This window comes from Algibacter pectinivorans, assembly GCF_900112595.1.
Classification (GTDB): domain Bacteria; phylum Bacteroidota; class Bacteroidia; order Flavobacteriales; family Flavobacteriaceae; genus Algibacter_B; species Algibacter_B pectinivorans.
Window position 1 is genome coordinate 74,361 of the sequence record NZ_FOMI01000002.1, and the last position, 115,343, is coordinate 189,703.

Annotated in this window: 94 protein-coding genes and 1 tRNA gene (1 of these 95 only partly in view); 49 read left to right on the forward strand and 46 right to left on the reverse strand. The window is 34.0% G+C overall.

The features are described 5' to 3' along the window. Positions 1 to 167 precede the first annotated feature (167 nt). The 4 genes from hppD to uvrC form a co-directional block, all read right to left on the reverse strand. Positions 168 to 1,304: a 4-hydroxyphenylpyruvate dioxygenase gene (gene hppD, locus BMY96_RS03035; RefSeq protein ID WP_092848941.1), complete on the reverse strand. Its 1,137-nt coding sequence runs from the start codon at positions 1,302 to 1,304 to the stop codon at positions 168 to 170. Positions 1,305 to 1,411: 107 nt separating this feature from the next. Beyond that, positions 1,412 to 2,605: a homogentisate 1,2-dioxygenase gene (locus BMY96_RS03040; protein ID WP_092848943.1), complete on the reverse strand. Its 1,194-nt coding sequence runs from the start codon at positions 2,603 to 2,605 to the stop codon at positions 1,412 to 1,414. A gap of 279 nt (positions 2,606 to 2,884) precedes the next feature. Then, positions 2,885 to 5,122: a patatin-like phospholipase family protein gene (locus tag BMY96_RS03045; RefSeq protein WP_245750527.1), complete on the reverse strand. Its 2,238-nt coding sequence runs from the start codon at positions 5,120 to 5,122 to the stop codon at positions 2,885 to 2,887. Between the two features lie 141 nt (positions 5,123 to 5,263). Beyond that, positions 5,264 to 7,057, reverse strand: coding sequence for an excinuclease ABC subunit UvrC (gene uvrC / locus BMY96_RS03050; RefSeq protein ID WP_092848946.1), 1,794 nt, complete (start codon positions 7,055 to 7,057; stop codon positions 5,264 to 5,266). A 230-nt stretch (positions 7,058 to 7,287) separates the two neighbouring features. On the opposite strand from uvrC, the gene BMY96_RS03055 reads away from it, so the two are divergent. The 4 genes from BMY96_RS03055 to BMY96_RS03070 are packed head-to-tail and all read left to right on the forward strand — an operon-like array spanning position 7,288 to position 10,135. Then, entirely contained in the window at positions 7,288 to 7,722 is a 435-nt protein-coding gene (locus tag BMY96_RS03055; protein ID WP_092848948.1) for an ATP-dependent zinc protease family protein, read from the forward strand. Further along, entirely contained in the window at positions 7,719 to 8,594 is an 876-nt protein-coding gene (gene rimK / locus BMY96_RS03060; protein WP_092848950.1) for a 30S ribosomal protein S6--L-glutamate ligase, read from the forward strand. The genes BMY96_RS03055 and rimK overlap by 4 nt, the downstream gene beginning before the upstream one ends. Further along, positions 8,595 to 9,569 carry a succinylglutamate desuccinylase/aspartoacylase family protein gene (locus BMY96_RS03065; RefSeq protein WP_092848952.1) on the forward strand — a complete coding sequence of 325 codons (975 nt, stop codon included), beginning with the start codon at positions 8,595 to 8,597 and terminating at the stop codon, positions 9,567 to 9,569. Then, positions 9,569 to 10,135 (forward strand): 5-formyltetrahydrofolate cyclo-ligase, encoded by a 567-nt coding sequence (locus BMY96_RS03070; RefSeq protein ID WP_092848955.1) that lies wholly within the window; start codon positions 9,569 to 9,571, stop codon positions 10,133 to 10,135. The genes BMY96_RS03065 and BMY96_RS03070 overlap by 1 nt, the downstream gene beginning before the upstream one ends. Before the next feature lie 26 nt (positions 10,136 to 10,161). On the opposite strand, the gene BMY96_RS03075 is transcribed toward BMY96_RS03070, so the two are convergent. From BMY96_RS03075 to panC, 12 genes are all read right to left on the reverse strand, one after another. Then, positions 10,162 to 10,788, reverse strand: coding sequence for a lipoprotein signal peptidase (locus tag BMY96_RS03075; protein WP_092848958.1), 627 nt, complete (start codon positions 10,786 to 10,788; stop codon positions 10,162 to 10,164). 126 nt (positions 10,789 to 10,914) lie between these two features. After that, on the reverse strand, positions 10,915 to 11,295 hold the full coding sequence (locus BMY96_RS03080; protein ID WP_092848960.1) for a TraR/DksA family transcriptional regulator: 381 nt from the start codon (positions 11,293 to 11,295) through the stop codon (positions 10,915 to 10,917). A 4-nt stretch (positions 11,296 to 11,299) separates the two neighbouring features. Further along, complete coding sequence (ileS, locus tag BMY96_RS03085) at positions 11,300 to 14,704, reverse strand: isoleucine--tRNA ligase (protein WP_092848962.1); 3,405 nt, start codon at positions 14,702 to 14,704, stop codon at positions 11,300 to 11,302. 122 nt (positions 14,705 to 14,826) lie between these two features. Continuing rightward, the gene (locus BMY96_RS03090) at positions 14,827 to 19,422 is read right to left on the reverse strand and encodes a LamG domain-containing protein (protein WP_092848964.1); all 4,596 of its coding nucleotides are present in this window, start codon (positions 19,420 to 19,422) and stop codon (positions 14,827 to 14,829) included. Positions 19,423 to 19,831: 409 nt separating this feature from the next. Next, the gene (locus BMY96_RS03095) at positions 19,832 to 25,555 is read right to left on the reverse strand and encodes a DUF8693 domain-containing protein (RefSeq protein WP_092848967.1); all 5,724 of its coding nucleotides are present in this window, start codon (positions 25,553 to 25,555) and stop codon (positions 19,832 to 19,834) included. Between the two features lie 91 nt (positions 25,556 to 25,646). Then, positions 25,647 to 30,419 carry a DUF8693 domain-containing protein gene (locus BMY96_RS03100; protein ID WP_175473501.1) on the reverse strand — a complete coding sequence of 1,591 codons (4,773 nt, stop codon included), beginning with the start codon at positions 30,417 to 30,419 and terminating at the stop codon, positions 25,647 to 25,649. 210 nt (positions 30,420 to 30,629) lie between these two features. After that, on the reverse strand, positions 30,630 to 30,938 hold the full coding sequence (locus BMY96_RS03105) for a hypothetical protein (protein ID WP_139205205.1): 309 nt from the start codon (positions 30,936 to 30,938) through the stop codon (positions 30,630 to 30,632). A gap of 334 nt (positions 30,939 to 31,272) precedes the next feature. Further along, a complete protein-coding gene (gene radA, locus BMY96_RS03110; RefSeq protein WP_092848973.1) occupies positions 31,273 to 32,631 on the reverse strand; it encodes a DNA repair protein RadA in 1,359 nt (452 codons plus the stop codon). Then, positions 32,631 to 33,782, reverse strand: a complete 1,152-nt coding sequence (locus tag BMY96_RS03115) for an alpha/beta hydrolase (RefSeq protein ID WP_092848975.1) — start codon at positions 33,780 to 33,782, stop codon at positions 32,631 to 32,633. Before BMY96_RS03115 ends, radA begins: the two co-directional genes overlap by 1 nt. A gap of 72 nt (positions 33,783 to 33,854) precedes the next feature. Beyond that, complete coding sequence (locus BMY96_RS03120) at positions 33,855 to 34,820, reverse strand: lysylphosphatidylglycerol synthase transmembrane domain-containing protein (protein WP_092848978.1); 966 nt, start codon at positions 34,818 to 34,820, stop codon at positions 33,855 to 33,857. Between the two features lie 3 nt (positions 34,821 to 34,823). Continuing rightward, positions 34,824 to 35,174 carry an aspartate 1-decarboxylase gene (gene panD, locus BMY96_RS03125; protein ID WP_092848979.1) on the reverse strand — a complete coding sequence of 117 codons (351 nt, stop codon included), beginning with the start codon at positions 35,172 to 35,174 and terminating at the stop codon, positions 34,824 to 34,826. 13 nt (positions 35,175 to 35,187) lie between these two features. Then, positions 35,188 to 36,039: a pantoate--beta-alanine ligase gene (panC, locus tag BMY96_RS03130; RefSeq protein WP_092848981.1), complete on the reverse strand. Its 852-nt coding sequence runs from the start codon at positions 36,037 to 36,039 to the stop codon at positions 35,188 to 35,190. Between the two features lie 198 nt (positions 36,040 to 36,237). Between panC and BMY96_RS03135 the strand changes: the two genes are divergently transcribed. The 7 genes from BMY96_RS03135 (at position 36,238) to BMY96_RS03165 (ending at position 47,470) form a co-directional block, all read left to right on the forward strand. Further along, positions 36,238 to 37,056 (forward strand): glycogen/starch synthase, encoded by an 819-nt coding sequence (locus BMY96_RS03135; protein ID WP_092848983.1) that lies wholly within the window; start codon positions 36,238 to 36,240, stop codon positions 37,054 to 37,056. Between the two features lie 18 nt (positions 37,057 to 37,074). Beyond that, positions 37,075 to 38,760 (forward strand): BamH family beta-barrel-assembly machinery protein, encoded by a 1,686-nt coding sequence (gene bamH, locus BMY96_RS03140; RefSeq protein ID WP_092848986.1) that lies wholly within the window; start codon positions 37,075 to 37,077, stop codon positions 38,758 to 38,760. Between the two features lie 131 nt (positions 38,761 to 38,891). Then, complete coding sequence (glmS, locus tag BMY96_RS03145; RefSeq protein WP_092848989.1) at positions 38,892 to 40,745, forward strand: glutamine--fructose-6-phosphate transaminase (isomerizing); 1,854 nt, start codon at positions 38,892 to 38,894, stop codon at positions 40,743 to 40,745. 217 nt (positions 40,746 to 40,962) lie between these two features. Continuing rightward, positions 40,963 to 43,722: a TonB-dependent receptor gene (locus BMY96_RS03150; protein WP_092848991.1), complete on the forward strand. Its 2,760-nt coding sequence runs from the start codon at positions 40,963 to 40,965 to the stop codon at positions 43,720 to 43,722. Between the two features lie 10 nt (positions 43,723 to 43,732). Further along, entirely contained in the window at positions 43,733 to 45,394 is a 1,662-nt protein-coding gene (locus tag BMY96_RS03155) for a G-D-S-L family lipolytic protein (RefSeq protein ID WP_245750528.1), read from the forward strand. 169 nt (positions 45,395 to 45,563) lie between these two features. Next, complete coding sequence (gene atpD, locus BMY96_RS03160; protein ID WP_092848996.1) at positions 45,564 to 47,072, forward strand: F0F1 ATP synthase subunit beta; 1,509 nt, start codon at positions 45,564 to 45,566, stop codon at positions 47,070 to 47,072. Positions 47,073 to 47,176: 104 nt separating this feature from the next. Beyond that, positions 47,177 to 47,470 carry a F0F1 ATP synthase subunit delta/epsilon gene (locus tag BMY96_RS03165; protein WP_092848998.1) on the forward strand — a complete coding sequence of 98 codons (294 nt, stop codon included), beginning with the start codon at positions 47,177 to 47,179 and terminating at the stop codon, positions 47,468 to 47,470. 88 nt (positions 47,471 to 47,558) lie between these two features. On the opposite strand, the gene BMY96_RS03170 is transcribed toward BMY96_RS03165, so the two are convergent. From BMY96_RS03170 to BMY96_RS03180, 3 genes are all read right to left on the reverse strand, one after another. Continuing rightward, positions 47,559 to 47,999, reverse strand: coding sequence for a LexA family protein (locus tag BMY96_RS03170; protein ID WP_092849000.1), 441 nt, complete (start codon positions 47,997 to 47,999; stop codon positions 47,559 to 47,561). A gap of 204 nt (positions 48,000 to 48,203) precedes the next feature. Beyond that, positions 48,204 to 48,629, reverse strand: coding sequence for a DUF3157 family protein (locus BMY96_RS03175; RefSeq protein ID WP_092849002.1), 426 nt, complete (start codon positions 48,627 to 48,629; stop codon positions 48,204 to 48,206). Between the two features lie 281 nt (positions 48,630 to 48,910). After that, positions 48,911 to 50,413: an aminotransferase-like domain-containing protein gene (locus BMY96_RS03180; protein WP_092849005.1), complete on the reverse strand. Its 1,503-nt coding sequence runs from the start codon at positions 50,411 to 50,413 to the stop codon at positions 48,911 to 48,913. Positions 50,414 to 50,486: 73 nt separating this feature from the next. Here BMY96_RS03180 and BMY96_RS03185 point away from each other — a divergent pair, with 73 nt between their 5' ends. The 3 genes from BMY96_RS03185 (at position 50,487) to BMY96_RS03195 (ending at position 53,991) form a co-directional block, all read left to right on the forward strand. Next, complete coding sequence (locus tag BMY96_RS03185; RefSeq protein WP_092849007.1) at positions 50,487 to 52,310, forward strand: TonB-dependent receptor plug domain-containing protein; 1,824 nt, start codon at positions 50,487 to 50,489, stop codon at positions 52,308 to 52,310. A 94-nt stretch (positions 52,311 to 52,404) separates the two neighbouring features. Continuing rightward, positions 52,405 to 53,265, forward strand: coding sequence for a cupin-like domain-containing protein (locus BMY96_RS03190; RefSeq protein ID WP_092849010.1), 861 nt, complete (start codon positions 52,405 to 52,407; stop codon positions 53,263 to 53,265). A 210-nt stretch (positions 53,266 to 53,475) separates the two neighbouring features. Further along, positions 53,476 to 53,991, forward strand: coding sequence for a DUF6646 family protein (locus tag BMY96_RS03195; RefSeq protein WP_092849012.1), 516 nt, complete (start codon positions 53,476 to 53,478; stop codon positions 53,989 to 53,991). A gap of 66 nt (positions 53,992 to 54,057) precedes the next feature. Here the strand turns inward: BMY96_RS03195 and BMY96_RS03200 are convergent, their stop codons facing one another. Further along, positions 54,058 to 54,531 carry a regulatory protein RecX gene (locus tag BMY96_RS03200; RefSeq protein WP_175473502.1) on the reverse strand — a complete coding sequence of 158 codons (474 nt, stop codon included), beginning with the start codon at positions 54,529 to 54,531 and terminating at the stop codon, positions 54,058 to 54,060. Between the two features lie 87 nt (positions 54,532 to 54,618). On the opposite strand from BMY96_RS03200, the gene BMY96_RS03205 reads away from it, so the two are divergent. After that, positions 54,619 to 56,928, forward strand: coding sequence for a DUF8693 domain-containing protein (locus tag BMY96_RS03205; RefSeq protein WP_092849016.1), 2,310 nt, complete (start codon positions 54,619 to 54,621; stop codon positions 56,926 to 56,928). A 54-nt stretch (positions 56,929 to 56,982) separates the two neighbouring features. Here the strand turns inward: BMY96_RS03205 and BMY96_RS03210 are convergent, their stop codons facing one another. The 5 genes from BMY96_RS03210 to gdhA all read right to left on the reverse strand — a co-directional run bounded on the left by BMY96_RS03210 (position 56,983) and on the right by gdhA (position 65,088). Next, positions 56,983 to 59,394 (reverse strand): TonB-dependent receptor, encoded by a 2,412-nt coding sequence (locus BMY96_RS03210; RefSeq protein ID WP_092849019.1) that lies wholly within the window; start codon positions 59,392 to 59,394, stop codon positions 56,983 to 56,985. Positions 59,395 to 59,397: 3 nt separating this feature from the next. Further along, complete coding sequence (gene recO, locus BMY96_RS03215; protein ID WP_092849021.1) at positions 59,398 to 60,117, reverse strand: DNA repair protein RecO; 720 nt, start codon at positions 60,115 to 60,117, stop codon at positions 59,398 to 59,400. Beyond that, positions 60,117 to 62,456, reverse strand: coding sequence for a type IX secretion system anionic LPS delivery protein PorZ (porZ, locus tag BMY96_RS03220; protein ID WP_245750529.1), 2,340 nt, complete (start codon positions 62,454 to 62,456; stop codon positions 60,117 to 60,119). The genes recO and porZ overlap by 1 nt, the downstream gene beginning before the upstream one ends. Before the next feature lie 129 nt (positions 62,457 to 62,585). After that, a complete protein-coding gene (locus tag BMY96_RS03225; protein ID WP_092849023.1) occupies positions 62,586 to 63,620 on the reverse strand; it encodes an acyltransferase family protein in 1,035 nt (344 codons plus the stop codon). A gap of 124 nt (positions 63,621 to 63,744) precedes the next feature. Next, the gene (gene gdhA, locus BMY96_RS03230) at positions 63,745 to 65,088 is read right to left on the reverse strand and encodes an NADP-specific glutamate dehydrogenase (protein ID WP_092849026.1); all 1,344 of its coding nucleotides are present in this window, start codon (positions 65,086 to 65,088) and stop codon (positions 63,745 to 63,747) included. 202 nt (positions 65,089 to 65,290) lie between these two features. On the opposite strand from gdhA, the gene BMY96_RS03235 reads away from it, so the two are divergent. Both BMY96_RS03235 and BMY96_RS03240 read left to right on the forward strand, forming a co-directional pair. Next, on the forward strand, positions 65,291 to 66,094 hold the full coding sequence (locus BMY96_RS03235; RefSeq protein ID WP_092849029.1) for a THC0290_0291 family protein: 804 nt from the start codon (positions 65,291 to 65,293) through the stop codon (positions 66,092 to 66,094). A gap of 158 nt (positions 66,095 to 66,252) precedes the next feature. Then, entirely contained in the window at positions 66,253 to 66,975 is a 723-nt protein-coding gene (locus BMY96_RS03240) for a DUF3298 and DUF4163 domain-containing protein (RefSeq protein WP_092849031.1), read from the forward strand. On the opposite strand, the gene BMY96_RS03245 is transcribed toward BMY96_RS03240, so the two are convergent. Continuing rightward, entirely contained in the window at positions 66,952 to 67,416 is a 465-nt protein-coding gene (locus tag BMY96_RS03245) for a DinB family protein (RefSeq protein ID WP_092849034.1), read from the reverse strand. The genes BMY96_RS03240 and BMY96_RS03245 overlap by 24 nt on opposite strands. A 109-nt stretch (positions 67,417 to 67,525) precedes the next feature. Between BMY96_RS03245 and BMY96_RS03250 the strand changes: the two genes are divergently transcribed. The 4 genes from BMY96_RS03250 to BMY96_RS03265 all read left to right on the forward strand — a co-directional run bounded on the left by BMY96_RS03250 (position 67,526) and on the right by BMY96_RS03265 (position 68,882). Beyond that, positions 67,526 to 67,882, forward strand: a complete 357-nt coding sequence (locus BMY96_RS03250) for an arsenate reductase family protein (protein WP_092849036.1) — start codon at positions 67,526 to 67,528, stop codon at positions 67,880 to 67,882. A 114-nt stretch (positions 67,883 to 67,996) separates the two neighbouring features. Further along, a complete protein-coding gene (locus BMY96_RS03255; protein ID WP_092849855.1) occupies positions 67,997 to 68,329 on the forward strand; it encodes a YtxH domain-containing protein in 333 nt (110 codons plus the stop codon). 3 nt (positions 68,330 to 68,332) lie between these two features. Next, positions 68,333 to 68,680 (forward strand): hypothetical protein, encoded by a 348-nt coding sequence (locus tag BMY96_RS03260; RefSeq protein WP_092849038.1) that lies wholly within the window; start codon positions 68,333 to 68,335, stop codon positions 68,678 to 68,680. A gap of 1 nt (position 68,681) precedes the next feature. Further along, positions 68,682 to 68,882, forward strand: a complete 201-nt coding sequence (locus BMY96_RS03265) for a hypothetical protein (RefSeq protein ID WP_092849040.1) — start codon at positions 68,682 to 68,684, stop codon at positions 68,880 to 68,882. A gap of 150 nt (positions 68,883 to 69,032) precedes the next feature. Here BMY96_RS03265 and BMY96_RS03270 read toward each other — a convergent pair. Together BMY96_RS03270 and rseP are read right to left on the reverse strand one after the other, a co-directional pair. After that, positions 69,033 to 69,106, reverse strand: a tRNA-Asn gene (locus tag BMY96_RS03270). 72 nt (positions 69,107 to 69,178) lie between these two features. Further along, a complete protein-coding gene (gene rseP / locus BMY96_RS03275; RefSeq protein WP_092849043.1) occupies positions 69,179 to 70,525 on the reverse strand; it encodes an RIP metalloprotease RseP in 1,347 nt (448 codons plus the stop codon). Positions 70,526 to 70,694: 169 nt separating this feature from the next. On the opposite strand from rseP, the gene BMY96_RS03280 reads away from it, so the two are divergent. The 5 genes from BMY96_RS03280 (at position 70,695) to BMY96_RS03300 (ending at position 74,963) form a co-directional block, all read left to right on the forward strand. Next, positions 70,695 to 71,369 (forward strand): SCO family protein, encoded by a 675-nt coding sequence (locus BMY96_RS03280; RefSeq protein WP_092849045.1) that lies wholly within the window; start codon positions 70,695 to 70,697, stop codon positions 71,367 to 71,369. A 136-nt stretch (positions 71,370 to 71,505) separates the two neighbouring features. Continuing rightward, positions 71,506 to 71,742 (forward strand): FeoA family protein, encoded by a 237-nt coding sequence (locus tag BMY96_RS03285; RefSeq protein WP_092849047.1) that lies wholly within the window; start codon positions 71,506 to 71,508, stop codon positions 71,740 to 71,742. Continuing rightward, entirely contained in the window at positions 71,735 to 73,834 is a 2,100-nt protein-coding gene (gene feoB / locus BMY96_RS03290; RefSeq protein ID WP_092849050.1) for a ferrous iron transport protein B, read from the forward strand. Before BMY96_RS03285 ends, feoB begins: the two co-directional genes overlap by 8 nt. Before the next feature lie 27 nt (positions 73,835 to 73,861). Next, entirely contained in the window at positions 73,862 to 73,999 is a 138-nt protein-coding gene (locus BMY96_RS03295; RefSeq protein WP_092849053.1) for a FeoB-associated Cys-rich membrane protein, read from the forward strand. A gap of 94 nt (positions 74,000 to 74,093) precedes the next feature. After that, complete coding sequence (locus tag BMY96_RS03300; RefSeq protein ID WP_092849055.1) at positions 74,094 to 74,963, forward strand: 3-keto-disaccharide hydrolase; 870 nt, start codon at positions 74,094 to 74,096, stop codon at positions 74,961 to 74,963. A gap of 2 nt (positions 74,964 to 74,965) precedes the next feature. Here BMY96_RS03300 and BMY96_RS03305 read toward each other — a convergent pair whose 3' ends face one another. Continuing rightward, positions 74,966 to 75,622 (reverse strand): metal-dependent transcriptional regulator, encoded by a 657-nt coding sequence (locus BMY96_RS03305; protein ID WP_092849057.1) that lies wholly within the window; start codon positions 75,620 to 75,622, stop codon positions 74,966 to 74,968. Between the two features lie 98 nt (positions 75,623 to 75,720). Here BMY96_RS03305 and BMY96_RS03310 point away from each other — a divergent pair, with 98 nt between their 5' ends. The 7 genes from BMY96_RS03310 (at position 75,721) to BMY96_RS03340 (ending at position 83,610) form a co-directional block, all read left to right on the forward strand. Beyond that, positions 75,721 to 77,967 carry a TonB-dependent receptor gene (locus BMY96_RS03310; RefSeq protein ID WP_092849059.1) on the forward strand — a complete coding sequence of 749 codons (2,247 nt, stop codon included), beginning with the start codon at positions 75,721 to 75,723 and terminating at the stop codon, positions 77,965 to 77,967. Between the two features lie 51 nt (positions 77,968 to 78,018). Beyond that, a complete protein-coding gene (locus tag BMY96_RS03315) occupies positions 78,019 to 78,924 on the forward strand; it encodes a metal ABC transporter solute-binding protein, Zn/Mn family (protein ID WP_092849062.1) in 906 nt (301 codons plus the stop codon). 371 nt (positions 78,925 to 79,295) lie between these two features. Further along, positions 79,296 to 80,069 (forward strand): metal ABC transporter ATP-binding protein, encoded by a 774-nt coding sequence (locus tag BMY96_RS03320; protein ID WP_092849064.1) that lies wholly within the window; start codon positions 79,296 to 79,298, stop codon positions 80,067 to 80,069. A gap of 205 nt (positions 80,070 to 80,274) precedes the next feature. Further along, a complete protein-coding gene (locus tag BMY96_RS03325; RefSeq protein ID WP_092849067.1) occupies positions 80,275 to 81,402 on the forward strand; it encodes a metal ABC transporter permease in 1,128 nt (375 codons plus the stop codon). Further along, positions 81,395 to 82,555, forward strand: coding sequence for a metal ABC transporter permease (locus BMY96_RS03330; RefSeq protein ID WP_092849069.1), 1,161 nt, complete (start codon positions 81,395 to 81,397; stop codon positions 82,553 to 82,555). The genes BMY96_RS03325 and BMY96_RS03330 overlap by 8 nt, the downstream gene beginning before the upstream one ends. A gap of 11 nt (positions 82,556 to 82,566) precedes the next feature. After that, entirely contained in the window at positions 82,567 to 83,244 is a 678-nt protein-coding gene (locus BMY96_RS03335) for a YiiX/YebB-like N1pC/P60 family cysteine hydrolase (protein WP_092849072.1), read from the forward strand. Between the two features lie 6 nt (positions 83,245 to 83,250). Next, positions 83,251 to 83,610: a YraN family protein gene (locus BMY96_RS03340; protein ID WP_092849074.1), complete on the forward strand. Its 360-nt coding sequence runs from the start codon at positions 83,251 to 83,253 to the stop codon at positions 83,608 to 83,610. Positions 83,611 to 83,612: 2 nt separating this feature from the next. On the opposite strand, the gene BMY96_RS03345 is transcribed toward BMY96_RS03340, so the two are convergent. After that, positions 83,613 to 84,947 carry a TlpA family protein disulfide reductase gene (locus tag BMY96_RS03345; RefSeq protein WP_092849076.1) on the reverse strand — a complete coding sequence of 445 codons (1,335 nt, stop codon included), beginning with the start codon at positions 84,945 to 84,947 and terminating at the stop codon, positions 83,613 to 83,615. A gap of 35 nt (positions 84,948 to 84,982) precedes the next feature. Beyond that, positions 84,983 to 88,330, reverse strand: a complete 3,348-nt coding sequence (gene mfd, locus BMY96_RS03350; protein ID WP_092849079.1) for a transcription-repair coupling factor — start codon at positions 88,328 to 88,330, stop codon at positions 84,983 to 84,985. Positions 88,331 to 88,642: 312 nt separating this feature from the next. On the opposite strand from mfd, the gene BMY96_RS03355 reads away from it, so the two are divergent. The 3 genes from BMY96_RS03355 (at position 88,643) to BMY96_RS03370 (ending at position 92,308) form a co-directional block, all read left to right on the forward strand. Continuing rightward, positions 88,643 to 89,074, forward strand: a complete 432-nt coding sequence (locus BMY96_RS03355) for a tellurite resistance TerB family protein (RefSeq protein WP_092849081.1) — start codon at positions 88,643 to 88,645, stop codon at positions 89,072 to 89,074. A gap of 441 nt (positions 89,075 to 89,515) precedes the next feature. Beyond that, the gene (locus BMY96_RS03360; RefSeq protein WP_139205206.1) at positions 89,516 to 91,291 is read left to right on the forward strand and encodes a hypothetical protein; all 1,776 of its coding nucleotides are present in this window, start codon (positions 89,516 to 89,518) and stop codon (positions 91,289 to 91,291) included. A 522-nt stretch (positions 91,292 to 91,813) separates the two neighbouring features. Next, positions 91,814 to 92,308, forward strand: coding sequence for a hypothetical protein (locus tag BMY96_RS03370; RefSeq protein ID WP_139205207.1), 495 nt, complete (start codon positions 91,814 to 91,816; stop codon positions 92,306 to 92,308). A 42-nt stretch (positions 92,309 to 92,350) separates the two neighbouring features. Here the strand turns inward: BMY96_RS03370 and BMY96_RS03375 are convergent, their stop codons facing one another. The 9 genes from BMY96_RS03375 to metG form a co-directional block, all read right to left on the reverse strand. Further along, complete coding sequence (locus BMY96_RS03375) at positions 92,351 to 94,468, reverse strand: Tex family protein (protein ID WP_092849092.1); 2,118 nt, start codon at positions 94,466 to 94,468, stop codon at positions 92,351 to 92,353. A 733-nt stretch (positions 94,469 to 95,201) separates the two neighbouring features. Next, positions 95,202 to 95,720 carry a ferritin gene (locus tag BMY96_RS03380; protein WP_092849095.1) on the reverse strand — a complete coding sequence of 173 codons (519 nt, stop codon included), beginning with the start codon at positions 95,718 to 95,720 and terminating at the stop codon, positions 95,202 to 95,204. Positions 95,721 to 95,836: 116 nt separating this feature from the next. Then, positions 95,837 to 96,223 (reverse strand): cupredoxin domain-containing protein, encoded by a 387-nt coding sequence (locus BMY96_RS03385; protein WP_092849097.1) that lies wholly within the window; start codon positions 96,221 to 96,223, stop codon positions 95,837 to 95,839. 85 nt (positions 96,224 to 96,308) lie between these two features. Beyond that, the gene (locus BMY96_RS03390) at positions 96,309 to 96,854 is read right to left on the reverse strand and encodes a carboxymuconolactone decarboxylase family protein (RefSeq protein WP_092849100.1); all 546 of its coding nucleotides are present in this window, start codon (positions 96,852 to 96,854) and stop codon (positions 96,309 to 96,311) included. A gap of 598 nt (positions 96,855 to 97,452) precedes the next feature. Continuing rightward, positions 97,453 to 98,295 (reverse strand): helix-turn-helix domain-containing protein, encoded by an 843-nt coding sequence (locus BMY96_RS03395; RefSeq protein ID WP_092849102.1) that lies wholly within the window; start codon positions 98,293 to 98,295, stop codon positions 97,453 to 97,455. A 102-nt stretch (positions 98,296 to 98,397) separates the two neighbouring features. Next, positions 98,398 to 99,102 (reverse strand): YiaD family glycine zipper/OmpA-like lipoprotein, encoded by a 705-nt coding sequence (locus tag BMY96_RS03400; RefSeq protein ID WP_092849105.1) that lies wholly within the window; start codon positions 99,100 to 99,102, stop codon positions 98,398 to 98,400. 57 nt (positions 99,103 to 99,159) lie between these two features. Further along, positions 99,160 to 99,630 carry a lipocalin family protein gene (locus tag BMY96_RS03405; RefSeq protein ID WP_092849857.1) on the reverse strand — a complete coding sequence of 157 codons (471 nt, stop codon included), beginning with the start codon at positions 99,628 to 99,630 and terminating at the stop codon, positions 99,160 to 99,162. A gap of 149 nt (positions 99,631 to 99,779) precedes the next feature. Then, positions 99,780 to 100,247 (reverse strand): hypothetical protein, encoded by a 468-nt coding sequence (locus BMY96_RS03410; protein ID WP_092849107.1) that lies wholly within the window; start codon positions 100,245 to 100,247, stop codon positions 99,780 to 99,782. Between the two features lie 14 nt (positions 100,248 to 100,261). Then, positions 100,262 to 102,340 (reverse strand): methionine--tRNA ligase, encoded by a 2,079-nt coding sequence (metG, locus tag BMY96_RS03415; RefSeq protein WP_092849110.1) that lies wholly within the window; start codon positions 102,338 to 102,340, stop codon positions 100,262 to 100,264. Between the two features lie 87 nt (positions 102,341 to 102,427). Between metG and BMY96_RS03420 the strand changes: the two genes are divergently transcribed. Together BMY96_RS03420 and BMY96_RS03425 are read left to right on the forward strand one after the other, a co-directional pair. Then, complete coding sequence (locus BMY96_RS03420; protein ID WP_245750530.1) at positions 102,428 to 103,459, forward strand: S66 peptidase family protein; 1,032 nt, start codon at positions 102,428 to 102,430, stop codon at positions 103,457 to 103,459. A gap of 95 nt (positions 103,460 to 103,554) precedes the next feature. After that, positions 103,555 to 103,794, forward strand: coding sequence for a hypothetical protein (locus tag BMY96_RS03425; RefSeq protein WP_092849112.1), 240 nt, complete (start codon positions 103,555 to 103,557; stop codon positions 103,792 to 103,794). 71 nt (positions 103,795 to 103,865) lie between these two features. Here BMY96_RS03425 and BMY96_RS03430 read toward each other — a convergent pair whose 3' ends face one another. Further along, a complete protein-coding gene (locus tag BMY96_RS03430) occupies positions 103,866 to 104,318 on the reverse strand; it encodes a DUF1569 domain-containing protein (RefSeq protein ID WP_092849114.1) in 453 nt (150 codons plus the stop codon). Positions 104,319 to 104,510: 192 nt separating this feature from the next. Between BMY96_RS03430 and BMY96_RS03435 the strand changes: the two genes are divergently transcribed. Next, on the forward strand, positions 104,511 to 104,663 hold the full coding sequence (locus BMY96_RS03435; RefSeq protein ID WP_092849118.1) for a YqaE/Pmp3 family membrane protein: 153 nt from the start codon (positions 104,511 to 104,513) through the stop codon (positions 104,661 to 104,663). 26 nt (positions 104,664 to 104,689) lie between these two features. After that, on the forward strand, positions 104,690 to 104,857 hold the full coding sequence (locus BMY96_RS15925; protein ID WP_175473503.1) for a hypothetical protein: 168 nt from the start codon (positions 104,690 to 104,692) through the stop codon (positions 104,855 to 104,857). A 30-nt stretch (positions 104,858 to 104,887) separates the two neighbouring features. Here the strand turns inward: BMY96_RS15925 and BMY96_RS03440 are convergent, their stop codons facing one another. Next, complete coding sequence (locus tag BMY96_RS03440) at positions 104,888 to 105,664, reverse strand: TerB family tellurite resistance protein (protein ID WP_092849120.1); 777 nt, start codon at positions 105,662 to 105,664, stop codon at positions 104,888 to 104,890. 268 nt (positions 105,665 to 105,932) lie between these two features. Between BMY96_RS03440 and BMY96_RS03445 the strand changes: the two genes are divergently transcribed. From BMY96_RS03445 to BMY96_RS03470, 6 genes are all read left to right on the forward strand, one after another. Further along, on the forward strand, positions 105,933 to 106,343 hold the full coding sequence (locus BMY96_RS03445; RefSeq protein ID WP_092849123.1) for a BrxA/BrxB family bacilliredoxin: 411 nt from the start codon (positions 105,933 to 105,935) through the stop codon (positions 106,341 to 106,343). Between the two features lie 141 nt (positions 106,344 to 106,484). Next, positions 106,485 to 106,880 carry a hypothetical protein gene (locus tag BMY96_RS03450; protein ID WP_092849126.1) on the forward strand — a complete coding sequence of 132 codons (396 nt, stop codon included), beginning with the start codon at positions 106,485 to 106,487 and terminating at the stop codon, positions 106,878 to 106,880. A gap of 24 nt (positions 106,881 to 106,904) precedes the next feature. After that, positions 106,905 to 107,642, forward strand: a complete 738-nt coding sequence (locus tag BMY96_RS03455; RefSeq protein ID WP_092849129.1) for a lysophospholipid acyltransferase family protein — start codon at positions 106,905 to 106,907, stop codon at positions 107,640 to 107,642. Between the two features lie 12 nt (positions 107,643 to 107,654). Then, positions 107,655 to 108,656, forward strand: coding sequence for an acyl-ACP desaturase (locus tag BMY96_RS03460; protein WP_092849131.1), 1,002 nt, complete (start codon positions 107,655 to 107,657; stop codon positions 108,654 to 108,656). A gap of 70 nt (positions 108,657 to 108,726) precedes the next feature. Then, the gene (locus BMY96_RS03465) at positions 108,727 to 109,065 is read left to right on the forward strand and encodes an avidin-fold protein (protein WP_092849133.1); all 339 of its coding nucleotides are present in this window, start codon (positions 108,727 to 108,729) and stop codon (positions 109,063 to 109,065) included. Between the two features lie 5 nt (positions 109,066 to 109,070). Next, on the forward strand, positions 109,071 to 109,733 hold the full coding sequence (locus BMY96_RS03470) for an HD domain-containing protein (RefSeq protein ID WP_092849135.1): 663 nt from the start codon (positions 109,071 to 109,073) through the stop codon (positions 109,731 to 109,733). A gap of 86 nt (positions 109,734 to 109,819) precedes the next feature. Here the strand turns inward: BMY96_RS03470 and BMY96_RS03475 are convergent, their stop codons facing one another. Next, positions 109,820 to 110,695 (reverse strand): AraC family transcriptional regulator, encoded by an 876-nt coding sequence (locus tag BMY96_RS03475; RefSeq protein ID WP_092849137.1) that lies wholly within the window; start codon positions 110,693 to 110,695, stop codon positions 109,820 to 109,822. 202 nt (positions 110,696 to 110,897) lie between these two features. On the opposite strand from BMY96_RS03475, the gene BMY96_RS03480 reads away from it, so the two are divergent. From BMY96_RS03480 to BMY96_RS03495, 3 genes are all read left to right on the forward strand, one after another. Further along, entirely contained in the window at positions 110,898 to 111,491 is a 594-nt protein-coding gene (locus BMY96_RS03480; RefSeq protein ID WP_092849140.1) for a hypothetical protein, read from the forward strand. Between the two features lie 804 nt (positions 111,492 to 112,295). Next, positions 112,296 to 112,907 carry a hypothetical protein gene (locus BMY96_RS03485; RefSeq protein WP_092849143.1) on the forward strand — a complete coding sequence of 204 codons (612 nt, stop codon included), beginning with the start codon at positions 112,296 to 112,298 and terminating at the stop codon, positions 112,905 to 112,907. Positions 112,908 to 113,539: 632 nt separating this feature from the next. Next, positions 113,540 to 114,145, forward strand: coding sequence for a hypothetical protein (locus tag BMY96_RS03495; protein WP_092849149.1), 606 nt, complete (start codon positions 113,540 to 113,542; stop codon positions 114,143 to 114,145). A 69-nt stretch (positions 114,146 to 114,214) separates the two neighbouring features. Here BMY96_RS03495 and BMY96_RS03500 read toward each other — a convergent pair whose 3' ends face one another. The 3 genes from BMY96_RS03500 to BMY96_RS03505 form a co-directional block, all read right to left on the reverse strand. Further along, positions 114,215 to 114,997 carry an enoyl-CoA hydratase/isomerase family protein gene (locus BMY96_RS03500; RefSeq protein ID WP_092849151.1) on the reverse strand — a complete coding sequence of 261 codons (783 nt, stop codon included), beginning with the start codon at positions 114,995 to 114,997 and terminating at the stop codon, positions 114,215 to 114,217. A 3-nt stretch (positions 114,998 to 115,000) separates the two neighbouring features. Beyond that, positions 115,001 to 115,132 carry a hypothetical protein gene (locus BMY96_RS16140; RefSeq protein WP_262481139.1) on the reverse strand — a complete coding sequence of 44 codons (132 nt, stop codon included), beginning with the start codon at positions 115,130 to 115,132 and terminating at the stop codon, positions 115,001 to 115,003. A 153-nt stretch (positions 115,133 to 115,285) separates the two neighbouring features. Next, positions 115,286 to 115,343 carry the final stretch of a sensor histidine kinase gene (locus BMY96_RS03505; RefSeq protein WP_092849153.1) on the reverse strand. The gene runs 1,430 nt beyond the window's last position, so only the last 58 of its 1,488 coding nucleotides appear in the window; the start codon falls outside the window, past its right edge — the gene reads right to left on this strand; the stop codon is at positions 115,286 to 115,288.

Below are 115,343 nucleotides of genomic sequence, written 5' to 3' on the forward strand. Positions count from 1 at the left end.
CTGCTATCCCTAACGCAGTGCAGTACCAAACAAGGTCTTTACGTTAAAAACTTAAACTTATGGTTGTACAGATCCCTCAAGGCGACCATCTAAACCAACATGTTTTAGTAAAAAAAGAAAAAAGACCTGCAAGTTTTTAAAACCCTTACAGGTCCTTATAATTTAGATTAAAGCGTACCTCTTTTAGCCTGCTCACGCTCAATAGATTCAAAAAGTGCTTTAAAATTACCGGCACCAAAACCTCTTGCGCCCACACGTTGTATAATTTCGAAAAATAACGTTGGTCTATCCTCAACTGGTTTTGTAAAAATTTGAAGTAGGTAACCTTCCTCGTCGGCATCAATCATAATCCCCAACTTTTTTAAAGCTTCAATATCTTCTCTTAATTCGTGGCTATGCTCTTCCAACCTACCAGGTACCGCTCTATAATATGCCTCTGGCGGAATAGACAAAAACTCGACACCTCTAGCTCTTAATGCACTTACCGAACCAATAATATCATCGGTTGCAACTGCAATGTGTTGCACACCTGCCCCTTCGTAAAAATCTAGATACTCTTCAATTTGCGAACGCTTTTTTCCTTTTGCTGGCTCGTTAATAGGGAATTTTATGCGTCCGTTACCATTACTCATCACCTTACTCATAAGTGCCGAATATTCAGTGTGTATTTGCTTATCATCAAAGGATAAAAAGTTTTCGAAACCCATAACATCTTCATACCATTTTACCCAAGTATTCATTTGGCCCCAACCTACATTACCAACCATGTGATCTATATATTTTAAGCCTATGGGTTCTGGATTATAATCGCTTTCCCATTTTTGAAAACCCGGTAAAAACGCACCATTGTAGTTTTTGCGCTCTACAAACATGTGCACAGTTTCGCCGTAAGTGTAAATACCAGCTCTAACCACCTCGCCATGTTCATCCTTTTCAACAACTGGCTCCATATAGGACTTAGCACCTCTACTTGTGGTTTCTTGGTAGGCTTTTTTAGCATCATCAACCCAAAGCGCAACCACTTTAACACCATCGCCATGTTTTACAATATGTTCGTTTATTGGCGATTTACTGTTAAGTGGCGTAGTAAGTACTAATTTAATTTTATCTTGAATTAATACATAACTAACAGAGTCTTTAGAGCCCGTTTCTAAACCTTTATATGCATAGGACTGAAACCCAAATGCCGTTTTATAAAAATGTGCCGATTGTTTTGCATTGCCTACATAGAATTCTACATAGTCTGTTCCTAGAAGCGGCAAGAAATCTTGTGCGCCTTCAAATATTTTTTCTAAAGTATTCATAATATAGAAGCCCCTCTTAATCTCCCCAAAGGGGAGAAACTCAAAACTGGGCCATAAGAGTTTTATTTTATAATTTTATTTTTTCAACAACTAAAACATCTATTTAATTAGTTGCTGGCTTCCTCCCCATGGGAGGATTGAGGAGGGCTTATCCATGATTTATAATAACTTTCGTCGGCAATTTTCATGGCCTCTTCTGTTACCATTAACGGTTTAAAAGTATCGACCATAACTGCAAGTTCATCGGTTTTTGTTTTACCAATACTTCTTTCAGTCGCTCCTGGATGCGGCCCATGAGGAATTCCTGCCGGATGTAATGAAATATGGCCAGCCTCAATATCGTTTCTACTCATAAAATCGCCATCAACATAATATAACACCTCGTCGCTATCAATATTACTATGATTGTATGGCGCCGGAATGGATAGCGGGTGGTAATCGTACAAACGCGGCACAAAACTACATACCACAAAGGCATCGGTCTCGAAAGTTTGATGTACTGGTGGCGGCTGATGAATGCGACCCGTAATAGGCTCGAAATCGTGAATTGAAAACGCATACGGATAGTTGTAACCATCGTATCCAACCACATCAAACGGATGCGAAGCGTACACCATTTCTATAATATCATCTTGTTTTTTTACTTTAATTAAAAACTCGCCAGATTCGTTATGGGTTTCTAATTCTTGCGGACGGCGAATATCGCGCTCGCAAAATGGTGCATGTTCTAACAACTGCCCAAACCAATTGCGGTAGCGTTTTGGGGTGTAAATTGGCCTGCGAGACTCTACAATAAACAACCTGTTGTCCTGGGTATTAAAATCTATTTTGTAAATTATTCCTCTTGGGATTAGCAAGTAATCGCCATATTTAAAATCGAGATTGCCTAGGTGAGTTCTTAATTTCCCGGTGCCTTTATGGATAAAAATTAATTCGTCGGCATCGGTATTTTTATAAAAATATTCTTTGGTCGATTGTTTTGGAGCTGCCAAAATTATGGCGCAATCGTTATTTATTAAAACCGTTTTTCGGCTGTCTAGAAAATCGTTTTCTGGCCTAACCTGAAACCCCTTTAAGCGGTACGATTTTATATTATTTTTTAAAGCAATTTTTGGCGCAACGCTATATTGCTTTTTTATTTCTTTTACCTGCGTTGGGCGTTGCTCGTGGTAGCTATTTGTAGACATACCATCGAAACCAATGGTTCCAAACAACTGCTCGGAATACAAGGTGCCATCTGGTTTTCTAAACTGGGTATGACGTTTAGGGGGAATATTTCCTAATTTATGATAAAAAGGCATATTTGTATGTTTTAAATTATGAAAAGCCAAATAATAAAAGCCTTAAAAGCCTAATATTCAAACTCTAATAAAGATAGTGAAATAAAAAAAGATTCCTGCCTACGCAGAAACAAAAGAATTTATACTCACTCAGGATTTCTCTTGATGAGGTAGTGCAGATATGCTAATAAATCTTTCCAAAAAAGTGTCATAGTGTTACAAATATCGGAAAAATTATTGATAATTCCTTTAGCTTTAACTATTGGAAGATGTCCATCTTTTGAGATTGATAATAAACTACTAAAACCAAAAGCCAATAGTAAAAAACCAATTACTAGCTCTCTGTTCTGGCGAATAACTATATTTTACTTGCAATGGTCCTATAACCGACTCAATACCGTAACCCAAAGCATAACCGCGGTAATCTGGTAGCGAAAACCACTCGCCGCTATCAAAAATATTATCATCTACATTAGCCCAATTACCCTCTAGAGTAAGATGGTGCTTTTTTATAAGTTCGTAATCGGCAAGAAAGGATGCTTTAACATAGCTATTACCCGTTAAAGAAATAAAATCGTAACCCAAAAACGGAATGAAATTATTTATTAAATCGTTACCGTAACCACCTAATGCAAAATCTAGTGTTCGGTTAGATTTATCGCCTAATTTAAAACCACCACTTGTTTTAATATTAAAGGCTACTTTATCAGACACTCCAAAGGCATAGCCCATTTCTGCCTTAGCAATTGAAAAATCTTTAAAGTCTTCAGCAAAACCTGATGCACTTACGTAAACATTTAAATCGCCATTAAAACAAACCCCTTCTCTTGGGAAATACTTATCATCGTAAGTATCTAGTTTTAGATTTCCAAAAAGACTTAAATAGTCTGTATTTTCAAACTGAAAATCTCTATCTGGTCTATTACCTAATATGGTTTCAGAATTTATTTCGAGTCTTTTATGTTCTAATCCTACACTCAAAGAAAAATCTCTTCTAAACAAGGTTTGCAGGTAAAACTGATTCATTTGATCCCTAAGCTTTACATCAATTTTATTTAAGCCAGAATTGGTAATTTGCTCATCGTCCAACAACAACTGTGCACTTATTTGTTTTTGAAATTGGTTATAACGAGATCGTAAACCTACACTCCAATAAAAACCTTTATCTATTAAATACTCAAAATTATACCGTACATTGTCTCCTAAAACAATATCTAGCGAAGCCTCATCATTTTTAAATAACAACTGCTTTTTAGTTAAATTTATTAAAGCGCTACTTTTGTATAAATCATCAAAATGAAGCCCTAGTTTTAAAAACGTATTTATGCGCTGCTCTTTTAAGGTTGCCAACATGTTGTAACCCGATTTATCTGGCGTACTTTTTAACTCGTACTCGAAAGCCTTAAAATTATTTGTAGCCACCAAATTATTTAAACCTTTAGCAAAATCCTGATAACTAATTACTTCGTCCTTTTTTAATTTAAGTTTTCCTAAAACGTAGGCTCTTGTGTAATTTTTATTTCCTTTAATATCAATATTGTTAATTTTTAAACTATCAATAGTTTTAAATTTTATCTTTTGATTAATATTAGGGGTTTTGCTTAGCTTAGTTAATGCATCAAACTCATTTAACGCTGCAATTTTACCCGAATTAATTATGTCTTTGCCTTCATCAAAAGACACTACATTAAATTTTTTAATATCGGGTTTTATATAAATATCTGTTTTTTCGACTTTAAACTTCATGTCCTGAATGGTCCTGAAGTTATTAATTTGAATTAGAACATCGGGTGCCGAGGTTAACTCATCTCTATTCGCCAAACCATCTTGCACATCGACACCAATAATAATATCCATGCCTTTAGCACGAATTTCATCTACTGGGTAATTATTTACCACACCACCATCAATAAGCATGTCCTTATTTATATTTACGGGCTGAAACAAGGATGGCAATGCAGAACTTGCCATAATAGCTTGTGTTAAATTTCCTTTTTCTAGCACGACTTGTTTTCCATTTTCCACATTGGTTGCAATACAGAAAAACGGAACTGGTAGTTTACTAAAGTCATTAATCTCGTTAACGTGAATTAGTAATTTTAAAAACAAACTATAGGTGTTATGCCCTCTAGAAAGCGCCGATGGTAATTTTATTTTAAAATTATTAAACGGTAATTTAAGCGCATATTTCTCCATATTACTGCGCTCGCTAAAAGCTGTTGAAGATCGCGGTAAATCGTCATTAATAATTTTATCGAAATCTACTTCATGAAAAATAGAATCTAGTTGCTTGCCCGAATACCCCGAAGCATAAAGTGCCCCAATAATAGAGCCCATACTAGTTCCTGCAATATAATCGACTTGTATGCCTAAACTATCAATCACTTTTAAAACCCCAATATGCGCTAACCCTTTTGCACCACCACCACTTAACACTAAACCTACTTTGGGTCTAGGGTTTTCTAGTTCCTTGTTTTGCGCTTTCGCGGAAAGAGAAACAACTATAAATAGGGTTAATATGATTGTTTTTAGGTTCAAGTTGATTTTAAATTTCTTTATATTATAATAACTGAAAACGTATTTTATGTTACCATAATTTTTTATTTAGTTAATTACAGCACTTCTATTTTATTTTAAACCTACAAGGTTTTAAAAACCTTGTAGGTTGACAAAGATTATTTATTTCTCGTGGTAATAATTATACACCTTTTCTGCTCGCGACACCCCTATAACAGCTTCCAACTCATCTAGCTTAGCATTGGCTACTCGTTTTGCCGATTTAAAATGCCTTAATAATTCGACTACCGTTTTTTCTCCAACACCTGTAATGGTCTCTAATTCTGTATTTAACGCTGTTCTACTGCGTTTATTTCTATGATGCTCGATTCCAAATCGGTGCGCCTCGTTTCGTAATTGTTGAATAATTTTTAGGGTCTCGCTTTTTTTATCTAAATATAAGGGAATTGGATCGTCTGGGTAAAATAATTCTTCCAAACGTTTAGCAATTCCGATAATAGCTATTGTTCCTCTAAGCCCTAATGCTTCTAGACTTTTTAAAGCCGACGATAATTGGCCTTTACCTCCATCTATAATTATTAGTTGTGGCAAGGGTTGGTTTTCTTCAAGCAAACGTTTGTAGCGCCTATACACCACCTCTTCCATAGATGCAAAATCGTCTGGACCTTCAACCGTTTTTATATTAAAATGGCGATAATCTTTTTTACTTGGTTTGCCGTTTTTAAAAACTACGCAAGCCGCTACCGGATGTGTACCCTGTATGTTCGAGTTATCGAAACACTCGATATGTCGTGGCTCTTCCGATAGGCGTAAATCGACTTTCATTTGTGCCATAATACGATTGGCATGCCTATCTGGATCTACAATTTTAATTTGCTTAAAACGCTCCATTCTAAAATACTTAGCATTGCGGAGCGATAGATCTAGAATATGCTTTTTATCGCCTAGTTTAGGAATTGTTACTTTTAAATCTTCTCCCAAATCGACCTTAAAAGGCACATAAATTTCTTTAGAATTGGAGTTGAAACGTTGCCTAATCTCGGTTATAGACAACTCTAACAATTCTTTATCGGTTTCGTCTAGTTTCTTTTTAATTTCTAAGGTATGCGAACGGATTATAGAACCATAGGATAATTGTAAAAAGTTTACATAACCATAGCTCTCGTCGCTCATTATAGAAAACACATCGACATTGCTAATTTTAGGATTTACAATGGTAGATTTTGCTTGATAGTTTTCTAGTACCTCAACTTTTTCCTTTATTTTTTGAGCCAATTCAAACTCCATATTATCGGCATACTCCCGCATTTGCGCTTTAAATTGCGATAGGGAATCCTTAAAGTTTCCTTTTAATATTTCTTTTATGGCTTTAATATTTTTGTTGTATTCCACCTCGGTTTCTAAACCTTCGCAAGCCCCTTTACAATTACCTAAATGATACTCTAAACACACCTTGTACTTACCTGCATCCACCTTCTCTTCGGATAAATTAAAGTTACATGTACGTAAACTGTATAAGCCTCTTATTAAATCTAGAAGCGTATGCACCGTTTTGCCGCTGGTGTATGGTCCAAAATATTCGCTACCATCTTTAAATACACGACGTGTAGAGAATACTCTAGGAAAACGTTCGTTTTTTATACAAATCCACGGATAGGATTTATCGTCTTTAAGCAAAACATTATACCGTGGTTTGTGCTTTTTAATAAGATTATTTTCGAGTAGAAGGGCATCGGTTTCGGTTTCAACAACAATGTGTTTTATGTTAGCTATTTTTTTAACTAAAACCCGAGTTTTACCATTATCATGCGTTTTGGTAAAATACGAACTCACCCTTTTTTTTAGATTTTTGGCTTTACCAACGTAAATAATAGTCCCTTCTTTATCGTAATATTGATAAACTCCGGGTTGGTTTGGTAATGTTTTTAGCTGTATATCTAAAGTTGGGGTATCCATTACTGTAAAGGTAATTATTTTAATGTTTTTTGGGAAAAATTATGGCTATTTTAATGTTATGTAAATAAATTTATTTTTTGTTTTTTGAATCGATAATTTATATACATTGCGCCGCTTTAAAAAAAAGATATAAGCGACTACCTTTGTTGGTATTATTTTAAATGGCGCCAAAACCAAAGACCACGGATTAATTTGGGACACTTGAAGTGACAAATACATATTTTAAAAAAATGAGTAAAAAAACGTTAGGACGAACTGATATTATAGATTTCCCACAACTGGGATTATTTAATATTGATGTGAAAATGGATACTGGGGCGTACACCTCGACCATACATTGTTCTGAAATTATTGAGGTTGACAACGCATTACTGTGCATTTTTAACAGTAATGTGCACAAAAACTTTGGCAAAACCGAGATTATTTTTGATACTTTTTGGCGAACCGATGTAAAAAGCAGCAATGGTTATAAAGAAAATAGATATAAAGTGAAAAGTGAGGTGGTATTTTTTGGTAAAACTTATAAGATTAACTTAACTTTAAGCACTAGAGACGCCATGAAATTCCCTGTACTTATTGGCAGGCAATTTTTAAGGCAAAAATTTATAGTTGATGTAGATTTGGAAAACGTTTCTTTTAATTTTAATAGTAAAAACAAATCATGAATATTGTAATACTTTCTAGAAACGCAAATTTATATTCTACTGAACGCTTAATTGAAGAAGGTGAAAAAAGAGGACATAAAGTTGAAGTTATTGATCCTTTAAAATGTGATATTATTATAGAAAAGGAAAAACCCACCATTTTCTATAAGGACAGATATTTAGATTATGTTGATGCAATAATCCCCAGAATTGGAGCTTCGGTAACCTTTTACGGTTGTGCCGTGGTAAGACAGTTTGAGGAAATGGGAGTTTTTACCATTGTAACATCGGACGCCATACAGCGCTCTAGAGATAAGCTGCGTAGTTTACAGCGCTTAAGTAAGGCCGGAATTGGTATGCCTAAAACGGTTTTTACAAACTATTCTCGCGATGTGGAAGAGGTTATTGAGCATGTTGGTGGTGTGCCTGTAATTATAAAATTACTTGAAGGTACGCAGGGTTTAGGTGTGGTTTTAGCAGAATCTAAAAACGCTGCCGAATCGGTTTTAGAGGCTTTTAATGGTTTGGAAGCCCGCGTTATTGTACAAGAGTTTATTAAAGAAGCTGGCGGTGCAGATTTACGTGCTTTGGTGGTTGATGGGCAGGTTGTTGGCGCTATGAAACGCCAAGGTAAAGAAGGTGAATTTAGATCGAATTTACACCGTGGAGGATCGGCAAACATTATAAAACTGAACCACGACGAATTAAAATTAGCCATGAATGCTAGTAAGGCATTAAAATTACCGGTTTGTGGCGTAGATATGTTACAATCGGCTAGAGGTCCTTTATTATTAGAAGTAAACTCTACACCGGGTTTAGAAGGTATTGAAGCTGCAACAGGACGTAATATTGCTAAGGCGATAATTACTTTTATAGAAAAAAACAAACAATAAATGACACAAGTAAATAATAATGGCTTGACCATTTTTGGCGAAACGGTTGCTCCTGGTGAAAGTAAAGAGGTTAATTTTGATGTTGCAAATTTACACACCTCTACACCGGTAAATATTCCTGTTATTATTGAACGCTCTAAAAAACCAGGACCAACACTATTGTTTACGGCTGGCATACATGGCGATGAGGTAAACGGTGTTGAAATTGTTAGACAACTTATTTCAAAGGGTATTAACAAACCTAAATGTGGCACTATAATTTGTATGCCGGTAATTAATATTTTTGGGTTTATAAATTTAAAACGCGAATTTCCAGATGGTCGCGACCTAAACCGAGTATTTCCAGGAAGTCCTTCGGGATCGTTAGCAGGTCGTGTGGCTCATAAACTTATAAACGAAATTATACCACATGTGGATATGATTATTGATTTTCACACAGGTGGTTCGGGCAGATTTAATGCGCCACAATTACGTTACACTAGGGAAAATAAAGAGTTAAACAACTTAGCCAAAGCCTTTGGAGCGCCCTTTGTTTTGTACTCTAAAAACCTATCAAAATCCTTTAGAACAACCTGTTATAAATTAGGAAAACCTTTGTTGCTTTTTGAAGGTGGAAAATCGTTTCATATTGACGATGCCGTAACCAACTCTGGCGTTAATGGCTCTAAACGGTTATTGAAACACTTGGGTATGTTACAATCTACCTTTAAAGTTTCCAAACCTAAAAGAGACACTGTTTTTATAAATGATAGTAAATGGCAGCGTGCTAAATATTCTGGCATGTTTAAAGCCTCGATTCCTATTGGATCATTTGTGTTAAAAGGCGACGTTTTAGGTAATATTACAGATCCTTATGGGAAATTTAACTATGCCGTAAAAGCGTCTAATAATGGCTATATTATTAATGTAAACGAATCGCCTATTGTTTATCAAGGTGATGCTTTATTTCATATTTCTACTAAATTAAAAGGGTAATGACTAAAACCGAATTACGAAAAACATACAAAGCCCTTCGTAATGATTTGTCTGAAAACGACATTGATAATTTTAGTTTAGCCATTTCCAATCTGCTTTTAAAACTGCCTATTTGGGAGTATTCGTTTTACCATATTTTTCTTGCTATTGCAGAACAAAAGGAAGTTAACACCGATTATATATTAAACATTCTTGCGGGTAAAGACAAAAACATACTAATCTCGAAAAGTGATTTTAAAACTGGCGGAATGACTCATTTTTTACTAACGGATAATACCGTAATAAAGAAAAACAAATACAACATTCCTGAACCTATTGATGGTATTGAAATCACCAATAACAAGATTGAAGTGGTGTTTATTCCCCTTTTAGCCTTCGATAAACAAGGCAATCGCGTTGGGTATGGCAAAGGGTTTTACGATAGATTTTTAGCCGATTGTAACCCCGAAACTATAAAAATTGGATTGTCATTTTTTGAAGCAGAAACTGAGATTACCGATGTGTTTGATGGTGATATTGCTTTGGATTATTGTGTAACGCCTAAAAGGGTTTATAGATTTCTGTAAGAAACTAAAATTAGAGTTAAAACAATTTAGTCTTCCTCCTTAGAAAACGCCTTTTTATTAAACACAATAAGCATAATAAACCCCGTACTTATTGCCATATCGGCAACATTAAAAACAGGATCGAAAAAACTAAAGCGTTTACCTGCATAAAACGGAAACCATTCGGGTAAATCTACCTCGAATAACGGAAAGTGAAGCATATCTACAACTTTGCCGTGCAGTAAACCATCGTAACCACCAGCTTCTGGTAAAAAGGTTGCGACTTGACTATAGCTATCATCAAACAGTACACCGTAAAAAACAGAATCAATTATATTACCTAAAGCACCTGCAAATATTAAAGCAATAGCTACAATTAATAATCTGGAATGTTGCTTAACTGTAGCATCGTAAAGCCAATAGCCAATCCCGAAAATAGCTACAATTCTAAACGATGTAAGTATAACTTTGGCTGTTCTATCGGAAATAAAAGACACAAAATCGCTAATTTTAGTTCCCCAAGCCATTCCGTCGTTTTCAACAAAAATGATTTCGAACCAGCTAAAAACATCTATACTTTCTTGAAGTACAAAAGTTGTTTTTATATAGATTTTACTAATCTGGTCGATAAGTAAAATAATAATAATTAGGATTATGGATTTTTTTAGCGACATGTTTTATCAATTAAATTCCCGCCTTAGCTGGAATGACAAAAAGTATATAAATGAAAAACGCCTCAACATTATTGAGACGTTTCAAATATATAATTTAAAATCTTTAGATTTCTGTATTAACAGGATTTATTGCTGCATGTTTTTAGCCTCAATACTTAAGGTTGCATGCGGTACAAGCTCTAATCGTTTTTTATTAATTAATTTTCCTGTTACACGACAAATACCATAGGTTTTGTTTTCTATACGAATTAAAGCATTTTTTAAATCGCGTATAAATTTTTCTTGACGAATAGCTAATTGCGAGTTAGATTCTTTACTCATAACGGCACTACCTTCATCGAAAGCCTTAAACTGTGGCGATGTATCTTCGGTACCATTAGTATGGTCGTTCATATACGCACTTTTAATTAACTCTAAATCGTGCTTAGCTTTTTCTATTTTATTGCTAATTAGCTCTTTAAATTCGGCTAATTCTTTGTCTGAGAATCTTACGGTATTTTCTGCCATAATATTAATGTTTTTGTATAAATAGTTTTGTATTTACCTCATCGAAGGCAATTTCTATACCATCTTTCAATATGTCTGTAAATTCAAGATTATTTGTTAATGTTTCTGTTTTAATATACGTTAAGTTTGCCTCAATAGCATTTACAATATGTTCGTCTTTTTGAAGCGTTACATCAATTTTATCTGTAACCTCAAAACCTGAATCTTTACGCAAATTTTGTATTCTATTAATTAACTCTCTAGCAATACCCTCTTGCTTTAAATCTTCAGAAATAGTAACATCTAAAGCGACTGTTAATGCGCCTTCGTTTGCCACTAACCAACCTTCAATATCTTGCGATGTTATCTCAACATCTGTACGTTCTAAGGTAACACTTTTTCCGTTTATTTCAACGTCTAAAATACCATTTTGCTCGATATTTTTAATATCGGTTTGTGTAAAGTTATTAACTAACTGAGCCACAGCTTTCATGTCTTTTCCAAAACGTGGACCAAGAACTTTAAAGTTAGGTTTTATTTGTTTTACCAGTATATCTGAAGCATCTTCTAAAACTTCTATCTCTTTTACATTAACCTCAGATTTTATAAGGTCTGCAACGGCTAAAATTTCATTTTTTTGCGATTCACTACTTATAGGAATCATTATTTTTTGTAACGGCTGTCTCACTTTAATTTTTTCTTTAGCTCTTAAAGACAGTACTAAAGACGAAATTATTTGAGCACTTTCCATCTTGTTTTCTAAAGACTTATCAACATAGCTTTCATCAAAAACAGGGAAATTTGCTAAATGCACACTTTCAAAATCTTCCTTTTTGGTAGCAGCATTTAAATCTAGATACAATCTATCCATAAAAAACGGTGCGATTGGTGCACTTAATTTGGCAATGGTTTCCATACATGTGTATAATGTTTGGTATGCCGAAATTTTATCTTTTTGGTAATCGCCTTTCCAGAAACGTCTTCTGCTTAAACGCACAAACCAGTTACTAACATAATCTTGAGTAAAATCTGAAATAGCTCGTGCTGCTCTTGTAGGCTCGTAATCGGCATAAAAAGCATCTACTTTTTGAATTAGCGTATGTAATTCTGAAAGAATCCAACGGTCTATTTCTGGTCTTTCGTTTAAAGGAATATCTGCTTCGCTATATGTAAAATTATCTAAGTTAGCGTATAACTGAAAGAATGAATAGGTGTTGTAAAGGGTTCCGAAAAACTTACGTTTTACTTCCTCTATACCTTCTAAATCAAATTTTAAGTTATCCCAAGGGTTGGCATTACTAATCATGTACCAACGTGTGGCATCGGCTCCGTAAGTTCCTAAAGTTTCAAAAGGATCGACAGCGTTTCCTAGACGTTTAGACATTTTTTGTCCGTTTTTATCTAACACCAATCCGTTTGATACTACATTTTTATACGCCACAGAATCGAAAACCATGGTTCCAATAGCGTGAAGGGTATAAAACCAACCACGAGTTTGATCGACACCTTCTGCAATAAAATCTGCAGGAAACGTGGTGCCTTTATCAATTAAATCTTTATTTTCAAATGGGTAATGCCATTGTGCATACGGCATAGAACCAGAATCGAACCAAACATCAATTAAATCGCTTTCGCGGAACATTTTTTGACCAGATGGTGATACTAACACAACCTCGTCTACAATATTTTTATGTAAGTCTATTTTAGCGTAGTTTTCTTCGGAATTATTTCCTACTTCAAAATCGGCAAAAATATCCAATGGGATGAACCCCATTGCAACAGATTTTTTCATTTCTGCTTTAAGCTCTTCAACCGAACCAATACAAATTTCTTCTTTACCATCTTCGGTTCTCCAAATTGGTAATGGAATTCCCCAATAACGCGAACGCGATAAATTCCAATCGTTAGCATTTGCCAACCAGTTACCAAAACGTCCTGTTCCAGTAGATTTTGGTTTCCAGTTTATACCTGTGTTTAGCTCGTGCATACGCCCCTTAACGTCTGTAATTTTAATAAACCAAGAATCTAAAGGATAATACAGAATTGGCTTATCGGTACGCCAACAATGTGGGTAGTTGTGTTTGTATTTTTCAACCTTAAAGGCTTTATTTTCTTCCTTAAGTTTAATTGCTATTTCTACATCTATTGAACGCTCTGGAGCTTCGCCCTCGTTGTAATATTCATTTTTAACATACTTACCGCCAAACTCTTTCATTTCGGGTCTAAAACGACCTTGTAAATCTACAAGCGGCACTAAATTATCATTCTCATCTTTTACAAGCATTGGAGGCACTTCTGGTGTTGCTTGTTTTGCAACCAAGGCATCGTCTGCTCCAAAAGTAGGTGCGGTGTGTACTATTCCTGTACCATCCTCGGTAGTTACAAAATCGCCCGAAATTACTCTAAAGGCATCTTGCGGGTTATCGTTTGGTAAAGCGTATGGTAATAGTTGTTCGTATTTTATACCAATAAGGTCTTTACCTTTAAATTCTTTTACAACAAAATATGGTATTTTTTTATCGCCATCTTTATACTCTAAAAGTGCTGGCTTATCTTCAACTCTTTTAAACTTACCGTCAAACTGCTTATTAACTAAGGCTTTTGCCAAAATTACATTCATGGGTTTGAATGTATATTGGTTGTAGGTTTCTACTAATACATAATCAATTTTTGGACCTACGGTTAATGCTGTATTACTTGGTAATGTCCAAGGTGTGGTGGTCCAAGCTATAAAATGAATATCGCCTTCGTTTTGTAAAAAATCTGGCAAGGTGTCTTGTAAAGCTTTAAATTGAGCAACAATAGTTGTATCTGTAACATCTTTATACGCTCCGGGTTGATTAACCTCGTGCGAACTAAGACCTGTACCAGCTTTTGGAGAATAAGGCTGAATAGTGTAGCCCTTATACATTAATTTTTTAGAATAGATTTCCTTTAGCAACCACCAAACGGACTCCATGTATTTTGGTTCGTAGGTTATATATGGGTCTTCCATATCTACCCAATAGCCCATTTTTTGGGTTAGGTCGTTCCAAACATCTGTATAGCGCATAACGGCTTTACGGCAGGCTGCATTATAATCTTCAACCGAAATGGTTTTACCAATATCTTCTTTGGTAATTCCTAATTCTTTTTCTACACCTAATTCTATTGGTAAACCATGTGTATCCCAACCAGCTTTACGCTTAACTTGGTAGCCTTTCATGGTTTTATAACGCGGAAAAATATCTTTAATAGCACGCGCTAAAACATGGTGTACTCCAGGAAGTCCATTTGCAGAAGGCGGTCCTTCAAAAAACACAAATGATTCTTTACCTTCTCTTGTAGATACACTTTTTTCAAAAATGTTTTTTTCTTGCCAATATTGTAGTATATCGTTTGCTACATTTGGTAAGTCAAGTCCTTTGTATTCAGGAAATTTAGCGCTCATTTTTTCTTAATTCTTATAAGTTCGCGAATTTAATGAATTATACCAATTTAACTATAATTTAAAAACAAAAAAAAGACCACGCGCTAACGTAGTCTTTAAATTCGTTTTGTTTTTGCAGTATGTTATTTAACAATTATCTTTTTAGATAACACCTCGTTAGTATCTGTACGTAGGTAAACCACATAAGCACCTATTGCCATATTACTAAATTGTAATCCGTTTTCTAAACGCGCTCTTTCCACATTATGTAACTCTAAAACAACTTGTCCTCTCATGTTTACAAGAGACAGTTTACTAATATCGGCATGCAGCTTTTTAATAAAAAATGTGTTTGTTGCATTCTGATAATACATGTAATTTTCTGAAACAACAGATTCTTCTGTACTTAACGTTTCTTGCTCGCTTTGAAATACAATTTGAAATCTTTTATTAAATACGCCTTGGCCGGCATTAAACTCATAGCTTTCATTTTTAGTTAAATCGAAATACGTACCCGTTTGGTTATCTTTTAAATATATAGATTGATTTTCGTCTATATTTTCTAATACGTTTAGCTTTATTTCGAAGGTATTATCTCCAGACGATTTAAAGTTTAATGGCACAACTTTTGTAGCTGTTAAAGCACTGTAAGCTTGAATAACCATATCCTTATCTTCAAAACTTAATAATAAATCGTTATTGGTTTCTATGGCATTTTCTGCATCGTAACCATAATCGAAGCCATCACTTGTTACATCGCTAAATCCTAATAATAATTCACGATGCGTTTCTGGACCTGTAATAGAATTTAGTTGTAAACTTATTTTTTGAAACTGTGGTTCTGTAGTTACTTCTTCAGCATCGGTGGTGCCGGTTCTCTTTTTGGTTCCTTTAAAAAATACCGAACCGGAATTATAAGTACCATCGGCATCAGATTCTTTTACAAATACACGCTGGCTGTTATTAAATTCTACTTGGCCATCTGCCTTAATTTTAACCATAAATCCTTGACCCACAGGAATCGTTTTAGTTGGTTTTTTTGTGCCGCTTGGACTACCTCCAAATATGAGTCCTAAAACACCATGAAATTGAAATGCTTTTGCAGAGCCTAGCTTATTTACCGTGGCATAACCACCGTCGTACTCGCTTAAATTATGTGAAGTACCATCCCATTGTTGCCATAATAATATAGAACCCGATATTACACTAGAATTATCATCGATAAACCTACCTACATCTATAGCCGATGGATACGGGTTACCGACTAAAGATTGTGTTTTACTAAGTAAGGATGATAATAAACCGCCTTTTTTATCGACATTAATTAGAACCGTACCATTGTTTGGTTTACCCTCAAAAATATAAGCTTGCTCGGTATCTGCGGTACCTGTACCTTTTTGCGTATAACCTACACCAGGAGCAATAGCCTTTGACGAGCTTATTTTTTTCCAGTCGTAATAGGTTTGCCCACTCATGTAAGTGTATAACCAATAGGTACTAATAGAACTACTTCCGGTATAACCATTGGTAAACATAAAATTACTACCAGAACCATCTTTAAGCATATCTACGCTAAAAGAACTATTGTTTGTATTATGGCTAGACCCGTTGTTGTTAGACAAGGTTGTAGCGCGTAACTCACCCACTGGTGAGCACCAGTAATTGTACCAATACGGACTTGAATTCCCTTCTTGACGACGTAATATTTTACCCGTTGAAGAGGTTACTAAATCGCTGTTTTCTGTTTGTAATAATTGAGAATCACCTTCTAAATCTAATGTGCCATTTAACTCAAAATACCAACTATTATTTACCTCATGGTCTCCATTAACGGTTAGTTTTTTTCCACTATCGATAATTAAACCTTGTGTTTTTAAACTCGCATTAATTGATACATCATGGCTCACTTTTACTATAGAATAGCCAGAGTTAGTAAGGGCATCCAAATTCCAAACTGCGCCATGTAACAAATTACCTGTTGTTGCCAAATCTCCATCTCCAGAGGTTTGATACGGCATTGGTGCCGTTTGTGCTTGTACAGTTGTAATATTATGGAGTGCCGCGTCATAATTATTACTTGAATAATCAATTGTTTTTGAGTTTATAATTTCAGTCATTGGATAGTAAGCTTGCAATTTACTCCACGCAACGCTTGTGCCTGAAGTCAAATCTACCACTTTTTTAGGAACAACCTTTCCTATTACATCACTTCCGTTTTGTTCTATTTCCTGATAAATCATTTGTTGTAACTGATTCTCGGTCAGTGCTACATCAAATACCCTTACTTCGTCAATAGCTCCTTTAAAATAATTATTATCGGAAGCTGAACTTTTACCAATTGTAAGTTTATCTAAGGAACTACTAATTGATCCTTTTAAAGAAATGTGACTAGTCGATTTTATTAAAGCTCCATTCAAATAAAGCTTTAAATTATTAAATGGCAAACTAGAATCAAAGACCACTGCTATATGGTACCATTTATTTCTTTGTAACTTATCTGACATATTGGAGTCCAAATAGCCATTATTTACATTAGTACTTAACTCCATACCTCCATCAACATCCAACATAAACTCTCCTTGATTAACAAGTACCCCATAATTAGTAAAAGTATCATCAAGTTTTATCCATAACATGGTAGTCATTTTTGATAAACCACTAAAATTAAAATCACTATCAACATAATCATCAACGCCATCAAAATCAATAGTTGCTGAGTGTGGCGGATTAATATTAAATATATCTCTATAATCTAAATCGCCACCTAAAGCAGTATCCGAGTCTGCATCGCCAAATGCACTAACAAGATCTGCTATATCTCCCAAAGTAACTTCATCATTAACATCTAGATAACCAACAATGGCATCAAAAACATCATTTAAACCATCGGTATCTACATCATTAGCTCCTAATGTATTGGCTTGACCGTTTTCTTCAATATCTGGTATACCATCGTTATCGGTATCACTATCTAGATAATCAAATACGCCATCACCATCGGTGTCCTCTAGAGTAGCTAAATCTGTACCGCCCATAGCCGTTTCGTAGGCATCATCTAAACCATTATTATTAGCATCTGTAATAGAGGCACTACTATTACTTGGAGGAATATAGCCCACTGTAGGTTGAGCTTCTATATTATCTGGAATACCATCATCATCCGAATCAATATCTAAATGATTTGGAAAACCATCGTTATCTGTATCTATAGATTCGCAGTATGAGAAGTCGTAAATTTGTATTGTAGCATTGCTATTACTCCCATCATTTTTTGCTATGGTAATAGTTAACTCATCTATTGCGCCTTGCACTAAAACTTGCACACTATTAGCTGGTGCATTACCATTAGCTCCGTTTACATCGTAAACTGTTTGCCCAGAAACTATACCATTGCTTAAATTAATATCTGATATGGTAATTGGAACATTTACGCCTCCCTTATTAGCCAATAAATCTGCAATGTCTTCATTATCAAAACCGGCCAATTTAAATGATAAATTATAAATAGGTTTAGATGCACTAAAGGTATAAACAGCGACATCTCCATTTGAAAAATCTGAATTTTGTACCTGTGTATTAATAAAAGCTCCAGAAACACCCGAAACCGTAGCTGAATTTACCCCAGTTCCCCATAAGGCTGAGCCTAATAATTCATATTTAAAATTTATATCTATATCACCATGAGGAAACACGCCATTTATAATCCCTGGGTTAGAAGAATTATCATTAAACGTTTGCCCTAAAGCTATAAATCCAGAAGAACAATTTAGTTCATCCACATCTAAAATACCATCGTTATCATCGTCTAAATCGCATGTATCACTTAAGGTATCGTTATCAGAATCTAAATAACCAGAAACCAAAGCATTACACGAATCGATTTGGCAATCAAAACTATATGCAAAGGAATCAAAACCATGAGGCTCATGAGAATCTATTAGTAGACCTCCTGAGACTATTATATGTTTTACACTTACTTGACTTACAGGAATATCACTTATAAAACCAATAGTGTTTTCTATATTTTGACCGCCAACTATTGTTGCCTTTAAATTATGATCTGCATCATATAGCTTTATATTTCCTGTAAGATCATCTCCTAAAAACGGCCCATTAAAATACGCTATTAAACGGCCATCTGCATAAATTTCGTAGTTTGATTCTGATCCGTTTCCAATAGTATCAAAAATATCGATTAAATCGAAACTAAAGGAAATCACAGGAGTTGTAAAGTTAATATTCATGGTGTAAAAATCGCCCGTTAAGGCACCCGTTTCGGGGTATATATAAACACCTTGCCCCGCATTACCAGATATAAATCCACCAGAGGTTGTTGCTCTAAATTGAGCTATTTTTGAAGATGATGTTCTACGATAATAGTTATCAATAAAATCTAGAGTACCGTTTGCAAATGTACCAATACTAGTATTTGCAGAACCTGGTGTAGAAGAGCTTGAAGGAAAAACAAAATCGTTTGTTCCATTCAACACAGTTAGGGTTTGTCCGTTTTTAAAAACTTCTGACTGAAAACCAGATTCTTGATAACCTAATCCATTTGTATTATTGGCAATTGAAAAGATTTTAAACCCTTCTCTAATCCAACTTACGGCGTCTGCTTGAGGTAATGCCGCTCCAGATACAGGAGGACAATTAACCAATTCTTGTGCCTTTAAAAACTGTAGGTTTAACACAAACATTAGTACAAAAAATGTAACGCCTAATTTTATTTTTATATTCATAACAAAACATTTAATAGCTTGGGGCTATGTTTATTATGTACTAAAACAAAAAATTAGTAAAATGGATTAAATAAATAATATCTTGAGGGAAGATAAATTAATTAAAAGCAAATAGCACTGATAGTTAATTACTGTGTAAAAGTAAAATTTATTCAATTTTTTAGATAAAAATTTAACTGTTTTGCGATTAAATATTAGAAAAAACTGCTAAAACGCATCGATAAAAAATGAAATACATAAAAACAGGATTAACTGCTTTAGTATAACAGTATACCTACCCACTAAAACGGCTTACTAAAACTAAAATCCAATAAAAGACAAATGTTTTATTTAACAATATGTATTTTTGACTTAACAAGTTAATCAAAAAAGATAATCAACGCAGCTTTTTTTTGGTAGTTTAAAGCACTTATCTTACTATTATTTTCTTTACCAACGTGTTGTTAGAATTGGTTCTCATATAAACAATATAGGCTCCTGTAGAAACGTTACTAAATTGCACTCCACTTTCTAAAATATCTATAGTTAAATCCGTCATTTCAAGCACCACTTGACCTCTCATATTTACTAAAGATAGTTTACTAACTGGACTTTCTAGCTTTTTAACAAACAGTGTATTGGTAGAGTTCTTATAGAATATATTGTTTTCAACAAACATTGAATGTTTGATACTTAACACTTCAGATTCATTTTGGAAAACTATTTTAAAGCGTTCATTAAATATGCCTTGCTTTGAAGAAAACGTGTATGGCTTAAAAGTACTTAAATTAAAATAAGCACCCGTTAATTTATCATGAATATATATATTTTGAGTCTCTAAAATGTTTTCTGTTTCAGAAACTCTAATTTCAAAATCATGTGGCCCTGAAGAACTAAAGTTTAATGGCACTATTTTATCTACTGTTATTGGTCCATAAGCTTGAATATTCATTGGCTCACCATTTAACTCTAAATTCAAATCATTATTTTTGGGGTTTGCGTTTTTTGCGTCATAGCCATAATCATAATTATCAGTTGTAAAATCACTAAACCCCAATAATAATTCACGCTTTGTGTTTGGTCCAGATAAGGATTTAAACTCTAATCTAATTTTCTGCATGGTTACCTCTTTATCTTCGCCATTCTTAACTTTAACAAGTTCAGATTTTGTAAATAACGAACCTTGGTCATACGGACCCGTATTTGAGTAACTAGTTTCTTTTATAAACACACGTTGATTATTATTAAACTCTACGGTACCATCAAATGGTAAAACACCATTGTTTTCAATTTCCGCCATAAAACCTTGACCTACTGGCATGTATCTGGTTGGCATTTTAGTTCCTTCTAACCCTCCCGTATCATTTCCTTCTATTCCAATAAATTGGGAAGCTCTTATTGTTCCAGTTTTGTTTACTTGAGCATACCCACCATTATAATCTTTAAGTATATGTGATGCGCCACTCCATTGTTGCCAAAGCTCTACATAGCCATTTATAACCCCTTCATTATCATCAATAAATTTATGTATATCTAAAGCTGATGGGTACGGATTAGCTAGTAAATACGCTGTTTTTGTTACATTTTGAATAGATCCTGTCCCTCCTAAGTCGGCTACATTTACTACAATAGTTCCGTTATTAGGTTTACCGTCAAAAATATACTGTTGCTCTACATCCCCAGATCCTGTTCCTTTTTGGGTATAGCCAACTCCTGGATATATTGCTGCCGAAGTATTAAACTTTTCCCAGTCCCAATAGGTAATACCGTTTTTAAAAGTATACAACCAATAACTGCTAATACTTTCATTACCTGAATAGTTAGATGTAAAACTCATTGCTGTACCAGTTTCGTCCTTTAGCATATTTAAACTAAATGGAGTGTTGTTTGGATTATTACTTGTTGTATTATTATCAATTAAAGCAGTAGACATTGGTACTCCTACTGGTGAACCCCAGTAATTATACCAAAATGGATTACTTGTTCCCTCTTGCCGGCGAAGAATATTACCATTTGTATTGGTAACTAGATCGCTATATTGGGTTTGTATTAATTGAGAATCGTTTAACAAATCTAAAGTACCATTTAACTCAAAATACCACGAGTTTTCTACTTGGTTGTTGCCATTAATTGTTAACGTTTTATCGTTATCAATTATTAATCCTAAAGTTTTTACCTCATGACTTGCAGTTATATCATGTTTTACTTCTACAATGCTCCAATCTTTATTGGTTGCAGCATTTTTTATATCCCACACATCTCCATGCAACCAAGTATTTTGGTTTAACCAATCCCCATCATTTAATGTTATATAAGGCATTGGGGCTGTTTGATCTTGAATAGTTGTAATGTTATGTAGGGTGACGTCATTACCAAAACTAGAATAATCTGTAGTTATATCATTTACAATATCGACCATTGGAAAGTATGCTTTTAGGTTAGACCACGACACTTTTTGGGCGGTTGCTAAATCTTGGATATCTTTTGGAATAACACTTCCTCTTAAATACCCTGAGTTATTTTCTATTTCTTGATATACCATTTGTTGAATTTGATGATCGCTTAAAGCATAATCAAAAATCCTAACTTCATCAATATTACCATTAAAATGCCCTGAGCCAGCTACACTAGTATTTGTTGGATATCTACCTATGGTAAACTCCCTTGTAGCATATATATGAGCAGAACCATTAAAATTTTTAGTAATTAATTCTGAGTTTAGTTGTGTATTGGCTTCACTACCTACTAATTCGCCGTTAAGGTAAAGTTTAACGGTTTGGTCTGCAGAATTAAAAACTCCTGTAACATGATACCATAAATCATTTTCAAGCTTAATATTTAACAATGGGTCTGGCTGTACTTGTATATTATTATCAGGAAAATTATCACTAGCTGTTACTTGGTCTTGTGTTATTACACAAAATGCAGGTGTTCTTCCATTAGTAATAAACAGTCTCATGCTTTCTTGTCCTGCAATACTGTATAAGTTTGGTAAATTACCTGTTGAGGTATGCTCAATTTTAATCCATGCCATTATAGTACCTGCTGTCCAATCAGTTATAAAGGGTGTAGAATCTAAGTAATCGTCTACCCCATCAAAATCTATAGCTCCATTAGCAAAATAAACATCTAATAAATCCCTATAATCTAAGTCGCCACCTAATGCTAAATCCCCATCTGTATCTGGTAAAACTAATACATTTGTTGGGTCTTCTATATCTTCATTTACATCCCACAGGACATCATTAACACTTGTTGTTTCAAAAGAGTTATCTAAACCATCACTATCATTATCTACAAAAGTCATAATAGGCCCAGACATACCGTTCTCATTAATATCCAAAACACCATCTCCATCGGTATCTAAATCTAAATAATCTGGTATGCCATCTGAATCTGTATCTTCAAGGCTTACCAAGCCAGAACCGTACGCTAAATCAATTCCTGTAGTAATATTAGTAGTGCCATCTGGCGGAATATAACCAACTGTTGGTTGTGCTTCAACATTATCAGGAATACCGTCGTTATCCGAATCAATATCTAAATGATCATAAAAACCGTCTCTATCTGAATCTTTAGCCCAAGTCCAAAGTATTGCTCTTACTAATAAATTCTCTCCTACAGCATTTAGCCCTCCATTATAACTGGTATGTGGAACAGCCACTCTTCTTCCAGGAGCTGCTAATGCATTTTCCATGGGTTCATCAACTTCCCATGCTATCATACTTACAGTGCCGTTTGGGTGCGTGCCCAAATGCGTACCAGTTAAAATATTAGCTACAATATAACTACCATCTCCAATATCTAAATCACCTAATGGCAAACCTTGAGTTATAGGGTGGGTATTATTAGTTATATTTATAAGGCTAGAAACTGGCTGCGACTCTACTCCTGTAGTTCCCATAATTTCATCAAATAAAGCATTTTCACTGGTAATAACCCCTTTAGTTGACGTTGCTAAATTAGCAATATTTGCAAATGCAATACCACTATTAACCGTTGGATGAACATAGGTTACCGAAAAATTATCGACATCTTGAGATTGGGTATCGTTAGATATGGTAACAGAAAAACCTAGGTTTATTAACTTATCTATCGTGTTTTGCTGGTCTGATGTAATTAAACCTCTTTTAACCCAAAGCAAGGTTTTAGGATGTTCAACGTTATCTAAAATACCGTCATTATCATCGTCTAAATCGCAATCATTTCCAACACCATCCTTATCGGTATCTATAAAATTTGGATTATTAATATCGCAAGTATTACACTCGTTGGCCTGTTGTGTATTATCAATACTCGTACCAATATTTTGACCACCATTGGCAGCATTAGGTACACCGTTACCGTCTACACCTCCTGTAATTTGATTGTTATTATTTAAATTTGAGTACCCTATTTCGCTGTTTAGGGCATCACCCTCTAAAGCATCCGGACAACCATCGCTATCAGAGTCGGTATCTAATGAGTTTATAATACTGTCTCCATCACTATCTAAACAACCCACTGGCATAAAAGCAACCCCTTCAAACCTGGTAGATACACTAGATACCGTGTTATAAACTACATTAAACGGATATGTAGCGCCTTCTAAATCTATATCAATGTACCACTCTGAATCTCTAATAATAACACCTCCAGAACTGCAATCTAAAACGGTACCTGAAGTTATTACCGATCCGTCTGGGTAATTTAAAATTTCATTTAATGGATCGTTAAGCACTGCAGAAGATCCACCCGGCCAGGTAATAGTAATTTCTTTATTAGCATTTTGAGCACCATAGCTTGAAGAACGCGCATTATTACCTACTTGTAATGAACTTAACTTTCCGTTTTGCGCCTCTTGTAAAACAAAGGCTACATCAAATACATTTCCTGGATTTACATACCCTTCATCCCAAGAAATTAATACCCCATCTGTTACATTTGTAGTATACAAACTAAACTCCACTGGCACAGGATTTCCTGAAGGTATTTCGACTAAAGATGGTGACGATAATGAAAAATCTGAAGACATAACTCCCGATTCGAAGGTCCCAGAAATACTATTGGTTCCTTCACCAGAAACACTGCCTACTAATAATGGTAGTCCACATTCATCTGTATCTAGAATTCCATCATTGTCATCATCTAAATCACAATCGTTCCCATAAGTGTCATTATCAGTATCTACAAACCGTGTACTTGTAGCATTACAAGAATCGCACTCAACGGCTTGCACCGAACTATCTGTAGAAGACACATCGTTTTGTCCTACTGTTCCTGCACCTACAGTTCCAACATTTGTAACTATTGGAATACCATTATCGTTTACTGTTGCATTTATGCTACCATTTAGATTTAAATCTTGAAACTGTAATCCTGCATTGCCCTCTAAAGCGTCTGGACAGCCATCATTATCGCTATCTAAATCTAAATGGTCTGGTATAGTGTCGTTATCTGAATCCTGACTTTTACAAGCTTCAATATAAAATCGAAAATCGTCAATAATGGAATATGTTTCGATAGAACTAGCTTCTTCTCTACCATAAACATAAAACCTAAAGGTATAAACAGTATTTGATTTTAGCCGTATTTCTGGAATGATCATATTATCAAACATGGCATAAATGGTTCCATCATCTACATTATAAATATCTTGAGACAAGGTTGTCCATACTCCAGAACTACCTTCTGAAAATTGCGATGCAGAGTAAAACGAATCTCCTTTTGTAGGTTCGTACCATCCGGTAAATATGTCTTTTAGTATTAAGTTTGATACTTCTGAACTTGTCGTAAAACTCATTTCGACATAATCATTATTAGAAATTGCTTCACTAAAGTTATTAGAGGCTATTGAAGAAAATCTAAGCTGAGTACTCGTACCAGGGCTAAATTTACCAGAATCAAAATTTAAAGACGTTGTTGAAGCTAGTACCCAATCTGTTATTTTAGGATTATCTACCGAATCCATATTTAAATTACCTGGTGGGGTATTAAGCGACCAAACAAATGAACCATTAACAGAGTCTTCAGATTCGTCGCAATCTAGAATACCATCATTATCGTCGTCTAAATCAATAGAATTTATAAAACCATCGGAGTCCTGAGCCCCAAGAACATTTGAGAATAAAAATAAAACAACAAATAACGAGGTTATAAACGAAAAATTTTTCATTGGTTTAAACTTGGAAGTAAAAAAGCTAGGTTTTATTTTAAGAGAATCACTAATAATGATAAAAACACATTGCAAAAAATCTTAAGATATTTTAATTTACTATTATTTTTTTATTCAATACCTCATTAGTTTCTGTTCTTATGTATACAACGTATGCTCCTGTAGAAATCGTATTAAATACTATACCATTTTCTAGTTGCTCAATTGTAACATCTGCCATCTCTAACACTACTTGTCCACGCATATTTATTAACGATAGTTTACTAACGTTACTATTTAACTTTTTAACAAATAATGTATTTGTTTTGTTTTGAAAGTAAACGTAATTCTTTATGGCTATCGCCTCTTCTGTGCTTAAAACTTCTTGTTTGCTTTGAAATACTAATTCAAATCTATTATTAAACACACCTTGCTTTGATGTAAAATTATATTCTTGATTTTTTGTTAAATCGAAGTAAATATCTGTTTCATTATCACGCAAATATATTGCTTGGTCTTCTGGTATATTATCTAATTTCGTTAGTTTAATTTCGAAGGTATTCTCTCCTGAAGACCTAAAGTTAAATGGAACAACTTTTTCTTTGGTTATTGTACCATAAGCTTGAATATGCATATTCTGGCCTTCAAAGTCTAAATTTAAATAATCATGACTTTCTTCCGTGCTTTTTGCATCATATCCATAATCAAAACCGTCTGTAGTAAAGTCACTAAACCCTAGTAATAATTCCTGCCTTGTTTCTGGTCCTTTAACCGTGTTAAATTCTAGTCGAATTTTTTGCATCAAGTTTTCGTCTTCTTTTTGTTTCGAAGCACTAAGTTTTGGTGATTTTTTCGTTGTACTTTTTAAAAATATAGTAGCATCCCCTTCTTTTCTATAAATACGTTGGCCATTATTAAAATTTATTTGAGCGTTATTAGCTACAATTTCTACAACAAACCCTTGCCCAACAGGAAGATATCTTGTAGGTGCCAACGTACCTTCTCTATTTCCTGTATTATCTCCAGAAAGACCAATAAATTGTGAGGCTCTTATAGAACCTGTTTTATTTACTTTGGCATATCCTCCAATATAGTCTGTTAAAACATGAGAGGAACCAGACCATTGTTGCCATATTTGTACAAAGCCTCCGCTTGGAGAATTTTCGTCGCCTATAACACCTATATTATCATCTATAAACTTATGAATATCTATTGCCGATGGATAAGGATTTCCAAGTAAGTAGCCTGTCCTAGATACATCTGAAACTGAGCCCGGTCCTCCTACATCGTCTACCTCTACTAAAATTGTGCCATTATTTGGTTTTCCATCAAATATATATTGTTGTTCTGCACCACCATTTCCTGTTCCTTTTTGGGTATAACCAATACCTGGTTGTAAAGGTGTACTTGGAGAAAGGGCGGTCCAATTCCAGTAGCTTAAACCGTTTTGATAGGTATATAACCAATAGGTACTTATTTTTCCAATCTCATTATAAGTATTTGTAAAAGAAAATAAGGTACCACGATCGTCTTTTATGGTGTTTAACATAAAAGATGTATTATTAGGGTTATTAACTCCTTCTTCGTTATCGGTAAAAGCAGTTGTAACGTTTGTTTCTAGTGGAGAACCCACTGGGGACGACCAATAGTTATATCTAAATGGACTGGCTGTCCCTTCTTGCCGGCGTAATATATTTCCTTGTGCTGAGGTAACTAAATCGCTAGAAGTACCCTGTACTAATTGAGAATCTCCTAACAAATTTAAAGTACCGTTTAGCTCTAAATACCAACTATTATTTACTTCATTATCAGGTGCAACTTCCAAAGTTTTATTTTCATCTATAAATAAGCCCAAATTCTTTACCGAGTGATCTGCATTTACATCATGCTTTATATGGACTATACTCCAATCTTTATTGGTTGCCGTGTCTTCAATATCCCAAACGTCTCCATGTAACCAAGTACTTTCATCTGTCCAGTTACCATCACTAACACTTTCATATGGCATTGGCGCTGTTTGTTCTTGTACTGTTGTTATATTATTTAATAAAACATCTCTATTATTACCCGAATAATCTAAAGTAGCAGAATTTACTATATTAGTCATTGGGTAATAAGCTAAAAGCGTGCTCCAATTTATTTTAAGTCCCGTTACATCATCTTCAATATCTTTATTAATAACAGTTCCTTTTACAAAGCCAGAGTTATTTTCGATTTCTTGATATACCATACGTTGAATTTGAGTTTCGGTTAAAGCTTTATTAAAAACTCTTACCTCATCAATTTCTCCATTAAAATATTCCTGATTTGAAACATTTCTAGACAAACGCCCTATTTCGAAATCACCTGTCCAACTAGCGGTACACAAAATGGTTTGTCCTATTTGGCTTGTATTTATAGACGAGGTTGACCTCTCTCCATCTATATATATTGTCTGTTCTCCTGTTACGCCATTAAACACTCCTGTAATATGATGCCACTCATTATAATTTACATGTACCCCGTTTGTTGCTCTAGTAGAGCCTGCTGTAGTACGTGTACCAAACATAAACCTATTACCATTTTGAACATATATTCTACACGAAATGTCTTCTCCTGCAATAGTAACACTAGAAACTCCTGCATTTGATGGATCTATTTTCACCCAGGCCATCAAAGTCACTTCATTTAATCCATTAAGAATAGAATCTCCAGATAAATAGTCGTCTACACCATCAAAATCTAAGTGTACAGGGGGTAATGGACAACTTTCAAAATCAATTGATAATTCTTGTGTTCTACAGCCATCATTAGTAGATGCTATTATGGTATACACACCATAATCACTATTACTTACTGTGCCAATTATAGCCCTAGGATCGTTACCATTAAAAGTTGATCCATCAGGAAAACTCCAATCATAATTTACACCATTATAGGCTCTTAAATAAAAGGGAAATGATTCACCTAAAGGCGCACACGTTTCTCCTTGAAATTCTAGACCTAAACCTACCGCTACAGGACTTACTTGGGCAGAACTTGAATTACCACAGTTATCTTCTATTCGTACTGTATAAGCTAATGCAGCATCTTGATTATTAAAGTAGCACTCTGTACTTGTAGCTAAAATTTGGTTGTTTGCTGTATTTATTAAACTATAGGAAAAAGGGCCTACACCGCCTTCTGTAACTCCCGAAATTGTAACCAGTCCATTATTTGCACAAGTATAACTACTTAATGGTGTTAATCTAGGCTGTTCATAAGCTTCCACAGTAAAAGGTTCAGAATCTATTCCACATCCTGAAAAAAAGTCGTACTCTATATAATACTCTCCTGGAGCAACATTACTAAAGGTAGCTGGCCCAAAAAAGGCAGCTGCAGACCCCCTTTGGATGCCCGTACTTACATCTCTTAATCTATATCGTCTAAATCCAAATCCTCCACTGGTATTTGTGGTTGTATTAACTTGAACACTATGATCGTTTACGCAGCCTTGAACAACACTTATATCAAAAGTAACATCTAAAGCATCTGCTTCTTCAAACTCAAAAGCATGTGTATCGGTATTACCACAAGCATCAGTAGCTGTTACCACGTAATTACCAACTGTAAGTTCATTAAAAACGTTTCCGTTTTTTGGCCCTGGATCGCCCATAAAGCTTGCAGGCACTGTAGTTAATTCAAACGAAACAGGACCTGGGGCATCATTACTATTATAAGATATAACAACAGACCCCAGACCTACATTACATGTATCTCCTTCTGCATCCGTACTTGGGTCTATTTCCACTGCGGCAAATGTTTCATTATTTGCACCTGAAAATACAGATCCGCAACTATCTGTTACTGTATATTCATAGTCTCCAAACGGCAAATCATCAAAATCGCCAGTGGTATTAGTTAAGGGACCAGTATATCCAGCTGGTGTATTTGTTAAGGTATATGTATAAGGCCCATACATCCATCTAGGGTTTAAACTTAAATCAAAACCAGCACAACCTTTATCTAAAACGAAAAAGGATACTCCGTTAGTAGGGTTGTTATAGGTATATGTATCTGTTTGCCCACAATTACCTGTAACAGAGAAAGTATATGGTGCTTGATTAATTGGTAATGTAAAATTACCTGTAGTATTAGAGGATGCATAACCACTAGGTGCACCTCCTACTATTTCGTAAGTATAACTACCGCTTCCAAAAACGTCTACACTATAAATAGCTTCTGTACAGGAAATTCTATTTACTCCATTACCTCTTAAATTTACACTGGGGGATGATGAGGTATTTATTCTTCGATTTCTTGTTTGAAAGTCTCCACAAACATCAAAAACTCTAATTCTGTAGTCTCCAGAAGGAAGATTATTAAAGGTGTAATTAGCACTTGAATCACTTATTGGAACCGTGGTAGTTCCTATGGGGCCATCTATAATTTGGTATTGATATGGACCAACACCATCTAAAACATTAACAGATATAGACCCATTACTTTCACCTGGACAACTAGGTGCTGTAGAACTTGTTGTAAAGTTTAGCAGCTCTGTTTCATCCAATACAGTTACACTACCAGTAAATGAAGGGTTTGAAGGGTCTCCAGCATCTTCAACCGTTACTTCATAGGTCCCTGGATATAAATCTATAAACGTAAATGTAGATTCATGAAATTGATTTGGAAAAGGATACGTTTGCCCATTACTAGTTGGACCATTTGTTATTGTAAAAATATATAAACTTGGGTTAATATTGCTTCCCGTGGCTGTTACGGTTATTGTACCGTTATTAGAACATGTTGCCGCAGAGGAGCTGGTGCTTCCATTAACATTATATAGCTCAAGATTTGATATCGTTGTAGAAAAAGACGAACTCACAAAAGAAAATAGAAAAAAACTTAGAAATAATATTTTTTTCAATAACATATACTTTTTTTTCATAACTAATAAGTTAGTAGGTTAACTCTATAATTTAGACACATAATACAAAATAACGTCACTTCTACCCGACGCCGATTCGATTTAAAATTCATTTAGTATAAAACGGTTTCATTTTATTACATTATTAAACAATAGCTGCTTTTCACCAAAACCACTACAACATGTTGGCAAATGTTCTATATAAAACTTTTATAATGTGACATTTAAATAAATAAAGGTTTTTAGCTTATGTCTATTATTACACTTTATATCTAAAAAATATACACCACCAACAACGCCTTTTTTATGTAAACGCACCCTATCATATACTCTAAAAATAAAATTTATAATACTACTTTTAGAAGCACTTTTTATTGAGGCAGTGTATTTTAAAACTGCACTCGTAGCGCTCCTATATAGCAGTATCTCGTTTTTAGTTGAAAGCCCACTATTTTGAATGTACGCTTTAAAAAAGATAAGACATAAGTCTAGCTTAGAAAAAAGTACATCTTTTTTCATTTTATTAGGTATAAGACTTTTTATATAAAATTTTAAACTCAACATCGTACTCAAAATGTAAAATAGCAAAACAACTTAGAGTAAGAGATTACATTAATCTTGCTCTTGGTTATTTAAGATTTATACATTAATTTTTCTGAAATTGATTCTTGAGGGAAGAACAATTCATGGTAACAAATTGCAAAATACTGCGACTCCAACAATTTACTCTAACAAACCTAGGATAATTAATTGAAACGAACTAAAAAAACGTCCGAAAACCTAAAAAATAATCCACAAAGCGTACATTTATATCGACGAAATACATGTTTTGGTAGTAAAATTATGATTTTTACTATATTATAAAAGCTACTAAATCTTCTATCTTAGAAATCAATTGAACCTTAATAAGTGTGTTTTTAAGTGCGATTTTATTGTATTTTGAAACGAAAATAGTAGAAAAACCAAGTTTTTCTGCTTCCAAAATACGTTGCTCTATACGTTGTACTGGTCTAATTTCTCCGGAGAGTCCAACCTCGGCTGCAAAGCAATAATCATTTTGAAGCGACACATCTTCATTTGAAGATAAAATAGACGCTACAACAGCTAAATCTATAGCAGGATCGTCGACAGTAATACCTCCAGTTATGTTTAAAAATACATCTTTAGCCCCTAAACGAAAACCTGCACGTTTTTCTAAAACAGCTAATAACATATTTAGTCGTTTGGCGTTAAAACCTGTAGCACTACGTTGTGGAGTTCCATACACTGCTGTACTAACTAAGGCTTGCACCTCTATCATGAGTGGTCGCATACCTTCTAAAGTGGCTGCTATAGCATTACCAGAAAGCTCTTTGTCCTTTTTTGAAATTAAAATTTCAGATGGATTTGAAACCTCTCGCAAACCAGACCCTTGCATTTCATAAATGCCTAACTCGTTGGTAGATCCAAAACGATTTTTATGCGCCCTTAAAATTCTAAATACATGATTTCTATCACCTTCAAATTGCAAAACAGTATCGACCATGTGTTCTAAAATTTTTGGACCAGCAATATTTCCATCTTTAGTTATATGTCCAATTAACAGCACAGGCGTTGCAGTTTCCTTAGCAAATTTTATAAGTTCTGTAGTACATTCTTTAATTTGCGAAATACTACCTGCCGAAGACTCCACATAATCACTATGTAAGGTTTGAATAGAATCAATAATTACAATATCTGGATTTAAAGCTTCAATTTGCTTAAATATATTCTGCGTTTTTGTTTCTGTTAAAATATAACAGTTACTATTATTAGGGTTAATACGCTCTGCACGCATTTTTATTTGTTTTTGGCTTTCTTCGCCAGAAACATACAGTGTTCTATACGGCAATTTCAAGGATACTTGTAGCAAAAGTGTACTTTTACCAATACCAGGCTCACCTCCTAATAGGGTTAACGATCCAGAAACAATACCACCACCTAAAACACGATTAAATTCGCCATCAAAAGTATCTAATCGGGCTTCCTTTGAAGAATCGATTTCATTTATTAATAAAGGAACCGATGCCTTTTTTACTGCGCTTGTTGGTGTTTTCCAATCGCTTTTCTCTGGTTTTTGAATGAGCTCCTCTACAATGGTATTCCATTCTTTACAGGCATTGCATTGCCCTTGCCATTTAGCGTATTGAGTACCACAATTTTGACAAAAAAAAGTTGTTTTTACTTTAGCCATTAATACCCAAAATCTGATTTTATTAAATCTGCTTTTTCCAGCATTAAATCCTTTGTAAGTCCCGCAATTTCCTCTAAGGTATAGGCCGATTGATAGGTGCGCATAGCCTTTTTAGGCTCGCCCGTTTCTTCGTAAAAACGCGCAATATAATAAGTGCCTAAAAGCGTCTCTGGGTAAGCTTTTCTTGCCATTTTACCTAACTCCTCGTAGTATTCGTATAATTCGTTTTTTTCGATGGCTGCAGAAATGGCTTTAAAATCGTTTAGTAAAATCTTTTTGTCTATTCCGAATAAATCTGAAATTGACTGATATTTTTCTTGAAGATACACTACTGGCGAAATCTCTAATTCCAGAATAACCTCTTTATACTCCTTTTTAGAAATAGGCTGAAACACTTTAAAAATGCCCTCTATAGCACTTGGTATAGCATGGGTTGGTACCGAATAATGCGATGGGCCATCAAAACTATCAAAACTGAAATCTACATTATCATTATCAATACCGGATAGATCTGTATTTAGTGCTTCAGTCATTTCTTTTACAGATTTCGCATCGTTATTAGTATTTGCTAAATAGTAAAACGTTTTAGTTTGAGTTTTAGCCAAGGCTTCTGGAAGATACTCTATCATTTGTGGCGCTAAATTTGGGCTTACAGAAATATAAGCTTTAAATAAGGGCTGTGGTTTTAATAAGTAATAGTTAATAAAATTAGCCGTTTCGCCATGTCCAACAGCAACCCTAAAATTACCTACTCTGTATTTTTTTTCTAAATGAGCCATTAATTCCATGCCTATAAACTCGAAAAAAGCGGCACCCGTTTCAATAGGTAACGAGTTTTGTTCAGAGTATAAGCAATCGTCAAACCGTTTACCGCCTTGATTAACTCCAACTACAATAGCTTCGGGCATATCTTCCCAGTAAGAAAAATAATCAACATTTCCCGCTACGGCTTCAAACATATAATCTCCATCTAACACAACAAATACTGGATATGTTTTTTTGGTATCTGAATTATAACCTCTAGGTAATTGCACTTTAATTTGGCGCTCTTCTCCTAATTTTAACGAATTAATTGTTTCGTACTTAACTTGTGCTTCTAATAGATTACTAGCTACAACCAATAACAAAAAGAAAGTAATAGTCTTTTTCATTTTAAAAAGATTTGAGATTTAATAATGGCAAGGTAAGAAATTATAAAGAGAGAATAAAGGCAAATTCTAAGCCTAGGCTGACTCTTTGTTTCGGTTAAAAATAGGTAAATAGATAAGCGAAAACCCGCCAAAAACAATAATTAACAAGGTTTGGGCCGACCAAATTATCCAACCTAAAGCACGACTAGGGTCTTCGGGAATAAAAAACAAAGAGGTAAACACTAAAACAATGGCTTCTGGATATGAACCTATACCACCATTTGTTGCAGCAATACTAAAACTAGCTGCTATAAACCCAATTAAAACCGCTGCAAATGGAATATCACTCATTTCTTGTACCGAAAATGTTGTTACATAAAACATAAGCACATACATGGTCCAGATAAATAGTGTATGAAAAATAAAGGCCCATTTTTTCTTCATTTTAAAAATACTTAAAACACCTTCAACCAATCCACTAACAAAACCTTTAATTTTTAAAGCTATTTTAGAAGTACTTCTATTTACAAATCTTAAAAACAGAAATACTACAACCAAAAGCACAGCAAAAGCCATTACTATTTTGGTTGGGTTAAATTTTTCTACTAAAAAGCCATATATAAAATCGAACTGAAGAAAAAGCGTTACAGCTATTATACCAAGCATCACAATTAAATCGGCAAGACGTTCGGCAACAATAGTTCCAAAACCTTTCTCAAAAGGAACACCTTCGTAATTTGTTAGTATTGATGCCCTTGCAACCTCGCCAGCTCTAGGAATGGTATAATTTATTAAATAGGTGGCAAAAACAGCCATAATACTATTACCAAACTTTATTTTATAACCTAAAGGCTCTAACTGAAACTGCCAACGGTAAGCTCTAGACAAATGACTAAGCAACCCAAAGAACATCCCTAAAACAATATAAGTGTATTCTGCTTTTTTAAAATACTTTATTAATTCGCTAATAGAAATTTGTGATAGAGAATACCAAACTAAAAAAACTCCCAATAATAATGGGAGTGCAATTTTTAATATGTTCTTTGTTTTTTTTTTCAATAGCTATTTTAATAGATTAGTTGCCTCGTCTGGGAATACTAAAGAGGGTTTAAAAACCTTAGCCTCTTCAATATCCATAAAAGCATAGGTAATAAGAATTAATGTATCGCCCACCGCTACTTTTCTAGCCGCAGCCCCGTTTAAAGTTATTTCTCCACTATGTCTAGGCCCAGGTATACAATAGGTTTCTAAGCGCTCGCCATTGTCGTTATTAACAATTTGTACTTTCTCGCCTTGAATAATATTGGCAGCGTCCATTAAGTCTTCGTCAATAGTAATACTACCTATATAGTTAAGTTCTGCACCTGTGCATTTAACTCTATGAATCTTAGATTTTACGACTTGAATTTGCATATTACAAAGGTAATTAATTTAAAGCGATATTATCAATAAGTCTAATATCGTTAGCATATACAGCTATAAATGCTCTATATTTTTTGGTTTTAGATTTTCGTTTTACTGGTTTTAAGGTATCGATGTCTGATATTAAAAAATATTCTAATTCAAGGATATCATGTTTATCAAACTGCTCATAAACCCATTCCGTTACTTTAGTAGCACTTTTTGTGCCAAATTTTTCTTTGGCAGCTTTTAAGGTTTTATAAATAAAAGGCGCAGCCTCCTTATACTCCGGACTAAGCCTTGTATTGCGGGAACTCATGGCTAACCCATTAGATTCTCTATGAATTTCGCAACCCACAATTTGCACAGGTATATCGTGCTTTTCAACTAATTTTTTAATAATCGCTAACTGCTGAAAATCTTTTTCTCCAAAATAAGCCCTATGAGGTTTTACAATATCGAAAAAACGTTTTACAATAGTCCCCACGCCATCAAAATGACCATGCCTAAACCTGCCTTCCATTTCAAACTCCAACCCGTCGAAATCGAAATTTTGAGACACCGTATTACCGCCATACATATCCTCTACCGTAGGCGCATAAACCACTATGCTATTTGGGCTTACAGTTTTTAACAAAGCCACATCTTGCTCCAATGTTCTAGGATATTTTAGCAAATCGTCTTTATTATCAAACTGTGTAGGATTTACAAAAATACTAACCACAACCTTATCATTTTCTGCTAATGCTTTTTTAACTAATTGCAAATGTCCTTCATGCAACGCGCCCATAGTGGGCACCATACCAACGGTTAGCTTTTTAGCCTTAAAACCATCAATAGCACATGTAATTTGTTGTTTATCTGAGTAAATTTCCACTATTTAATAAAAAATTAACGGGTGCAAACTTAAGATTTTACAAGCAATTAGCATAAAATTTTGTACTTTTGCGTGTTTTTTATTTTGAAATTTCAAAAGAAGAACCACTTTGCGGCAGGCTTTTTAAAGTTCTCATTTCAAAAAAAGAAAACACTAATTGCTATTATAGAGCTATTTTAAGTCAACAAAAACAAACATATGAAAGATAAGAGGATATTATATGTATCATCTGAAGTAGTACCTTATTTACCAGAAACCGAGATTTCTTCAGCTTCTTTTGAAGCACCGAGATTGGTAAATCAACAAGGCGGTCAAATAAGAATTTTTATGCCTAGATATGGAAACATTAACGAAAGAAGGCATCAATTACACGAAGTTATCCGATTATCAGGTATAAATTTAGTGATTAACGATTTAGATATGCCTCTTATTATAAAAGTGGCTTCTATACCAAAAGAGCGTATTCAGGTATATTTTATTGATAACGATGAGTATTTTAAAAGAAAAGCCACATTAACAGATGAAGATGGTAAACTGTTTTCTGATAACGATGAGCGCGCTATTTTCTTTGCCAAAGGTGTTATTGAAACTGTTAAAAAATTAAACTGGGCACCAGATATTATTCACGTTCATGGTTGGCTAGCCTCTTTATTGCCACTTTACCTAAAACAATACTACAAAGACGAACCTTTATTTAACGAAAGTAAAATAGTTACCTCTATTTACAATCAAAGCTTTGAAGGTACGTTAAATACAGATATGGTTAATAAAATTAAGTTTGATAATATTGAAGAGGATGCTATAAAAACCTTAGTAGAGCCATCATACAATAGCTTAATGAAAGTGGCTATTGATTACTCTGATGCTTTAATTGTAGGCTCTGAAAACATTCCTGAAGAATTAGACACTTATTTAAAAGCCGCAGACAAACCTATTTTAGAATATAAAAGTAAAGATGAATTTGGCGAAGCTTATACTACTTTTTTTAACGAAAGTGTTTTAGGCAGTTCCAATTAATTCATTAAGTATTACTATATGAAAAACACATTTAAAGCCCTTAAAATTACCTTCTTTTCACTTTTATTCTTAACTTCTTTGGTAGGATGCGAAAAAGATTTTAGTATTATAGAAAGCGATGTACTCGGGGAAGGAAACGCAAATTTTTTAACTAGCACAGACTCTATACCGGTAATAGCCTATAATAAAAAACTAAACGCACTACAGGTTAACAATCTAGAATCCAATTTGTTAGGTGTTTTTAAAGATCCAGAATACGGAACCACTACAGCTAGCATCGTAACACAATTAGAACCCGTTTTAGAGGATGTAGACTTTGGTCTTAACCCTGTTGTAGAACAAGTAGTAATTAATATCCCATATTTTAGTACACCTATTGGCATTGATGATAATGGTAATACTACATACCAATTGGATTCGGTTTACGGCAACACCACCAAACCCATAAAATTATCCATCTACAGAAGCAACTATTTTTTAAATGATACCGATGCTTCTGGCCAAGAAATAACTACGCAAAATTTTTACTCGAATGCTTCTAGCACAACAAACTCAGTGTTTAATGGAAGAACAACCATTAATTTTGACGACCATATCCTTGAAGAAATTTTATCGGAAAACACCTTTACGCCAAGTAGCGCTGCAACCGTAGTAATAACAAATGAAGGTGCAGATAATGAAACCAGAACCTATTCGGAACCGGCTTTTAGAAAAGAATTAGATAATGAGTTTTGGCAAAATACAATAGTTGCAAAAAGTGGAGAATTAGAACTAAGTAACGAAAATCAATTTAAAAACTACTTTCGAGGGCTATATTTTAAAGCAGAACCTATAGATGACACTAACGACGGAAGCATGTTTTTAGTTAATTTAGAATCTACAAACGCTACCATTACCATAACTTATGCAAATGGAGAAGATAATGCAAGAGTTGATAACACGTACACTTTAAGATTTACAGGAAATAAATTAAATACTTTTATAAACGATTTTGAAACTACGCTAGTTGATGGCGATAACGTTAATGGAGATACAAACCTATATTTAAAAGGAATGGAAGGCTCTATGGCCGTTGTAGATTTATTTGGAACAGAAGATCTTGACGGAAATTCTATACCAGATAATTTAGATACACTATTAAAAACGTATAGAAAAACAGATGAAAATGGCGACTTTATTAAAGATGAAGACAACAATTACGTTTTAAAAAGGCTAATTAACGAAGCGCATTTAGAAATATACGAAAATGACTCTAAAGTTATAAATACATTAAACGATAATGGTGATGAATATCACAAATATGATCGTATCTATGCCTACGATATTAAGAACAACATCCCAACAATTGATTATTTAGTAGACCCTACCGAAAGTAACAACGCACTTAATTCTAAAATTATAAGCCTAGGTCAAAGAAATATAACAAGTAATCAAGAAGTTAATTACAAAGTACGACTAACAGAGCACCTAAATAATATTATTCAAAACGATTCTACCAATTACAACATTGGATTGGTAATTTCTAACAATGTTAATTATACTAATAATTCCGAGATTTTAAATAGTTCAGATAATATAACCTCTGTTCCTTCAGCTTCAATTATAACACCACGAGGAACAATATTATACGGTAGCAATAACACTTTAGAGGAAAACAAAAGACTAAAATTAAAAATATTTTTTACCGAAATCAAAGTGAATTAACAAATAATAAACCATCAACATTGATTTTAAACGTGAAAATAGATTAGTTCACATAATAATTATCTTTTATAAATATATATTTTCCATATTTGCTACTAATAATTTTAATCCCAAAATCAAATTAAAAAATCATGTGTGGAATTGTTGGATATATTGGACCACGAGAAGCTTACCCTATTGTAATCGAAGGACTTAAACGTCTAGAATACAGAGGCTACGATAGTGCAGGAATTGCATTGTTTGATGGTACAAATCTAAAAGTATCAAAAACAAAAGGAAAAGTAGCCGATTTAGAAACAAGAGCTACTCAAGAAATTTCCAAAACAGGAAATGTTGGAATTGGACATACACGTTGGGCAACACATGGTGTTCCAAACGACGTTAACTCGCATCCACATCTTTCTAATTCTGGTGATCTAGTAATTATTCATAATGGAATAATTGAAAATTACGATGCTCTTAAACAAGAATTAATTAAAAGAGGCTACACTTTTCAATCTGATACAGATACAGAAGTACTAATCAACTTAATAGAAGATGTTAAAAAACAAGAAGGCGTAAAGCTTGGAAAAGCAGTTCAAATAGCACTAAATCAAGTTATTGGTGCATACGCTATTGCTGTTTTCGATAAAAACAAACCTGAAGAAGTTGTAGTAGCTCGTTTAGGAAGTCCACTTGCTATTGGTATTGGTAAAAATGAAGACGAATTTTTTATTGCAAGTGACGCCTCACCTTTTATAGAATATACTAAAAATGCTATTTATCTTGAAGATGAAGAAATGGCCGTTATTAGGTTTCACAAAGGTGTAAAAGTTAGAAAAATTAAAGACGACACATTAGTAGACACCTACATACAAGAGCTTCAATTAAATTTAGAGCAGATCGAAAAAGGTGGATACGACCATTTCATGCTAAAAGAAATACACGAACAACCAAAAGCGATAACAGATACTTATAGAGGTAGACTTTTAAGAAACGAAGCCATAATAAAAATGGCAGGAGTGGAAGATAACATGAAAAAGTTTCTTAACGCCAACCGTATTATTATAGTAGCCTGCGGAACATCATGGCATGCAGGACTAGTTGCCGAATATATTTTTGAAGATTTAGCACGTATTCCGGTAGAAGTAGAATACGCCTCAGAATTTAGATACCGAAACCCTGTAATAAGAGAAGACGACATAGTAATTGCCATTTCTCAATCTGGAGAAACTGCCGATACATTAGCCGCCATAAAATTAGCAAAATCTAAAGGGGCTTTTGTATTTGGTGTTTGTAATGTTGTAGGCTCTTCAATATCTAGAGAGTCTCATGCTGGTGCATATACACATGCTGGCCCAGAAATTGGTGTAGCATCAACAAAAGCTTTTACAACGCAAATAACAGTTCTAACTTTAATTGCATTAAGACTGGCCAGAGCTAAAGGAACCATTACAAGTTCAGATTTTCGTCAGCATTTATTAGAGCTAGAAATGATTCCTAAAAAAGTAGAAAAAGCACTACAATCAGATAACAATATAAAAATCATTTCGGATGCATATAAAAACGTTAGTAACTTTTTATATTTAGGACGTGGCTACAATTTCCCTGTAGCACTAGAAGGCGCACTTAAATTAAAAGAAATTTCATATATACATGCCGAAGGATACCCTGCAGCAGAAATGAAACACGGCCCAATTGCCTTAATAGATGAAAATATGCCTATTGTTGTTATTGCTACCAAAAAAGGACATTATGAAAAAGTAGTAAGCAATATTCAAGAAATTAAATCTAGAAAAGGAAAAATTATTGGAATCGTAACCGAAGGTGACGTTCAAGTTAAAAATCTAGCAGACCATGTTATTGAAGTTCCAGAAACGTTAGAATCACTTACCCCACTGCTAACTACAATTCCATTGCAACTTTTGTCCTACCATATAGCCGTAATGCTAAATAAAAATGTAGATCAACCAAGAAACTTAGCTAAATCAGTTACGGTAGAGTAAAAAAACATATTCTTTGTAAACACATTGAAAAATTTCCATGCTTAGCCAAAGCATGGAAATTCTAGTTTTAAAGCCTTTTTTTTAAAAATTTAATAATAAATACATACTTTTTTTGCTAAAATATACTATGCGTGCATAATTTTTTATATTTTTATACACTTGCATTATATAATATTTATATATTATCTTGTTATTAAACTAAAACTTTAAAAAATAAATGAAGACAATTCTCCCCTTATTACTGCTATTATTTTGTGGATTTTCTTTTTCGCAAACAACAATTACAGGTACAGTAGTCGATGATAATAGCCAACCCATTCCGGGAGCCAACATTATTATTGTTGGTACATCTACAGGAAACATAACTGATTTTGATGGTAATTTTACCCTCACTACAAATTTAAACCCTCCTTTTACACTACAAGCTAGTAGCGTTGGGTTTGAAACGGCAACAGAAGACATTACTTCAAATAACCAAAAAGTGAACTTCATTTTAAAAGAAGGTAACGCTTTAGACGAAGTTGTAATTTCAGCCTCTAGAACACCAGAGCGTATTTTTGAATCTCCGGTAACAGTAGAGCGTTTTGGACTTAAACAAATAAAAAACACAACCTCTGCCGATTTTTATGGCGGTTTAGAAAACCTTAAAGGTGTCGATGTAAATACCAACAGTTTAACTTTTAAATCGGTTAATACTAGAGGTTTTGCTACGTTTGCTAATAACAGATTTATGCAATTAGTAGACGGAATGGACAACTCTACCCCTGCATTAAACTTTCCAATTGGTAACTTGGTTGGTATGACAGAAACCGATGTGTTAAGCGTAGAGCTATTACCGGGTGCGTCTTCTGCATTATATGGTGCAAATGCCTTTAATGGTATTTTATTTATGCGTAGTAAAAACCCTTTCGACCATCAAGGTATTAGTGCTTCAATAAAAAGAGGTATTACTTCTCAAGAATCTGCAGGAGATAACGCTTACACAGATCTTAGTTTTAGAGCTGGTTACAAATTCAGCGAAAAAATAGCTGCTAAAATTAACTTTGGTTACTTAAAAGGAACCGATTGGGCAGCAACTAGCGAAACCGATAAAATTAATCCAAACAACACCAGAGCTAATCTTGATTACGACGGAATTAATGTTTATGGAGATGAAGTTTCTGCAAATATTAGAACCGAAGCCCCTGCCAGTGTAAAAGGCATTATTCCAGATGTTGTGGTTAGTAGAACTGGTTATAACGAAAGAGATTTAACTAACTATAATGCAGAAAGTATTAAATCGGATTGGGGTTTATATTACCGCCCTTGGGAAAACGATTTTGAAGTATCTTACGTTGGAAAAATAGGAACAGGATCAACCATTTATCAAGGTACAAACAGATATAACATTGCAAACTTCTTTCAACAACAACATAAACTAGAATTTAAAAATGATAATTTCTTTTTAAGAGGTTATGTGGTTACCGATAAAGCAGGAGACTCTTACGATATGGTCTTTACAGGTATTAATATCAATAGAGCATGGAAAAGTGACGAACAATGGTTTGAAGAATATATTGGCACGTATGCCGAAGCAACCCTAGGTGGTGCCACTGAAGCAGAATCTCATGCAGCAGCAAGAGCTCAAGCTGAATCTGGACGTTACTTACCAGGTACTCCAGAATATCAAGCAGCATTTAACAGAAGTATTAACGACCCAGATTTAAGTACGGGTTCTAAATTTCAAGATGCATCGAAATATTACCATTCAGACGCTAACTACAATTTTAGTCATTTAATCGATTTTGCCGAAATTCAAGTAGGTGGCTCTTACAGAAGGTACAGTTTAAACTCTTCCGGAACGATTTATACCGATCTAGAAGGTCCAATAGATTATTCAGAATTTGGTATTTATACTCAAATTCAAAAGAATTTAGAATTAAATGATGACCTAGAATTAAAATTAACAGGGTCTGTGCGTTACGATAAATCTCAATTTTTTGATGGTTTCTTTTCACCAAGAATATCTGCGGGTTTAACCGTTAATCAAAACCACAACATTCGTGCTTCTGTACAAACAGGATTTAGAAACCCCACAACACAAGATTTATTTATTGGTTTAGATGCTGGTAGAGCTATTTTAGTAGGTTCGGCTCCAGAGAATTTAGACAGATATGTTAGAACTTTTAATGTTAGTGATGAAGGGCAAATTGCATTTGGACAAGATGCTACAGTTACACAAACAGGACGTGTTGCTTATGAGAATTCTTATACGGCAAGCTCTGTACAAGCCTTATCAGATACAGGAAACCCTGCTGTTCTTGAGGTTTCTAACCCGGATATTATTAAACCAGAGCAAGTATCGTCTGCAGAAATTGGATATCGTGGTAAGTTCAAAAACTTAATTGTTGATTTTAGTACATATTACAACAAGTATAAAGACTTTATTTCTCAAGAGGTTGTTATATCGCCTTACTATGGTACCGTAGGCTCTCCTGATGGATTAGCTGTAGCAGCCATTGCAAACAAAGATTTTCAAGCCTACAGTACGTACACCAATTCCGAAGCCGATGTAAACTCTTATGGTGCATCAATTGGATTAACAACTAAAGTATTTGGTGATTTTGATTTAAGCGGAAGTTATACCTATGCTAAACTCGATTTTGATAGAAATAAATATCCAGACTTCGCAACAAACTTTAATACGCCAGAACACAAATTTAAAGCCTCATTTGGAAATACTGAATTATTTAAAAACTTTGGTTTTAATGTAAATTACAGGTTTAGTGATGACTATTTCTGGGAAGCCACATTTGGTAATGGTTTAGTACCAGAATACCATGTGGTTGATGCTCAAATCAATTTAAGAGTACCTAGCTTTAAATCTACGTTCAAAGCAGGAGCTACAAATCTTTTAGGAGATGAGTACTTTACGGCTTTTGGTACTGGCTTTATTGGCTCAATGTACTATGTATCTTGGACTATTAATAACCTATAAAAAAACAAACATGAAAAATATAAAATATTTAACTTTAATATTTGGTATTACTGCTTTTGTTGGCTGTAATGAACCAGAAGATGTCCTTAAAGACACTAATATTGAACCAGAAGAAGTTGTTACATTACCAGAACTAGTTTCAGGGTCAGTAGATTTTTCAACTTACGTTTCAGTAGGAAACTCACTTACTGCAGGATTTACTGATAATGCTTTATTTAAAGCTTCTCAAGAAAATTCATTTCCAAATATCTTAGCTCAAAAATTTAAAATGCTAGGAGGAGGAAATTTTACCCAACCACTAACCAATGACAATATCGGAGGCCTAGTTATAGGTGGCAACACTATAATTAACCCTGAAACAGGAGAACAACTATTCAAACCAAGATTAGTAACAACTGGTGGAGCACCTCAAGATTTAGCAGATGTAATTGGCCCCATAACACCTACAACAGATATTGCAATAAACAACCCAACAGGACCTTTCAATAATATGGGAGTTCCTGGGGCAAGAAGCTTTCATATGATTGCTCCTGGTTATGGCAACATTGCAAACTTTCCAGTAGCAGCTAACCCTTACTTTATTAGAATGACGGGTACCACACCAAATGCTAGTATATTAGAACTAGCAATGGCACAATCGCCAACGTTTTTTACACTTTGGGCTGGAAATAACGACGTTTTAGGCTATGCAACTTCTGGTGGAGATGGATCGAGTCCTATTTCAGACAAAGCAACTTTCGATTTTGCAATATCTACACTAATTACAAGTTTAACTTCTGGTGGAGCAAAAGGTGTTGTAGCTAATATTCCTTATGTAACAAATATACCTCACTTTACAACAGTACCTTATAACGCTCTAAATCCAAATGATGAAGAAACCGGACCACAATTTAAAGCTCAAATCCCATTACTAAATACTGTTTATGGCACACTAAATCAAATATTTGCAGTATTAGATCCTTCGAGAACAATTGTGTTTTCTGAAACAGAAGCCAGTGGCGTTGTTATTTACGATGAGACACTAGACGATTTATCTAACGAAATTGCAGGAGCGTTAGGAAATAACCCTGCATTTCCTTTGTTTGTACAATCTCTTGGTTTAGAAACAGACGATGCCCCACTAGTGGCATTGTTACTAGGAAATGCTTATGGTCAAGCAAGACAAGCAAACGAAAATGACTTGTTAGTTTTACCTAGTAATTCCATTATAGGTGAGGTGAATGAATTTTCATATCAATCCCTATTAGCATTAGATTTACCACCTGTGTTGGCAGCGCAGTTTTCAATAGAAGGTATCACACTACCTTTAATTGATAAATGGGTACTACTACCAAGCGAACAAGCCGAGATTAAAACCGCTACCGACGACTTTAACACAACTATTCAAACCGCAGCAAATAATGCAGGTTTAGCCTATGTTAACACCAATGCCTTACTAACAAACCTAGCAACTAGCGGTATTACATCCAACAATTTTACCTTAACTTCAAACCTAGTAACAGGCGGTGCATTTTCGCTAGACGGTGTACATCTTACTTCTAGAGGATATGCTATGATTGCCAATGAATTTATGAAAGCCATTGATGCAACCTACGGAACTAACTTTGAAGCTTCAGGAAATTTAGTTAACATTGGAAATTATCCAACAAACTATTCTCCATTATTACAATAAAATAGAAGCCAAAATATACTATAAAAACACCTTCAAATAGAAGGTGTTTTTTTTGATGTAAAAAAGCTGTAAAAACAACTTTCATTTTAAATTAAAAAATATATCTTTGCACGCGAAAACTTAAAGTGTTTTTATAGAATTAAAACGCATAATATTAAATACATAAGTAATGTCTAAAGTTACAGGTAAAGTTGCACAAATAGTTGGACCAGTTATCGATGTTGAATTCGCGGCTGGAACAGAACTTCCAAAAATTTACGATTCATTAGAAATTAAAAAAGCAGATGGTTCGCTTTTAGTATTAGAGGTACAATCTCATATTGGAGAAGATACTGTACGTACTATTGCAATGGACTCTTCTGATGGTTTAAGCAGAGGTACAGAAGTTACTGCAACTGGTGCTCCTATACAAATGCCTATTGGCGATGATGTTTATGGACGTTTATTTAATGTAATTGGAGATGCTATTGATGGTCTTGGAGATTTACCTAAAGCTGGAGAAGCTGGGTTACCAATTCACCGTCAAGCTCCAAAATTTGAAGATTTATCAACTTCTACTGAAGTTTTATTTACTGGTATTAAAGTAATCGATTTAATTGAGCCTTATGCAAAAGGTGGTAAAATTGGTTTATTTGGTGGTGCTGGTGTAGGTAAAACAGTATTAATTCAGGAATTAATTAACAATATTGCAAAAGGACACGGTGGTTTATCTGTATTTGCTGGAGTGGGTGAAAGAACTCGTGAAGGGAACGATTTACTTCGTGAAATGTTAGAGTCTGGAATTATCCGTTATGGAGATGATTTTATGCACTCTATGGAAGATGGTGGATGGGATTTATCTAAAGTGGATAAATCTAAAATGAAAGAATCGAAAGCTACTTTCGTATTCGGACAAATGAATGAGCCTCCTGGAGCACGTGCACGTGTTGCCTTATCTGGTTTAACTATTGCTGAGTATTTCCGTGATGGTGCTGGTGAAGGACAAGGAAAAGATGTATTATTTTTCGTAGATAATATCTTCCGTTTTACACAAGCTGGTTCTGAGGTATCTGCATTATTAGGTCGTATGCCTTCTGCGGTAGGTTACCAACCAACATTAGCAACCGAGATGGGTGCTATGCAAGAGCGTATTACGTCAACAAAAAGAGGTTCTATTACATCTGTACAAGCGGTTTACGTACCTGCGGATGATTTAACGGATCCTGCGCCTGCTACAACCTTTGCTCACTTAGATGCAACAACTGTATTATCTCGTAAAATTGCCGAGTTAGGTATTTACCCTGCGGTAGATCCTTTAGATTCTACATCAAGAATTTTAACGGCCGAAATTTTAGGTAATGAGCATTACGCTTGTGCACAACGTGTTAAAGAGTTATTACAACGTTATAAAGAATTACAAGATATTATTGCTATTCTTGGTATGGAAGAGTTATCTGAAGAAGATAAATTAGCCGTAGGTAGAGCAAGACGTGTACAACGTTTCTTATCTCAACCGTTCCACGTAGCAGAACAGTTTACTGGTATTCCTGGTGTATTAGTTGATATTAAAGAAACTATTAAAGGATTTAATATGATTATGGATGGTAAATTAGATCATTTACCAGAAGCAGCATTTAACCTTAAAGGAACCATTGAAGAAGCTATTGAAGCTGGAGATAAAATGCTTGCAGAGGCGTAAACCAAAAGCAAGTGCTGAATTTATTTCAGCATCTTTTAAATTGAATATCGAATAAAATTAAAAAGACTCTGAAATAAATTCAGGGTAGTTAAACAAGTTTAACTATGTATTTAGAAATAGTATCGCCAGAGGCCACATTATTTAGCAGCGAAGTTGATTCTGTAGCTGTTCCAGGTGTAAATGGTGAATTTCAAATGTTAGATAATCACGCGCCTATAGTTTCTGTATTAAAGGAGGGTGTTATTAAAATTCATACACATTCACAAAGCCATCTAGAATTTGATGCTTTACACTCAGAAGTTATTCCACATAACGATGATGATAAAGTATTAACAGTGAAAATTAATTCTGGTACACTTGAAATGAAAGATAATAAAGCTATCATTTTAGCCGATTAATTTTATTTTAAATATTGATATATAAAAAACGCAAAGCTTTAGCTTTGCGTTTTTTTTTATGTTTATACTCTTTTTTATATTTAAACTATTAAACTTTTTTAATCACATTGGTAACAATACCCCAAATAACAAAGTTGTTAGCCTCGGTAATTTTAATAATTGGATAGTTTGGGTTTTCGGGTTGTAGCCACATTCCGTCTCTATCGACTCTTAAACGTTTTACGGTAAATTCGCCATCTAGAAAACATACTGCAATTTTATTATTTGCAGGTTCTAAGCTTCTATCTATTACTAATAAATCGTTATCATCTAGTCCTGCTCCTATCATGGATTGTCCGCTTACTCGCGCATAAAAGGTGGTTTCTTTATTTCTTACCAGTTCGTTATCTAAGGATAAACGCTGCTCCCTAAAATCGTCGGTTGGTGCTGGAAATCCTGCCGAAATTCCTGTATCGAAAAAAAGTGCACCCGGAGTCTGTGTTGATTCTGGTAAAAAAATATCTAACGAGTTCGTATTTAGTCCTATCATAAATTAAAGATTTAACTAGCACTTTAGTGCGCTAGGGATTGAGCGGCTTGTTTGAAATCCTTTTTGTTTTCCGCAAAAAGATTGAGTTGCTAAGGCCGACCCCCTACCTACCGGCAGGCGCCCAAATTAATTTTCTGCTTCTAAATTTAATTTAAATTTTTGAAATATCTAGTTTTAATATGTATTATAGTCCTAAAAAAATTCCTACTTTTTAATAATGGTGCTGCCTATACGCTTATAGGCAACAGGTATTCCGTTGGCACAAAATTGATATGTTGCTTTCGATTTTTGTTCGGAAACGGATAGCAGTAAAACATCTTCTACCGTACAGTTATTATCTTTTGCAACTTTAGCTTTTACGTGACTTATTGTAGCGCGTCCTTTTTTTAATTGGGCTTGTATTTTACTATTTAAAGCAGGCTCCTTAAAATCTGCTGCTAAATTACAGCCTGCATCGGGTTTTAAAGGTGTTTTAATGCTGGTTAATACAGATTGCCCATCCATATACTCCCAAGTAAAATCGGCTTTAAGTAATACGCGTCTACCATCCTCTGTATTTACTATCTCATTATTTTGTGCACATACAAAAGTTGAAACGAGAATACTTAAAAGAAAAAAATATGTTTTCATGAAGGGAGCTTTATAAGATTATTTGTACCACCAAAAATACAATTTAAAATTTATTATGTTTTAAAAAAAATAGAGCCATGAAGAATACAGAATTTCAAATTTCTAAGTAATAAACTGAATTACACGAGTCCTCCTTTAGCTAAAAATTCTATCCATTCCATTATATATAAACGATTGCGATACCCAAAGTTTGTAACAACATTAATATTGTTAGTCTCTATATTAGTTCTCGATACATTTTTTTTATCAAAAAAATCACTCGAACTGACACTTCCCAACTCTTATTTGCTATTAAAACTTATTCCAATCACCTCATTATAGGCCATTTTTAGTTTCTTAACCACGAGTTCTATTTCTGCTTCGTTAAAATGCCCAAAACCAAAGCGAATAGCACAGGTATCTTTATTTTGATATAGCGTGGTATTAGGTAGGTATAAATCGTTTTTTTCGGCTTCTTCGGCTAATTGCACTAAAGATATTTTGGGTTCAAATTGTAACCAAATTGCTAGTCCGCCAGATGGTAAATCCCAATGCACTGTGTCTTTAAATTGCTTTGTTAATTCCCTACATAAATAATCGCGCCGTTGTTTATAGATAACAATATTCTTTTTAAGTAGGCGATAAATTTCGCCTTCCATAATTAACTCAGCTAACATTTGTTCCTGTATCACATCGCCCTGCTTATCTAGTAATTTTAAATAATTTTTAGCTTCTTTAATTAAACTCTCGGGCGCTACAACAAAACCCACTTGAAAACTAGGAAATAAGGATTGCCCCAACTTGCCTAAATAAATAACCATGCCATTAGCATCGGCACTAGCCATTGGTAACATAGCAGAACCTTCAAACTGAAAATCGTAATCGAAATCATCTTCAATTATAGCAAATTGGTAAGCTTTGGCTAAGGCTAACAATTTTATACGGCGTTCTGCACTTAGTGTTGTTGTGGTTGGGTAATGCCTGTGTGCACAAACATAAACGCACCTAATACTACCTTTTACAAAATGTGTTTTTATATAATCTACATCCAATCCATGTTTATCCACAGGAATTGTAGTAATATGGGCTCCTGCCTGCTGAAAAATCATGTTAGCCGCATAATTACTTAAATGCCCCACCAAAACCACATCATTTTGTTGTATTAAAAGTTGCGACACAATATACAAACTCATTTCTGTACTTCGGGTACTTAAAAGATTACTAGGTTGTATATGGAAACCGCGTGTGGCGTTTAAATAATTACACAACTGCATTTCGAAAAGCGAATAGGAAGACTCATTCCATTTACTAACCAACGATTTTCGTTTCATTACCGCACTATACCATCTAGAAAACTGGTGTACAGGATGCAATCTTAAATCTGTCGAACCTTCATTTATACTATATTTAGCCTTGGTAACCTTAGCACTTGAGGCCAAATTAAAAGACGACTGAAAAGGAAACCCTGTAGTAGTAGAGTATGTATTGGCTTGATCTATTTGTTGTGCATTAGCTTTTATTTTTGCCGTAGTTTGCTCGGGCACCAAAACAAAGGTGCCTTTATTGGGTATAATATTTACCCAACCTTGCGAGGCTAACTCATCGTAAACCGCAACAACCGTGTTTCTATGTATTTTTAAAACCTTACTTAAAACGCGGGTTCCGGGTAAAACGGTACCCTTTGTTAAATAGCCACGTTGTATGGCATTTATAACTTGCTGCGCTATTTGGATGTATACAGGCTGCGCACTCAATTTGTCGAATTCAATTAACTGATTTAAAAGCTGGCTAACCGGACTATTCATTGTTTTAAAACTGGACTAGTTTAATCGTCCGGAAAGTTACGACTTTTGCTGCGCTTTAAACAAAAAAAAAACAATGAAGTCTTTATACACCGTATTTGCAATTACTTGTCTTACTATTTTTGGACAGGCTCAAAACAACACTGTAAAAACAGATTCGCTACAAGAAATAGTAATTAATTCTTCTAGAATTAACTTACCATTTAAAGAAAACTCTAGAACTATAGATATTATTTCTTCAGAAGATATTAAAAATAGCGCATCAACAAACTTTGCCGATTTACTACAACAAGTTGCTGGCATAGATATAAGACGCCGAGGAACTGCTGGTAGTCAAGCCGATTTATATATACGCGGTGGTACTTTTGACCAAACATTACTTTTAATAGATGGTATAAAAATGGACGATGCCCAAACCGGGCACCATACCATGAACGCCGCTTTACCACTTGAAGTTATAGAACGTATTGAAATTATTAAAGGACCAGCAGCCCGTGTTTTTGGACAAAATGCTTTTAATGGAGCCATTAATATAGTTACTAAAAAAGAATTAAACAATTCGGTTTCGGTAAAAACAGAAACTGGATCTTTTGGGCAGTTAAACGCTGGTGTTACCGTTGGTGCAGACCTCGATAACTCTTCGCATATTGTGCATGTAGATAAAATAACATCGGCAGGTTACCGCCATAATACCGATTACGATAACAGCAACTATTTTGTAAAAAGTGTTTTTAATAAAAACAGAAAAGCCATTGAAATGATTGCTACATTTCAAGAACGAAAGTTTGGTGCTAATGGATTTTATGCTAGAGAAAGCGCTACAGAGCAATACGAAGAAACCCAAAACAGTTTAATTGGTTTTAGCACAGTCTTTAATACCAAAAACATAACACTTAAACCTCGCGTATACTGGAAACGTAATCAAGACGAGTACGTATTTTTAAGAAACGACCCAACGGTTTACAGAAATTTACATATTACCAATAAAATTGGTGCAGAACTTAATGGTAACTATACATCCAAAGCTGGAATAACTGGTTTTGGTGTAGATATATCACAAATATATATAACTAGTAACAATCTAGGAAACCGTAATCGTTTTATGACTACCTTGTTCTTAGAACATGCCTTTAAGCTAGCAAACCAAAAACTAGATATTACACCAGGCATTGCAGTTACCTATTTTTCAGATTTCGATTTTTATGCTTTTCCTGGTGTAGACGTAGGTTATAAAATTAGCAACCAAATAAAGGCATATGGTAATATAGGTTATACCTACAGAATACCAACTTATACAGATTTGTATTATAATGATTCTAGCACAACAGGCAACCCAGATTTAGAGGTAGAAGAGGCTTTCTCTCAAGAAATTGGCGTAAAATATTTTTCTCCTAAGTTTACAGGATCTATAGCTATTTTTAATAGAGATGCTAAAAACTTAATAGACTTTGTTCGCACAAATGCCACCGAAACCACCTTTACGGCAACCAATATCGCAGAGGTTAACACCAAAGGATTTGAAACACAATTTGATTACCATTTTAAACTAAACACTTATAAACAAACGCTTGCCTTAGGCTATAATTTTTTAGAAGACGATATTTTAAACCAAAACAAAGAGCTATCACGTTACTCTTTAAACACGCTTAAACACCATTTTACAACACGTTTAAGTACTCAATTTTTTAAAAATGTGAGTCAGAATATCATTTATAAACACGCCGAGCGTACCACTGGCGATAGCTATAACGTTTGGGATGCTTCTATTGTTTTAAAACTTAAGCAGCTAGATTTTACTTTAACTGCAAATAATATTTTTAACGCCGATTATATTGAAGCTGGTTTCGTGCCTATGCCACCAAGCAATGTACTTTTTGGACTAAACTATAAATTTAAATAATTTGGTAACCTGCCTGCCGGCAGGCAGGCGCCCAAAATACTATTTTAGTTCTAATATCGTTTTGTTAACTTTGCGATCTTAAACTAAATATACTTTGTCGTTAAACCTACAGGATATTCCGCGAGTAAAAACCCTTACTAAAGCAGATTTTTTAAAGCACTATTTTAAACCACAAAAACCTGTGGTTGTAGAGTGCTTAACCCAAGATTGGCCAGCTTATAGCAAGTGGAATTTAGAGTATATGAAGGCCGTTGGCGGCGATATAACCATTCCGCTTTACGACGACAGACCTGTAGATTATAAAGATGGTTTTAACGAGCCGCATGCCAAAATGAAACTGCGCGATTATATAGATTTATTAAAGCGCGAACCTACTAAATACCGTATTTTTTTATGGAACGCCTTAAAGGAAATACCTCAACTACAAAAGGATTTTACTTTTCCTAAACTAGGAATTAGGCTTATAAAAGGTATACCTATGCTGTTTTTTGGCGGTAAGGATTCGCATACGTTTATGCATTACGATATTGATTTGGCTAATATTTTTCATTTTCATTTTGAGGGGCAAAAACAAATTATTTTATTCGACCAAAAGCAAAACGACTTCCTGTATAAAATTCCGCATGCCTTAATTACCAGAGAAGATATCGATTTTAATAACCCCGATTTTAAAAAATGGCCTATGCTTAAAAAGGCTAAGGGTTACAAAACCGAACTTAAACATGGCGAAATGCTATACATGCCAGAAGGTTATTGGCACTATATGCGCTACATTACGCCTGGGTTTTCTATGAGTTTAAGAGCACTTGCCAGAAACCCTAAAAACTTTAGTAAAGCCGTTTATAACATTTTAATAATGCGCAATTTCGATAATGTTATGCGCCGTATTAAAGGCCAAAAATGGATAGACTGGAAAAATGAACAAGCCGTTTTAAAAACCCACAAACATTTATAAGCTTTAGCACGTAAATTTCTAGGTTTTTTAAACCTACTCTAAATAAGATAGAACTTACAAATAAACCTTTAATATTAAAAAACTTGTAATATCTTTGCCCACTAAAGTTTAAAACTTATTTCATGAAATTAACAACATTGTAAAGTGTGCGATGTTATGGAAATTTTATGGGATAAATAACATGTTACAACTAAAAACAAACACAACAAAATGAAAAATTTAATATTATTATTGACTATTCTTAGTTTTTCGGCTGCAAGCGCACAAGCTTACATTGGGCAAGGCGATAACAAATTTCAAGTAGGTGCGAATTTACAAGACAATGGTTCTGGTATTAATGTAAGTTACGATTACGGTATTGGAGAAAACATTTCTGTTGGTATATCGTCTACTTACCTTTTAGGTGTTGATGATGCTTTACAAAACAATGAAAACGAAGATTTAGATGCTAATTTCGATAACCGTTTTGATGTAAGATTTCGTTTTAACGCTAACCTAGGAAACGTTATTAATATTGACGAAAATTTTGATATTTACCCAGGTTTAAGCTTAGGTCTTAAAAACTTTGGTGGGCATTTAGGAGCTCGTTATTTCTTTACAGATGGTTTTGGTATTTACACAGAATTAAACACACCGTTTGCTAAATACAAATCGGAAACGTTAACTGCTGCCGAAACCTTACACAACCAATTTACTGTTAATTTAGGCGCTGTGTTTAACTTATAGTCCTAAAACAATTACATATTAAAAAGGCGAATTATGTTTTATACATAATTCGCCTTTTTTACGGGATTACCCCAGCAACTCTTTAGCTTTTTCGTACACTAGGTGAGTTTCCCAGCCTCGATACAACAGATAATCGATTAATTTTTTCTTTTTCTTATAAATATTTGGTTCTGTAATTAAATTGACCTTTTTCTCGGCTAAGGTATTGAAAACCTCGATATACTCCGTGTTTTCAATTTCAGCAAGTGCTTGATTTATATTAACTTTGCCTATGTCTTTTTTCTTTAATTCTAAAGTTAATCGGCGACGGCCCCAAGCCTTAATTCTAAACTTACCACTTACAAATGTTTTGGCAAAACGCTCTTCATTAAGAAAGTTATGCTCTAAAAGATGAACCATTATAACATCGATAGCCTCGGGTATCATGTGTAAAGATTCTAACTTTTTACGAACTTCTTGATGGCAACGTTCTTGATACGCGCAATAATGCTCTAGTTTTCTAGTCGCTTCTTGTACCGTATATGTTTTTTTTGTTTGCATAAGCATCAAAAATAACAATTGTTAAATTGACATTAAGAATAAAAATATTATAAATACCAAATCTTAGATTTTTAAAACTTAACGGTTATGAAAAAGATTACCCTAGTACTAGTATTACTTTTAGCTTTTGATTTTGGTTTTGGGCAGACGTCCGACTTAATTATTTCTGAATACGGAGAAGGCAGTAGTTTTAATAAATATATAGAAATTTTCAATGGAACAGGTGCCGATGTCGATTTAGCCGATTACGAACTATGGAGAGCAGTTAATGGTGGTACCTGGCTAACTAACACCATTAGTTTATCAGGTATTTTAACAAATGGTTCTGTTTATGTTATTGCACATCCATCTAGCGACCCAACAATTTTGGCTGTGGCCAACATTACTACGGGAAGTGCCCTTTGGAATGGTAATGATGCAACTGGCTTAGCAAAAGATGATGGTACTGGAACATTTTTTTTAATTGATGTGATAGGAACTGATGGTGCTGACCCTGGAACGGGATGGGATGTTGCCGGAACTACAAATGCTACTGCAAATCACACTTTAGTAAGAAAAAATAGCATCTGTGATCCAAATACGAATTGGTCAACTTCTGCGGGAACAACTGTTACAAATAGTGAATGGGTAGTATTAGTAATTGATGATTGGTCTGATATAGGAACACATACTACTAGTTGTTGTATATCAACCACAATTTACACAGGATCATGGTCCAGCGGACCGCCAGATAGCTTAACAAAAAGTGTGGTTATAAGCAGTGATTATACCACTACAACCGAAGATATTGTAGGTTGTAGTTTAACTGTAGATGCTGGAGCTATACTAACTATAGCTAATGGCACATTTGCAGAAATTGAAAATGATGTAACCATTAATGGTACTTTAGTAGTTGAAACCCAAGGCAACTTTGTACAACGAGACAATGCAGGAACGTTTACCAATAATGGTACATCGAGAGTAAATAAAACCACAGCTACCAAAGCCGCTTGGTATTACTATACGTATTGGAGTTCTCCTGTTGTTGGCGAAACTACCACTAACGTATTTCCAGATGTAGATGGCGACAGACGTTTTTGGTTTAATGCCGTTAATTTTGTAGACACAAATAATGATAATATTGATGATAATGCAGACGCATGGCAATATGCCTTAGCTACAAACGGGACCGATAATATGCTTCCGGGAGTTGGTTATGCGGTTACAGAAGATAGACTTTTTTCAAATTTTGCTCCAGGTACGGGATCCGCGTCATTTGAAGGTGAATTTAACACTGGTGATATAGACACAAATATTTCATTTAACACTACAAATCGAGGCACTAACTGGAATTTTATTGGAAATCCATACCCATCGGCTGTCGATTTTGAAGCCTTTTATGCTGCAAACGCTGGTGTTGTTGATGGTACCGCCTATTTTTGGTCGCAAGCCACACCGCCTTCTGGAGCTAATCCAGGTAACGAACAAAGTAATTTTAGTAGAAATGATTACGCCATGTATGCCGCTGGAAGTGGTGGTGGTGTAGCTGGTGCAAGTGAAGAAACACCTACACAGTACATTCCTTCTGGACAAGGATTTTTTATAGCAGGATTAGCCAATATGCCTGCTACGTTTACCAACGCTATGCGTATGGCAGATGTCACTAGCAATACACAATTTTTCAAAAATTCTAGCGCTAAGCAAAACACCGCTAAAGCTAATAGACTTTGGGTTAATTTAACTTCGGATAACGGTATATTTAACCAAATACTTGTAGCCTATGTTGATGGGGCAACAAACGGAATAGATAATGGCGCTTACGATGCTAAACGCTTTTTAACACCAGATTTTAACACAACTCTATATTCTATCATTAAAGGGTCTAATACTAAATTTGCCATTCAAGGTAAGGCCATAAATAGCTTAACAGAAGATGAAATTATAAATCTTGGATTTGCTACTAATATTGATGTGGCCACTTTATATACCTTTTCTATTGCACAATTAGAAGGTGACTTTTTAGGCAACAACATCATTTACTTAAAAGATAATCTATTAAATAAGGTACATAACCTATCGGATTCCGATTATAGTTTTACCTCGGAAGTTGGAGAGTTTAACGATCGTTTTGAAATTCTATTTAAAGCTAATACTACATTATCTATCGATAATAATACATTAGATGCTAAGGCATTAAAAATTGTGGAATTGAATGATAACCATGTTCAATTTACAGCATCTAAGAACATAACAGCAGTTGGTATTTTTGATTTATTAGGTCGTCAATTATATCAATTTAGCGGCAACGCAACTACAGCAACCTACAAGCTATCACAATTAAATAGTGGCAGTATTTATATCGCTAAAGTAGAACTTTCTAGCGGTGCTATTATTACTAAAAAGGCGGTTAAAAAATAAATCGGAAAAATTAAAAAATGATACAATGCTCTAGTTTATAGCTAGAGCATTTTTTTATAGGCTATATTTTAAAGCTACAATTAGGTTTCGTCCGGCAGCTGCAATACCTGAAGAATAAGTTTTATAACGCTGATCGGTAATATTTTCTAAGCTTGTAGTTAAAGTAATGGCATTATTTACTTGGTACTGCGCTCTAAAATTTATGGTGTACCACGACGGACTATATGGATTTCCGTTGGCATCTAAGGCATAAATATAATCCTTTTCAATTTCGGAAGGTGCTAACTCGTAATAAGACAAATCGCCATTATAATTTGCAAAAAAGTCTAATTTAATAGCGTTGGATGTCCATGTTACATGCGTGTTCCCAAAGTTTGGTGCCACATGGCGTATGGGTACTTCTATAGACTCCTCTTCTTCTGTTCCTCCAATTACCGAGTACTGCGATGTTAAATCCAAACGGTTAGTTATAGGCATTTTTAAACCTACTTCAAAGCCATAAATCCATGCTTTTGATGCATTTTGTATGGCCTGCACATTGCTTAATTCGCCATTATATAAAATTTCGGTTTCGCCATTTAAACTATAGTCTCGTCTTACCAAAGCATTATCCAAATATGTGTAATAAGTACTCATGTCTAAAACTAGCTTGTTATTAAAGTTAAGTTTTAAGCCCAATTCGCCCCCATAAGCATATTCCGGTTTTAAATTATTATTTGGTACAACTACAGATCCGGGTTCGGAATCGAACACCTTACCAATATCATCAATGTTTGGCGCCCTAAATGCTGAAGATGCATTTAATTTCCATTGTATTTTGGGGCTTGGAGTCCAACTAATGCCGGCAGTTCCTGTTAAGGCTTCCGATTCGTTTTTGGCATAACTAAAAGGTAGGTTTAAAAAGACATTGTTTTCGGTAAAATTAGACTCGGAAACCACATAATTAAAACGTAAACCCGACTGAAACACAAACTTTGGGTTTGGTTTATATTTTATGCTTGAATATACTGCTGCCGATTGCCAACTCGATCCATTGGGATATCTAGTTACCGCGTTAACCTCGGTATTATTCGCGGTATCCTGATTGTAACCCACCGACTTTACTTTGTTATAAATATACTCGCCTCCATAGAAAAACTCTGTTTTAGGCGACAACTTTTTCTCTAAATCTATATTAAAAGAATAGGCATCAACTGCCTCTTCACTAACACTACGCGCAGTAGATTGAAAATCTCTATCCATTCTACTTTCCTGAAAATTTTGATACGCTACCGTGGCCTTAATTTTATCGTATAAATTAGACCTACTACTTAGTTTGGTAACCTCTAAATTAGACATGAACCAATTTTGTGGCCCGTAATTCCATTGGGCAGAACGCAACACACCACTTCTATACCGAACTAAACGATCGTACCGAGGAATATTAGACGTTGTTGAGTAATATAGCCCCAAATCGAAACTTAAGTCTTCATAGGGCTCATAATGGGCCTTCTGCATAACATTAAACTGACTGTAACCGGAGTATTTTTGTACTAACGGATTGTTATTTTCTATAATAACATCGCCGCTAGAGGTTGCAACGGCAAATTCTGGCCTTAAATAATCTTCTGGCCCGTGGCTTCCCATTCTTAAATCATCAAAATCGCTGTAACTTGCACTAGTAATAAACGCCCACTTTTTATAGCCCAAGTTAAAATCGAAGTGTCCTGTTCTTTCATTACTTGCCGAAGCATAGCGCACAACAGCATTGGCCTTAAACATTAAAGAGTCTGTATAAGATAATTTAGGTTTAAGCGTATAAAAACTCATTACACCGCCAATAGCATCACTACCATAGGTTACCGAGCCTGCTCCTAAAGTTACCTCGGTATTTTGAATAGCAAAAGGATCGATAGCAATAACGTTTTGAAGATTTCCGCCCCTAAAAATGGCATTGTTCATTCTTACCCCATCAACGGTAATTAATAATCTATTTGTAGAGAAGCCTCTAATCATTGGGCTTCCGCCACCCAACTGACTTTTTTGAATATAAACCTGCCCTGTGTTTTCTAATAAATCGGCACTGGTTTGCGGATTATTAAACTCAATACTTTGGGCATTAGCACTAAGAATTTTTTGAGGAATATCCCTTTTATTTTGCTTAAACTTTGAAGCTGAAATAACTATTTCCTGCAAACCTTGAGTGTTGGAAACCAAAAACACTTTGTTCAATTTTCCTATTTGCTTCTTAGTTATGGTTTTTAATGTATGTGATAAATGCTTAAAATAAATGGTTTCGGTGTTGTTAAAATCGGCTAAATCGGCTTCACCATTAAAATTGGTAACAACACTTTTAGATTTATCGACATTATAAATAGCCACTCCAAAAACGGGTTCTTTAGTTTGGCTATTAAGCACTTTAATATTTTGGGAATGGACGCCTATACTAAGTAATATTAAGCAAAGCGATAATAAAAACAACTTCATGGTTTAGCTAAAAACTTGGTTAAAAACTGCCAGTGATTTAGGGGTTTTAAAAGTGCCCAAATGTAACTCAAAATAAAGCAAAATCATACTTAAAAAAGACTGCCTTTGTTTTGCATTTATTTTAATACTAGTTAACGCATCAAATTTTATGCCTAACAACTGTTTAAGCAACACTAAATTTTCGCCCGAAATAGCATATCTATTACTAGGTTTTAATTCAAACTTACCTTCATATAAGTTAAAGTACTGTGCATCACTATTTGTAGTATCTGGATAAAAGCCTAAATACTTGGTGAGTTTTAATAAAAATAATAAATGAAAATTAGCATAATCTTCTTGCGTATCTAGATACAAAAGCGTGTATTCGAGATAACTGTACAGAACTTCATTCTCTTCCTCCTCCTGTAATACATTGGATAGCACTTCAGACAGAAACATAACAATAGCGCTTTTTAATACATGGGTATGCAAGCTCGAATACATGTGCTTTAGCTTCGTTTCCTTTATACTTTGTAAAGATCTTGTGTTTTTATGTGTAAAAACAATCTCTATTTGAGATAATAATTGAAAATAAGCAACTTTAGAATTTCCTTTTTTACTTTTTAAAACCCCTCGTAATAAAAAACTAACTACTCCAATTTCTTGGGTATAACATTTTATTATTAAATCGTTGTCTTTAAATTTTAATTTAGATAGTACAATAGCGTTTGTAGTAATAAGCATTATCTAACCACCATTAGTTTTAAAACTTTAGTTTCGAAAGTATCTAAATCTGAAATCAAAATTAAATAAACACCCGAAGCTACAAGATTATTTGCTAAATTTTTACCATTCCAGAAAGCTGTTCCCCCATCAATTTCTAGGTGATAACCTTGGTGTCTTAGGTTTATTCTAGATTGTGCTTCAGCCACGAGATTGCCTTCAATATCTGTAATTTTAATGTTTACATTTTCAGATATATCTTTAATTTTAACTTTATCCTCAATAAAATTGAAACCTGGACGCACTGGATTAGGATAGACATATGCGCTTGATACGTCTTGAAGCGCAGACGATCCACCCGAATTAAATGTTAGTAAACCTTTTGTTGTCGCTATGTAAACTATACCGTTGTTATTGTCTAACTCAATATCGCTTATACTATTTGATGGTAAAGGCGAATTGGCCGTGGTGAAATGAAAGATGGTTTCTTGCCCATTTGAGGAAAGATAAAATATCCCAGCATCAGATGTTCCAATCCACTTATTATTTGAACCATCAACCTTTATTTGAGTTATATATTGTTGAAACAAAAGTTCTTTAGCAATGCCTTCTTCTTCAATAATAATTTCATCGACTTGTAAGTCGTCATTTTCAAAAAAATCGGATGTATTGTAAAGCACACGTAAACCTCTAAATGTCCCTATCCATAATTGGTTATTATTATCTAGTGCAACGGAGGTTACAAAAGGATCTGGCATGTTAAGATCTTCACGGCTTAAACTTTTAATTTTGGGATTACCATTATTTTCATTAAAACCTACTAAACCATTTATATGGGAACCCAAAAAAATGGTTCCAGAAGCTTCGTTAATTACTATCTCACTAAAGCCATTTTCGCTAGTTGGTTCTGCTATAATTTTCGAAAAATCGAAGGCTGTCCACCTGCCGTTTTCATATTTATTTAAAGGAGAGTCTACCCTACCATTAATTAACCATAACACCCCATTTGAATCAAAAGTACTCGTACCTGTAAGTTTAAAATTTCCTGCAAATGGCACTAATGTACTATTATCTTGATTAAATAATTGAATTGGCGTGTCATTATCAAACTCTATTAAACCCGAATAATATGAACTTACAAACACTTGGTTGGGTTGTCTTGGATTAATAGCTGTATGAGCTAAATACCTAGGGTTTTCTATGACACTACTAATGGTATCGTACTGTATATTAGACCACTTATTATTTTTAAAACGGCTAATCCCTGTAAAAACCCTATCTCCTCGAATAAAGTTGAAAAAAAAGTTATAACCACCAGAAACACACCATAAATCGTTATTAAAATACTCTAACGAAAATAAATCGTTACGAAGTGGGCCTTCTGGGTGAATTTCTTCGAATAAAACGGGGTCGGTAATTTTAGTTTTTAAAATTCCAAAATCGGTACTTGCAATATAAACTTCATCACTATCTACAACTGCAGATTTATAGGTGGTGTCAAAATCCTCTACTACAGAAACGTTGGATACTAAATTAAAATCTACATTATAAACATAAACATTACTTTTAGTGGTAACTACCAAATTAGAAGCATTAGAGGTTACTTCGTTAGGTACATCATCGAAACTCATTAATTGGTTTAAATTATCGTTTATTACTTGATAAAGTATACCGTTAGCGTTTAAAACGTATAATTTTCCCTCGTTAATTTCAACGTCTATAAAGTTTCCAGAAGTAACATTTTCCCAGGTATTATAGTCTATTAAATTAGAACTAGAAATGTCTGCTTTTTTAACACCTCCGGAATCTAAACAAGCTGCATAAATAAATCCGTTAAAAATTGTGGTTTCCTTCACTTCAATTTGAGCGCCTCCAGCCCCAATAAAATAAGTATCTCCAAACTCCAAACGTTCAAGATCATATAAAGAAACACCAAAATTAGTAGATATATATATTACATTTTGGTATGCGTTAAAATGATTAATTCTTTTGTTTTCCTGGGTAATCGAAGTTTTATCAACTATATCCACAATCGTTAAAACATTATCATCGTTATCGAAAACAATTTCAATAAGTCCATTTTCATAACCTATTACTAATAATTGATAAATTTCACTATAATAAATTGTAGATATAGTTTCGCCCGAAAGCCCATTTACAGTAGTAAGTTCTTCGATGTTATTGGATTGAACGTCCACAGTAAAAATAGCATTACCTGAAGCAGCATATATTCTATTATTTCCCTTTACCACCTTTGTAATATCATAATATGAAAAATGGCCTTCCCATTGCGCCGAATAATCCTGAGCAAAATGAATAAATGGCGAAAAGCAAAACAGTATAAAAAGTATTTTTCTCAAAATTGAATTTATTTATGTTCAAAGATATTATATCTAACGAACTTCATCTTAAAATAATATATTATAAAATATATAAAATGAAAACAAGGCTATCAAATTGTATTAAAGCTAACAACTAAAAATATGCATTTAACTGGACAGCAATTTTCTTTGTCTTTCTTTTCTACTCTTAGACAAATACCTTAACTCTAAAAAATGCCATGATAAAGTTGCTAAAATTAATATTAAAACTAATACTAAACCACTTACAATAAATGGATTACACACCTGAAACAAGCCGTAATAAACACATACTTGAATGATTGGAAAATGATAAATATATACGCCATAAGTTATGTCTCCATATTTTCCAAAGTTATTTAATACCTTAAAATTATAGGCTAGATAAAAAACCATAAAACTATACGCTAAAGGTTTAAAAATATGAGTACCTATTACGTACTGTTCTAAAAAAAACACAAACAAACAAGGTAAAATTAATTGATGTTTCCATTTTATAAAAAAATTGAAGTTTTTGTAGAGTACAATTCCACACATGAAAAAAGCTAAGGCACCAGGTAATTGCTTTGCTATTCGATACATATCTACAGAAACAAAATAATTAAAATATAGTATTGAAAGCAAATAAACAATAACACTAAAAATATGGATTTTATTTTTTTTCGATTTAGCAACCCAATAAAACAAAGGTAACAATAGGTAAAAAGCCTCTTCAATTTTTATAGTCCAAAGCGCACCATTAACAGCACATAAATAATTACCACTAAAAACCCCTGGCAAACAAGGTTCGATATAGTTTTGAAAGGCTAAGTTGGCTAAGAGGTACTTCCAAAATTGGCCATCTGTAAAATAGTCACCCACGGAATATGTTGAAATAACAGAAAAAAACAGGGCACAAAACATAATAACAAAAAGGTAGGCAGGAACTATACGCCTTACTCTTTTAATTAGATAAGACTTTAAAGATTGACTATTTTCATAACTTTTGGCAATTAAAAACCCACTAATAACAAAAAATCCATTTATAGCTAATCGTGTATTAAAAAGCCCTATGTAATCTTGGAACATTTCAACTTGGCTTAACTCGATAATGTGAGCAAAACAGACCGTAAGAGCAAAAACAACCCTTAAAAAGTCGAAATTATTAGTGTTTATATTTTTCAAGACTTAAACTTTATGTTTCAAATATATTTATAACTATCGAGCTTTTATGGAGAATTACATGATTTAAACAAAAAAAGCTCCCTAATACAGTAGGGAGCTTTCCATTTATAAGAATTCTTATGGATTATACAATACCTTGAGCTAACATGGCATCTGCTACTTTTACAAATCCAGCTATATTTGCACCTTTAACATAATCTACGTAGCCATCATCATCTTTACCATACTCTGTACATGATTTATGAATGTCTGACATAATCTCTTTAAGTTTACTATCTACCTCTTCTCTAGACCATTTAAATCGTAAAGAGTTTTGAGTCATTTCTAATCCTGAAGTTGCAACGCCACCAGCATTCGATGCCTTTCCTGGAGCAAATAATATTTTAGCTTTATGAAATGCTGCTATGGCCGCTTTAGTTGAAGGCATATTTGCACCCTCGCTAACACAAATACAACCGTTTTTTAAAAGTGTTTTTGCATCGTCTTCTTGCAGTTCATTTTGCGTTGCACAAGGTAAAGCCACATCGCATTTTTCACCCCATGGTGTTTTTCCTTCTACAAATTTAGCATTAGGATAAGACTCGACATACTCACTAATTCTGCCACGTTTAACATTTTTAAGCTCCATTACAAAGGCAAGTTTATCGGTATCAATACCGTCTTCATCAACAATATAACCCGAAGAGTCGGAAAGTGTTAAAACCTTACCTCCCAATTGCAACACTTTTTCGGCCGCATATTGCGCCACATTTCCCGAACCGGATATTATAACATTTTTACCTTCTATACTATCGTTTTTAGTTTCAAGCATTTTTTGAGCAAAGTATACATTACCATAACCTGTAGCTTCTGGTCTAATTAAAGAACCTCCCCAAGACATACCCTTACCTGTTAAAACGCCTGTAAATTCATTTCTTAATTTTTTGTACATACCAAACAAAAATCCAATTTCTCTTGTACCTACTCCAATATCTCCAGCAGGAACATCTGTATTTGGTCCAATATACCTAAATAATTCACTCATAAAAGCGTGGCAAAAACGCATAATCTCATTATCCGATTTTCCTTTAGGATCAAAATCGCTACCTCCTTTTCCGCCTCCCATTGGCAAGGTTGTTAACGAGTTTTTAAAAACTTGCTCGAAAGCCAAAAATTTTAAAATGCTAGCGTTTACCGTTGGATGAAATCTTAAACCACCTTTATATGGACCTATAGCAGAATTCATTTGTACTCGGTAACCTCTGTTAACTTGTATTTCGCCCCTATCGTCTACCCAAGATACTCTAAAAGAGATTAGTCGTTCTGGTTCAACCATCCGTAGTAAAATATTTTTACCATAATAAATATCGTGTTTTACAATATACGGTATCACTGTTTCTGCTACTTCTTCGACAGCCTGTAAAAATTCTGGTTCGTGGCCATTTCTTTTCCTTACCTGGTCCAAAAATGCTTTTATATTTTGTTTCATAGTATGATTATAATATCATTAATTTATTGAAAAAAGTAATTTTTAAAAACAAATATACGTTATCTTCAAAAAATTAAATGATAATTTTTGAAATTCGCAACATAAACGACATGCTAAAGTCCACTAATATATTAATATTTGTTTGTTTTAGTAGTTTTTATATATTTGCCTCTAATAATGCCCTCTATAAAATAGACTTTTTATGCTTAACTTGAAACATTTAGCTTCAGTTTGTTGCCTACTTTTCACACTTTTAAGTGCACATGCTCAGTTAGGCTTTTCTCATGAATTGGGTGTTATTGCAGGACCACTTCAATTTAGGTCCGATTATGGTGTTCGTGAAGATTCTAAAACCAATATTGGCAATTCGGGCTTTGGTATTGGGGTTGTACATTATATAAACTTTTCGTACCGTGCAGACTGTAACTGTTACACTACAGACACTTATTTTAATGACCATTTTAAAATAAGAAATGAAATTTCTTACAATAAAACAAATTTAGAACATTTAGGTAAGTGGGTATCGGCTAACAGAACAACTATTGAAGCAGAACAATTAAGAACTCATAAAGGCGTTGCCGAAAATCTTGACATTGGTACACAACTGGAGTTTTTCCCTTTAAGTATTCGTGATTTTCAAGGCTTTGCCTATAATTTTGCGCCGTTTGTAAGTTTAGGGGTGCATTACACCTCTTACACACCCGAAGTAAGCACAACTTATGCAAATCCTAATACCGCAGCAATTGGAGATGTTACCGATCCTAGTAACTTTTACTCTGGTTGGGAACCTGGATCTGTAGATGCCTCTCCAGGAAGTACATGGTCTGTGGTTTCTAGTGTTGGTGTGAGGTATAAACTAACCAAACTATCAGATTTAATGCTAGATTTAAGATGGCAGTATTATTTTGATGATAATGTAGATGGATTAGACCATCAATTAGAATCGAATAAATATAACGATTGGCTAGTATGGTTAAATGTTGGCTACATTTTCTATCTAGATTAATTGTTAAAGGCCGCCGTAAAAGCAAATTACCATACACCTATGGCAACGGGATGCTTTTCTTATTTTGCTACATGCATACATTTTACAAAAACTTTATTCTTTTAATGGCGTTAATTCAAATGCTATAATTATCTTTAATCAAGGATTAATTTTTAAGTATGCACCATAATAAATTTCTCATTTTAATAAGTTTTTTTGTTATTCTTTTTAGTTGTAAAAAGGAAGTGGAAACTATTTATACAGATACTAATTTTACTACCAAAAACAACACTATTGTTGAAATAAATATCCCGCAAGCTTCTGGTAACGAAACCATAGCCAATCAAATTAATTCTGAAATTAATAAAGCAATCATTTCAGCTTTACACCTAGGATATCCCGATGAGATTACCTCAACTTCAATAGAAGAAAGTATTGCTTCCTTCACCGAAGAATTCAAGGCATTTAAAAATGATTTTCCAGAAACTGGCGAGCAATGGGAAGCACAAATAGATGGCGAGGTTATATATCAATCTCCAGAGCTAACTACCATAGCTATTACTAGCTATATAAACACCGGTGGTGCACATGGTAATTTGAGTATTTCCTTTTTAAATTTTAATTCTGAAACTGGACAACCCCTTAAAAACAATGATTTGTTCACCAACATGGAAGGCTTCAAAACATTATCTAAATCGTACTTTACAACAGCCACGATAGATAAAAGTCTACTTCTAGACATTGAATCATTTAAATTACCGCAAAATATTGGCTATAGCGAAGACGGTATTATTTTACTTTACAACACCTATGAAATCGCACCATATTCTAGCGGAATAATTGAGTTTGCAGTTCCCTTTAAAGCTGCAGCACCTTTTTTAGTTTTTAATAGCTCTTTTTAAGGCTAAAATATAACCTTGATGCATTGCTTCATGCAGAAGGATGAACTGTAAAGCATCGTCTATATTGGTTAGCGTATTTCCTGTTGTAGACACCGTGTACGCGTTATATTCTTTGAACACGCCATTTTTATAATCTAACTCAAGATCATTTATCGTTGAAGTTAGCAACGCTTTAATCTCATCTACCTCAGCCTGTGTAACAGGACCTTCTGGCTTACTATCCTTTCTATATTTATTTACCAATGCATCACTAACTTTCATTGGTAATCCCGATAACTTATAGGCCAATAATTGAGCGGTAACCACAACGTGTCCAATATTCCATATAATATTATTGTTAAATCCTTCTGGAATTTTATTTAAATCTTCTAGCGCGTGGTCTTCAATATGTTTCTTAAATATCGGACGAATATTATTTAGTACTTTAAAGGTAAATTGCATTTTATTTAATTTTTTGATAAATATAGTATTTATGGTGTAATTGCTTTTATTTGTTGGTAAGATTCTTTAGATTTCCTTATTCAAGAAAATAAAGTAAACAGAATTATTTATGAAAAAAGTATACTATTTAAAAACCTGTAGCACTTGTACTAGAATATTAAAAGAACTCCATTTACCCTCAGATTTTGTTTTACAAGACATTAAATCTGAAGCTATAACGGTAAAACAAGTTGAAGCCATGGAAGCCCTTGCTGGCAGTTACGAAGCCCTTTTTAGTAAACGATCTAAACTTTACAAGGAAATGGATTTAAAAAATCAAGACCTTACTGAAAAAGACTTTAAACACTACATTTTAGAACATTACACATTTTTAAGCAGACCAGTAATTATTATTGATAATCACATATTTATAGGAAACTCGAAAAAAACGATCGAAAACGTTAAAAACCACCTTAGCAGTAGTTAAATATCTGTTAATAAAGGCATATCAGTCAATATTCAATTTAAACGAGACAACCACCGCGACACTCTAAACGTATATTTGGTATATCAATAAATGTTTAATTTAAATCAATATACAATGAGTAATAACGGAAATACATTTTTAGGAATATTAGCAGGTACAGCAATTGGAGCTACCTTAGGAATTTTATTCGCACCAGATAAAGGAGCAAATACAAGACAGCGTATTAGCGACGAGGCACAATTAGCGAAACAAAAAATTAGTGAAACGGCCACCGAGTTAAAAGAACAAGTGGTAAATACCGCTACAGAAAAAAAGCAAACGTTAGATGAGCAAATGGAATCGTTAATTTCAAGTGCAAGTTATAAAGCAGACGATGTTATAAACACTCTTGAAAGCAAATTAAAAGCCTTAAAAGAGAAGAATAAAAAATTACAAAAAACATCATAATTTATGAGTTTAATAGATTCAATAAGCGAAACAAATGCCAAGGCTAGCGATGTTGGTGAGAAGTATTTAAAAACCTCTTACAAGTATTATAAGCTTAAAATATTTCAGCAGTTATCTATATCAACAAGCTTAATTTTTAAAATTGTTATTATAGGAGGCCTGTTACTAATAGGCTTAAGTTTTTCGGCCATCGCCTTAGCCTTTTTAATTGGTAAAGCTCTTGGAAGCTATACCTTAGGGTTTGTTATTGTTGGAATTCTATTTTTATGCTTATCCCTTATATCGTACTTTTTAAGAAAGCACATTAACAATTATACAGTAAAATTATTATCAGAAAAGTTTTTTAATTAAAATGAAAACATACCAAGACATAGAGAGTATAGAACGCGATTTAAAAATTTTAAATTTAGAACGCCAAATAGCCTTTGAAGAAATAAAATCTTTAAAAGAAGCTTATAAGGACGATTTAAAACCTTTTAATTGGATACAAAGCGCGGTAAAAATAGCTGGTAAATTTGGTGGTATGTTGTTATTAAAAAAGATAATTAAATAAAAACACTATCGAGCTACTGGCTTGAAGTTAAAAATTTTATGAAAAAGAAAACCTAAAAAGCTTGGTATTTATACCAGGCTTTTTTTGGGTTTAATTTAAAAACTAAACCCCACAAAAAAACCCGATACTTTCGTATCGGGTTTTGTTTTGCTCCTTCTCTAGGGCTCGAACCTAGGACCCTCTGATTAACAGTCAGATGCTCTAACCAACTGAGCTAAGAAGGAGTGTGCTTTTCTACTTAGCGAGTGCAAATATAAATTGTTTTTTAGTTTCTGCAAACATTTTTTAAAAAAAATTTAGCCAAATATTGCTTTATAGATATCATTACCATTCGCAAACAATACTAGCGCTATTAAAATAAAGAAACCAACCATTTGTGCATACTCCATAAATTTATCTCCAGGCTTTCTTCCAGATATCATTTCGTATAATAAAAACATAACATGACCACCATCTAACGCAGGTATTGGTAATAAATTTAAAACCCCTAACATAATAGATAAAAAGGCTGTAATGTTCCAAAACACTTGCCAGCTCCAAAAGCTAGGAAAGATATCGTAAATAGCTTTAAAGCCACCTACGCCTTTATACGCACCTGTACTTGGGGTAAAAATAGCACCTAATTGATCCCAATAGGAAACAACCTTGTCCTTAGCCTTACCTAAACCAACAGGAATAGACTCTAAAAAGCTATAATCTTTTACATCAAAGTTATAATACCCTAAAGTTTCTAAAGTTTCAGGGGTTGATGCTCCCGCTACAACAATACCTAATTTAGCATCTTTATTAACTTTAAGCGGTACATTTATTTCTTGTTCACCTCTTTTAACAGTGGCCGAAACGTCCTGACCTTTAAATTTTTCTAAAACCGTTTTAACCTCATCGGCATATTTAGTTTTAACACCGTTTAATCCTAAAAAGATATCACCTTGCTTTAAACCACTAGCCTTATTGTAAGACGTATCTGGAACTTGAATAACAACAAAAGGCTGTCTTAAGCTAATAAATCCGGTTTCTTTAGAATCTAATAATTGTGCTAAAAAATCTTCGGGCATAGTAACGGTAGATTGTTTACCATCACGCTCTATTAAAATCTCATTTCCAAATAGTACTTTTTCAGAAATTTCAGAAAAAGTCTCAATTTTATCGCCATCAACAGCTAATATTTTATCGCCTGTAAGTAAACCTGCATTATTTGCAACCGTACTTTCAATAACTAAACCATCGGTTATATTTTCATTTGGCAAAAACGTATCACCATAAAAATAACTCATCCCAATATAAATGAAAATGGCTAATAAAAAGTTAACCGTTACACCACCAAGCATAATAATTAAACGTTGCCATGCGGGTTTAGATCTAAATTCCCATGGCTGTGGTTCTTGTGCCATTTGTTCGGTATCCATACTCTCATCAATCATACCCGAAATCTTAACATAACCACCTAAGGGCAACCAACCAATACCATATTCTGTTCCGCCTATTTTTTTCTTAAACAAAGAGAACTTAACATCGAAAAATAAATAAAACTTTTCTACTCTTGTTTTAAAAGCCTTTGCAGGAATAAAATGCCCTAATTCGTGCAGTACAATTAGCAACGAAAGACTTAGTAAAAACTGAGATATCTTTATAACAAACTCCATATATAGCTTAACATTATTTTTTTAATCGCACAAAAGTAAGCTTTTAAACCAAGTTTAAAAAGAGAATCGCATAATGCCCTCTGTTTTAACACTATTTTATGCCTTAAGAAAAAGGTATTACACTAAAAATCATTGTATTTTTGTTACGTTTTAATAAAAAAACTCTTAAATGCTATCGTTTTTTAAAGATTATAAAGTGTTTGCCATAGTTTTTGGCGTTATTTCCATTATAATAATTACTATTATTTATAACACTTTAAATGTTTACCAACCGTTACCTATTTACCAACCCACCATGGTAAGTACAGAACTTGTTGATAGCACTATACAACATCAAAAAAAATATCATAAAATAGCCGATTTTAGTTTAACTAACCAAAACGGTAAAACTATTACTCAAGAGGACTACAAGGATAAAATTTACGTGGCCGATTTCTTTTTTACAACTTGCCAAACCATTTGCCCTATTATGACTACTAATATGGCGGAAATTCAAAACGAAATTTTAAACGATGATGAAGTTATGCTTCTCTCGCACTCGGTAACTCCTGAAATAGATACTGTTGCACAGTTAAAGCGTTATGCTATTAAAAAAGGTGTAAATGATAAAAAATGGAACTTGGTTACTGGCGATAAAAAAGAAATTTATAAACTAGCCAGAAAAAGCTATTTAGCCGTAAAAGATCAAGGCGATGGTGGCCCTTTTGACATGGTACATACCGAAAACTTTATGCTCATTGACAAAAAACGTCAAATACGAGGTTTTTATGATGGTACAAATACCGAAGATATTAAACGTCTACTAAAGGATATCGAAATACTTAAAGCATCTTATAACCATTAAAAAACATCTAAATTTTACTTGTATTTAGCATTTGGTAATTAACAACTGTTAAATATTTACTTAATTTAATAGGTTAAACTTTCTCCTTTTAAACTTTTACACTACTTTTGACTCTTTAAAATCAATCTAAATAAGCTTGCAAGACACTTTAGCACATTTAAAACGTGGAGAACGCGCCGTTATTACTGATGTTTCGTCTAGCCACATTCCCTTAAAGCTATTAGAAATGGGCTGTTTACCAGGGATTTCAGTAGAACTAGTTCAAGTTGCGCCATTTCAAGACCCAATGTATTTAAATATAAACGGGTCGCACTTAGCTATTAGAAAAGAAACTGCTTCTCATATTTTAATTGAAAAAGTGGCATATGAGTAAACAAATAAATGTCGCTCTAATTGGTAATCCTAATACGGGAAAAACATCGGTTTTTAATGCCTTAACGGGATTAAATCAAAAAGTTGGAAATTATCCAGGTATTACAGTCGAAAAGAAACAAGGCATTTGCAAATTACCGCGTGGTGTAAAAGCACATATTATAGATTTACCTGGTACTTACAGTTTAAATGCATCGTCGCTAGACGAAAATGTTGTAATTGAACTTTTACTAAATAAAAACGATAAAGATTTTCCTGATATTGCAGTTGTAGTTACCGATGTTGAAAACCTAAAACGAAATCTTTTACTCTTTACACAAATTAAAGATTTACAGATTCCTACTTTACTGGTTATCAATATGGCCGACCGCATGACTCGCAAGGGTATTTCGTTAGATATCGATTACTTAGAATCGAAACTAAACACAAAAATTGCCCTAGTAAGTACTAGAAAAAACACAGGTATAGACACCTTAAAACAGCTAATTTCTAACTACAAAGACATATCTGTTAAGCCCTGTTTAGACATGTCTAAAATTGATCCTGTATATTTTGAAGACTTAAAAAAAACATTTCCTAGCCAATTAATTTATAAATTGTGGCTTGTTATTACCCAAGATGTAAATTTTGGTACCATTTCTAGAAAAGAATTTAAAACGGTTGAAGATTTTAAAACCAAGCAAAAAGGAGATTTAAAAAGGCTTCAACAAAAAGAAACTATAAAGCGTTATCAATTTATAAATGAAGTCCTTAAAAAAGGAAAAACTGTAGATTTATCTCAAGCCAAAGATTTACGCACTAAATTAGATCGTGTTTTAACGCATAAAGTTTGGGGCTATGTTATTTTTGCCGCCATTTTACTGCTCATTTTTCAAGCTATTTACGATTGGTCTGGTATTCCAATGGACTTTATAGACGAATCGTTTTCATCCCTTAGTGAATGGGTAAAAAACCAATTACCAAAAGGTGCTTTTACCAATTTACTAGCCGAAGGTATTATACCTGGCTTAGGTGGTATTGTAATATTTATTCCGCAAATAGCCTTTCTATTCTTATTTATGGCTATACTAGAAGAATCTGGTTATATGAGTCGCGTGGTGTTTTTAATGGATAGAATCATGCGCCGTTTTGGACTAAGTGGAAAAAGTGTAGTACCACTAATTTCTGGAACAGCTTGTGCTATTCCTGCAATTATGGCAACACGTAATATTGAAAGCTGGAAAGAACGTCTAATCACCATTTTAGTAACACCATTTACAACCTGTGCTGCGCGTTTACCGGTTTACCTTATAATTATCGCACTGGTAATACCCGAAAATCGCATTTTTGGTTTAAGCTACCAAGCGCTAACCCTAATGCTACTTTATCTTATTGGTTTCGGGACCGCCATTACTTCAGCATATATTTTAAACAAAGTTCTAAAAATAAAAGGCAAAACATTTTTTGTAATAGAAATGCCTAATTACAAATTACCACTGTTTAAAAATGTAGCGATTACGGTAATAGAAAAAACAAAAGCTTTTATATTTGGCGCAGGTAAAATAATTTTAGCAATTTCTATTGTACTTTGGTTCCTAGCATCATACGGCCCAGGCGAACAATTTAATAATGCCGAAAACATAATCCAAACAACCTATGCCTCCAAAGACCTATCTTCAGAAGACATTCAAAATAAAATAGCTTCGCATAAGTTAGAACACTCGTTTATAGGTATTGCAGGTCATGCCATAGAACCCGTTATAAGACCTTTGGGTTACGACTGGAAAATTGGTATTGCACTAATAAGCAGTTTTGCAGCCCGCGAAGTGTTTGTAGGTACATTAGCTACTATTTACAGTGTTGGTAGCGATGAAGAAGAAACCATAAAAAACCGAATGGCAGGCGAGGTAAATCCTATTTTAGGAGGCCCTTTATTCACCTTAGCTTCTGGGATATCTCTTCTATTATTCTATGCCTTTGCTATGCAGTGCATGAGTACCTTAGCTATTGTAAAAAAAGAAACCAACAGCTGGAAATGGCCTTTATTACAACTCGTTATTATGACGGTTTTTGCTTACCTTGTAGCATTAATGGCTTTTCAATTTTTGAAATGAAACTAGTTTAATTTCGACTTATAGAACATGAACGACATTATTCAAAACATATTAGTTTTTACAGCAATGGCTTTAGCCTTAACTTTTTTGGTTAAAAAATTCTTCTGGAAAAAATCCAAACCAAAAAAAGCATGTGGTGGCGACGATGGTTGTGGCTGCCATTAAGCACAAATAAATTTAAAACAAATTGCATTTACCCTCTGCATATTTACACTTTTTATTGTTTCTTTATGTTCTTACAAACAAACTTAAATAACCAATGAGAAAATCACTTTTACTTTCAATAATTACATTCGTATTATTTTCAATAAGCACCAAAGCTCAAAAAAGAGGACAAACAATTACTTTATTTGATGAAGACTTAAGTCTTTTTGAGAAATGGAATGGCGTACCACACAAAACTATTCAAGGCCTGCCAGAAGGCACTTATCAATCAGACAATGTGCATAAAGGAACAGCCTTAGGCCTAAATAACGACCTAAAAAATGTTTTCACAATTATTAAAGAAAACAATGAGCCTGTGTTAAAAATTACAGGCGAAATTTATGGCGGCTTAACCACTATAGCATCTTACAAAAATTATCATTTAAGCATCTATTTTAAATGGGGCGATAAAAAATGGGAACCAAGACTAGAAGATCTTAGAGATTCTGGTATTTTATATCATGCCCACGGCGAACACGGAAGCTTTTGGAATACTTGGAAAGCAAGTTTAGAATATCAAGTACAAGAAACCGACTTAGGCGATTTTATTCCCCTTGGTGGCACAACAGGACAACCTAAAGTTGAAATTAGAGGTACTCAAGCAACACCAAGAAATAAATACAATCCTAACTCTAACGTATATTTAGAAAAAATAGGCTATACAAGCGCCTCCAAAGAGCTAGACATGCCTCATGGCGAATGGAATCATTTAGAAATTTACGTAGTTGGCAACGATGCTGTTCATCTTGTAAATGGCGAAATTGTTATGGTTATAGAAAATGCTACAAAAAAAGATGGCAGTATTTTAGACCAAGGACAAATACAATTACAATCTGAAGCTGCCGAATGCTACTACAAACAATTCACTTTAACAGGTATTAAAAAATTTCCTAAAAAAATAAAAAAACAGGTTAAGTTTAAATAAATTTAAGACAACTTAATAAATAAATTATTCGCAATAAGGTTTGAAATAATAAGCAAATTATTATTTACATTTATAGTTACCGAATTATCAAAAGCTTCCTTATGCATAACAGTTAACTTAGTACCTAAGGCAATTTCATTCTTATCTAAGTATTTTAAAAATTCAGAAGAAGAATCTTTAACACCTACACAAATACAGGTATCGTAAATTTGTGCTTGAGATAGTAATATTTTATCAATACTCTTTATTTTACCTGTTTCGTCTGGAATAGGATCTCCATGTGGGTCGTGCGTAGGATACTCCAAAAAAGCGTCTAACTGTTTAATTAATTTTTCAGATTTAATATGCTCTAATTGCTCTGCAACTTCATGAATTTCATCCCAAGAAAAATTAAGTTTTTCAACTAAAAAAACCTCCCAAAGGCGATGCTTTCTAACAATACCAACGGCTATATGCTTACCTTGTTTGGTTAAAGCCACACCTTGGTACTTTTTATAATCAACATAGCCTTTCTCCGATAATTTTTTTACCATATCGGTAACAGAAGACGCCTTAGTTTCCATAGCTTTAGCTAGCGCATTTGTACTTACATTGTTTTCACCTTGCTTTGCTAAATGATATATTTCCTTTATATAGTTTTCCTCTGTTAACGTAACCATTAAATTATTTTTTAGATAACACAAATATAATTAAAATAATGTTTTAAAAATATTTTTAGTCTAGTCTAAAAATATTTTTATATTTACAAAAAAATAATATGAAACATAAAATACAGTTATTTATTTTCCTAATAAATATTTCAGTTACAGCACAAACCATAACAGGCAAAATAACCACCAATAATACCAACCTTCCTTTTGTAAATATTTACCTTAAAGGAACCCAAAAAGGAGCGGTATCTAAAGAAAACGGAACTTATACTATTTTAAATGTAAAACCAGGAAAATACACTTTAGTAGCCTCTTTTACAGGTTACCAAACTCAGAAAAAAAACATAACTATAGAAAAAAACAATTTGATTGTAAATTTAGATTTACCAGAGTCTGAACTATTAGATCAAATTACTATTACAGGTACGCTAAAAGCAGTAAAAAGATTAGAAAGCCCTGTACCAGTTGAAGTATACTCTCCAACATTTTTTAAAAAAAATCCAACACCAAACATTTTTGACGCCTTACAGAATGTTAATGGCGTTAGGCCGCAATTAAATTGTAATGTTTGTAACACTGGCGACATTCATATAAACGGTCTAGAAGGTCCTTATACTTTAGTTCTTATTGATGGTATGCCAATAGTTAGTGGGCTATCTACAGTTTACGGTTTATCAGGCATACCCAATTCATTAATCGAGCAAGTAGAAGTTGTAAAAGGTCCAGCATCATCACTTTACGGTAGTGAAGCCGTTGGAGGTCTCATTAACATTATCACAAAATTACCCGAACATGCTCCACTATTTTCATTAGATAACTATGTAAGTGGTTGGGGAGAAGCTAATTTTGATGTAGGATTTAAATCTCGGGTTGGAAAAAAAGCCAATGTGTTGGTTGGAGCTAACTACTTTAAATATTCCAATGCCATAGACAACAATAACGATAATTTTACAGATGTTACCCTGCAGGATCGTATTTCTGTATTTCAAAAATGGAATTTTAAACGACAAAATCATCGTCTTTTTTCAATAGCAGGTCGATATTTTTACGAAGATAGATGGGGTGGCGAAATGCAATGGAATAAAACCTTTAGAGGCGGAAACCAAGTGTATGGAGAAAGTATTTATACCAAACGTTACGAACTTATAGGAAACTACCAGTTACCTATTTCAGAAAAAGTTAATTTTCAGTTTTCATACTCAGACCACGACCAGAATTCGGTATACGGAGATACTAGATACTTAGCCCAACAACGTATAGGGTTCGGACAATTAACTTGGGATAAAAAACTAAAAAACAACGATTTACTATTTGGCATAGCAGCACGATATAATTATTATAACGACAACACCACTGCCACCATAAATCCAGACCAAATTACCATACCTTCAGTATTTGTACAAGACGAAATTAAACTTTCAAACAAAAGTAACCTACTCCTTGGAGCTAGATACGATTACGACAAAAGACACGGCTCTATCTTTACCCCTCGATTAGCCTATAGATTTAAACCAACAGAAAACGACATTATTAGGCTAAATGCCGGAACAGGTTTTAGAGTTGTAAATCTATTTACCGAAGATCATGCGGCACTTACAGGGGCTAGAGACGTTATTATTAATGGCACGTTACGCCCAGAACAATCATACAACATCAATCTAAATTATCTTAAAAAGCTATATACCAAAGGCGGTCAAATTTTCACCTTCGACGCTTCGGCATGGTACACCTATTTTACAAATGCCATACTACCAGATTACGACACTAATCCTAATCAAATTATATACGCCAATTTAAATGGAAACTCTGTATCTAAAGGCTTTAGTTTAAATATAGACACTAATATAGATGCAGGCCTAAAGGCTTCAATAGGTGCTACAATTCAAGAAGTATCACAAACCAACAACGGTATTAAAACCCAACAAATATTAACCGAAAAATTTACCGGAGTATGGTCACTAACCTATAAAAATTTTCCAACTAATTTAACCATAGACTACACCGGCAATATTTACGGTCCTATGCGGTTACCCTTAATAAGTGACCTAGATCCACGCAGCGAATACTCGCCAACCTGGAGCATTCAAAACATTCAATTAACCTACACCAGTAAAGCCAACTTAGAGTTTTATGGCGGCGTAAAAAATCTATTAAACTGGACACCAAACCAAGGAAATCCTTTTATAATAGCTAGAGCAAACGACCCATTCGATAAAAACGTAGAATTCAACGCGCAAGGCAACGTAATACCAACAGCACAAAACCCTTATGCACTAACCTTCGACCCGTCGTATGTTTACGCCCCAAACCAAGGTAGACGATTATTTTTTGGTTTAAGGTATACTTTAAACTAAATTTAACCCATTAAAACGCACAAAAAGAGCAGCTAAACAACCCAGAAAGGAATGAAAAAAATAATATTAATATGCCTAACAACTATAATAATTACAAGTTGTAAAAACGAAAAACAAACCAACGGAAAACTTAACGTCGTTACCACCACCTCCATGATAACCGATTTGGTTAAAAACATAGGCGGCCAACACATTAACCTACAAGGCTTAATGGGCAGTGGCGTAGACCCACATTTATATAAAGCAAGCGAAGGCGATGTCACCAAACTCTCCAGCGCCGATATTATTTTTTACAACGGCCTACACCTAGAAGGCAAATTGGTGGAAGTTTTCGAGAAAATGAAAAACATAAAAACCATTGCCATTAGCGATGCTATAGACAAAAACACCCTAATAGGCTCAGAGTATTTTGCCTCCAATTACGATCCACACATTTGGTTTAACGTCGATTATTGGATACAAGCCACAACCTTTGTAACCCAAAAACTTAGCGAAGCCATCCCAGAGCACAAGGACGCTTTTCAAACCAATGGCGCTAACTACATAAAACAATTAGAAAGCCTAAAAGCAAAATTAACCGCCAAAATAGAAACACTTCCAAAAGAACAACGTATTTTAGTAACAGCACACGATGCCTTTAACTATTTCGGAAAATCTTTTGGCTTCGAAGTCGTTGGTTTGCAAGGCATATCAACAGCCACCGAAGCCGGAGTGCAAGACGTTCAAAAACTATCAAGCTTCATTATAGAAAAGAAAGTGAAGTCCATTTTTATTGAAAGTTCGGTACCAAAACGCACCATCGAAGCCCTTCAAGCAGCCGTAAACTCAAAAGGTCACAATGTAACCATTGGCGGCTCTTTGTACTCCGATGCTTTAGGAAATTCCGGAACCATAGAAGGCACATATATAGGCATGTTCGAGTATAATGTAAACACCATAATAAATGCATTAAAGTAATTTTATTCGAAGCTATTTCCTGCTATACGCTATATCTTTTTTTGCCATATATGGCAGCAAAAAAAGGATGCCGCTTCTATCAGGGCTAAATCATCAGCCAAGGCCGGTTTAAAATTAACCATTTGAAGAGTACAAAATAGAGCATAGAAAATTTAAAAAAAAATAAAAAATAAAAGAAAGTCAACACCCAAGTTTCGACACAGTCGAAATCATCAATCTGCAGAAATAAAGAGCGAAGGCATGGCGTCGCAAAGCGCAGCTTTAAGCGCGAAATTCCGAGAGCGAATGGTGCTTTAGCAATTTCCTCAGATTGATATGATTTTTTGGTTCGTTTTGCATCAAGGCAAAATGAACATCTAAAAAAACAGAATATGGCGCAATCATCAGAAACAAACAAAAACGAAACATCTGTAGGTGCAATAGCCGTAAAAGTAGACGACCTCACCGTAGCCTACAACTACAAACCCGTACTTTGGGATATCGATTTAGAAATCCCAGAAGGCGTACTTATGGCCATTGTAGGACCAAACGGCGCCGGAAAATCAACATTAATTAAGTCTATTTTAGGCATATTAAAACCCATAGCCGGAAGTGTCGAAATTTTTGGCAAGCCCTACGAAAAACAACGCCAAATTGTAGCCTACGTGCCACAAAAAGGAAGTGTAGATTGGGATTTCCCAACAACAGCCTTAGACGTTGTAACCATGGGAACTTACGGAAGTTTAGGCTGGATAAAACGCCCAGGACAAAAAGAAAAAAAAGCAGCTTTAGAAGCGCTTGAAAAAGTGGGCATGCTACCCTTTAAAAACCGACAAATAAGTCAGCTTTCTGGTGGTCAACAGCAGCGTATATTTTTAGCACGAGCCTTAGTACAAAACGCTTCTATTTATTTTATGGACGAACCCTTTCAAGGTGTCGATGCCACAACCGAAATAGCAATAATCAATATTTTAAAAGAATTACGAAAAGCCGGAAAAACGGTAATTGTAGTCCATCACGATTTACAAACCGTACCAGAGTATTTCGATTGGGTAACCTTTTTAAACGTAAAAAAAATAGCCACAGGACCTGTTAAAGATATTTTTAACGACGATAACTTAACAAAAACCTATGGTATAAATTATAAAGTGAGTATACAGGAGTAAACAGCCCCCTAACCCCCAAAAGGGGAACTCAAATCTCTCCTGCAAGGTTTCAAAAACCTTGTAGGTATAAAATTAAATACAAAATAAGCAATCAATAACAATAAACAGTACTTACTCGATTGCATAAAAACAGAAACTAATTCCTTTCTAAAATAGGAAAGGTGGATTATAAAAAAAGGAAGCCATTCCTGCTTTTGCAAAAATTATGGATATAACAGAATACATAAAACTAGTTTTTACAGACTACACCCTAAGAACAATTACCTTAGGCACCGCCATTTTGGGAGCCGTTACAGGTATGCTAGGTAGTTTTGCTGTACTGCGTAAACAAAGTCTTTTAGGCGATGCTATTTCTCACGCCGCCTTACCAGGTATTGCCATTGCTTTTTTAATTACAGGCGCAAAAGACAGCAATGTGCTATTATTAGGCGCATTAGTTAGCGGACTCATTGGCACATTCTGGATAAAAGGCATTATTAGTAAAACCCATTTAAAGTCAGATACCGCATTAGGCTTAATTCTCTCGCTCTTTTTTGGTTTTGGTATGCTTTTACTCACCTTCATTCAAAAACAACCTAACGCAAACCAAGCAGGCTTAGATAAATACTTGTTCGGTCAAGCCGCCACGTTAGTAGAAAGCGACGTTTGGCTAATGGCGATTGTTACAGGTGCCTGTTTATTTGTTTTATTACTATTCTGGAAAGAATTTAAAATCCTGCTTTTCGATGCCGATTACACCAAAACACTTGGCTTTAACACCAAATTTATCGATGTTTTAATAACCACATTCATTGTTTTAGCCATCGTTTTAGGCTTACAAACTGTAGGCGTAGTTTTAATGAGCGCCATGTTGCTCGCTCCTGCTGCCGCTGCAAGACAATGGACCAATAGTTTAAGTGTTATGGTTTTTCTAGCAGCAATATTTGGAGCATTTTCAGGCGTGTTCGGTACCGCAATTAGCGCCAGCCAAAACAATCTTTCTACCGGACCTGTTATTGTTCTGGTTGCGGGTATTTTTGTATTAGTATCCTTTATTTTTTCGCCCAATCGTGGCTTATTATTCAAACAATTACGTTTTATAAAAAACCGTCGCGATTTAGAATTGCAAAAAACCCTTTCCTTCATGTTTCATATAGCAGAAACACACGAAAATATTTCGCATCCGCATACCATAAAAATTTTAAATAATTTTCAAGGTTTCACAAAAGGCACTCTTCAAAAATTAGTAGAAAAAAACTATGTAAAACTGGATGGCACCATGTGGAGTTTAACGGACGAAGGCTTTAAAACAGCATCAAATTTGTATAACCAACAAACGAGTAACAATGAGTAATGCGCAAATAGAAATACAGCTAATTGCAAGTTTGGTTGCCATAGCTTGTGCCATACCAGGAACCTTTTTGGTATTACGAAAAATGGCCATGATTAGCGATGCTATTAGCCATTCCATTTTACCCGGAATTGTTATTGGATTTTTTATTACTCAAGATTTAAACTCACCTTTACTTATTTTACTTGCTGCTTTAACCGGAATTATTACCGTAGTTTTGGTCGAATACATTCAAAAAACAGGCTTGGTAAAAGAAGATACCGCTATTGGGTTAGTGTTTCCTATTCTGTTTAGTATTGGTGTAATAATGATAGCAAAAAATGCTAACGATGTGCATCTCGATGTTGATGCCGTTTTACTAGGCGAACTCGCTTTTGCTCCTTTTGATAGGCTTATTATTGCAGGATTAGATGTTGGCCCTAAATCCCTTTGGATTATTGGCAGTATTTTAATAATAACCATTGGCTTACTATTGGCCTTTTTTAAAGAATTAAAAGTAAGCACCTTTGATGCTGGCTTATCAGCGGCATTAGGGTTCTCACCAGCTGTTATACATTATGGATTAATGACAGTTTCGTCTGTTACCACAGTTGGCGCATTCGATGCTGTTGGTGCCATACTAGTAGTTGCCTTAATGATTGCCCCTGCAGCAACAGCATATTTACTAACAAACGAATTAAAACGCATGCTTATCTACGCCATTTGTTTTGGCGTATTTAGCGCTATTGCAGGATATTGGTTAGCACATGTGCTCGATGCATCTATTGCAGGATCTATAACCACCATGTTAGGACTACTATTTTTGGTTGTATATCTATTTGCACCAAGAAAAGGGATTATTGCAGTGATGTATCGCGAAAAGCAACAACGTACAGAGGTCTCTTTATTAACCTTTTTATTGCATTTAAAAAACCATTCCGAAGAGCGCGAGCGCCATGTTAATCACCTTAACGAGCATATAAATTGGCAAAAAGTACGCTCTAAAACAGTTTTAGATTTAGCATTAAAAAATAACATGATTCAGTTTGATAAAAATATTGTGTCCCTAACCGAAAAAGGCGAACAATTTACATCTCAAGCTATCGATTATATTATTACAAATCAAGATAATAAGATTGAACACATGAAAGATGATTTCTTTTTGTTTAGAGGCTAATATTACTATAAATGACACATACCAAACCAAAACTTATTTACTTTCTTTTTAGTGTAATTCTTCTTTTTACAAGTTGTAAAAACGCTAACAAAAGCATAGATTTTGAATTGCAAGACGGCGATTTACTTTTTCAAGATACAGGAACAGACGCCATTGATAATGCTATAAAATCGGTTACAGCAACGGCATTTGCAAAAAACTATTCTCATGTTGGAATAGCGATGCAAACCCAAGGCAATTGGTTTGTTTTAGAAGCTATTCCTGAAAAAGGCATTACCAAAACACCTATTCAAGATTTTTTAAACCGAAATAAAAATGACCAAAATAAATCTAGAACTACAGTGGCTAGACTGGATGAAAATTATGGCCAATATATTCCGAAAGCCATCGAATATGGACTAAAACGATTAGGCTTACCTTACGACAAGGTTTTTTTATGGGACGATACCAGTTACTATTGCTCTGAATTGGTTTACAAAATGTTTTCTTACCAGGATTTAAAAAACAACCCTACACCATTCAAGAATCAACCTATGACTTTTAAAGACAGTACAGGTAAAACGGCTACTGGATGGATTGACTATTACAAGCAACTTAACCAACCTATTCCAGAAGGCGATATAGGCACCAACCCTAACCTTATGGCTGGAAGTCCGCATGTAACATTCATTCATGATTACTCTAAATAGTTACTCATGGCACAGCACAACGAACTTGGTAAAAAAGGCGAACAATTAGCAGTAGATTTTCTTCTGAAAAACAACTACGCCATTATGGAACGCAACTACCGATTTGATAAAGCTGAAGTAGATATTATTGCTCAAAAAAAGGATATTTTAGCCATTATAGAAGTAAAAACACGCTCGACTACCGATTTTGGAAATCCGCAAGACTTTGTAAAACCCAAACAAATTAAGCGTTTAGTAAAGGCGGTTGACGAATATGTTACCGTAAACGATTTAGATGTTGAAGTTCGGTTTGATATTATTGCTATTGTAAAAGAAGGTAAAGGCTATAATATTGAGCATTTAGAAAATGCTTTTTACCATTTTTAAAACTACTCTTCCCCTACCTCAAAATATTCTTTTAGAACCTCGAAATCTAAAGGTTTAGCAGTAATTTTTTTGTCCTTATCTAATACAAAATATGTTGGCGTTGAAGATACGCCGTAGGCATTACCTATTTTGTTATCCCATTTTCCTTTTCCATAAACATGAATAAACTCCGGATAATCATAAGTTAAATTTTTCCAACCATAAGGCTCGTCTTCCAAACCTATGGCAACCACTTTTACTTTGTTTTTTTGGAAGGTATTTACAAACTTTTGCAATTGTGGTATCTCATCTAAACAATGAGAACAGGTACTACTCCAAAAAACGACAATGTAATTTTCGGCACCTTTTAAATCGGTTAGTTTTTTAGTTATAACCTTGCCCTTTTCTTCTATTTCAATATTAAAATTAGGCGCTACAGTACCTTTCGAAAGGTTTTTATATAAAATTAAATCTTTTAATAATTGCTGGTCATTCAATTTAACAGCAACATCCATTAAATAGTTTTCACTTATATAGTTAGCCACAGCTTCTTCTCTTAAATCGGCCATTTGTTGCCACAAATCAAATAACAAAATACGTTGTACTTCTTTTGGAGCCGTTTTCATATGACCGAAAACGACATCGATATTTTCTTTGTAATTTTCAACCTCATCTTTAGTATCAGAAGACATTCCAAACACATAATTAAGCATGCGTTCTTCTAAAAAACTAGAACTTTGAAGCACTGGATTATTAAAATCTACATAATCAAAATAGTGCGCTTTTAAATTAGCAATATAGGTTTCAACAGGCTCGATAGTTTCTGGCACATAAGGTTTATTAGCTTTTATAAACGCTAATGCTCTTGTACCTTGTGCTGCTTTCTCGAAATTCTCTTGCGTTTCCTTTTGCGTTTTAAATATGGCTTTTAAAGCCTTTTTATCTTCGCTCTCCTGACTAAAATAATTACCTATACTTTGGGTAACCATAGACATGCTATTGGTGTAAGCTGCTAATAATTTGTTTTCGGTAGATTTAATAAACTCAACCCCAGTTTCAGAATTAAACGTTAGTTCGATATCTTCTTTTCCGTTGTAAATAATATCAAAATTATAATCTTCTTGAGGCACTGCATATACCAAACGGTAAGTGCCTTTAGTTTTTGTAGAATCTAACTTAAACTCAAAACTTCCATCTTCCTTAATTTCCGCATTGGTAACATAATCCGATATGGTTGGATTTACTTTATACAACAAGGCAAAATTATAATCTTTTGCAGGTGTAAATTTACCTTTAATAGTATGTTGTGCTATTAATAAACCTGGAAGTAGTAGTGTTAAAAGTAATAAGCGTTTCATTTATGTAATATTATTTTCTAATTAAAAATCAATAATTAAGCCACAATTGACTTTAAGGCTTCTAAAGCTTGTTTAATAGTTTTAATAGCATCAAAACTTAGCATTAATCGTAAACCATTTCTAGTTTGCTTCTCTTTCATTTTACAAGCCCCAGGATTTTTTTGTACAAACTGTAAGACTTTAGTAAAATTAGGACTCTGATAAAAACTACTTTGCTGGTCGTTAATAAAATACCCTATTAACCTGCCTTTTTTCATGATAACTTTTTCGAATCCTATTTTAGTAGCTAACCACTTTATTTGGACACTATTTAATAAATCGGTCACTTGTTTTGGTAAAGCTCCAAAACGGTCGATTAATTCCTTTTCAAAGGTATGCAATTCTTCTTCGGTTTTCAGGTTGTTTAGCTGGGTATATAAACTTAATCGTTCGGCAATATTATTAACGTAACTATCTGGAAATAGAAGCTCAAAATCAGTATCGATGGTTACATCTTTTACATACACTTTATCGGCTTCATCTTCATCATACAAATCTTTAAATTCGGTTTCCTTAAGCTCGTCGATAGCTTCGTTTAGAATTTTTTGATACGTATCAAACCCAATTTCGTTAATAAATCCACTTTGCTCACCACCTAATAAATCGCCAGCACCACGGATTTCTATATCTTTCATGGCAATATTAAAACCACTCCCTAACTCGGTAAATTGCTCTAGTGCTGTTATTCGTTTTCTAGCATCATCAGTCATTGCAGAATATTCTGGAGTAATAAAATAACAGAATGCTTTTTTGTTGCTTCTACCAACACGACCACGCATTTGGTGTAAATCGCTTAACCCAAAATTATTGGCGTTATTTATAAAAATAGTATTCGCATTAGGAACATCTAACCCGCTTTCTACTATGGTTGTACTCACTAAAACATCGAACTCGCCATCCATAAAAGCCAGCATAAGTTGCTCTAGTTTTTTGCCATCCATTTGGCCATGGCCTATACCAATTTTTGCGTCTGGAACTAAACGCTGAATTAATCCGGCAACTTCTTTAATATTTTCAATACGGTTATGTATAAAATAAATTTGTCCGCCACGTTCTATCTCATAACTTACCGCATCCCTAATAGTCTCTTCGCTAAAACGAATAACATGACTTTCTATTGGGTATCGATTTGGTGGAGCGGTTGTAATAACCGACATATCGCGAGCCGCCATTAAACTAAACTGTAAAGTTCTAGGAATTGGTGTTGCGGTTAGCGTTAACACATCGACATTTTCCTTTATGGTTTTAAGTTTTTCTTTTACAGCAACGCCAAATTTTTGCTCTTCATCGACAATTAAAAGCCCTAAATCTTTAAACTTTACGTTTTTATTTACCAGTTGATGCGTACCGATAATAATATCGACTTTTCCTTGCTCTAAACGCTCTAATGTTTCTCGTTTTTCTTTGGCCGTTCTAAAGCGGTTAACATAATCGACAGTAACCGGAAAATCCTTTAAACGCTTAGCAAACGATCTAGAATGTTGATACGCCAAAATAGTAGTTGGTACCAAAACTGCAACTTGTTTGCCATTATCGACAGCCTTAAATGCTGCACGAATAGCCACTTCGGTTTTACCAAAACCTACATCACCACAAATTAAGCGATCCATAGGGCGTTCGCTTTCCATATCGGCTTTAATATCTGCGGTTGCAGTACTTTGGTCTGGTGTGTCTTCATAAATAAAAGAAGCTTCCAGCTCGTGTTGCATGTAGCTATCTGGATTGTATTGAAAGCCTTTTTCGGTTTTACGTTTAGCGTATAGTTTTATTAAATTAAAAGCTACATGTTTTACACGCGCTTTAGTTTTTTGCTTTAAGGTTTTCCATGCATTACTTCCTAATTTATAAACTTTAGGCGGCTTACCATCTTTACCATTAAACTTGGTAATTTTATGCAAGGAATGAATACTTAAATACAGTACATCGCGTTCGCCATAAACCAATTTAATAGCTTCCTGCTTTTTACCTTCAACATCTATTTTTTGAAGCCCACCAAAACGCCCTATACCATGATCGATATGCGTTACATAATCGCCAATATCTAGATTTGTAAGCTCTTTTAATGTAATGGCTTGCTTTTTAGCATAACCGTTTTTAAGCTGAAATTTATGATAACGCTCGAAAATTTGATGATCGGTATAGCAAACTATCTTACTATCATGATCTATAAACCCTTGATGCAGCGATAAAATTATGGTGTTATAAGGCGCAACTTCTAGATTAGAATCGTCGAAAATATCATGAAAACGTTTGGCTTGTTGTTCGCTAACACAGGCAATATAATTAGTGTACCCTTTATTATGATTAGCGTTTAAATCTTCAATAAGTAAATTGAATTGCTTGTTAAATGCGGGTTGTGGCGTGGTATCGAATACAATTTGATTACTTAAATCCTTAGAAAAAACATTTTGCGTACCAAACTCTATAATAGAAAAATCGAGTAATTGCTTTTTTAATAGCGTGGCATTACAGAATAACTCTTGGGGTTTAGCATGTTTTATTTCGCCGGAGAGTTTATTATACGCCACTTCGGCCTTTTCAAAAAACTCATCGATTCTAGAAAATAGTAAATCGGCATTTTTTAAACAGATTACTGTTTTTTGGGCAATGTATTTTAAGAAACTCTGTCGGGATTCCTCAAGAAGCTTATTAGCCACGTTAGGAATGATGTTGATTTTTTTAATTTGCTCGATGGATAATTGCGTTTCCACATCGAAAGTTCGAATACTATCTACCTCATCGCCAAAAAACTCAATTCTATATGGCACATCGTTAGAAAATGAAAATACATCTACAATACCGCCACGTACTGAAAACTCACCAGGTTCGGTTACAAAATCGACACGTTTAAACTTGTACTCGAATAGCATTTCATTTACAAAGTCGATTGATAAACTATCATTTACACCAACCTTTAAGGTATGGCGTTCCAACTCTTTTCTAGTTACTACCTGCTCGAAAAGGGCATCGGGATAGGTTACAATTACGGCTGGTTTTTTTTGCGAATTTATCCGGTTTAAAACCTCGGCACGTAATAGTACATTGGCATTGTCGGTTTCTTCTATTTCGTAAGGCCTGCGGTAACTACCCGGATAAAACAACACATCTTTAGTACTTAATAACTGCTCTAAATCGTTTAGATAGTGCGCAGCTTCTTCTTTGTCGTTAAAAACCAATAAAAATGGTTTGTCGGCTGCTTTAAAAATGCTAGAAATAACAAAAGAAAAAGACGACCCTACAAGCCCTTTAATATGTGTTTTAGACCCAGTTTGGGCCATAGTAGTTTGCAGATTTTGCGTTTGCAAAGCCTGTAAATAGGTTTGAGAGATACTCGTTTTACTCACCTAATTTTGTTTTGAAGTGCAAATATACGGTTTAGAATTATTTTTTAGTGGATTTGCCATGATTGAACCCTGTTAAAAATAATTGTGATGCCAAATAAATAGTTGTACACCCGAGTTAGGGATTGCACTGAAAAGCCCACATCGGAGGAACGTAGCGAGGACTTGTAAGGAAAAGCCCGACCGCCTGTGCTGAGCGCAGGCGAAGGATGTGGTAACCTGCTAGTAGGCAGGCAGGCACCCAAAAAAGTAAACTTTCAATTCAAAATATTAAAAAAAATATGTAGGTTTGCACCACTAAATAAAAAAAATATTATGTCGTTTTCAGATTTATTTGACAGTGGTTTTAAGAAGCGTAATGAGAGTCATTTTGCATCGATAGTTCGAGTTGCCATGGCCGATGGTGTTATTACACCAGAAGAACAAGCCTTTTTAGACCGTTTGGCGCAACGTTTAGAAATTGGCGAAGGCGATTACAAAACTATTTTAAAAAATTACAATTCGCACGCCATTAACCCGCCTGCGTCTTACGACTTACGTTTAGAGCGTTTGTACGATTTGGTACGTATGGTACATGTAGATAATATTAAAGGAGACCCTGAGCACTTGCTTTTAAATAAAATTGCTGTAGGTCTTGGTTTTCATGCTGTAAATGTAAAATACATTATAGACAAAGCGTTAACGTTAGTAAGTAATGGTACAGATTTAGACAATTTTATTGATCAAATTAAAAATATGAATAGATAATATATTTAAAATATATTTAAAAAAGCGCTCCAATTAGAGCGCTTTTTTTTGCCTCAGTTTTTCGACTTTTTAATTAAAAACGATAAAAAACAGAAATTTTAACACATACAATTTTGTAGGAAATCTAAAACTAATCTTATTTTTTTGTACATTTACCTGTATCGTAATAATATAATTTTTCACCTTTCCCTAAGAGTTTTTTTGTCATAATCTGTTTTTAAAGCATCCCTTTTTCAAGGATTTTATGACGCATAGCAATTTTATAACCACTTAATTTATGTGCTATGAAAGTGACTCGTAATTCGACATTAATTTCAATATTAAAACGGCTAGTAAAACCTTCTAAGGTCACCGATTCCGTTTATAATTTAGCGCCTTATATCCGCGAGAAATCTATTATTGCCTTTAATTTTATTAACCCACATTTTAAATAATAATATTATGAGTAATAAACCTTTTCATTTAGGCATAACCATGGCAGGTGCTGTATCTGCTGGGGCATATACGGCGGGATTTATAGATTATCTTTTTGAAATTTTAGAAAAATGGGAAGAACAAAAATCTGTGATTAGAAAAAAAATAAGTAACAACCAGGTATTAACGCCCTACGAAAAGCAAATTCCGCTACACGATGTTTCTATTGAAGCACTTGGTGGCGCATCGGCAGGCGGAATGGTTGGCATGATAACAGCACTTTCTACATTTTCGAAAACACCGCCAGTAAAATTACCTACCAATCTTAAAACAGGTAATATTTTATATGATAGTTGGGTACTTTTGGATGACGACGATAAGGTAAAGACCTTCGAAAAAATGTTGAACACCGAAGATTTAGATTCTAGTGATGATATACCGTCACTATTAAACTCTAAGCCTATAGATCGTATTGCAGACAAGGTTTTTAACGAATTAGTATCTGAAGTACAAAAAAGAGAAAGACCACGTTATATTTCTGAAGATTTAAGAATTATACTTACGCTTTGCAGCTTACGTGGTGTGCCTTTTGAGTTTAAGTTTGGAAACGTATCGTCGGCCAATTTTCCGTACACACCCGGACACCGCATGAGTGAGCATATGATAATTGCTCATTTTAAAATGAAATATGATGAGGTAGCCGATAAGGATGTTTATTTAAAATTCGACCCATACAACGAAGCCTCTAAAGCTTTACTTAAACTATGCACCAAAGCTACTGGCGCGTTCCCAATTGGTTTAGCGCCAAGACATTTTAAAGACCAATTAACCACAACCTATTTAAAAAACTGTATTTTAAGAAATCTTGAAATAGACGAAAAAGATAAATCTGTAATTGACATAAAAATAAACGACGATTATTTTGATTTTACCGATGTTGATGGCGGCACTATTAACAACGAACCATACTCTGAGGTTGTTCAAGTTTTAGAAAGCATAATACCTAATTACGACCCTAAACTACCTATGTTTGGAACCATTATGGTAGACCCATTCCCTAATTTTTATAACCAAGATGAACCTGGTGGCGTAGAAGATATTTTCTCGCCAACACTATTTCAAAAGGGTATTTGGAGCGTTATCCCTAAACTTTACACCACGCTTAGAGAGCAAGTAAGCGTAAAACATAGCGGATCGTTTTATAAAGATTATTTGCGCCTTTTAGTGTTTCCTGTAAAATGGGAGCATCTCGGAGTTTTAAAAAACCATCCGCCTATTTCTTGTGCGTCTTTAGGCGGTTTTGGTGGCTTTTTAGACATAGAATTTAGAAAGCATGATTTCTTTTTAGGCCGAAATAATGCACGTAATTTTTTTAGAGCCTACTTTATGCTGGAATACGACAAAAACAATTTACACCCATTGTTTGAAGGTTTAAGTGACGATGCCTTAGCTATATTTAAACGCAAAGCCACTAACGATAGTGGTACAGAAGCCACCTACTTCCCTATTATTCCAGATTTAAATTTTATAGAAGATAAAGAAAACGGAAATACAAATCCATTTTCGTATACCATTGATGAGTTTCCAAAATTGGCACCCAACTATTTTAATACTATTGAACCTGCCTTAAAAAATAGAATTAACAACATTCTTACCTCGGAAATTAATAAACGATTTAAAGAAAAATGGCTAATACGAAATGCACTAAAGTTAGTAAAGGGCCTTATTACTAAACGTCTTACTAAAAGCACCATAACCATCATGAAAAAAGATTTTAAAAACAGAAGCATGCTAGCCGAATAAACTCATAGTTTTTTCTGAAAAAATTTATAATATCCTTAACAGATAAACTTTTACCTTTGGGGTATTAATTAAAAATAGTACCGTGTTTAGGTTCAACCAATTCGTTTTAACGCTTGTTATAGGTCTGTCAACTTTCTTTTTTACAGAAAGCCAAAATAACTACGCCGAAAAAACACCAGTAACCCAGCATAAGGTACTTAAAAGCACCGCCTTAAATAACCAAGGCATTATTGTAAACTCGTATCTAGATTTTACAGTAAATTCCTTTAAAGAGGACCAATTCTCATTTTTTAAAAAATTATATTTAAAAAATAAGATTTGTAAAGAGCAGCAAGAAAATTACTTGGTGTATCAAAAAGCATGTAAACTTATTAGTATTAGCTTACCAATAAGGCAAATTATTTTCCCACACCATTCATTTACGTAAACGCCATTTGTTTTATTAAAACTTTGGCAACACTAAACTTATATTTTAGGCTTGGGGTTGATTTATTATACATTAAATCAAAAAAATTTACAACAATGAAAATATCATTCACATTACTAGCTATACTAGTAACTTTAAGCGTTATCATTCCTTTTTTAATATTTGTTTTAAAAGGCTTAAATACGAGTATTAAAAAAGAAGTAGAAACAATAACAAAACAAAATAATTTAAAATACGGTTATAAAGAAGTTTGGAATAACAAGTTTATTGGTATTACTGAAGATAACACCATACTTACCTTCATTCATTTAAAAGCTGAAGATAAACAGCATGAAAACGTAGCATTATCGGAAATTAAAAACTGCGAATTGGTTACCAATTACAAATCGGATAAAAACAAAATGAACCAATTAATTCGATTAGACTTAAAATTAACTTATAAATTGGTTAATAAAAAAGATTTGGTTATTAATTTTTTCGACACCGATGAGATGTACATGGAAAATTACGAAATGAACAGAGTTAAAAACTGGAAAGACTTAATTTCTAACAAACTACAGCACCCCGAAGCTTTAAAAAAAGCATCATAAATTCTCTTAATAAAAGCATTAATCTAACACAGGTTAATGCTTTTAATTATGTAATTTTAATTGAATACGCTTTCGCGGAACATCAACCTCTAGCACTTTTACTATAATTTGTTGATGCAAACTAACATGTTCATTTACGTCTTTAACAAAACTATCTGATAGGTTTGAAACATGAATAAGTCCGCTTTCCTTAATTCCCACATCTACAAAACAGCCAAAATTGGTAATATTATTAACAATACCAGGTAGCAACTGCCCTTCGCGTAAATCGGTTATGGTTTTTATGTTTTGATTAAATGTAAACACCTTAGCCTGTTCACGAATATCTAATCCTGGTTTTTCAAGCTCTTTTATAATATCTTCGAGCGTTAGTAAGCCAACAGAATCTGTGCAATATGGTTTTAAATTTATGTTTTGAAGCGTTTCTTTATTGCCAATTAAATCTTGAACAGACTTCCCTAAATCCTTCGCCATTTTTGTAACTAACCCATAACTTTCTGGGTGTACAGCAGAATCGTCTAACGGATTTTCAGCACCCTTAATTCGCAAAAAGGCAGCACCTTGCTCGAAAGCTTTCCCGCCTAAACGCGGTACTTTTTTAATATCATTTCTTGAGGTAAATACACCATGTTCATTTCGGTAATTAAAAATATTTTCGGCTAGTTTTGGTCCAATTCCAGATACCGAACTTAACAACGGTTTACTTGCTGTGTTAATATTTACACCAACAGCGTTTACACAGTTTTCTACAACAACATCCAATTGTTTTTGAAGCTTAGTTTGATCTACATCGTGTTGATATTGCCCAACGCCTATGGATTTGGCATCGATTTTAACCAATTCGGCTAATGGATCTTGCAAACGGCGCCCAATAGAAACCGATCCACGAACCGTAACATCGTAATCTGGAAATTCCTCTCTTGCTATTTTTGATGCCGAATAAATACTGGCTCCTGCTTCGCTAACTACAAACACTTGTACATCGTTTTTAAAATGTACTTTTCTAATTAAAGCTTCGGTTTCTCGCGATGCGGTTCCGTTTCCAATAGCTATGGCTTCAATTTTATAGGCATCGCAAAGCGAACTTATTTTTTTCATGGCACCAACACTATCGCTTTTTGGTGGATGCGGATATATAGTTTCGTTGTATTTTAATTGTCCTTGTGCATCTAAACACACTACTTTACAGCCCGTTCTAAATCCAGGATCGATAGCCAAAACACGTTTTTCGCCTAATGGCGAGCCTAACAACAGCTGTTTTAAGTTTTTAGCAAATACACTTATAGCAGACTCATCGGCTTTATCTTTAGCAATTTGAAGCGCTTCATTACTTAACGATGGTAACAACAAGCGTTTATAAGCATCTTTTATAGCGGCTTCTATTTCTTCCGCGCAAGCGTTATTACTTTTAATAATACGGCGCTCGATATTATCTAAAGCACGATCGTTGTCAATTTCTATTTTTACCCGAATAAAACCTTCTTTTTCGGCTCGTAAAATGGCTAAAAGGCGGTGCGAAGGAATTCGGCTTAAATTTTCTTCCCAATCGAAGTAATCTCTGAATTTCTGAGCGTTTTCATCGTTGGCTTTTGTTTTTATCACTTTCGTGGAAATCATAGCGAAACGCTCTAACTGTCGGCGTATGTTATTACGAATATCGGTACGCTCGTTAATCCATTCGGCAATAATATGTCGTGCGCCTTCTAGAGCATCTTCAACCGATGCCACATCTCCTTTTACGTATTTAAAGGCAATAGACTCCACATGGTTTGCATTTTGGCTCATAATAATTTTGGCCAAAGGCTCTAAACCTAGCTGTCGTGCTTTTTCCGCTTTAGTTTTTCGGCTTTTTTTATAGGGTAAGTATAAATCTTCTAGCGTTACTAAATCTTGAGTAGCTTCAATTTTAAGTTTTAATTCGGGCGTTAAAACGTCTTGCTCCTCTAAAGCTTTTAAAATGGCTTTTTTACGCTTTTCTAAAGCTTCAAATTGCTCTTTATATTTAACAATATTTCCAATTTGAACTTCATCTAAATTTCCTGTGCGTTCTTTTCTATATCTTGATATAAACGGAATAGTACAATCTTCATTTAATAATGCGATGGTGTTTTTTACCGATCGCTCTGGCAGTTGGGTTTGGGCAATTATATATTTTATCATCCTTATGTCAAGCTATAAATTTAAATTGTAATACTTTAAAAAAATCAATGTTCGTGATAACACTTTACATCCAAATTAGACCTAAAAAGTTTTAAAAACCTCGCAGAATTAAAGTATCTGCTATAGTTTATTTTACTAATTAAGGCTGTAAATTTTAGCCAAATCTAAAAAATTTAAAGGTATTACAATACGCGATTAGCCCTTAAAAGAATTTGTTATTTTATTAGACCTAATAAAATTACCAATGTTATAGGCAACTGAAGCTCTATGGGTTTTCGCGATTGTAATGCTTGCAAGACATATGGCCTTCTGGATATGCTATCTAAACCCTTTACAGATAAGAAGTTGTTTTTGGGAGCCCGAAAGCTAAATGATATAAAATGAAGAAAAGAAGCGTGGTTAAGGCATTTTTAACCGTATTTGGTTATACCAAAAACAGGTACAAAAACAATGTATGTCCTCCTATTAAAAAAGAACATTGAAAGCTTTAAAATTAAGCTACTTTTTTAAGTAAATCGAAACACGGGCATTTTTTACAACGCTTGTTTTCTCCTTTTTTAAATTTTTTACAGCAACTTGTTTTTACTTTTTCAGGAAGTTCTATTCCTAATTTTTGTAATTTTTTAATTGCCTTTTGTTTCTTTTTTTTCCCCACGACAGAATCTACTATTCTAATAATGAGGGCAAAAATAAGTTATTTTAATTAAATCTAAATAAGCTTAAATGTTAAAATTTACTCAGGAATATTAGAAGCAGCCGTTGTAACTGTTAAATTTTCAATATCTCTATCAAATAAATACAGTCCGCCTTTATCGTCGCCAATCATATTTATTTTATCTAAAATGGTTCTGGCTACGGCTTCTTCTTCTATTTGTTCGGCAACGTACCACTGCAAGAAATTATGGGTTGCATAATCTTTTTCTTGAAGACTAATGTGCACCAATTCGTTAATACTTTCTGATACAAACACTTCGTGTTCATATAATTTTTCGAACATCTCTTTAAATGACTTAAAGGTAACATTAGGCGCTGCCAATTCTGAAATTTTTGCGTGCCCGCCACGTTCGTTTACAAACTTTACAAGTTTTAACATGTGTTCGCGCTCTTCATCAGACTGTGCATACATAAAGTTTGCAACACCTTCTAGACCTTTAACTTCTGCCCAACATGCCATAGCTAAATAAATTTGAGACGATTCTGCCTCTATTTTTATTTGATTATTTAATGCGTTTTCTATAGTTTTTGATAACATAATTTTTCGTGTTTATGTAAAGTTACACATTTACTTTGTGGCTTTCAAAATACTACAACAAAAAAAGGTTATTCTTTTTAAAGAATAACCTTTTTTGCTATTAATAATACTAAACTCTATTGAACAGTCAACGTATATTGTGGTGTTGGGTTTAATGGGCAGAAATATACATATTCTCCGGCCTCTAATGTTGTTGGGTTAGATTTCTCTGTTTTACCTTTGGCTACTGCTGCTGTAACATAAGCCGTTTTAATATGATTTTCTGGCTTGCTAGCATCGTCTCCTTTTTTAACTAATACTAAACCTACTTTTTCGGCTGCATTATTATTTGAAATTTCAAAAACATAAGTTCCTGGACTAACAGTTAAACCTTTTTCGGTAAATTCACCTGGTGTTTGCTCTAAAGCAATAGTTTTTACTGCTTTATCCATCATTTTGTCTTGTGCATTTGAGTTGAATGTAAATGCTAATACGATTGCTAAAATTGATACTACTTTTTTCATGTTTTAATTGTTTTGTTTACGCTAATGCGATTGATTGTTAATTATTTAATTTATTTGATACTCGACTTAAAATTTTAATTGTTTTTTAAACTGTTTCTTCTAGAGGTTCAGCTACCGGAAAATCTACAGGAACTTGTGTTGTACTATGAATGTAGTTAGATATAGTTTTATCGCCTACTAAGGAAATAGCATCAATCAAATTTCCTTTTGTATACCCTGCACTAAAGAAGTTTTCTAAAACATTATCATCTGTTTTCCCTCTATTTTCTGTAACATTTTTTGCTAATTTTGCTAGGGCATCTAATTTAGTATCGAAAGATGCACGACCTGCTCTTAACTCTAAAATTTGTGCTTCTGTAAAGCCATTCATTTTTCCAACCATTGTGTGGGCAGACAAACAGTAAATACAGTTATTTACTTGACTTACTGCTAGGTTAACAACCTCTTTTTCTTTTGCAGACAGCGATGTTTTTGCATTGGTAAAATTTAAATAATTTTCTAATGCGGTATCGCTATTAGCGTAAGTTGCAAATAAGTTTGGTACAAAACCTAAAGTGTTTTTTAAATTATCGAAAATAGCTTGGTTATTTTCACTTACTTGATCTCTTGTTGGTACATTAAATGCGCTCATAATTTTATATTTTATTTTTAAAATTGTTATTTATTTTTGTTGATACAAAGGTAGTGCTGTTATAAAGTGCCTACCATGTAAAGACTTCCTTTTTACTTGTCTATTTTTCCTTTTTAAACTTAAGGTCAAAATAATTAGGCGATATGCGGTCTTTCGGCATCGCAATAAAAATCTGAAAGGTGATTTTGCTCACAGTGTGTTTTTGGTGAAATTGTGTGTACTATTTCTTTTCTTCTGCCTTTGAATATTTCAATTAAATTGAATATTGATATGTGTTTTAAATTCATGATGTTATTATTTTTATTGTTCGGTACAAAGGTATATTAGGAATACGTGTTACAAAATGACTAGACTGCCTTAGGACTTGTCTATTTTTCCCTAAATACCGTTTTATAATGAATTATTTGATTAAAGCAATTTTTTAGGACCGGTTATTTACAGATAATAAGAAACTTAGTTATATGATGCCTTTGGCGGATAGGAGCGCTAGGGGTTGTAGCGGCATCCTTTTTTTTGCCATATATGGAAAAAAAAAAGACCTGCCTAAGGCAGGCAGGTAGATTGAAAAGCCCGACCCTTAGTTAACTCCAAAACAAACTTAAGATGCTTTTTTAAGTTGCTTTTTGAACTCGGAAGGTGATAATTGGGTTTGCTTTTTAAACAAACGACTTAAATGCGAGGCATCTTCAAATCCAACTTCGTATGCTATTTCTTTTGCTGTTTTATCAGTGTAGATTAATAACCGCTTGGTTTCAAGTACTATACGCTCATGGATAAGTTTTAGCGGACTTGTGTTTAATTTAGCAAAGGTATTAGATAATGTTTTTGGCGATTTAAATAACTTACTGGCATAAAACGCTACGTTATGCTCGGTTTTAAAATGCGCTTCGACCAAAATATTAAACTCGCGTAATAAATCTATTTTAGCATTTGTAGCTGTTTCTACAAAGCCTTCTTTGGCCTTTAGCAATCTTGTACTTATTATAATGAAACGTGCCATAAGCATACGTAACATTTCGGCTTGAATGGTGTCTTTAGTTTCAAACTCGTCTAAAAACACATCGTGTAGTGTATTGAATTTACGGCTTTCTTCTAGATTTAATTCCATGATTGGAATGTGCACGTTTCCAAAAAACAATAAGCCGGCACAACTTACCTCTTGGTCATGGTCTTTTATGCAATAAAACTCGGGGTTAAATTGATATACCACCAAATCTTTACCAGATACAAACTGAAAATATTGCACAACGGTTAATGCTAAAATACTGTTTGGCTCGATGGTATATGGAATGCTATCTACCACAATTTGTGTTCTAGAATTAGTGGTTCTAATAAACGTATATAAGTGTGGTTGAGTGGCTTTTTTATAAGGCTCAAGCAGCTCCTCATCTCCTATTTTTAAGATGGCATTGGTTGAAAATTCTGTGAATGTTTGCATCATAAATAGTGAGTCTTTTTTTTAAGCGAAACATTACAAAAAAATATTACAAAAAAAAGGCCTAACCGTAATGGCAAGACCTCTTAAAATCAATTTGGGGATATTTTAGTTTTGAGTATCCTGCTTTGCGTCTTCAATCATTTTTTCGTTAGGCACAATGGCAACGTTTACTCTACGGTTTTTAGCACGTCCTTCGGCCGTTGCATTATCGTGCATTGGTTGGCTTTCTCCAAACCAATTGGTTGTAAACCTTGAGCTGCTTAATCCTTTTCCGGTTAAATAATTGGTTACTGCATACGCCCTGTTTTTAGATAACGTCATGTTAGACTCTTCTGAACCTACACTATCAGTATGTCCAACCACTAATATATTAGTATCTGGATATTCTTGAAATACTGCAGCTAATTTATTTAAGGTTTCTTGAGATGCGCTATTAATATTAAATTTAGCCGTATCGAAATACACACCACTAGTTTCATCGAAAGTAAGTACAATACCATCGTCTACACGTTCTACTTGAGCACCAGGAATTTCTTCTTCAATTTTTTGTGCCTGCTTATCCATTTTATTTCCAATAATAACACCTGCGCCACCGCCAATAACACCGCCAATAACCGCACCTAACTCGCCGTTACCACCTTTACCAACATTGTTACCAATAATGGCTCCTAAAAGCGCTCCGCCAGTGGCTCCTATTACGCCTCCTTTTTGTTTGTTATTTGCGTTTTGTACCGATTTACAGTTTGTAAAACTTATAGCCATCATGATGCTAAAAAGTACTATTTTTGTTTTTTTGATATATGTTTTCATATGTATTTTAATTATAATTAGATAAAATTAATTTTTAATATATGTTGCTTAATAAAATTATTGTTTAACAAAGTTCATGCTAATAACAAAAGGAGCTCCATCAACAGAAACGGTTTGCTGCCATTGCATATCGGTTTCGGATAAGGCCGTAAGATTTAATTTAAACCCTTGATTTGTTTCAGATTTACCTTTTTCGTTGGTTGGTTTTAAAAGAAAATTATACAAACCTGTTACTTCATCAACTTCGTTTATTGTAAACACAAAATTTCTGTTTCCGGTATCGCAGGCTATTCCATTAATAACGTACATGCCTGTATTGTTATTTGGTATAAAACTCCATGTACTATTTTCAAAACATTCCTTTGATGCATCATTTAAAAGCGTAACATTATAGGTTCCTGGTTTGCTGTAAGTAATGTTAGTTAAAGCCCAATCGCCTTTAATAACTTTTTTAGATGTTCTTACTGTTTTTGATGTTCCGCAAGACATTAAACATACCGTGCAGAGTATAAATAATAAGTTTTTCATATTTTTCATAAGTGTTAATTTATTTGATTTCAAAATTAATAATTAGCCATATGGTGGCTTGATGCATTCAATAAAATTATTGATGCGTTTGGTAATACATACGAGAAATATGGGTGTGTTGGTTTTATTTTTTAAGAAGAAAACAACAATTAGGCTCTATTAAATTCCCAACGTTTTTGAATCTTATTTAATTTAAGTAAAAATGGGATTAATAAAGCTAATTCTAATCTTAAAGTGATATTAAAACCGTCTTTAAAAAATGGCATAACTAACATTGAAATGACACATAAAACAATGCCAATTATAGCATCTATCTTCCCGATTTTTATAGCATTATCTTTCTCAAACCAAAGAGAAAAAGCCGATATACCTTTTAAAATACCAATTGAAATTACGAATAAACCAAATAAAGAAAATGGCTCGTTTGTTTCGAATCCATATAATGATAAATCTGGTTTTATGTTTGTAAAACCCAAAAATAAACACACCACAGATAGGACCCCGAACAACATAAATAACCAACAGAATCCTTTAACCCACCAGGGTAGCAGTTTTCTTCTTCGTTCAAAATTATCGAACGCATCGAACTCGCTTACATTTTCAATAGTTTCTTCCATAAATGCAACCTACCTTAACTAACCTGCAACCCATTACTAACACTAGCATCGTCTGGATTTACAAACACCAATTTACCATCGGGAGTTTCAGTCATTAAAATCATACCCTGACTTTCTACACCTCGTAATGCTCTTGGTGCTAAGTTTACTAATACCGTTACACGTTTACCAACCACTTCTTCTGCTGTAAAACTTTCGGCAATACCAGAAACAATGGTTCTTGTGTCTATACCAGTATCTACTTTTAGCTTTAAAAGCTTTTTAGTTTTTGGCATTTTTTCGGCTTCTAAAATAGTACCAACACGAATATCTAATTTTGTAAAATCTTCGAAAGTAATGGTTTCTTTTTGAGGCTCTGTTTTAGCATTGGCTATTTCGTTAGCTTTTTTACTGGCTTCTAATTTATCTAATTGAAATTGAATGGTTTTGTCTTCAATTTTAGAGAATAATAATTCGGCTTCGCCTATTTTATGTCCTGCAGGAAGTAAAACATCTTTTGTATTTATTTGGTTCCATGTGTTCTCGATACGATTCTCCTGTCCTGAATTACTAGAACTAACTTTAAGAATACCTTTTAACTTTGTTGATGTAAACGGTAAAAAAGGCTCGCTTAAGGTTGCTAAAGCAGATGCTATTTGCAATGCCACGTACATAATTGTTTTTGTACGTGCTTCGTCTACTTTAATCATTTTCCATGGTTCGGCATCGGCTAAATATTTGTTTCCTAGTCGTGCTAAATTCATTAATTCCTGACCAGCCTCTCTAAAACGGTAACGCTCAATAGAACTTGCAATAACATCTGGGTATGCTTTTATGGCTGCTAGAGTTTCTGTATCAACATCTGTAAAATCGGCCGGAGTTGGCACAACACCTTCGTAATATTTATTGGTTAATACCACAACACGGTTAATAAAATTACCAAAAATGGCTACCAACTCGTTATTGTTTCTAGCTTGAAAATCTTTCCAAGTAAAATCGTTATCCTTAGTTTCTGGTGCATTAGCATTTAAAGCATAACGCAAAACATCTTGTTGTCCAGGAAATTCTTCTAAATACTCATGTAACCAAACGGCCCAATTTTTAGAGGTAGACAGCTTATTGCCTTCTAAATTTAAAAATTCGTTTGCAGGCACGTTATCTGGTAAAATAAAACTGCCTTCGGCTTTTAACATAGCTGGAAAAATAATACAGTGGAACACGATATTATCTTTACCAATAAAATGCACTAATTTGGTCTCTTTATCTTTCCAATACGGTTCCCAATCTTTCCCTTCGCGTTTTGCCCATTCTTTGGTAGATGATATATAACCAATAGGTGCATCAAACCAAACGTAAAGGACTTTGCCTTCGCCACCTTCCGCAGGTACCGGAATACCCCAATCTAAATCTCTTGTTACCGCTCTAGGACGCAAACCATCGTCTATCCAAGATTTACACTGCCCGTAAACGTTAGATTTCCAATCTTTTTTATGCCCTTCTAAAATCCATTCTTTTAAAAATGCCTCGTGCTTATCTAAAGGTAAAAACCAGTGTTTGGTTTGTTTTAAAGTAGGCACATTTCCTGTAATGGCCGATTTAGGGTTTATTAAATCGGTTGCATTATGGCTTGTTCCGCAGTTTTCACATTGGTCGCCATAGCTTTCTTCATTACCACATTTAGGACAAGTTCCTATTACAAAACGATCGGCTAAAAATTGATTGGCCTCGGCATCATATAATTGCTCTGAAGTTTCCTCAATAAATTCACCTTTTGCATCTAAAGTCTTAAAAAACTCTGAAGCTGTATCATGATGAATTGGAGCCGAGGTACGCGAGTAATTATCGTAGGTAATCCCGAAATCTTCAAACGATTTTTTAATTATTGCATGGTATTTATCTACAATATCTTGAGGCGTAACCCCTTCGTTTTTAGCTTTAATGGTAATAGGCACACCATGCTCGTCGCTTCCTCCAATAAGTAAAACGTCGTTTCCTGTTAAACGCAAATAACGTGCGTAAATATCGGCTGGCACGTACACGCCTGCTAAATGCCCAATATGAATAGGACCGTTAGTATAAGGAAGTGCAGTTGTAATGGTATATCTTTTCGGCATTGTAATGTCTTTATTTGAGCCGCAAAAGTACACAATTTGAAATCCATATAAAACGAGTATTTATAAATTTTAAACGTGTAAAAAAAAATGTACTTTTACCTTATGCTAAGAAACTTTCAAACTTTATACTTGTTTTGCTTTGCTATTTTCTTCGGAATACAACTTAGTAAGGCCCAAAACACAGGAACAGATAAACCAAACACGACTTTGAAACAACCACCATACTTAAAGGCAGGCGACACTGTTGCTATTGTAGCGCCTTCTGGAATTTTAAAAAATAGAGAAGACGAAATTAAGCAAGCGCAAGACCTTTTAAAACGTTGGGGTTTCCACTCGGTAGTTGGTAAACATGTGTTTAATGCCGAAAATCATTTTGCTGGAACGGACGATGAGCGTTGCGAAGATTTACAAAAAGCAATGGACGACCCTAAAATTAGTGCCATTTGGTGCGCTCGTGGTGGCTACGGCACAGTTAGAATTTTAGATAAGTTGAATTTTAAACTATTTAATAAACACCCTAAATGGCTAATTGGGTATTCTGATATTACAGCACTACATAACCAAATACACAACCAAGGTGTTGAGAGCTTACACGCCATAATGTGCGTAAGCTTACCAAAGGATGAGTTAGAAATTGAAGCTAGTATTGCTACGTTTAAAAATGCCCTTTTTGGAGCACCTTTAAAGTATACTTTAGAAGGCTCTACCTATAATAAAACGGGACAAGCTTCGGGGCAATTAGTAGGCGGAAATCTTACCTTGTTGCATACAATGTTAGGTTCGGATACGAGTATTAACACCAAAGAAAAAATATTATTTATTGAGGAGATTGGCGAGTATAAATACCACATAGACCGCATGCTACAAAGTTTAAAACGTGCAGGCTATTTTGATAATTGTAAGGGTGTAATTGTTGGTGGCATGAGTAAAATGCGAACCAACACTACATTATGGGGAACATCGGTTGAGCAACTTATACTTGATGCTCTAGCCGATTACAGCTTTCCTATTGCTTTTAACATGCCGGCAGGACACGATAAAGACAATAGAGCTTTAATTTTAGGTAGAACCATAAACTTATTGGTGAGTAAAACAAATTCTACTATTGTTTTCGAGTAAACAAAACGAGTATTTAAACATCTTATCTAGTATTTTTAATTGTTAATAAAGGATGCTATAACCTTGCATTTTTAATTATTAAAAATATACCCTAAATGAAGAACAAATTACAAGTACTATTTGTAGCCATAACCCTTTTGGTTACTATAGGCGCGCAAGCTAACGATCGTATAAACTCGAGTTTAAACTTAAGCAATCCAGATGTACGCAAGTGTTTAATAGAATCGACTGAAAGTGAAGGTTGGAAAATGGCAGCTTTGTACTACGACGCAAACAAAAAATTAGTAATGATATTTGAAAAAGGTGAAGACAGCAAAACCTATATAAGCAAATAGAGTGCTAAATATATAATAGTTTACAAACCAGTTATTCATTTAAATGATTAGCTGGTTTTTTTACTCCTTAATTATACTCCAAATTGATTTAAATGATGGTCTAAATGCTTATAAAACATAGTGTTCCATTCTTGAGTAGATAGAAGCCCAAAGGAATGTGATTCCTTACCATTAAAATGCTGCTCGCCTAAACCTTGCACCTTCCACAAATAATCTGTTAATCGTGCTTTTTCTTCCACAAAATTCTTAGCGTCTGATATTACAAATTGTGGTGCCGTACGGCTATTCTTTTTATAAGGCTTATTACCTACAACGATGTTTTTTACAAATAACTTGAGCATTAATTTGGTAAACCCTTTTGGTTTTGGGTGTTTATCATCGAAAATCATTTCGTAGGTTACATTGCAATGTGCTAACATTTGGTCTGCACTCATTTTACCCCATAAGGGTTGTGCTGTTGGCGACAGGTTGTTAATTCTATTCACTACGGCTTCAGTTTCTTTAGTATCAAAAATATTCTTCATAATAATAAATTAAGTAGGTTAAAAGGCATGCACTGCAATTTATTTATTTTATCTAAAATTATAAAAATAATAAGTCAAGTTTTAAATTAAATCGACATTTAACTTTTTATTTGAGTTAACATCTAATTGATATACACTAATGTTTACTATTTTCTTACGGTAGCTTTGTATTGAACATAAAAACACACAAACATGTCTATTTTAACTATTGTATTAAGTATTTTATTACCACCTGTAGCTGTTGCTATGAAACACGGAGTAGGAACCACTTTACTAATAAGCATTTTACTTACAATTTTAGGTTGGTTTCCGGGTGTAATTCATGCACTAATAGTAAATAAATAAGATATTAATTTTAAAAATATAACACCATGAAAAAAGGAAAAGAAAATTTTGAATTTGTAAAAGAATCTGATGACGACAAAGGAAATTATATTCTACAAAAAGATACAACCACAAAAAAAACAACCACTTTTGTAGTTATTGTTTTAGCTATATTAATTGTAGCAGTAGCAGCTACTAGCTTCTTTTTAAACTAATTGTACAAAATTCCTGCGCAGGCAGGAATTTTAGAATCCACGCTCCTTCTGGATTTGCTCGTAGGCAGCTTGCACTTGTCTAAATTTTTCTTCGGCACCTTTTTGGTGCTCTTTACCTAAATGAATAACCTTATCTGGATGGTACTTTTTAGCCATTTTACGGTAGGCTTTTTTAATCTCATCAACCGTAGCACTTTTAGTAATTTCTAAAACTTTATAAGCATTATCACTGCTATTATAAAACATAGCTTTAATACTTTCGTAATCGCGAGAGCTAATACTTAAATAACCTGCTATGGTATAAATTTGCTTAACCTCATCTTCGGTTACTACGCCATCGGCTTTTGCAATTCCAAATAGAAAGTGCATAAGTTGTAATCGCGATGGATGATCCATCATTTGGCGAATTTGCAAACATACGGGCCTAAGCGAAACACTTTGCTTGCTTATATTTTTAAATAGTTTAAAAGCTTGGTTTGCACGCTCTTTACCGTACATATTTAAAAACTGCTGGCGCACAAAATCTAATTCCTTTTGGTCTTGCTTACCATCGGCTTTTATAATTACCGACGCTAAAATGAGTAAACTTACTTCAAAATCGCCCGATTGGGTTTGTGGCCGTTGCCTAGGTTGTGTTCTGTAGGTTGTTCTACCTTGGGTTTTGGTTTGTCTATCTCCTAAAAGCGATCCCCCATTTCCATCAGCCATAGCATCTACAACACTACCTAAAGCTAAACCTATTATTGCCCCAATGGGACCACCAAAAGACCAGCCTATAGAGGCGCCTATCCATTTTGAAAAACTCATGTAATTATTTTATTTTTAATACGACCTAAATATAACATTGTTAGTCGAATATTTAACTGTTTTGTTACATTTCTAAAGCGTTAAGGATATAAGCGGTATCCTTTTTTTCTTTTTCTACAAAAAAGACCCGCCTGCCGACAGACAGGTACCGCGGATAGCCTGACCTTATAACGCCATAAGCGTTTTAAGGGAACGCCCAAAGCATAATTGCACGATTTTTGATTAACTTTGCACAAATATTAATTATCAAAATAAAAAAAATAAAAATATGTATCCAGCAGAATTAGTAAAACCAATGCGTGAGGACTTAACCAAAGTAGGTTTTGAAGAATTACATACTGCCGAGGCTGTTGATGCTGCCTTAGCTAAAGTAGGAACAACATTAGTAGTTGTAAATTCGGTTTGTGGTTGTGCAGCAGCAAATGCGCGTCCAGGTGCTAGAAAGAGTTTAGAAAATGCTAAAAAACCAGACCATATTGTAACGGTTTTTGCAGGTGTTGATAAAGAGGCTGTTGATGCAGCTCGTGGCCATATGGTTCCGTTTCCTCCAAGTTCACCTTGTATGGCGTTGTTTAAAGATGGCGAATTAGTGCACATGTTAGAGCGCCATCATATTGAAGGTCGTCCTGCAGAATTAATTGCAGAAAACCTTGTTGATGCTTACAACGACCACTGTTAAAAAGACCTCCTGCTTTATCGCTCTTTAAAAACAAAGAAAGATTAGCCGAGAAAAATATAAAAACCACGATTTAGTCGTGGTTTTTTAGTTTTACACGCAACCCTTTTTAAACTTTAACATCTATTAGTTAAATTATAAACGATGAAAAAGCCTTTCTCAACATTTGTTTTAGTGACGTTTTGCTTATTATTATTGTCTACACAATGTGATGATGATACGGGTTTATCTCAAGAAGATGAAGCCCAAGAATTGGCATTTTTAAAACTTGAAATTGAAGATTTAGCTAGCACATCGGTTTGTGGAAATGGTTTTGAATGTACATATATTGCCTTGGGCAGCAAGCCTTGTGGTGGCCCTTGGAGTTATTTAATTTACTCGACATCTATTGATACCGAATTACTTGAGCAATTGGTTGAGGATTATAACAAAAAAGAATCGCTCTATAATAAAACATGGGGTATGGCCTCGGATTGTGCTGTTGCTATACCTCCAACTACGGTAAGTTGCGAAAATAATGCTTGCGTTGCTGTGTACTAAAACATAGTTTATTATTTTTGGGGCATGTTAAAACTATTGTCCTATCCATTATCGGTTATCTACTATTTGTTTTTTGGATTAACACTGATTGTGTTTCATCCAATACAGTGGTTTTGTTTTAATGTTTTTGGAAAAAAAATACACCAACTAAGCGTTTATGTGCTTCAATTTTGTTTAATGCGCTGTGCTAATATTTTAGGCACTCGGTTTTCGTTTATAAACGAGCACAATATAGAGCCTAACCGCCCATTAATTATTGTTGCCAACCACCAAAGTTTACACGACATTTATCCTTTAACTTGGTATATGCGTAAACGAAACCCCAAGTTTATTAGCAAAATAGAATTAGGCAAAGGCATACCAAGTGTATCGTATAACTTACGCCACGGTGGTGCCGCGTTAATAGACAGAAAAAACCCAAGACAATCCCTACCGGCGCTAATGAAATTTGGCGAGTTTATTGAAGAAAACAACTATGCTGCTGTTATTTTTCCAGAAGGCACACGAAGTAAGGATGGCACGGTAAAACCGTTTCAAAGAAAAGGCTTAGAGATTTTATTTAAAAAAATACCATCGGCGTTAATAGTGCCTGTTAGTATAAATAATTCCTGGAAAATGTTACGATATGGAAAATTCCCTATGGGATTAGGCAATCATCTTAAATTTACTGTACATAAACCCATAGATTTAGCTATATTTGTTAATAAGGAAGATCTTATTGAAACTGTTGAATCGACCATAAAAAACCACATTAAAAATTAAACTAGGTAAAATATGTCTTTAAAGAATAAAAGATTAGAGGTGATGAAGTTTTTGGAAAAAGACGTGGATGCGCTAATGGAAAAATATTTAATTCCAATAGACAGCATCTGGCAACCATCGGATTTTTTACCAAATTCTGAAACTACAGATGAGTCTTTTTTTGAAGATGTTAAGGAAATTCGCGAGTTAGCTAAAGATTTACCATACGATTTTTGGGTGGTTTTAGTAGGCGATATGATTACTGAAGAAGCACTACCAACTTACGAATCGTGGTTAATGGATGTTGAAGGTGTAGACCAAATTGAAAACGGTGGAAATGGCTGGGGAAAATGGGTGCGCCAATGGACTGGAGAAGAAAACAGACATGGCGATGTGCTTAACAAGTACTTATACCTTTCGGGACGTGTTAACATGAAGGAAATTGAAAAAACCACACAACACCTTATTACAGATGGTTTTGATATTGGTACAGACCGAGATCCATACAAAAACTTTGTATATACTAGTTTTCAAGAACTGGCAACTTATATTTCGCATAACCGTGTAGCTAAAATTGCAAAAGATTATGGCAATAAACGTTTATCGAAAATGTGTAAAATTATTTCTGGAGACGAAATGCGCCACCACCACGCCTACTCTGAGTTTGTAGAGCGCATTTTTAAAGTAGACCCTAGCCAAATGATGATGGCTTTTCATTATATGATGAAACAAAAAATTACCATGCCTGCTCACTTTTTAAGAGAATCTGGTGGTAAAGCAAGTTCTGCCTTCGAGGAGTTTTCTAACACAGCACAGCGTATTGGTGTTTACACATCGAACGATTACGTAGATATTTTACAAAAACTAATTAACCGTTGGGAAATTGATAAAATTACAGGATTAACCGATGAAGCTGAAAAAGCTCGAGATTATTTAATGAAACTTCCAGCAAGAATGTATCGCTTATCTGAGCGCATGAAAATTCCGGAAAACTCGTTCCAATTTAAGTGGGTTGAGCCTGCTATTATAAAATAAAATTCCAAAAAACATAAAACTCTAAACACCAAAAACAGTGTTTAGAGAAGGAGTTTAATAGACAATACAATTGGTTAATTACAATAATAAACGTTTTAGACCTGTTTCTACTTCTTATAACAGCGAAACCACTTCGGCTACAATTTTTGTTTATAAACAAAATGGATCTATTTTAACTTCAAACTTTAGTGGCGGTAATATTATAGAAGGGCATTTAATTGGTTTGGTTAATGAAGATGGCATTATCAATATGCGATACCATCAAGTAAATAAAAAAAGCGAGTTAATGACAGGTACTTGTATTTCTACCCCAAAAATTAACCCAAACGGAAAAATAACACTTTACGAAAATTGGCAGTGGACCTCTAGCAATCTATCAAAAGGCTCCTCAATTCTAGAAGAAATTTAATACCCATGACACCAGAAGATATTATAAACAAAACCAAAATTTTTGTTCAGGAAGAATTAATTAATGCTGAAGGTGGGCACGATTGGTTTCATATAGAACGGGTGTATAAAAACAGCCTATTAATTGCAAAGGCAGAACCTGTAGACACTTTTGTTGTTGCACTAGGCGCTTTACTTCATGATATTGCCGATAGTAAATTTCATAATGGCGATGAAACCATAGGACCCAAAAAAGCACGAGAATTTCTCTTTAAACTTAATGTAGACTCCAAAACCATAAAACATGTGGTAAATATTATTGAAAACATTTCGTTTAAAACTAGCTTATCCACTAATAATGCAACAGCTTTTAGGTCGCCAGAACTAAATGTCGTGCAAGATGCCGACCGGCTAGATGCTATAGGCGCCATTGGTATAGCACGCTGTTTTAACTATGGAGGCTTTAAAAATAGAGCGCTTTATAATCCCTATATTGCACCAAATCTTAACATGACTAAAGCAGAATATAAAAACTCCACTGCGCCAACTATAAATCATTTTTACGAAAAACTCTTATTGCTAAAAGATAAAATGAATACTAAAACAGGTAAAAAATTGGCAAATGCACGCCATGAGTATATGCTAGACTTCTTAAAGCAATTTTATAGCGAGTGGAATGGCCAGAAGTAAATACATAGCTAGTAGGCCACTAACTGTAATACAATTTTAATGTACATAATAAAAAGGAATACTTTATTACATTGTAAACCTTAGTATTACTGAATCATTAATTTAATCTCCTTGCGGTAGCTAGACGCGCTTTTGCCCGTAATATCGTTAAATACCTTATTAAAATGCGAAAAGTTGTTAAAACCGCACTCAAAACAAACATCGGCAATACTCATATCACTTTCTTCCGATAATAATTTTGTAGCATGCACCACACGATACTCGTTAACTACCTGCGTAAAGGTTTTACTAGTTGCCTTTTTAAAGTAACGGCAAAACGCCGGAACCGTCATACTCACAATATCGGCAATTTCGTCTAAAGCAATATGATTTTGAAAATTGTCGCGTATATATTTAAATACAGATCCAATTTTAGCACTTTCTTGTGCTTCGGCTTCAAAAGCAAAGCCATCTGCATTTAATAAGGTATAATCATCAGTTTTAGCTAAATAATTCAAAATCTCCAAAAACTTTATAACCCGTTTTAAGCCATCATGTTCTAAAAGTTTTTCAATTTTAAGTCCTATTTTCTTTTTAGTATCAATTTGAAAACGAATGCCTTTTTTAGCTCGCTCAAAAAGCGCTACTATGTTAGCCATTTCTGGTACATTAAGAAAATCTTCACCTAAAAAATCAGATTTAAACTGTATAATAGTTTCTGTTCCATTGGCTGTTAGTCTATCAGAAAACCCATTATGTGGCAAATTAGCACCAATTAATATTAGCTGACTATTATTAAAGTAAGACAAATGATTACCAATATGCGTTTTTCCTTGCCCCTTATTAACGTATACTAATTCAAGCTCGGGATGGAAATGCCAAAAAGCATTAAGTCTATCTGCCTGTTTCAAGTGCTGTTTAACCAAAATTGAACTTCCAAAACTTGGGGTAAGCTTCTCTAAAGTAGGTTTCTTTTTAATCATGCGAGCAATAATTTAAAGCAAATTTACTACATATTACACATACATTGTATATTTAATTACCTTAATTATATGCTATTTTAACTTAACAATGAATTAACGTTATGTTAACAGTTAATCTAGCATATAAATTGGTCAAAATTGATGTTTTCATACCTACACATCTACCATACCTTTGTACCAGAACATTATGACCCCCATAATTATGAAAAACACAATTAAATTTACAAAGCAAGGAATCCTTATGATAGCATTATTTGCTACCTTAATAGGATTTGCCAAAGACTCTAACTCTCTTATTAGAAAAGGCGCTAGAAAAACAGCCTTAGTATTAAAAGACGTAAAAGTTGGTAATCTACTTACTATCAAAGACAATTATGGTATAATACTATATAAAGAAGCTATTAAAACTGAAGGCTTATACACAAAAGGTTTTGATTTAACTGAGCTACCAAATGGAAAATATTTTTTTGAACTTGAAAAAGATTTAGAAATAAACAGTATTCCATTTACGGTGACAAACAACGTTGTTGGAATAAACAAAGACGAAGAAAACACTATTTACAAGCCTTACGTTAAGCAAGAAAAGGATTTAGTTTACATTACACAACTTAATCCAAACTCAGATAAAACAGTGATTAATGTGTATTCCATTAATGACACGGAAACAACATTACGTTTTACTGAAAAGATTGAAAACACTCAGTCAATCGAAAAAATATTCAAATTAAAAAAAGGAAATTATAAAATAGAAATAAGCTCAAAAAATAACGAGCACACAATATTCATTAATAATTAGTTTAATGTCTTATTTAGTTTAGTTTAGTTTGTAAAAGTGGGCTGTGGTGGCCCACTTTTTATTTATAAACACCTTCTAAAACCACTAAACACTATTTATCTTCTAAACATTTAAGGATTAATTTAAATAACAGGCTAACCAAAACTAACTAAAAAGGTAGAATTTACCGAATACTAAAATATAAAAAGATAAACCTAATAAAAAGTAACTAAAACATACTAATACCTTTATTAGATCATCACCTCAAAACAATACCGCAATACTTTAGATAAATAAACCTATAAAATAAAAAGCTTTACTTAAAAGTAGCTAATATTTTTTATCTAATAAATTATTTAAAATTAACAGTATCCCCTACTACAGACTTAACACATAAAGTAACTTTTAGTAAAACCGATGAATCACTTACTTTAAAACCATAAGTAAAACAAGATACTGAAGAAACTAGCCAATAACTTTCCAATTAAAATAAAAAACACTTAGACTGTTAAAAAAAAATTAACAAAAGGATTTTTTAAAATACACTCTAATAATAAACGCTTACAACATTATTAAGTAGTCACTTTTTGTATTTTATGTTAATTGATAAAATAAGACACAGTACTACAACCTCTTATTACAAACCTTTTTTATTGTTACACTAAATAAAAAACAAGACCTACCCCCTTTTAAGAAAACATTAAATTTACCTAAAAATAATACAAAATTAACAGTTAATTTAGCATACAAATACATCAAAATCAGTGTTTTACATAATAATAAACGATCCTATATTTGTAGTGTAGAACGTTAATACCCACTACTATGAAAAACACAATTAAAAACTCGAAAAAAGGAATCTTAATGGTAATTATGTTTACTACCATGTTAAGTTTCGCTAATGAAGCCAATTTATCAATAGTTAAAAACGCAGCTAAAAAAACGTCACTTACCTTAACTAACGTAAAACAGGGCAACTTACTATCTATAAAAGATGTGTTTGGCATAACCCTATACAAAGAGGTTATTAAAGAAAATGGAACCTATACAAAAGGTTTCGATTTAACGGCATTACCAAACGGCGCCTATCTTTTTGTATTAGATAAAGATATAGAAATCAATACAATACCATTTACAGTAAAATCTAATATTGTAGCTTTCAATAAGGCTAAAGAAACCACAGTTTTTAAACCAAATTTACGTGTAGAAGGCGATTTAGTATTTGTATCGAAACTTAATTTAGAAGAAACCCCTTTAAATATTAAGGTGTATTACACACAAAAAGGATCTACTACGTCCGATTTAATATTTTCCGAAAATATTACCGACACCAAAATTATAGAAAGAACATTTAAATTAGAAAATAAGCAACTAGGATCATTTAAAATTGTAATTCTATTTGAAGGTAACGAATTTGTAAAGAGCATAAATTCCTAACTATACCAGTGTACTATAAGTGGGCTTATAGCCCACTTCTTTAAATTTTATAATTATGTTTATTTCGCAAGCTTACTACTGTAGTCATATCAAGAACCAGAACCATATTAATATTAAATTACAACATTCTAAAAACCAAACCACAGATTTTACATACCCAAGTAATAAAACCTTTAACACTACTTCTAACAGCCCAAAATTGGTAATAAACTGGAATAAAAAAACCGTGTTTTACACCATATGGATTACCCTTAATTTATTAGTACTTTCAATTTTATTTCACTTCATTTCGAAAACAGATTGGCTCTTCTTATATTTCGTTGCAACGTTTATCTATTGCTCTTTATATTGGATGCTTGCCGAACGATTATTTAACAAACTATTTGTTAAAAATTAAGTAAACAGAAAATAAATACTACAACTTTAAAATTTTATACTCAGGTGGACTAATTGTCCACTTTTTTGTTATAAAATAATATTTAGTTCCCTCTACAGGCCAAAAGTAACATTATTTTTACCTAAAAATGATGCAAAATTAACAGGTAAAATAACACACAAAATGACCAATATCAATGTTTTAAGAACTAATGTTTAGGTCTATATTTGTGGTGTTGAACGTTAATACCCGTATTATGAAAAACACAATTAAAAACTCGAAAAAAGGAATCTTAATGGTAATTATGTTTACTACCATGTTAAGTTTCGCAAACGAATCTTCATTGTTTAAAATTAAAAATGAAGCGACAAGAACCTCACTTACTTTACTAAATGTAAAGCAAGGAAACTTACTATCTGTAAAGGATGTAAATGGTATAGTGTTATACAAGGAGTTCATGCAAAAATCTGGAAATTACACAAAAGGATTCGACCTAACAGCTTTACCAGATGGTAATTATATATTTGAGCTAGAAAAGGATTTGGAAATTAACACCATACCGTTTACAGTAAACTCAAACACTGTACTTTTTGATAAAGAAAAGGAAACTACCGTATTTAAACCCATGTTTATTGTAAAAGACGATATGGTAATGGTATCCAAACTAGACCTTAAAGAAGAGCCAGTTAACATAAAAATATATTTTTTAGGAAATTATTCTGAAGAATTAATGCACTCGGAATCCATAGAAAACACAAAAGCAATACATAAAGCCTACAAACTAACAGGCTTAAAATATGGAGGATACCGAATTGTATGTCAATTTGGTGGTAAAGAATTTACAAAAATAATAAACATCTAAATACCTAATTTAGAAACTGTTGATAAAGGTGGGCTAGTTTAGCCCACTTTTTATTTATAAGAACTTCAACTATTTACCAGGAAAATTAGCCTTACGCTTTTGCAGAAAAGCAGTAGTTCCTTCCTCAAAATCTTCAGTGCCAAAACAGTTTCCAAATTCCTGAACCTCAACACCAAAACCATCTACACCGTCTTTAAAATTGGCGTTTATAGCACGTATGGCTGCACTAATGGCAATGGTTGAATTACGAGAAATTTTTGCTGCTATTTTTTCGCAAAGTGGAAGCAATTCATCTTGCATAGTAACATGATTTACTAAGCCATAACTTAAAGCTTGGTTAGCATCAATCATACCCGCCGTCATAATCATCTCCATAGCACGCCCTTTACCTACCAATTGCGGTAAACGCTGTGTACCACCATAACCTGGTATAACACCAAGAGACACCTCCGGAAGTCCTAATTTAGCATTATCGCTAGCTACTCTAAAATGAGCAGCCATAGCCAACTCTAAACCGCCACCAAGTGCAAACCCATTTACAGCTGCAATAACTGGCGTAGATAAATTTTCGACAAAATTAAACAGTAACTCCTGTCCTTTGGCCGCCAATTGCGTACCCTCACTAACATCAAAATCTGAAAACTCGCTTATATCTGCTCCTGCAACAAAGGCCTTTTCTCCGCTACCGGTTATAATAATAACTTTAGTATCGGTATCGGTATCTGCATCGTTAAAAGCCTCGTGCAACTCCTGTATAGTCTCTGTATTTAAGGCGTTTAGCTTTTTAGGACGATTAATGGTTATGGTTGTTATGCCATTATTTTCTTCTGAAATGATGTTGTTATAACTCATAATTTATTCTTTAAATACTGTTAAACCTTTTAAATGAAATGTTTCTGATTGGTAAAACCTTATAGCTGTTTTTACAATTTTAGCTGAAGCATCTCTAGGCGATTTTGTTATGTATCTTGCTATTGAATTATTCAAATTTACTGAAAAGTGAGCATTAAAATCTGATGGTTTGCTATAAAAATAAATTTGATTATCTTCCTGTTTCCAAGTGCCCTTGCCATAAAAATGCTCTTCTTTATTTGCTTTTGATATAGACGATAGATCTCTAAAAAAATGCTATAAACCACTTCATGAAAATTTAGGAAAACTCACTTTAAAAGTAGCACCCTTATCTTTTTCCGATTCG

Coding starts and splice junctions, on each gene's coding strand:
- hppD (WP_092848941.1), bottom strand. CDS start 1,304: ATGAATACTTTAGAAAAAATATTTGAAGGCGCACAAGATTTCTTGCCG.
- BMY96_RS03040 (WP_092848943.1), bottom strand. CDS start 2,605: ATGCCTTTTTATCATAAATTAGGAAATATTCCCCCTAAACGTCATACC.
- uvrC (WP_092848946.1), bottom strand. CDS start 7,057: ATGGATACCCCAACTTTAGATATACAGCTAAAAACATTACCAAACCAA.
- BMY96_RS03055 (WP_092848948.1), top strand. CDS start 7,288: ATGAGTAAAAAAACGTTAGGACGAACTGATATTATAGATTTCCCACAA.
- rimK (WP_092848950.1), top strand. CDS start 7,719: ATGAATATTGTAATACTTTCTAGAAACGCAAATTTATATTCTACTGAA.
- BMY96_RS03065 (WP_092848952.1), top strand. CDS start 8,595: ATGACACAAGTAAATAATAATGGCTTGACCATTTTTGGCGAAACGGTT.
- BMY96_RS03070 (WP_092848955.1), top strand. CDS start 9,569: ATGACTAAAACCGAATTACGAAAAACATACAAAGCCCTTCGTAATGAT.
- BMY96_RS03075 (WP_092848958.1), bottom strand. CDS start 10,788: ATGTCGCTAAAAAAATCCATAATCCTAATTATTATTATTTTACTTATC.
- BMY96_RS03080 (WP_092848960.1), bottom strand. CDS start 11,295: ATGGCAGAAAATACCGTAAGATTCTCAGACAAAGAATTAGCCGAATTT.
- ileS (WP_092848962.1), bottom strand. CDS start 14,704: ATGAGCGCTAAATTTCCTGAATACAAAGGACTTGACTTACCAAATGTA.
- BMY96_RS03090 (WP_092848964.1), bottom strand. CDS start 19,422: ATGAATATAAAAATAAAATTAGGCGTTACATTTTTTGTACTAATGTTT.
- BMY96_RS03095 (WP_092848967.1), bottom strand. CDS start 25,555: ATGAAAAATTTTTCGTTTATAACCTCGTTATTTGTTGTTTTATTTTTA.
- BMY96_RS03105 (WP_139205205.1), bottom strand. CDS start 30,938: ATGAAAAAAGATGTACTTTTTTCTAAGCTAGACTTATGTCTTATCTTT.
- radA (WP_092848973.1), bottom strand. CDS start 32,631: ATGGCTAAAGTAAAAACAACTTTTTTTTGTCAAAATTGTGGTACTCAA.
- BMY96_RS03115 (WP_092848975.1), bottom strand. CDS start 33,782: ATGAAAAAGACTATTACTTTCTTTTTGTTATTGGTTGTAGCTAGTAAT.
- panD (WP_092848979.1), bottom strand. CDS start 35,174: ATGCAAATTCAAGTCGTAAAATCTAAGATTCATAGAGTTAAATGCACA.
- BMY96_RS03135 (WP_092848983.1), top strand. CDS start 36,238: ATGAAAGATAAGAGGATATTATATGTATCATCTGAAGTAGTACCTTAT.
- bamH (WP_092848986.1), top strand. CDS start 37,075: ATGAAAAACACATTTAAAGCCCTTAAAATTACCTTCTTTTCACTTTTA.
- glmS (WP_092848989.1), top strand. CDS start 38,892: ATGTGTGGAATTGTTGGATATATTGGACCACGAGAAGCTTACCCTATT.
- BMY96_RS03150 (WP_092848991.1), top strand. CDS start 40,963: ATGAAGACAATTCTCCCCTTATTACTGCTATTATTTTGTGGATTTTCT.
- BMY96_RS03155 (WP_245750528.1), top strand. CDS start 43,733: ATGAAAAATATAAAATATTTAACTTTAATATTTGGTATTACTGCTTTT.
- atpD (WP_092848996.1), top strand. CDS start 45,564: ATGTCTAAAGTTACAGGTAAAGTTGCACAAATAGTTGGACCAGTTATC.
- BMY96_RS03165 (WP_092848998.1), top strand. CDS start 47,177: ATGTATTTAGAAATAGTATCGCCAGAGGCCACATTATTTAGCAGCGAA.
- BMY96_RS03170 (WP_092849000.1), bottom strand. CDS start 47,999: ATGATAGGACTAAATACGAACTCGTTAGATATTTTTTTACCAGAATCA.
- BMY96_RS03175 (WP_092849002.1), bottom strand. CDS start 48,629: ATGAAAACATATTTTTTTCTTTTAAGTATTCTCGTTTCAACTTTTGTA.
- BMY96_RS03180 (WP_092849005.1), bottom strand. CDS start 50,413: ATGAATAGTCCGGTTAGCCAGCTTTTAAATCAGTTAATTGAATTCGAC.
- BMY96_RS03185 (WP_092849007.1), top strand. CDS start 50,487: ATGAAGTCTTTATACACCGTATTTGCAATTACTTGTCTTACTATTTTT.
- BMY96_RS03195 (WP_092849012.1), top strand. CDS start 53,476: ATGAAAAATTTAATATTATTATTGACTATTCTTAGTTTTTCGGCTGCA.
- BMY96_RS03200 (WP_175473502.1), bottom strand. CDS start 54,531: ATGCAAACAAAAAAAACATATACGGTACAAGAAGCGACTAGAAAACTA.
- BMY96_RS03205 (WP_092849016.1), top strand. CDS start 54,619: ATGAAAAAGATTACCCTAGTACTAGTATTACTTTTAGCTTTTGATTTT.
- BMY96_RS03210 (WP_092849019.1), bottom strand. CDS start 59,394: ATGAAGTTGTTTTTATTATCGCTTTGCTTAATATTACTTAGTATAGGC.
- recO (WP_092849021.1), bottom strand. CDS start 60,117: ATGCTTATTACTACAAACGCTATTGTACTATCTAAATTAAAATTTAAA.
- gdhA (WP_092849026.1), bottom strand. CDS start 65,088: ATGAAACAAAATATAAAAGCATTTTTGGACCAGGTAAGGAAAAGAAAT.
- BMY96_RS03235 (WP_092849029.1), top strand. CDS start 65,291: ATGCTTAACTTGAAACATTTAGCTTCAGTTTGTTGCCTACTTTTCACA.
- BMY96_RS03240 (WP_092849031.1), top strand. CDS start 66,253: ATGCACCATAATAAATTTCTCATTTTAATAAGTTTTTTTGTTATTCTT.
- BMY96_RS03245 (WP_092849034.1), bottom strand. CDS start 67,416: ATGCAATTTACCTTTAAAGTACTAAATAATATTCGTCCGATATTTAAG.
- BMY96_RS03250 (WP_092849036.1), top strand. CDS start 67,526: ATGAAAAAAGTATACTATTTAAAAACCTGTAGCACTTGTACTAGAATA.
- BMY96_RS03255 (WP_092849855.1), top strand. CDS start 67,997: ATGAGTAATAACGGAAATACATTTTTAGGAATATTAGCAGGTACAGCA.
- BMY96_RS03260 (WP_092849038.1), top strand. CDS start 68,333: ATGAGTTTAATAGATTCAATAAGCGAAACAAATGCCAAGGCTAGCGAT.
- BMY96_RS03265 (WP_092849040.1), top strand. CDS start 68,682: ATGAAAACATACCAAGACATAGAGAGTATAGAACGCGATTTAAAAATT.
- rseP (WP_092849043.1), bottom strand. CDS start 70,525: ATGGAGTTTGTTATAAAGATATCTCAGTTTTTACTAAGTCTTTCGTTG.
- BMY96_RS03280 (WP_092849045.1), top strand. CDS start 70,695: ATGCTATCGTTTTTTAAAGATTATAAAGTGTTTGCCATAGTTTTTGGC.
- feoB (WP_092849050.1), top strand. CDS start 71,735: ATGAGTAAACAAATAAATGTCGCTCTAATTGGTAATCCTAATACGGGA.
- BMY96_RS03295 (WP_092849053.1), top strand. CDS start 73,862: ATGAACGACATTATTCAAAACATATTAGTTTTTACAGCAATGGCTTTA.
- BMY96_RS03300 (WP_092849055.1), top strand. CDS start 74,094: ATGAGAAAATCACTTTTACTTTCAATAATTACATTCGTATTATTTTCA.
- BMY96_RS03305 (WP_092849057.1), bottom strand. CDS start 75,622: ATGGTTACGTTAACAGAGGAAAACTATATAAAGGAAATATATCATTTA.
- BMY96_RS03310 (WP_092849059.1), top strand. CDS start 75,721: ATGAAACATAAAATACAGTTATTTATTTTCCTAATAAATATTTCAGTT.
- BMY96_RS03315 (WP_092849062.1), top strand. CDS start 78,019: ATGAAAAAAATAATATTAATATGCCTAACAACTATAATAATTACAAGT.
- BMY96_RS03320 (WP_092849064.1), top strand. CDS start 79,296: ATGGCGCAATCATCAGAAACAAACAAAAACGAAACATCTGTAGGTGCA.
- BMY96_RS03325 (WP_092849067.1), top strand. CDS start 80,275: ATGGATATAACAGAATACATAAAACTAGTTTTTACAGACTACACCCTA.
- BMY96_RS03330 (WP_092849069.1), top strand. CDS start 81,395: ATGAGTAATGCGCAAATAGAAATACAGCTAATTGCAAGTTTGGTTGCC.
- BMY96_RS03335 (WP_092849072.1), top strand. CDS start 82,567: ATGACACATACCAAACCAAAACTTATTTACTTTCTTTTTAGTGTAATT.
- BMY96_RS03340 (WP_092849074.1), top strand. CDS start 83,251: ATGGCACAGCACAACGAACTTGGTAAAAAAGGCGAACAATTAGCAGTA.
- BMY96_RS03345 (WP_092849076.1), bottom strand. CDS start 84,947: ATGAAACGCTTATTACTTTTAACACTACTACTTCCAGGTTTATTAATA.
- BMY96_RS03355 (WP_092849081.1), top strand. CDS start 88,643: ATGTCGTTTTCAGATTTATTTGACAGTGGTTTTAAGAAGCGTAATGAG.
- BMY96_RS03360 (WP_139205206.1), top strand. CDS start 89,516: ATGAGTAATAAACCTTTTCATTTAGGCATAACCATGGCAGGTGCTGTA.
- BMY96_RS03370 (WP_139205207.1), top strand. CDS start 91,814: ATGAAAATATCATTCACATTACTAGCTATACTAGTAACTTTAAGCGTT.
- BMY96_RS03375 (WP_092849092.1), bottom strand. CDS start 94,468: ATGATAAAATATATAATTGCCCAAACCCAACTGCCAGAGCGATCGGTA.
- BMY96_RS03380 (WP_092849095.1), bottom strand. CDS start 95,720: ATGTTATCAAAAACTATAGAAAACGCATTAAATAATCAAATAAAAATA.
- BMY96_RS03385 (WP_092849097.1), bottom strand. CDS start 96,223: ATGAAAAAAGTAGTATCAATTTTAGCAATCGTATTAGCATTTACATTC.
- BMY96_RS03390 (WP_092849100.1), bottom strand. CDS start 96,854: ATGAGCGCATTTAATGTACCAACAAGAGATCAAGTAAGTGAAAATAAC.
- BMY96_RS03395 (WP_092849102.1), bottom strand. CDS start 98,295: ATGATGCAAACATTCACAGAATTTTCAACCAATGCCATCTTAAAAATA.
- BMY96_RS03400 (WP_092849105.1), bottom strand. CDS start 99,102: ATGAAAACATATATCAAAAAAACAAAAATAGTACTTTTTAGCATCATG.
- BMY96_RS03405 (WP_092849857.1), bottom strand. CDS start 99,630: ATGAAAAACTTATTATTTATACTCTGCACGGTATGTTTAATGTCTTGC.
- BMY96_RS03410 (WP_092849107.1), bottom strand. CDS start 100,247: ATGGAAGAAACTATTGAAAATGTAAGCGAGTTCGATGCGTTCGATAAT.
- metG (WP_092849110.1), bottom strand. CDS start 102,340: ATGCCGAAAAGATATACCATTACAACTGCACTTCCTTATACTAACGGT.
- BMY96_RS03420 (WP_245750530.1), top strand. CDS start 102,428: ATGTACTTTTACCTTATGCTAAGAAACTTTCAAACTTTATACTTGTTT.
- BMY96_RS03425 (WP_092849112.1), top strand. CDS start 103,555: ATGAAGAACAAATTACAAGTACTATTTGTAGCCATAACCCTTTTGGTT.
- BMY96_RS03430 (WP_092849114.1), bottom strand. CDS start 104,318: ATGAAGAATATTTTTGATACTAAAGAAACTGAAGCCGTAGTGAATAGA.
- BMY96_RS03435 (WP_092849118.1), top strand. CDS start 104,511: ATGTCTATTTTAACTATTGTATTAAGTATTTTATTACCACCTGTAGCT.
- BMY96_RS15925 (WP_175473503.1), top strand. CDS start 104,690: ATGAAAAAAGGAAAAGAAAATTTTGAATTTGTAAAAGAATCTGATGAC.
- BMY96_RS03440 (WP_092849120.1), bottom strand. CDS start 105,664: ATGAGTTTTTCAAAATGGATAGGCGCCTCTATAGGCTGGTCTTTTGGT.
- BMY96_RS03445 (WP_092849123.1), top strand. CDS start 105,933: ATGTATCCAGCAGAATTAGTAAAACCAATGCGTGAGGACTTAACCAAA.
- BMY96_RS03450 (WP_092849126.1), top strand. CDS start 106,485: ATGAAAAAGCCTTTCTCAACATTTGTTTTAGTGACGTTTTGCTTATTA.
- BMY96_RS03455 (WP_092849129.1), top strand. CDS start 106,905: ATGTTAAAACTATTGTCCTATCCATTATCGGTTATCTACTATTTGTTT.
- BMY96_RS03460 (WP_092849131.1), top strand. CDS start 107,655: ATGTCTTTAAAGAATAAAAGATTAGAGGTGATGAAGTTTTTGGAAAAA.
- BMY96_RS03470 (WP_092849135.1), top strand. CDS start 109,071: ATGACACCAGAAGATATTATAAACAAAACCAAAATTTTTGTTCAGGAA.
- BMY96_RS03475 (WP_092849137.1), bottom strand. CDS start 110,695: ATGATTAAAAAGAAACCTACTTTAGAGAAGCTTACCCCAAGTTTTGGA.
- BMY96_RS03480 (WP_092849140.1), top strand. CDS start 110,898: ATGAAAAACACAATTAAATTTACAAAGCAAGGAATCCTTATGATAGCA.
- BMY96_RS03485 (WP_092849143.1), top strand. CDS start 112,296: ATGAAAAACACAATTAAAAACTCGAAAAAAGGAATCTTAATGGTAATT.
- BMY96_RS03495 (WP_092849149.1), top strand. CDS start 113,540: ATGAAAAACACAATTAAAAACTCGAAAAAAGGAATCTTAATGGTAATT.
- BMY96_RS03500 (WP_092849151.1), bottom strand. CDS start 114,997: ATGAGTTATAACAACATCATTTCAGAAGAAAATAATGGCATAACAACC.